Raw genomic sequence first — 104,973 nt, 5'->3', positions numbered from 1 at the left:
TCGGTTTTTTCAAAGCGTCGCGCTGAACTAAAAAGCCTGTTCCCGGCAGGATTCTTCCTCATTGAGGATGAGCCGCTTGGTTAAGCAGGCCTGCGCGGAAGCAGGTCAAGCCCCGGCAGGCTGGTCGCGACGTGTGCCTGTCGGTGGATGGGAAAATCTGGATTGACCAGGAGCCGGCCCGATTGCCACCGGCCTGGCACTACCAGCAGGCCAGTAACCTGAGTCAGTCGCTACCGATGGTGGTGGTCGCAGCAGGTCCGGAAGTACTGGCCGGGCTGACGGTCAGGAAAATGACCATCGGCGCGATGCTGGGAGGCTGATTTGATACTGCCGGGCAGCTGTTCGGGGGGCAGCTTTACCGCGGTGGGCAGGCGGCGGTGGCGGCCTTGACCGGTGCTGTGGCCTATCCGTTCCGTGGGGTGTCGCTGTGGCGTGATGCCGTGATAGGGGCGGGGGTGGGTGGGGTGAATACGGTAGCGGTGAATGGGATGTATGGGGAGGGGAAGGATGTGGTGAAAGGGGCGATGGTTGGGGCGATGTTTTATGGTGGTGGATATGTACTGGGAGCTGTTAGTTTTTCGGTAATTAAGTCGAAGCTTCCTGCCCGTATTGGTGGTGAACCTCTTAATCCATACGTTCCAGCTCTGTTTCAGAATTTTGGAAAGCCAAATCCGTGCCCCGAATTTATTTCTGGCGTAATTAGGGATTCATTTGGTGGAATTCCATCTGTGCTGCCTATGCCTTTCGCGGATGAAGGGAATAGTCCATGAAGAAAAAAATGAGCAAAGGTGAAAATTATACTCGCGGAAAAATATGGGATATTTTTACCTATGCGGGAATTTTACGAACTCTTGCAGGAATTATTGTTTTTTGGGCTTTTGGATGGAATATTGATGAATTATTCATGCGTGCGTATTGTTTTTTTAACAAGGAACTAGTTGTAGATCCTGCGGATATTGCATGGCATAAATTTGTCATATCAATGATGTGTGGAATGGCCGGGTCAATAATTTTTGCGCAATTAATAATTGTTTATATCAAGAGAAAAAATCCTGCTGTTACTACCGATACCTTATGGGACGAATGGGAACTGCACCAGCAATGGAAACAGCGCCAGCAAGCAGAAGCGAAGCGATGGAAGAAAAGAATAAAAATCGAGCTTCACGAGCCGGAAGAAGAACCCGCCCCGCCTGCAGTGCCGGCCGAACCGGTGGACGTCCCGATCAGCAGCGAGCATGAAATCCGGTTGCCGGGCATGGATGAGGGGGTAATGCGTGAAACCGGGGCCTTGCCCATGCGCCTGGAGGTGCCTGCCGGGCAGGATGCGACAGCAAGCCCGAAACTGGTCGGTCATTACCATTCCGGGACTAACCGGATCGTGCTGGTACGAAAACATCAAGGCCGAGCTTCAAGCAAGGGATGGCATCGGGGTGGGCAGTGCCGTGGCGCAGGAAAGAGTCCGGTTGCCGCAGGACGAAAAAAAGGCCCGCGAGGGGTGCGGGCCAAAAGAAATACGACAGACCGGAGTCGGTCGTATTGCCGGAAGAAGGGTAAAGAACTCAGCTGGCCAGGGCGGCGATGCCGGCCATGGCGATCTGGGCATCCTGATTGGACTTGACGCCGGAAACGCCGACAGCGCCGATGGTCTGTCCACCGACAATGACCGGGACGCCGCCTTCGAGCGTGCCCTGCAGCACCGGTGCGGACAGGAACGAGGTCCGGCCGCCATTGATCATTTCTTCGTACACTCTGGATTCGCGCCGGCCGAGTGCGGCGGTGCGGGCTTTTTCGGTGGCGATATAGGCGCTGACCGGTGCGCAGTCATCGAGGCGCAGCAGGCCCAGCGGGTGACCGCCGTCGTCGACGATGGCGATGGTGACGGCCCAGTTGTTGGCTTCCGCTTCCCTGCGTGCGGCGGCGAGGATGAGGTCGATTTCGGTGCTGGTCAGTACGGCTTTGCTTTGCATGGGGTTTCTCCTGTTGCCACCGCGCGGGGCGACGGTGGGCGGGTGGGTCAGACGAGGGCTTCCTCGACCAGTTCGATCCAGTGGCGGACCGGTGTGCGGCCAGCGCTGTCGAGATGGGTCTGGCAGCCGATGTTTGCGGTCACGATGACTTCGGGGCCACCGCTTTCCAGTGCGTCGAGCTTGTCGTCGCGCAGGCGCCGCGACAGTTCCGGCTGGGTAAACGAGTAGGTGCCGGCCGAGCCGCAGCACAGGTGTCCGTTCGGAACGGCCGTCAGTTCAAAGCCGAGCCGGGTCAGCACGCTTTCGACCGCGCCGCCGAGTTTTTGCGCGTGCTGCAGCGTACAGGGGCAGTGGAATGCCAGCCGCTTGTCGGCACGGATATCCAGTTTTTCCAGCGCTTCGTCGCGCAGCACTTCGACCACATCACGGGCCAGTTCGCTGACCCGCGCTGCCCTGGCGGCATAGGCCGGGTCGGCGGCCAGCAGATGGCCGTATTCCTTGACGAAGGCGCCACAGCCGCTGGCGGTCTGCACGATGGCTTCCGCACCCTGCTCGATGGCCGGCCACCAGGCGTCGATATTGCGCCGCGCCCGGTCAAGCCCGGCCTGCTGGGCATTCATGTGGTAGTCGACTGCGCCGCAGCAGCCGGCCTGCGGTGCCGGGATGACGCTGATGCCGAGCCGGTCGAGTACCCGTGCGGTGGCGGCATTGCTGTTCGGCGACAGATTGGGCTGCACGCAGCCTTCCAGCATCAATACCTGACGCGCATGGCGCGTTGCTGGCCGGGGCTTGGCCGGGCGAACGCGAGCCGGGACTTTCAGCTTCAGCGAGGGCGGCAGCAACGGGTGTAGTGCCTGCGCGGTTTTCAGCGCGGCACCGAACAGTGCCGGCCGGGTCAGCAGGGCGCGCAGGGCGCCACGCTGGAGCCGCTCGCCCAGTGGCCGGTACAGCCGGCGTTCGACTTCGGCACGGCCGATATCCAGCAGCGAGTGATAGGTCACGCCGGACGGACAGGTGGTTTCGCAATTGCGGCAGCTCAGGCAGCGGTCGAGATGGAGGCGGGTTTTTGCGGTGACTTCGCCGCCCTCCAGCATCTGCTTGATCAGGTAGATACGGCCGCGCGGGCCATCCAGCTCGTCGCCGAGGATCTGGTAGGTCGGACAGGTCGCATTGCAGAAACCGCAATGCACGCAGGTGCGCAGGATGTCTTCCGCCTCGGCGCCACGCGGCAGGGCGAGGGCGGCAGCGTTCAACTGGGTTTGCATCAGCTTCGTCCCGATTACAGCCCGGCGTACAGCCGGCCAGGGTTGAAGATCCCGTGCGGGTCCATTTGTGCCTTCAACTGGCGGTGGTAGCGCATCAGTACCGGCGCCAGCGGCTGGAACGGTTGCTCGCAGCCGGCGTGGTAACAGGTGGCGTGGCCGCCGTGCATGGCGGCGAATGCCTGCAGCGTGCCGGCGTCGGCATCACTGAGCAGCCAGCGCTGGGAGCCGCCCCAGTCGGCCAGTACGTCGCCGGGCAAGGGCAGTGGCGGCGTATTCGGCGGCAGCGACAGGCGCCACAGCGGGCGGGCGTCGACAAAGAACGGCAGCCGGCGCTCGCGCAGCTCGGCCCAGTAGCCGCCATCGAGCGTGTCGCCGCCAATGCGGAGGCGGGAGGCTTCGACCATGGCTTCGCCCCCTTCCAGCCGTACCGACAGCGCATGGCCGTCATGGCTGGCGCCGGTGACCGGCAGTGCCTGGCGCCCCCATTCGGCCAGCTTTTGCAGTGCGTCAGCGAATGTGACTTCCAGTCGCAGGCTGTGGCTGCACTGCGGCTTCGGCAGTACTTTCAGCGAGACTTCGGTCAGCAGGCCCAGGCAGCCGAAGCTGCCGGCCAGCAGGCGGGACAGATCGTAGCCGGCGACATTCTTCATCACCTCGCCGCCGAAGCGCAGGTGGGTGCCGCGGCCGGTAATCAGCCGCGTGCCGAGCACGAAATCGCGCACGGCGCCGGACCACGGGCGGCGCGGGCCGGACAGGCCACTGGCGACCATGCCGCCGACGGTGGCGGCGCCATTGCCGGATGGCGGTTCGCAGCCGAGCATCTGTCCGGCATCGTCGAGCGCCGCCTGCAGCACGCTCAGCGGCGTACCGGCGCGGGCGGTGATGACCAGTTCGGTCGGGTCATAGCTGACGATGCCGCTGTGGCTGCGGGTGTCGAGGACCACGCCGTCGACGGCGCGGCCAAGAAAATCCTTGCTGCCGCCGCCGCGCGGGCGAAGCGGCGTGTGGCTGGCGATCGCTGCCTGCACTTGCGCCAGCAGGTCGGCGCTGTTGTCCGCCGATTGAAAACCTTGTTGCATGATCTCTCCTGAATGCGCGCTCAGAACCGGTCCAGCTCGGGGAACGGCAGTTTCCCGTGATGGACGTGCATCGCACCGAATTCGGCGCAGCGATGCAGGGACGGAATGTTCTTGCCGGGGTTCAGCAGGCGGTCAGGGTCGAAGGCCGCCTTGACCGCGTGGAACATCTCCAGCTCGTCGCTGTTGAACTGGGCGCACATCTGGTTGATCTTTTCGCGGCCGACACCGTGCTCGCCGGTGATGCTGCCGCCAACTGCGACGCACAGTTCCAGGATTTCGCCGCCAAGGGCCTCGGCGCGTTCCATTTCGCCGGGCAGGTTGGCATCGAACAGGATCAGCGGGTGCATGTTGCCGTCGCCGGCATGGAACACATTGGCGACGCGCAGCCCGTGTTTTTCCGACAGTGCGGCAATGCCCTTCAGCACTTTCGGCAGCTCGCGGCGCGGAATGGTGCCGTCCATGCAGTAGTAGTCGGGCGAGATGCGGCCGACCGCCGGGAAGGCGTTCTTGCGTCCGGCCCAGAACCGTTGCCGTTCGGCCTCGTCACGCGCCTGGCGAACATCGGTCGCGCCGGCGGCGCGGACGATATGGCTGACCCGTTCGCAGTCGGCGTGCACGTCGGCCTCGGCGCCATCGAGTTCACACAGCAGGATGGCTTCGGCATCGACCGGGTAACCGGCGTGAATAAAGTCTTCGGCGGCCCGGATCGACAGGTTGTCCATCATTTCCAGCCCGCCGGGGATGATGCCGGCGGCAATGATGTCGCCGACCGCGCGGCCTGCCTTGTCGACGTCGTCGAAGCTGGCCAGCAGGACCTTGGCCATCTGCGGTTTCGGCAGCAGTTTGACGGTGATCTCCACCGCCACGCCGAGCATGCCTTCCGAGCCGGTATACAGCGCCAGCAGGTCGAAGCCGGGGCTGTCCAGGGCATCGCTGCCGAGCGTCATGCGCTCGCCCTCGATGGTCAGCATGTCGACCTTCATGACATTGTGCACGGTCAGCCCGTATTTCAGGCAGTGCACGCCACCGGCGTTTTCGGCGACATTGCCGCCGATCGAACAGGCGATCTGCGACGACGGGTCCGGCGCGTAGTACAGGCCGTAAGGGGCCGCGGCCTCGGAAATGGCCAGGTTGCGCACGCCGGGTTCCAGCCGGGCAACACGGGCATCCGGATCGACCGACAGCACGCGCTTGAAGCGTGCCATGACCAGCAGCACGCCCTTTTCCAGCGGCATGGCGCCGCCGGACAGACCGGTGCCGGCCCCGCGGGCGACGACCGGCACCTGCCGCGCATGGCACAGCCGCAGCAGGGTTTGCACCTGGTCGATCGTTTCGGGCAGGATGACCAGCAGCGGCGTGGCGCGATAGGCGGACAGGCCGTCGCACTCGTAGGGCTTGAGGTCTTCCGCATCGGACAGCACCTCGACGTCGGGCAGCACCCGGCGCAGTTCTTCCAGCAACGCGGCCTTGTCGACATCCGGCAGGACGCCGTCGACACGTTCGTCGTAGAAAATGCTCATAGTTCCCCTCTGTTTCTCAAGCGACCCCGGCAAAGGCCCGCTGACGTCGCAATGGCGTGACGGTGGGGCTCCGACTGCGGGGTGATGCAGCGCGGGCTGACTGTTTTTTTGTCCCGCGGCCGCTTCCGCATGACGAAAGCAACGACTTTATCTTGGTGTCTTTCCCGGTGAACGTCCATGCTAAAATCAACTGGTCATACCAGTTTGTGCACTGCAAGACATGACGATTCCTTCTGTTTCCTTTTTGTGATCAGCACCATGCGCAACATCCCCGATCCCCGTTTCCCGTGCTCTGCAGCTGGTCATACCAGTTGGAGCTGCGCATGACCGCCGCCGGTCCAGGCCGCTCCCGGCAACTGGCTGACGTCGTTGCCGAACGCATAGAACGCATGATTCTGGACGGGGTACTGAAGCCCGGCCAGCCACTGCTGTCCGAGCGGCGCATGTGCGAGAAACTCGGCGTGTCGCGTACCGCCCTGCGCGAAGGCCTGAAAGTGCTGCGCGGGCGCGGCATCATCGAGACCGCGCATGGCAAGGGCTCGCAGGTCAGCGCCATGGCGCCGGACGGCAGCGGCAATCCGCTGATGCACTTGTACAGCGCGCATCCGCGCACCCTGTACGATCTGCTGGAGGTCCGGGCGCTGCTGGAAGGCGAGTCGGCGCGGCTGGCCGCCCTGCGCGGCACCGAGGCCGACTTCATCCTGATCAGCCGCCGCTATCAGGCATTGATCGATGCACAGCGGCTCGGGGTGGATGCCGAAGCGCATGCGCGCGTCGACCATGCCTTTCACCTGGCGATCTGCGAGGCATCGCACAATCCGGTACTGGTACAGACGCTGCGTTCGCTGACCGACCTGCTGCTGAGTTCGGTATTCGCCTCGCTGAGCAATCTGTACCACCGCGCCGAGCGCAAGCGACAGCTGGACCGCCAGCATGCGCGGCTGCATCACGCCGTCACCAGCCGCCTGCCGGAGCAGGCGCGCCGCGCCGCCATCGAACACCTGACCAGCATCAGCGACAACCTGCGCGAGATCGAGCAGGAAGAACAGCGGCTGGTGAGGGCGACCATGCGCCTGGAAGGGCTGGATGCGCTCGACCCGCCCGCCGACGATTGAAGCTCAGGCTGCCTGGCGCTGAACCCTGTCGCTGCGTTCCACCCGCATGCCGCGCGCGACCATCTCGTCGACAAACTCCCGGCCCAGCGCTTCGAAACCGGCGACCGGGCTGCTGCAGTCATCAAGCAACAGCAGGCGGGATGCGTCGCCGAGCGCGTCGGCCAGATCGCGTACGGTGCTGGCCACGCAGTGCGACAGCGCCTGCCCGGCGATCAGCACGGTATCGGCCCCGGCCAGGCGGGCGATCCAGGCCGGATCGGGACGGGTGCCCGGATCGGCCGGGTCGGGCACTTCGGCGCACAGCGCCGAGTAATGTTCGGTGCCCGGATTCATGCCCTTGAACACATAGTCGACCGTGCGCAGTGTCTGCCGGCCCCACGCCTGCAGCGCTGTGGCGCAGCCGGCATGCAGCTGGTGGCCCCAGCCACCGATCAGGCAGTGCTCGGGCCAGATCACCAGTGCATGGCGGGCGCGGGTGGCCAGCGCGCGGACGTAGTCGACGCTGTGCGCCTGCTGCTGCGGGTCGCGCGCGCGCCAGAGGCCGGATTCGACATCCCCGACCGTGATGAGCGTGAATGGCGCCGGTGCTTCGCCGTCCGCATTGCACCACCAGACCGGGTGGGCGATATCCACGGGCTGATGCGAATCCAGCGTGACATGGATCCGGTCGAGGCGCGCCCCGAGCCGGTCGACCAGCGTGGCCACGCGCGTCAGGTCGGCATCGGCACCGGTCACCGGCAGGGCCGCACCGGGCAGGTCGCAGAAATCATTTTGGGGATCGATCAGCAGCAGATGCAGGCCAGTGGACACGACAGCGGACTCCGGAAGGGCGGGGCGGGAATGCCGGTCCGCAGCATCCCACTTTTTCGGCCTTCGACCAAGATCTCCCGGTCCTGCTGTCTGGCCTGTCCTGAATGGCGCCCTGCCGGAATATGTAATTTATATATGGAATATACAATCTGAATTTATAGATATTCTGGCGTATGGGGCACGCCATGTCATTGCCGTACCATTCATGGCTGAATGATCCGGAATACAAATGATGAATATGAATGATGCCATGACCGTCAGGCAGAAACTGCTGACAGGCTTTGGACTGGTATTGCTGCTGCAACTGCTGATGGCAGTATTCGCCATGAACAAAATGTCGGCGGTACAGCAGAATCTTGAAAATATTCTTGATGCGCGATATTCAAAAATCGTGCTGGTGAATGGCGTAATCAAAACCTCGCTTGAGAATACCCGCCTGATTCGCGATATTCTGCTCGTCAGTGAAAGCACCGGGCGTGAAACCGTCATCGGGCAGATGGCGGCCAACCGCAAAAAGAATACCGACACCCTGAATACGCTGGGTGCGTCGCTGAATCTGGTCAAGGGCAAGGCGCTGTTCGCCGACATTGTCACCGCACATGATCAGCTGCTGTCGCACTACGATCGTTTCAATGCCCTGGTGCAGGCCGGGCAGATGGCGGACGCCGCCCGTTTCCTGCGCGAGCAGATCGTGCCCGACAACCGGTTGCTGATGGCACGGCTGGACACCATGGCGGCATTCCAGGAATCGCTGATGGCCGGGGCCAGGGCCGAAGCCGACGCCAGCTACGGGCAGGCGCGAATCGTCATGGCCGTGCTCAGTGCGCTGGGCCTGATGCTGGGCGCGGCGGTGGCGCTGCTGCTGTCGGTGCGCATCGGCCGTTCACTGGGGAGGGCGGTCGTGACCGCCAACCGGATTGCCGACGGCGACCTGGCCGCAACAGGCGGGCACGCAGTCCATGCCGGGCGCGATGAAGTCAGCCAGTTGCTGGCAGCGCTGGAAACCATGCGTGCCCGGCTGTCCGCCGCGCTGCATGACATCCGCCACAACGCCGGCGCGGTAGCGGACTCGGCTGCGCAGCTGTCCGGCATGTCCGGCCAGGTGGCAGCCAGCGCGCAGCGTCAGGCCGATTCGACCTCGTCCACGGCAGCGACGCTGGAGCAACTGACCGTCAGCATCAGTCATGTGGCGGACAGCGCCGGCGAGGCATCGCGGCAGGCGTCGCAGGCCGGCCGCCTGGCCGGACAGGGCGGCAGCGATGCGCTGGCCTCGGCCGAGCGCATGCGGACCGTCAGCAGCAGCGTGCAGGACACCGCCGGCGAGATGGACAGCCTGACCGGTGAAGTGCAGGCCATCGGCAATATCGTGACCGTGATTCGCGATGTGGCCGACCAGACCAATCTGCTGGCACTGAACGCCGCGATCGAAGCCGCCCGTGCCGGCGAGGCCGGGCGCGGTTTTGCCGTGGTGGCGGATGAGGTGCGCAAGCTGGCCGAGCGCACCACGCTGTCGGCACAGGAGATCACCCGCATGATTGCCTCGATCCAGCAGAATGCCGGCCGGGTGGTGGACAGCATGGCGCAGAGCCGGCAGCACGTGGCTGCCGTGACCGAGAGCGCCGACAAGAGCGGCGAGGCCATGGTTCAGGTCCGGGACAGCGCCAGCGAGGTGCTGGCGGCGATCAGCAGCATCAACCATGCGCTGGACGAGCAGCGCGGCGCCAGCCAGGGCCTGGCCCGCAGCATGGAACAGGTGGCACAGATGGCCGGTGAAAACAGCGCGACGGTCGAGGAACTGGCCCGGACCTCCGACGGACTGCGGGGATTGTCACAGGGCCTGCAGGGGGTGGTGGCGCGATTCCGGCTGTAAGGGGCGGATTTTTCTTGCGCAAAACATATTATATTTATTAATGTAATGTATTTGCCCCTCCAGGAGACCCCCCATGCTGAAAACCGCCCACGATCTGGTGCAGGAAGCCCGCAAGTCCGTCGACGAGCAGGCGCCGGAGGCTGTCCGTCAGCGGATGGCAGACGCGGATACGCTGGTCATCGACGTTCGCGAGCCGGATGAATATGGTCAGGGTCATCTGCCCGGCGCCATCAGCATCCCGCGCGGCATGCTCGAATTCCGGATTTCCAGCGAGCCGGCGCTGCAGCGCACCGAACGGCCGCTGGTGGTGTACTGCAAGACTGGCGGACGGGCCGCACTGGCCACCGTCAGTCTGCAGAGCATGGGATTCGGGCAGGTCGTGTCGCTGGCTGGCGGCTATGAGGCGTGGCTGGCTGCCGGACTGCCGATCGACAAGCCGGCCGACATCGCCTTCGATTAACGGCGAGTGGCGTTGCGATCGAAAAAGGCACCCGGCGTGCTGCCGTGAAAACGGCGGAATGCCGCGATAAAGGCCGACAGCGAAGCATAGCCGAGCTCGGCGGCCACGGTGGTGACCGGCGTGCCGGCCTCCAGCCGCGGCAGGGCGGCCAGCATGCGCAATGACAGCCGCCATTCGCTGAAAGTCAGCCGGGTTTCATCGCGAAAGCGTCGCGCCAGCGTGCGGCGGGTCGCGCCGACCCGCTGACCCCAGGCCTCCAGCGTGCGGTCGTTGCCCGGGTCGGCCTGCAGCGCCAGCGCAATGCGCAGCAGCCGCGGATCGCCGGGCATCGGCAGGCACAGCGGCGCGGCCGGCAGGCGGGCAATCTGGTCGAGAATCACTGCCACCAGCCGGCCGTCGGCACTGTCGGGCCGGTAGTCGGCCGGCAGCGTCCGCGTTTCGTGCAGCAGCGCCCGCAGCAGCGGCGTGACCACCAGCGCCTTGCAGTCCGGGCCCGGGCCTTCAAGCGCGCCCGGATCCAGATACAGGCTGTGAAAGGCGATGCGGCCATGGGTGGTCACCCCGTGCGCCATGCCGGGCGGAATCCAGATCGCGTGTTGCGGCGGCACCATGTGCCGTCCGAGCGGGGTATGCACGCACAGCACGCCGGCACTGGCATGCATGAACTGCGCCCATGGGTGGCTGTGCATCGCCACCTCGCTGTCGGCCGGAATCTCGAACGCGCGCACATACAGCGGCCGTGGCAGGCCACCCAGCTCCGGCACCCGGTAGTGATTCGGTGTCTGTCCCGTCAGCAGCATAGGCTGTCCCCGCTCCGCAAGTTCATGCATGGCGGCGATGATAGCGTGATGGCCGTCATTCACAAGCCAAGGGATTTCGCCATGAGTACACCCGCCCGTGTTACCCGCATCGGGGTGCCGCAGATCCGCCAGCGCAAGGGCGCCGGCAGCCTGGTGTCGCTGACTGCCTATTCGGCGCCGATGGCGCGGCAGGTCGATCCGCATGCCGACCTGATCCTGGTCGGCGACTCGCTGGGCATGGTGCTGTACGGCATGCCCAGCACCCTGGCGGTCACGCTGGAGATGATGATTGCCCACGGGCAGGCGGTCATGCGCGGCGCGCAGCGTGCCTGCGTGGTGATCGACCTGCCGTTCGCGTCCTACCAGGCCTCGCCGGCCGATGCGTTTCGCGCCGCGTCCCGGCTGCTGATCGAGACCGGCGCCCAGGCGGTCAAGCTCGAGGGCGGGGTGGAAATGGCCGGGACGGTTGCCTTCCTGACCGCACGCGGCATTCCGGTGATGGGCCATGTCGGCCTGATGCCGCAGCAGGTCAACACCATGGGCGGCTTCAGGGCGCAGGGCATGACACCGGAGGCGGCAGCGCAGGTCGAGCGCGATGCGCTGGCGATCGAGGCGGCCGGTGCGTTCGCGCTGGTGATCGAGGGGACGGCCGAGCCGCTGGCGCGCCGGCTGACCGGCCTGCTGGCGATTCCGGCCATCGGCATCGGTGCGTCACCGGCCTGCGATGGTCAGGTGCTGGTTACCGAGGACATGCTTGGCCTGTTCGACGACTACACGCCGAAGTTCGTTCGCCGCTATGCGGAACTGAATCCGCTGATCGACGCCGCCGTGGCCCGCTTCGCCGATGAGGTGCGTCGTGGTCTCTTTCCGGCCAGCGAGCACTGCTTTCATGGCCGCAAGCCGGCTCACGACGCCGACGCCCGTCCGGCATAAGCGGCCGCCACGGCGGAAAGGCCGGACAGTGCATAGGTTTTCAGGTGCTGGCGCAGCGCGTCCGGGTCGCGCCAGATATCGGTCAGCATCCGGCCGAGTACCTGGCGGTCGGCGAGCAGCAGCATGGCCAGCGGCGCAAAGAAGTTCAACTGGCAGCAGGCCAGCGCCGGTTCCTGCTCCGGGATGCCGGTAAAGTCGCTCAGCATCCGTCGCAGCAGGGTGGCTTTCGGCAGCGCTTCCTGCTGCAGGGCGGCCAGCAGGGTCGCCGACGGGCCGAGCATCTCGCGGACATAGATGCGCAGATGCCAGCCGCCGTCGACCGCGCCGAGAATGAAAGCGTCGATCACGCCGCCGAGCTTGTCGGCCGGTGAGGCATCGCTGGCGGCGATCGCCGACAGCGTGTCGCGGCTGATCAGGCGCCGGTGCACTTCCACCAGAACGGCCTGGTACAGGCCTTCCTTGCCGCCGAAATGGTAGTTCACCGCCGCCATATTGGTTTCGGCGCGTGCGCAGATGGCCTTGCTGGTGGCGTGCTCGTAGCCCAGCTCGGCGAAAATGTCGCCGGCGACGTCGAGAATGCGCTGGCGCGTGGCGTCACCGTCGGCACGCGCCTTGCGGCCTGGCGCGCCGGGGACGTTCGGATCGCTTGTTTTCATCCCATAATCTTACCGTAGCGCGACGGCTTGTCATAAATTAGAATTCAAATTAGAATTTAAATTATGAAGACGCCATGGACCGCCATGGCGGCGTATCGGGAGCGGGTCGGGATGAACGGGAAACTGAAGATCGCTGTGGCCGGGCTGGTGCTGGCCGGCATTGCCGGCAGCATCTGGTGGCTGGTGCGGCCGTCGCCGGACAACGGCGTACTGACGCTGTACGGCAATGTGGATGTCCGCCAGGTGTCGCTGGCTTTCAATGCCAGCGAACGGGTGGCGACACTGACCGTGCGCGAAGGCGACCGGGTTCGCCGCGGGCAGTTGCTGGGCACACTCGATACCCGTGGGGCGACACTGGAACTGGCGCAGGCCGAGGCGCGGCAGGCAGCGTCAAAACAGGTGCTGCGCCGGCTGAAGACCGGCAGCCGCCCGGAGGAACTCGCCCAGGCGCGTGCCGCGCTGGCCTCGGCGCAGGCCGAGGATGACGATGCCGGTCAGCAGCTGGCACGGCTGAACAGCGTGCATGCCGCGACCGCCGGCAAGGCCGTCAGCCAGCAGGATCTGGATGCGGCCATTGCCCGCCGGCAGCGGGCCCGGGCGGCGCGGATCACGGCCGACAAGGCGCTGGCGCTGGCCGTCAGCGGACCGCGCGACGAGGACATTGCCGAAGCCGATGCCCAGCTGCGGGCGGCGCAGGCGCAGACGGCGCTGCTGCGCTACCGGCTGGAGCAGGCGCAACTGACTGCGCCGGTCGATGGCGTAGTGCGCAGCCGGCTGCTGGAACCGGGTGACATGGCGTCGCCGCAGCGGCCGGCCTATGCGCTGGCGCTGACCGACCCGAAGTGGGTGCGCGCCTATGTCGGCGAAGTCGATCTCGGTCGCCTGCGTCCCGGCATGCGCGCCATGGTCAGTACCGACAGCCATCCGGACCAGCGCCTGCCGGGCAAGGTCGGCTATATCTCGTCGGTGGCGGAATTCACGCCGAAGACCGTGCAGACCGACGAGCTGCGCACCAGCCTGGTCTACGAAGTCCGCATTCTGGTCGACGACAGCCGCGACCGGCTGCGGCTCGGCATGCCGGCCACGGTTCGTCTGACGCCGGATGCACCATGAGTACGCTGGCGCTGGATGCCCGCGGGCTGGGCAAGCGCTTCGCCGTCAAGCCGTCCGGCCGGATGCTGGATGCGCTTGCCGACGTGACGCTGTCGATCGAGCCGGGCACGCTGACCGCACTGGTCGGCCCGGATGGCGCCGGCAAGACCACCCTGCTGCGGCTGGCGGCCGGTCTGCTGCGCGCGGACAGCGGCAGCCTCCGCGTACTCGGCATCGACGCCGCGCAGGACCCGCAGGCGATCCAGAACCGGATCAGCTATATGCCACAGCGCTTCGGTCTGTATGACGACCTCAGCGTGCAGGAAAACCTCGATCTGTATGCCGATCTGCACGGCGTGCCCCTGGCGGCACGGCGCGAGCGCTATGCGCGGCTGATGACCATGACCGACCTCGGCCGCTTTACCGCCCGCCCGGCCGGCAAGCTGTCCGGCGGGATGAAACAGAAACTCGGGCTGGCCTGCACCCTGGTCCGCTCGCCGGAACTGCTGCTGCTCGACGAGCCGACGGTCGGGGTCGATCCGCTGTCGCGGCGCGAGCTGTGGGACATCGTCCGCCAGTTGGTGGATGACGAGCAGCTCAGCGTACTGGTCAGCACCGCCTATCTGGACGAGGCCGAACGCTGTGCGCGGGTATTCGTGCTGCATGACGGCCGGCTGCTGGCGCAGGGCGATCCGGCCAGCCTGCGCGACCGCGCCAGCGGGCGGGTTTTTGCGGTCACGCCGCCGGCTGGTCAGCCGGCCCGGCTGCTGCAGGCGCAACTGCTCGATCACGCCGTGGCCGTGGCCGATGCCGTACCGCAGGGCGGGCGGGTCCGTTTTGTCCGCGATGGCGATGGAGCGGACCCGGCGCTGTCGGCGCTGCTGGACGGGCTGGCGGTCGACGCGCTGCCTCCGCGGCTGGAGGACGGTTTCATGCTGCTGCTGCGCGAGCGCCGCGTCATGCCGGCCCCGACGACACCGCTCGCCGTGTCTGCCCCCGCGCCAGTCAGTGACGACGCGACGGTCATTGAAGTTCGGGATCTGGTGCGTCGCTTCGGCGATTTCACTGCCGTGGCCAGCACCAGCTTCTCGGTTCGCCGCGGCGAAATTTTCGGTCTGCTTGGCCCGAATGGCGCCGGCAAGACCACGACCTTCCGCATGCTGTGCGGACTGCTGCCGGCCAGCAGTGGCAGCCTGCGGGTGGCCGGGGTTGACCTGCGCCGCGCACGGGCGGCTGCCCGGCGGCGCATTGGCTATGTGGCGCAGAAGTTCGCGCTGTACGCCAATCTGTCGGTGCGGGAAAACCTGGAATTCTTTGGTCATGCCTACGGGCTGCATGGCACGACCCTGCACGAACGCATCGCCACGGTGGCGGCGCAATTCGACCTGGCCGAGGTGATGGACAGTGCCAGTGGCCAGTTGCCGGGCGGGTTCCGCCAGCGGCTGGCGATGGCGACCGGGCTGCTGCACGAACCGGACATCCTGTTTCTGGATGAACCGACCAGTGGTGCCGATCCGGGCGCGCGGCGCGCCTTCTGGCGGCGGATCACCGCACTGGCCGCTGCCGGCACCACCATTATCGTCACCACCCACTTCATGGAAGAGGCCGAGTACTGCGATCGCATCGTGATCCAGGACGCCGGCAAGCTGCTGGCGATCGGCACGCCGGGCGAGGTGCGCGGCCAGGCCGGCATCGCCGGCGACCCCGGCGCCGGCATGGAGGCGGCCTTTATCGGCATCGTCGAAACAGCACGGGAACGGGGGGCGCGATGATCGGCGACGGACGCTTTGCCGCCCGGCTGCGGGCACTGATCCGCAAGGAATTCCGCCAGTTGCTGCGCGACAGGAGCAATCTGGCCATCGGCATCCTGCTGCCGATGCTGCTGATCCTGATCTTCGGCTACGGACTGTCGCTGGACGTGCGCAACGCGCCGCTGGCCGTGGTGCTGGAAGATCCGTCGCCGGCCGCCACCGAGGCGGTGGCCGGGCTGCGGCTGTCGCCATTCCTGTCGGCGGTGATGCTGACCTCGATGCAGGATGCCGAACGGCTGATGCGGGCGCGCAAGGTCGATGCCATCGTCCGCGTGCCGGTGGATTTTTCCCGCCGGCTGGCCGATGGCAATGCGCGCATCCAGATTCTGCTGCATGGCGCCGACGCCAATCGCGCCAGCAGCATCCAGCGCTATATCACCAGCGCGCTCGGCCAGTGGGCGCTGACGCGGGCCGACCGCGCCGGCCCGGCCGGCAGTGGCAACCGGGTGGGCGGGGTGACCATGGAGACGCGGCTGTGGTTCAACGCCGCCAATACCAGCACCTGGTATCTGGTACCGGGTCTGATCGTGCTGATCATGACCCTGGTCGGCGCCTTCCTGACCGCACTGGTCATGGCGCGCGAATGGGAGCGCGGCACGCTGGAGGCGCTGTTTGTGTCGCCGGTGCGGCCGATCGAAATCCTGCTGGCCAAGGTGGTGCCGTATTTCACCATCGGCCTGGTCGGGCTGGTGCTGTGCCTGCTGGCCGCACGCTTCCTGTTTGCGGTGCCGATGTACGGTTCGCTGCTGGTGCTGCTGTTCGCGTCGATGCTTTACCTGCTGGTCGCCGTTGCCGTCGGCCTGCTGATTTCGGCGGTGACGCGCAACCAGTTTCTGGCCAGCCAGGTGGCGCTGGTCGCCAGCTTCCTGCCGTCGATGATGCTGTCCGGCTTTCTGTTCGACCTGCGCAATGTACCGCCGGTCATCCGCATCATCGGCCAGGCGCTGCCGGCCACCTATTTCATGGAACTGATCCGTGCACTGTTCCTGGCCGGGGATGTCTGGCCGCTGATCTTCAGGAACTGCGCCATCCTCGCCGTCTACGCCGTGGTCCTGCTGGCCCTGGCGCGTGCGGTCACCCACAAGCGACTGGACTGAATCATGCTGGAACGCCTGCGTTGCATCCTGGCGCTGTGTCGCAAGGAACTGCTGACCATTCTCAAGGACCCCGCCAACCGGGTGATCCTGTTCGTCCCGGCACTGTTGCAGAGCGTGCTGTTCGGCTATGCCGCCACCTACGATCTGACCCATGTGCCGTATGCGCTGCTCGATCAGAGCCGCAGCGCGGCATCGGCCGAACTGGTTGCCCATCTCGATGGCACCGGCGTGTTTCACCGCATCGAAACCCTGCGTACCCGGGCCGACATCAGCCGCGTGATCGACAGTGGGCAGGCGTTGCTGGTGATCAGCATCGGCCCGCGCTTTGCCACGCAGCTGGAAGCCGGCGAAGCGGCGCCGCTGCAACTGGTGCTTGATGCGCGCAACTCGAACACCGCCGGTTCGGCGTCCGGCTTCGTCAGTGCCGTGGTCGAACGCTTCAACGCCGACTGGCGGGAACAGCACGGTGCTGCGCCGCTGCCGCTGCAGATCGAGACCCGAGCCTGGTACAACCCGAATCTGGAAACGCGCTGGAACCTGATTCCCGGGCTGATCGCCGCGCTGAGCATGCTGCAGACGCTGATGCTGACCGCACTGTCGGTGGCGCGCGAGCGCGAGCAGGGCACCTTCGACCAGCTGCTGGTCACGCCGCTGACGCCGCTGGACATCATGATCGGCAAGTCGCTGCCGCCGATCCTGGTCGGGCTGACCCAGTCGACGATCGTACTGTTCGTTGCGCTGTTCTGGTTCCGCATCCCGATGGCCGGCTCGCTGCTGACGCTGTACACCGGGCTGCTGTGCTTTACCGTTGCCAGCGTCGGAATCGGTCTGTCGATTTCGGCGGTGTCGCTGAACATGCAGCAGGCGATGCTGTACACCTTTGTGCTGGTCATGCCGCTGATGCTGCTGTCCGGCCTGACCACGCCAATCAGCAATATGCCGGACGCGCTGCAACTGGCCACGCTGGCCAATCCGCTGCGCTTTGCCATCAACCTGGTGCAGCGCGTCTATCTGGAGGGCGTCGGTCTGCGCGAGGTGGCGCTCGACCTGCTGCCCCTGCTGGTGATTGCGGCACTGACGCTGCCGCTGGCGGCATGGCTGTTCCGCCACCGGCTGTCATGACGAGAAAGACCCTGATGATGCGTACCCCGAACCCGATCGAACTGGCGCTGATCCTTGCCCTGGCCGGCTGCGCCGCTGGCCCCGATTATCACCGGCCGCAGATTCCGGCACCGGACGACTGGCGTGCATGGCGCAGTGGCGCCGATGCGCTGGCGGTGCCGGTGGTCGAAAGCGGGCTGGAGACGGACTGGTGGAAGCCGTTCGGCGACCCGCTGCTTGACCGGCTGGTCGAGCGCGCCCGTGCCGCCAGCCCGGACGTGCGCACCGCGGCGTTGCGCTTCGCCCAGAGCCGCGCTCAGCGCAGCACCGTGGCGGCACAGCGCGGGGTCCAGGTTGATGCCGTCGGCAGTCTCGATCGTCAGCGGCAGAGTGAGCATGCCGTCAGCACCCGGCTGATCGACGTGCTGTCGCCGGCGCGCCACGACGAACTGGTCGGCGTGCTCAGCGAACCGGTAACGGTGTACCAGGCCGGTTTCGATGCGTCGTGGGAGGCCGATCTGTGGGGACGGGTCGCCCGCCAGCTGGAGGCGGCCGATGCCCGCATCGCCGGATCGCGTGCCGAACTGCAGCAGGTCACACTCAGCGTGACGGCCGAAGTGGTGCGCAACTATGTCGAACTGCGAGCGGCCCAGCAGCAGCTGCGGCTGGGCCGGGCGCGGGTGGCCGCCGCCGGTGAGGCGCTGCAACTGGCACAGGCACGGGTGGCCGGCGGGCTGGACGACAGCGGGGTGGCCGAGCGCCGCCGGGCACAACTGGCGGACGCCGAAGCCGCATTGCCGCCATGGCTGGCGCGCGAGGCGCAGGCGATCAATCAGCTGACCCTGCTGCTCGGGGAACGCCCCGGCGCGCTGCGGACCGAACTGGCCGACAACGGCCGCGGCCCCGGCGACTGGCCGCGCCCGGACCTCGCGCTCGGCGTGCCCTCGGCGCTGCTGCAGCGCCGCCCGGACATCGGTGCGGCCGAGGCACGGTTGCAGGCGGCCGTGGCCGAGGTCGGCGTGGCGGTGGCCGACCTGTATCCGCGGTTGACCATTGGTGCGCGCTTTGGTCTGGACTCCTATCAGGCCGGGCAGTTTGGCGACTGGGGCAGCCGCGAGTGGTCGATCGGGCCCAGCCTGACCCTGCCGCTGTTCGACCAGGGCCGCCGGCGCAGCACGATTACCCTGCGCAAGCTCGAACAGCAGGAAGCCGCTGTTGCCTACCAGCAGAGCGTGCTCGGTGCCTGGCACGATGTCGACCGTGCCCTGGCGCGCTATGCGGCGGAACAGCAGCGCCGCGTACAGCTGGCCCGGACCGAGGCCGCCCGCCGCGACGAACTGACGCTGGCGCAGGCGCGGCAGACTGGCGGCATGACCGACTTCCTGACCGTGCTCGACGCACGCTGTGCGCAACTGCAGGCGCAGGGCGCCCGGGCGGACAGCGAGGCGCAACTGCTGCTGGATCTGGTGGCGGTTTACAAGAGTGTCGGGGTGTAGCAGGGCAATTTTCTTGTAGTGGTTGACGTTTTGTCATTAATGGACATAATGTCACTCATGCCAAATCTCCAAGAAAACCAGCTCCTGCTGCGCGAGGCGCGGAAAATCGTCGACGCGCTCGGGCAGACCTTCGCCCCGCTGGTCGAGGTCGTGCTGCACGACCTGACCCGGCCCGAACACGCGGTGGTGGCGATCGCCAACAACCTGTCCGGCCGCGAAGTCGGCGACGCGGCGACCGAGCTCGGTCTGGCGCGCATCACCAATCCCGACTTCCCGGAAGTCATCCAGAACTACGCCAACCGCTTTCCCGATGGCCGTCCGGCCAAGAGCACATCGATCGGCCTGAAGAACAGCGACGGTGAGTTCGTCGCCGCGATCTGCCTGAACATGGACGTGTCGATGCTGGGCGCCATGACCGCCGGGCTCGGCCAGCTGATCCGCACCGACACGCCGGCACCGGCGGTAAACGAATCGCTGGCGCCGCGCCGGGTCGAAGAAGTCCGCACCGTGCTCGAACGCTATGCCGCCGCCCGCAATACCACGCCGATGGGCCTGAATCTCGACCAGCGCCGCGATGCGATGCGCGAACTGGCTGCCAGCGGACTGCTGGACCTGCGCCGCGCGCTGTCCGAAGTGGCGCAGACCCTCGGCGTCGCCCGCTCAACCGTCTATACCTATCTCCCCCAGGAAGACCGACCATGACTGCACTGCCCATTTCCTTTGCCGATGTTGTCGCTGCCCATGAACGCATCCATGGCGTCGCCCACCAGACCCCGGTGCTGACTTCGGCGACAGCCGATGCGCTGACCGGCGCCACGCTGTTCTTCAAGTGCGAGAATTTCCAGCGCATGGGAGCGTTCAAGTTCCGCGGCGCCTACAACGCCATCTCGCAGTTCACCCCGGAACAGAAGGCCAGCGGCGTGATCACGTTCTCGTCCGGCAACCATGCGCAGGCGATTGCCCTGTCGGCGCGGCTGCTTGGCGTCAGGGCAGTGATCGTGATGCCGGAAGATGCGCCGGCAATCAAGGTCGAAGCCACGCGCGGCTATGGCGGCGAGGTGATCTTCTACAACCGTTATACCGAGGACCGCGAGGCCATCGGCAAGCGGCTGGCAGCCGAACGCGGCCTGACGCTGATTCCGCCGTACGACCATCCGCACGTGATGGCCGGGCAGGGCACGGCCGCCAGGGAACTGATCGAACAGGCCGGCGAACTGGATCTGCTGCTGGTCTGCCTCGGCGGCGGCGGGCTGCTGTCCGGCTGCGCGGTGGCGGCCAGGGCGATGAACCCGGCCTGCAAGGTGATCGGGGTCGAGCCCGAGGCCGGCAATGACGGCCAGCGCAGCTTCCGCAGCGGCGAAATCGTCCATATCGACACGCCAAAGACCATCGCCGACGGTGCCCAGACCCAGCATCTTGGCAACTACACCTTCCCGGTCATTCGCGGGCTGGTCGACGACATTGTCACCGTCAGCGATGCGGAACTGGTCGATACCATGGCCTTCCTGGCCGGCCGGATGAAAGTGGTCGCCGAGCCGACCGGCTGCCTGGCCGCCGCCGCCGCGCTGCATGGCAAGGTCGATGTCGCCGGCAAGCGGGTCGGCATTATCGTGTCCGGCGGCAATGTTGACCTGCAGCGCTTTGCCGCGCTGATCCAGGGCCTGGCATGAGTGCGCCGCGCTTCGTCGATCCGGCGGCCATGGCGGCGCCCGGCGGGCATTACTCGCATGCGGTCTGCGCCGGCGGGCTGGTCTATGTGTCCGGCCAGTTGCCGATCACCGCTGATGGCCACAAGCTGACCGGCGCGCCCTTCGAGGCGCAGGCGCGCCAGGTGCTGGCCAATGTCGGGCAGGCGCTGCTTGCCTGCGGCAGCAGCCCGTCACGGCTGCTGCAGGTGCGCGTCTACCTGACCGACATCGACAACTGGCCACTGTTCAACCGCCTGTACGCGGCCTGGCTTGGTGAGCTGCGCCCGGCCCGCGCCGTTGTGCCGGTGCCGGTACTGCACCACGGACTGGCGGTCGAGATGGAGGCGGTCGCCCGGGCCTGAGCTTGCCGGCCCGCCGGCGGCAGGCGGATGATGGCCGCCCCGATTTGTGCGAAAGATGTCATGCCGATCCCCGCAAACCAGCGCGAACTGCTGGACGCGATACGAACCCGCTATGCGCAGCTCGATGCCGAGCTGCGCACGGTGCCGCCGGCGCAGGCCTTTGAGGCGACACTGGAAGGCCATGTGCAGGGCACGCTGATCAGCGTGGCCGACCTGGTGGCCTATCTGCTGGGCTGGAACCTGCTGGTGCTGAAGTGGTGTGCCGGCCGGGACGCCGGGCGGGAGGTGGATTTCCCCGATACCGGGTTCAAGTGGAATGAACTCGGCCGGCTGGCACAGCGGTTCTATCGTGACCACGCCGCGCTGGATTTTCCGGCGCGGCGGGACGCGCTGGCCCACGCCCATGCCGATATCGTCGAGCGGGTCATGCGCGAAACCGACGCCTCGCTGTATGGCGAAGCGTGGTACGGCAAGTATCCGCTCGGACGGATGATCCAGCTCAATACCTCGTCACCGTATGCCAATGCCCGGGCACGGCTGCGCAAGTGGAAGAAGGCCCGAGGTGTCTAGCCGGACCCGGAAGCGACGCACCGGGCTGGATGGATCGTCGCATTTGCCAACCTGCTTGCCATTTGGGGGCGAGCCGACAGCGACCGCTGTCACCCTGCAATCCCGCACGGCCGACGCACGGTGGCCCCGTCCGCATCGAACGCATTCGTCCGCATCGCCGCCTTCGTCTCCGGTCCGGTTGTAGCGGATGGTGCGAACGGTGAGACAACGGTTGTCATGGACGATGACGGTAGGCGTGCCGGTGCAGCGCTGGGCAGTCGCGGGGTCGGCCTGCGTGATCATGGGGTCTCCTCCTGTTCCAGCCTGCTTTTTGACGCTATAAACCAGCCGGTTTCTTGCGGAATGTCACTATGGCCGGTCCGCATGCCCCCGACGCAGCAAGGCGGTGCTCAGTGCCCGCACCAGCCGGACCGTCGATACCGGTCCGCCAAATGGCCACAGACCGTCAGGCAGAACCAGCAGCCGTTCGTGCCGAACGGCGGGTGCCTGCTTCCATACCGGCGTCTGCGGGGGGGCGCCGCCGAGCAGGGCAAGGGTGACGTCCAGAACCAGCAGTTCCTCAACTGTTTTGACCGTGATTCCCTGCCGCGCGCGCTCGTGCAGCCACGGGCCGCCAAGGCCCAGTGCCTTCTGCACGCCACCCGGCACACTGTTGCCGGCGAAGGCCCACATCTGCGGCACACCGGCGATGTGCTGCAGGATGGCCAGTGGCTTGCCGGCCCAGCCCGCCGCAGCCAGTCGGTTCCGCTCTCTGGCGAGACAGTCGTCCAGTACTGTCAGCGCAAGCCCTGCGCGCGTTTCCAGACCCAGTGTCAGGGCAAGTTGACGATGGTCCTCGAATACGGCGGCGAGTCCTTCACGTTCACTGCTGGACAACATCAGGGTCGGAGCAATGCGCTCCAGCAGGGCTTTCAGCGATGCATGCCGGAAGTCGACTGCCACGATCAGGTCCGGGCGTAGCATGGCGATGGCTTCCAGCGATGGCTGTTGCCGATTGCCAACATTGATGGCAGTGGCGAGCCGTGCCTTTTCCACACCGACCCAGCGGCTGTAGCCGCCGGTATCGGCAACCCCTACCGGCGTGACGCCCAGCGCCAGGACCATTTCCGTAGCGTGATACTCGAGAGTGATCACCCGGGGCTGTCGATGCTGCAGGGGAGTGCGAGCCTGTGAAGGCAGCGCGGCCAGGGCCGTGGCGAACAGCAACCGGCGGCGGCTAATCCTGTCGCTGCCAGTGTTCAAGGAGGGCATGCAGTTCAGTCCGATCGAGATGCTCAAGGTGCGGGCAGCTGGCGCAATACACCATGCCGGGAATTTCGTGCCGCAGGCAGCACAGGCGGCGCAAGCGGGTCGGAGTTGTCCGGACCTCGGGCAGCAGTGGGGCGATATGGCGGACGGGATATCGCATCGGGTTGCGAAGCGTGTTTCCTGATCCGTCCGGCAGGAGCCAGTGCCCGGCTTCCAGCAGAAAGAGCCGGTCTGCTTCACTGGATGACGGCAGTCTGGAGAAAATTGCATCGAGCAGATTGCCGAGGTTGTTCCACAGCACGCGGGGTGCGAGCCGGCCGTGGCTGGCCAGTGCCGCGATCAGCGGGGCAAGGTGGTCAAACAGGAGTTCGCTCCAGCGGTCCGTGTCATCCTGCAGCGGTGCGCCGACATATGCATAACGGAAGGCGCAGGCCTCTCCATCCGGACCCATCCGCAGCGACAGTGCGCTGATCTCCTGCGGCAAGCGCCAGCCATGCTGCAGCAATGCCAGTTGCGGGATCAGCAGGCAGGCGAGGTACCGCTTCAGCCACTGGGAGACCAGCGCACGGCGCGGGGCGGTGGCATGCCTGGAGGCATAGCGCGCCATTGCTGCTGCAATGTTTTCCGGGTCTCGCAGCATACCAACCGCCATTTCACTGGCACCATCCGGTTCCAGTACTACGCAACGAGCGTAAGGGGCCAGCGGGCCGGTCAGCCAGCGACGAGGATCGGGCGGGCTCATGTTGCCTTCCGTGCATACATCAACTGGCAAAGAAAGACCGGTGCGCCGATCAAGGTGGTGATCAGACCGAACGGCAGATCCTGCGGTGCCAGCAGGGTGCGTCCGAGCAGGTCGGCCAGTCCGCACAGAATGGCCCCCAGCGACATGGCCAGCACCAGCCGCGGCCGATGCCGGCCAGCCCCCAGCCGGCGCGCCATGTGCGGCGCGACCAGTCCGACAAAACCCGCCGGGCCGGCGCAGGCGACGACCAGTCCGGCCAGCACGCAGGCGATGCCGAGCAGTCGCAGGCGGACCGATGAGACCGCCAGGCCAAGGCTGGTTGCGGTTTCGTCTCCGAGCTCCAGCAGGTCGAGTGCTCTCGCCTGGCGGTAGGCCAGCGGCAGCAGCGTCACGCAACCAGCGAGCAGCAGGCCGGCTTCGGCCCAGCCTCGACCATAGCTGCTGCCCACCAGCCAGGTCACGGCCTGGGCCGGTTGCAACTTCGACTGGGCAACAATCAGGGTGCCGAATGCGCTGCACAGGGTGGCCAGTGCCATGCCGCCGAGCGCCAGCTGCATCGGCGCCCATTGTTGTTTGCGGGTGACCCACAACAGGATGCTGAGCAGGCTGCCGACCCCGATCAGGGAAAAGGGCAGGCGGACATGCCATGCCGGATCCGGAAACCAGACCAGCGACAGCAATATCGCCAGTGCCGCACCCTGGCTCAGCCCGAGCAGTTCGGGACCGGCCAGCGGGTTGCGTACCACGCCCTGCAGCAGCACGCCGCTGGCTGCCAGCAGTGTCCCGGCCAGCATGGCTACGCCAACGCGCGGTCCGCGCAGATCGAACAACAGCCCGGCAAGGCTGGATGGGTTTCGCCAGCCGTCGAGCAACTGGTCCGGCGTCAGTTGCAGACCCAGCAGGGCAACCGGCGGCAGGATGGCCAGCGTAAGGAAGGATGCATGCGGAAACGGAGGGCGACTGTCCGGGAATCGTGTCGGCACGGGCAGTCCGGCGGACGCCTGCTTGCCGATCAGCCACAGCAGTAATGGCGTCCCGGCCACTGCCGTGGCGACGCCCAGCGGCAGCAGGCTGCGGCTGGTATCGCCGAGCCAGTCAGCGAGCGGATCTGCAAATGCAAGCAGTAGTGCCCCGGTCAGTCCGGCACCCGGCAGCAGCCGGGCCGGCTGGCTGATCCCGGCCAGGCGCAGCAGATTGGGCGCGAGCAGCCCGACCAGCCCCAGTGGTCCCGCCAGGGTCATGGCCACGGCTGAAAGTAGCGAGGCAATCAGCAACAGCCGGCGGCGGAGGCGATCGACGTTCAGCCCCACGCTGGCGGCACTGTCATCCCCGAGCGCCAGTAGTTGCAACTGGTTGCGGTTGCGCCAGGCCATGGCGGTGGCCAGCATGAACCAGGGCAGACCACCGGTCACACCCGTCCAGCCGGACTGAAACAGCGAGCCCGCACTCCACAGTGCAACCCCCGCCACGTGCTGATCGAACAGTACCAGTATCAGGCTGACCATGGCCGACAGCAGCAGTGACACCACGCTGCCGGCCAGTACGAGCGTCAGCGGATGGGCACGCCAGCCGCCAGCGATGACGAAGCAGAACAGCACGGCGAGCAGCGCACCGGCAAAAACCGTCGGTACGGTTGCCAGCGCCAGACTTGCGGGCAGCAGCACGGTGGCGATCAACCCCAGCTGGGCGCCTGCTGTGACGCCCAGCACGCCGGGGGATGCCAGGAAATTGCGAGAGAGTGCCTGAAGCAGACAACCCGCCATGCCCAGCGCTGCGCCCGCCATCAGCGTTGCCGCGACACGGGGGAGACGCAACTGACTGAAGGCGATCCACAGGGTGTCTCCGTCGACATGGCCGTTCAGCCAGGTCTGCAGCGTGATGCGGCCAGATGGCAGCGGTCCGGTCAGACTCAAGCCGATTGCGACCAGAAGGCCGCCCAGCAGCCATGTGAACGGATGGCTGCAACGAGTGCTCAGGGGACGCATGGTGGCTGTTCCGCCGGTGTGCTCATGCGCGGCAGGCAGACGGGCTGGCCGTCGATCAGGCCGGCGCACATGTCCACACCAAATACGGATGACAGCACTGCCGGTACGGCGAGGGTGGCCGGTGGACCCTCGGCATGCACGCGGCCATCGCGCATGAGCACCATGTGCTCGGAGAAGGCCGCAGCCTGATTCAGATCATGCAGCACCCAGAGTACGGTCAGACCGTGCTCGCGACTGAGCGCACGCATCCGCTGCAGGATTTCCATCTGGTGATGAACATCGAGAAAGGTCGTGGGCTCGTCGAGCAACAGCGTATGGCTTCCCTGTGCGAGCGCCATGGCGATCCGGGCGAGCTGGCGCTGCCCTCCCGACAGCCGTGACAGCGGCTGGTCACGCAGTGCAGTCAGGCCGCTGGCACTGATGGCCCACGAGATCCAGCGCTGGTTGCCGTCGCTGATCCTTTCCGTCAGCCCGGTATGGACGAACCGGCCGCAGGCAACCAGTTCGGCAACGGTCATGCTGGTGGGCAGCAGAGGAGATTGCCCCAGTATTGCCAGATGCCGTGCTCGTTCCTGTGCCGTCATCGCAGAAAGGAGCCGGTCGCCGAGCCAGACGCTGCCGGCCTGCGGCCTGATCAGGCCGGCCAGCGCCCTGAGCAACGTGCTCTTGCCACAACCGTTTGGGCCGCACAGCGCGCTGACCCGAGCATCGGGGAAAGCCAGGTCAATCTCCGACAGCACCTGCTTGCCAGCCAATGCCACGCTGAGTCGGGAGGCCCGGAGGGAACCGGGGATGGTGTTCATGTGTGGTCCTGCCCACGCTGGCTCCACGAGCCGGGAGCGGCCTCGCTGGCCCACTCGATGGGAAAGGGGGGGGCTGCCGTTGCATACCGCTCTTCACCGAGAATGGCATTGGCGATGATTGCACCGCGCCAGGCTGCCAGGCTCAGTTGTGGATCCGCGATGCCGTGGCTGTGAAGCCCGCCGTTCTGCACGAAAATATGGTGGTCAGCCGGCCCGTCCCAGGGCACCGAGAAATCATGACGCAGCGGCAAATGCCCTTGCTGATCGATATTCAGCCGGCCCCGCAATGGTTCGATGCAGGCGGGCAGCCGGGTCAGATAACCTGTGGCCAGAACCACTACATCAGCGTCGACGTGATGGATCCGGTCATCAAAGCCATTATGGGCAGCCAGTATCCAGCCGCCAGCGGGGAGGCATTCCATTGCCCTTACGTCCCGGTGTGGAAGGATGCGCAGCCTTTGTTCCCGGCCCTCCTGCAAGCTGCTCAGATAGAGTGTCTGGTAAATCTGCCTGAGCGTTTCGTGTGAAATGCCATTACCAGTCAATGTTTGCTGCCTGATCAGCGCGGGCTTGCATGCCATTGGCAACGAATGGAACGCGTTGACATAGCTGGGGGTGAAGAATTCGTTACTGAACGGTGCCTCGTCGAGTGCCTCCAGCGTGTGCCGCCGTGACAGCCAGCAGATCGATTGTGTCCGGCCACGTCGACCAGACATCAGGTCAAGCACGACCTCGGCACCACTTTGTCCTCCGCCGACAACCGCAATGCGCAGGCCTGTCGCGTCGGGAACCCGCGCCAGATAGTGATGGGAATGCAGGCAGCGCGGGTGTTCATGCCGACGGGCCCAGTCGGGAATGTTGGGCGTAAGTCCGGTGGCGACAACCAAATGTCGGGCATGTTCGCACTTCCCGTCGAATTGCAAGCGGAAACCGTTTTCGCTCCACCTGATTTCTTGCACTTCGTGCTTGAAATGCAGGTTAGGCAGTTTTTCTGCCACCCACTGCAGGTAATCGGCAAACTCATATCGTCGGACATGGGTAAAGCCGGCATGAATGAAGCGATGAAAGCGGTGTTTGGCTACCAGATAGGCAATAAAAGAATATGCGCTAGTAGGGTCTGCAGACAAAACCAGATCTTTGAGAAAAGAGGTCTGCATCGCTGCATCGTCGACCATCATGCCCGGATGCCAGTCAAATTGTTCGCGCCGGTCAAAGAAGGCGCTGCGGATTCTTCCGTGTGGGGCCAGCAAGGCGGCAACACTGAGGTTGAAAGGGCCCGCACCGATACCCGCGACATCAAAGTGAATGGACATGACGATTCCTGAATTCGAGAATGAAATAGAGGGAGAGTGGCTATTTCCCGGATGGCGCTCCGAATATCAGGGGGTTATCCAGCAAGGGGCCCGGTGAATGAACGGGGCGCTGGGCCATATCGCCATAGCCATGGGAAAAGCGGGCCCGATTCAGCGACAGGAGAGGCATTTTGTGACTGAATAATCCCAATCTGGTAAAACGTGGTGCAAGTGTCGGATGGCTGTCCTGATAGATCTGCAAACGTTTGGCAAGTAGTCGATAGAAGGCGTATTCACTGAATACGCCTTCAATTTCCAGTTGTGGCGCCATGAAACGGAACACACTGGCGAACAGTCCGGTCCACAGGTGATGTATCAGGAAGTGGGGAGGCAAGGCTGGCAACGCATCCCATGCCTGCACTGGCAAGCCGGGATGGCTGGTCCAGTCCTCATCAGTGCGAAACAGATCTCCTTGATAATCCTTGAGCAGGATGCCGACCGGAAGTTCATCCCGGAAACGCAGCATGAGGTTCTGACCGTGAGCGATGAAGCCCAGACCGTAGCGTGCCTGCAAGTGATACAGCGGAACGACTGCCCGGTCGAACAGGAACGTCAGCCAGCGTGTTGCACCGGTACCCGACATATGGATCAGTTCAGCGGCAAGTGAGTGGCCGCTGTCATCCTTCTGCTGAAGGACCGAGGCCATCACGATGCGTTCGCCAGTACCCAGGTGCGAATGCGCGCTTTCGCGCCAGACTGCGCCGAGCATCTCGTCGAACTGATAGGGAGTGCCCGGAAGTGTGTGGTAGACAGGGTGGGGGATGAAGGCAGTAGCTGCTTCTTTCAGTGCTGTTGCGTTGCAATCTGCCAACAGGGGATCGCTGGTCAGCAGCTGTTGCAGCCAGATTGACTGCATGGGGGAGTGGGACAGATGTCGAGCTGACAGGCCTCGATATGCCGAGGTCGTGAGCAGGCTAAGCGACAGCTTCAGGTCTGGTCGGGCCGGGCGATCGATATTGCTGAGCGTGCGCAATGACGGCTGGGGAACATAGCAGTCTCCTGCCTCGCCTAGTGGAAACATGGCACCTGCGGCAATTGGCCCTGCAAACTGCCGGGTAATCATGGCCTCCCATTGCCAGGGATGGACGGGCATCGTCCAGTATTCAGAAGAGGGGAGCAGCCCAGACAACCGGTTATGCTCGGCCTCATTGCAACTGGCCTCCAGCAGACGACTGGCAGTCCAGCCTGGTGCATATACGGGTTCAGCCAGTGAGTGATGAACGGCGAGCCAGTGCAGGCGAAAAGCAGGGGCATGTTCGGGCGCATAGCGCTGATTGTCGATAAAGCTCCAGCCAATACGGCCTTTTGACGGGATTGCTTTCGGGTGCCCATCAAGCAGGCTGTGCAAGTGGTGAGATGGCAAAGCCAGCCAGTCGCGAGCGCACAGTCCGCGCCGGGCCGCCAGCATCTGGGTATCTGCGGCCAGTGTGTTGAGTGTTTCGCTCAGGTAATTGGCCAGTGTCGCCGGGTTTTTCACCCGTCCTTCCAGCACGCGGTGCAGTACAGTCATTGCATCTGTTGCCGGGCTGCCATCTGCAATATGGATGACACTGCCGGGATGGATCACGGGGTGCTGCCAGCGATTCAAGCGACCTTGCCAGCAGTAACCCCCTGTCGGAACAGACACTGAAAAACGACTGCCGTTTTCCGATTGGCTAGCGGTGATTAGCCCCTCATAACACAGTTCGGCCAAGGCCTTTTCAATCAGATTGACATTGGCCTGCCGCCAGAGATCCGGATCGTGCAGGCCGAGCAGGCCCAGCTCATTGCCCCGGCTGGCCCTCATTCCTCACCCCACGGACCATGCTGTTCGAAGAATACTTCCCGCTCAAGCATCAGCAGCGCCGCGCGCTTATGAGGAAAGTCAAACTCCTTTAGCTTGGCAAATCCCTGATTCTGCAGATGAGAGATAAACCGGACATTATCGATATGTGGCTCTCCCACCAGCCTTTGCGTGCGAGAGTCGTCCAGAAACACGTAATGACTGACCGCTCGCATCCAGGCGATGGTTTTTCCTTTGCTGGCATGACGGCTATTGCCAACTAATAGATGGCAACCACGGTCAAAATCCTGCGCTGCATAGAAGGGGGCCAGTCGGTCCTCTTTTGCCCAGTAGACCTCAAAATAGGCAAAAGGCTCTCCATCGAACTCGCCCATCAGTGGAAGAACACCCACGTCGTCGATCTGTGCCTGCAGATAAGCTGCATGTGCTTCACGCTTTCCTGCCAGTGTCCAGAAGCGATGTACCCGATCCATATTCATCCAGGCATGGAATAGCGGTAGATCCCGGCGGATATTGGCAACCCGGAGCGTGAACGTGCATCCCTGTCGGGGCAGATAGCGTTGGTAGACCACACCTTGTGGCTGTGGTGCGCGACGTGGATGGCGCCTGCCATGGCTCATGACGTATTCAGTGGCAACTCCGGACACCCCTGGGGTGGGGAGCCACAACTGTGGCTGTTGCCAGAATACCGCCCGGCTGCAGCCAAGCCGCCAGCCATTTGCCGTGGCAATGCGCCTCCCCATTATTCCCATCCTCACCAGCGTCACGGCGAACTCGTCCGTGCAGCCGGTATCGAGCATGACATCGCGCAACGATGGCTGATGGCAAAACAGTTCGGCCAATAGCGGCATCAAGGCCAGCGGGGGCGTTTCGGGATGCAGCGGGCCAGTCAGCAGAATACTGTTGGCTGCGGGTCGGCTTAACTGCAGGGTGGCCATTGTCACACTGCCGACCTGCAGCGTAACAAGGCTGTCCTGAATCGTGCTTGCTGCCAGTCTCTGGTCTGGCAGACACAGCGAGAAGGCGCTCATTGATGACTCTCCGGGTTCGCTGCGGCAGCAATTGGATTGCGCAGCGGCACGTACGAACGGAACGAGTCCTCCGGATTTGCCGTTTCGTCCAGACCACGGAGGCTGAGCATGAAGTTGCCTTTGCTCATCAGCATGGGAGAGTCGAGCAGGTAGTCGATGAAGTGCGGAAATCTGGGAGAGGTGCGTCGCAGCGCCAGCAGAGAGTGTCGCAGACGTTCAGCAAGCCGCATTTCGTCTACCAGGCCATCGACCCCCAGCGTGGCAATCAAACTCAGTACATTGTTGACGATCAGGTAATAGCCCAGCAGATGATTGGCCATGGTTTCATTGAAAGCCAGTGTGCTGGCGCTCCTGATCCCGGGAATCTGTCCGGTGAGTTCAGCGATGGTTTCCGGATGAAATGCGGCGCCCTGCCCATCACGGAGCCAGATGCCGGCAGGCCAGCCTGACTTCAGTGTCAGCACGGTGTTCTGCTGGTGAGCGCTGAATAGAAAACCGTAGTCAGCCTGGGCAATCAACAGCGGTTTGAGTGCAACGGAAAGGAAGCAGTCAAACCATTCCATGGCAAGTAGGGTGAGGGGGCGCTGCTCTTGCGCGGCAAGGTCAACGATCAGGCGGCTGACCATTGATGCCGTACCGTTTGCCCCTTCCTGGTACAAGGTGGCCATGACGTAGGACGTGCAGTCGGGCGGAAATGGGTTGTCACGGAAAATGACAAAACTTTCTGCCAGGGGATGACCGTCCAGCGTTGTCAGCGCCAGTGCACCATGCTCATGCAGGATGCCGAGCGTCGGGCAGCGATGGCGCAATGCCTTCCCCTGCTTGCTCGAGAAGATATCGCGGACCAGCTGGCCGCGCATGACCTCATCCATCCGCAGCACGCGTCTGGAATTGGTAATGCGTACTGACAGTGAAAATTTCAGCATGGCCGGTGCATGTGGCGAATACAGGGTTCGCAAGGAAGATGTCGGAAACCAGTCTGTACCGGCTTCTCCCAGATCAATCAGGGCGTCGCGGCTGCGCCAGTGATGATAGGCAGGGGCCCGGCGCAGCACGCCAGCCTGCCAGGGATGGACCGGCAGCCATTGCCAGCCCTCGCTGTGCGGGTAGCGGGTCATCATGGTGGATAGTCCCGGATCGCTGGTGATCAGTGCATCGGGAAGGAAGGATGAGCCGGGCCTTGCTTGCCACAGCGCCCCGGCCTGCACGGCAAACCAGACCAGAGGAGTGTGCCCACCGAAATCCGGGCTGTAGCGAATGTGGTCTTCACGGGTGAATTCGTCCCGGCTCTTGGGGGTTGGGTGAACTGCATGGCCATAAACCAGCCCTTGCTCTGCGGCGAGGAAACCTGCATCAGGCCAGCTTGGGGCCTGGTGGTCCGCGTCTGCATCAAGCAGTGTGGCTGCGCTGTCCAGCACACGGAGAAGGAAGCGCCGGCGTGTGCTGTCATCAATGTCCGGTGCCAGCGCTGGTTCACCTGCGAGCAGGGAGACCGTCTGGGCAAAATCAATAGCGAAAGCGGGACCGCCAGCCGGAACAAAGTGAACAGTGCCGTCAAAACGGTGCCGGCCCGACAGGGAGAAATATTGCAATGGCACCTGCAGCACTCCCTCTGGACGGGTCAGCGGCAGGCAGAGCGTTCCGTCCTGACCGGACAGGTTGCTGTTCTCGGCCGGCAGGCGTTTTGCAGGAGACCATTCACGCCACAGTGCGTTCATGAATGCAGACAGTGAGGCGCGCTCGCTGAGGACTGGGCGGGTGTTCATGGTGGGGTTCCAGGAATAGGTACGGTGCGTACCATCAAGCTAAATGACAATGATTCCTGTTTGCAAATCCGGGTGATGTTGCAAAGAATGTCCGGCGGTGGCTGTGCCGATCTGACTGGGGGAGAGCATGGAACAGGGGAAGTGCGCACCTGGGCAGAAGGCTGGCGGGGGGCGTGAATGGACGCAACTGATATTGGCTGCTGCTGGCATGGTGATGGGGATTGGGCAGACAGCATTGCTGACCACTTTGCCGTTACTGATGCAGCGAACCGGTCTGGCACTTGAGTTCATCACCATGATTCTGGCTTCTGGCTCGCTGGCATTTCTGGCAGGGGCGCCGTGCTGGGGCCTCCTCTCTCGCCGTTTGGGACCGCGCTGCATCGTTGCAGTGGCCCTGGCAGGGTTCGGGCTCAGTCACATGCTGCTGTTCTGGCAACTCGGGCAGGGTAGTGACTGGGAAGGGCAGGGCAAAACACTGCTGGCTGGTCGGTTCCTTTACGGACTGACGGTGTCAGGGCTGGTGCCGACCTGCCAGGCTTGGCTGCTCGCAGGCGCATGCCAGCGGCAGCAGCGAGCTGTGCTGTCCCGGTTTTCTGCTGCACTGGCGCTGGGCCGGTCGTTGGGACCGGCACTGGTGGCAGGGAGCCTGTGGTTAAGCCCGTCGGGCCCCTTTTTGCTGGTAGCGCTGTCAGCCTGGCCGGTTCTGCTGATGCTGCCGCTGGCGGTACCCTGCCATGCAGAATCGGGATGCGCCGGCTGGCCTGACTGGCACCTGCAGGCGCTGCTTGGCTGGCCGGTACTGACTCTGGTTATCGTGACCGCATTTGGCCTGATGCAGTACGCGCTGGGCCCCTGGCTGATGCTCTGCATGAAACTCGATGCGGCGACGGCATCCTCACAGCTGGGCTGGATGCTGAGCGCTGGCACGCTGGTGGTGGCTGCACTGCAGATCGGGGTGGTTCCTTACTGCAAACCGGGGCGCAGCCTGCTGCGGGCCGGAAGTGTGGGGCTGGTTCTGGCAGGCATGCTGCTGGCGCAGGCAACGACAACACTGACTGCAATGGGAGGGGTTGTGGCTCTGGGCGTGGCTGCTGCGCTGCTTGGACCTGACTGCACGGCACGTGCCCTGCAGGCTGCAGGCAAATCGGGTCAGGCTTGGATGGCTGGCATGGTGGCTACGGTGCACACCACCGGACTTGCCCTGGGGGCTGTGCTGGCAGGCTGGACGCTTGGTCTGTCCCCTTCGGCACCGTTCTGGCTGGCTGCCTTCCTTGGGCTTGGTGTGGTTCTGGCGTCATTAATGGCACGGGTACCGGGGGAGGCGCTTCGCTGATGCCAGGACGCCGTCTGCTTGCCGCATGCCGTGCCCATGCCGTTTGCCGCCGGGCAGGGGAAAGCTGTGAAATTCCAATCCGTACAGGGATACAGCCATGCCCATTTATTCCCACTATGTTCGTTTATGCCCTGTCTCTGCCGCATTGCTGCTGGCACTGGGCAGTCCTTGCGTCCAGGCTGGCGGTTCGGCCCTGGACACGGTTGTGGTGACCGGCGCCCGGGTGCCGACCCGGATCAGCGAGCTGCCCCGCAGCACCTGGGTGGTGGATGCTGACGAGATTGCCCTGCAGGCGCGTGCCGGCGTGCCGCTCAAGGTGCTGCTGGGCCAGTTGGTTCCGAGCCTCGATGTTGGCCCGCAAGGGCGCAGCAACTATGGCCAGAACCTGCGGGGACGCTCGATGCAGGTGATGATCGACGGGGTGTCGCTGAACAGTTCTCGCGCGGTCAGCAGGCAGTTCGATTCGATCGATCCGTACCAGATCGACCGCATCGAAGTGCTGTCGGGCGCGACCGCCCTCTACGGTGGCGGGGCGTCCGGTGGTGTCGTCAATATCGTGACCCGGCGGGGCTCCGAGGGGCTGCACTTCAATACCGAACTCGGGTTGCGCTCCGGTTTTGAAACCGGCAGCGATCATGACTGGCGCGCCGGGCAGTCGGTCTCCGCCGGCAATGACCGGGTGACCGGTCGACTTGGGGTGGCCTATCGTCACAATGGCGCGGCTTATGACGCGGCAGGCCGTCAGGTCACGCCCGATATCACCCAGACTGATCTGCAGTACAACCGCCAGCTCGACATCCTCGGCAACCTGGACTTCAGGCTGCCCGCCGGGCAGCGGCTGAAGCTGACGACGCAGTACTACGATTCAGGTTTTCACGGCGACAAGGCGCTCTATCTCGGACCGAATCTCGCGGGCGCATTGCGCGGGCGGACGGAATGGCTGGCGGTCCGGGATGGCTTCCAGTCGGACGTGGTGCCGCGCTCGACGCGCGCGATGGCGATGTTCGACTATGTGCTGCCACAGGTGCCAGGGGGACAGGATTTGTATCTGCAGGGGTCGTGGCGCAGTGAAAAACTGGATTTCTATCCGTTTCCTGGTGTTATCACCGGCATGACGGTGAGGCCGCCACGCGTGCCGTACTACAGTACATCGCGTCAGCGCACCGGCACCCGGGCGCTGAAGGTGGCACTGGTCAAGTCGCTTGGCGCGGCCAGGTTCACTTACGGGATCGATCTTGACCGCGAGAAGTTCCGGGCGCGGCAGGTGCTGTTCGATGCACGGCGGGGAATGGCGTCGGGGGGGCTCGTGTTCCGGCGCATGGCTGAAGTCGGGCGCTACCCCGGGTTCCGGGTGGAAGGCCGCTCGCTGTTTATCCAGTCCGACTGGCAACCGGCTGAAAGCTGGGGTCTGAGCGCAGGGCTGCGGCATCAACGCATGGCGATCAGCGTGGATGACTTTGTCGATACCCGCCAGCAGGTACTGATGGCCAATCGCATCGGCACGTCGTCTGATGCGATTCCCGGGGGGAGGAACCACTATGCGGTCACCTTGCCGAATGCCGGCGTGGTGTACCGCTTCAATGCCGCCAATCAGTACTACGTGAATTATGCGGAGGGTTTCGAGCTGCCCGACCCGGCCAAATACTATGGGCAGGGCGACTATGCGCTATCCGGCGGACATCGCGGGCACTGGGCACTGAAGAGGGGCGTCAGTGTGACGGGTTCGCCGCTTGCGGGCATCAAGACCCGGCAGCTGGAAGCGGGCTGGCGAGGGCGCGTCGGCAAGCTGTCGGGCCAGATCGCCGCCTTCCATGCCTGGTCCGACCGGAGCATCGAATTCCAGAAATCGACGCTGGCCATCCGTGTGCTGGATCAGGGCACCCGGAATCATGGCCTGGAAGGGCGTCTCGATTATCTGCTGAATGCCCACTGGACCGTGGGCGGGACGGCCCTCGGTATTCAGTCCCGGGAACAGCAGGGTGGCCGCTGGCAAAAACAGTCCGTGACCACTGCCAGCCCGTCCAAGACCACGCTGCACGTGCACTGGCAGGACGGGCCACTGCAACTGCGCCTGCAGGGCGTGCGGAGTTTCCCGTTGCGCGATGCCGGGAGGCAGACGCTGGAGGGGTTCACGCTGGCCGATCTGCTTGGCAGCTACAAGCTGCCACGAGGCACGCTGAACTTCGGCGTGCAGAACCTGTTCGATCGCCAGTATCCGACGCTGTGGAGTCAGCGTGCCCGGCTCTTTTATGACCGGATGGTGGCCCCGGAGGTCGTCGACTTTCAGGGGCGTGGACGGACGTTCAGCCTGGCGTATGGCATTGACTACTGAGTGAGAAGAGGCCGCAGGCCCGCTCCGGTGGCGGGCCGTCCGTGCTCGTCACCCGGCAATCCCGCACAGCCGACGCACGGTGGCCCGGGCCATGATCGGGACAATCAGGCGGTGGAAGGGCCTGACCAGTGCGAAGTAGCAGACGCCGACGGCATTGTGGGTTTTCACCCAGCTGGACATGGCCAGTTGCGGGCCGGCCGGTCCGTGCAGCAGTTGCAGCGAGGTGCGGAAATCCAGATGACTGTCGTTTTCCCCCAGCACCACTTCCTGCTTGTCGAGTGCCAGGATGCGGAAAATGCCGATGCGCTGGCCGACCCGGAACGGCGTCGGGACAGGGCCGGGCGCGGCGCGGGCGGTTTTCAGTCCGAGCGGGGTGACCAGCCGGTTGCGCAGCGCCATCAGGGCGAGCAGCCAGGCGGGAGAACTGCCGAAAAAGGCAAGCAGCGCCTGCTCGATATTGACCGTGGCCGGCAGGGCTTCGATGCAGCAGTCCTGATAGGCGCCGGCCGGCAGGTCGTGGTGCAGCAGGGAGGTGAGCGGAATGTGGTCCAGCATGGCAGGTTCCGGGCAGTGAAGACCCGCCCATTCTGCTGCCGGCCGGCAGGCCGGTCTTGTAGCGAAACGACAGCGGCTCAATAGCCCGATGGACCAAACAGCTGGCCCATCCGGGTGGAGGCGATCCGGTACGGCCAGAACGCCGGATCGTCGCGGGCAAGGCCGGCCGCCAGCTGGCCGGGGGTATGGCCGGTAAAGCGCTGCAGGTCGTGGTGCAGGTGGGACTGGTCGAAATAGCCGGCTTCGGCCGCCAGTCCGGCCCAGGAGTCGATGCGGCGTTGTCCGCAGATGCAGGCGGCAATCAGCCGGCTGCAGCGCAGTTGCTGGCGGAAGCTGCGCAGCGACTGGCCATAGCTGGCAAGAAAACGGCGTTCGAACTGGCGCTGGCTGATGCCGAAGCGGTCGGCCAGTTCGCCGGGGGCCGTGGCGAGCAGATCAATCGGCAGGTGCAGGTCCGCATCGAGTCCGGCCCGGCGCCGGCGCAGGCTGAACAGCAGGCGAAAGAACGCGGCGACCTGCTGTGACGGGTCGCAGGTCGCGGCCAGCGCGGTTTCGCAGCGTGCCAGCTCGCCGAGATCCTCACCCCGCAGCAGGGTGTCCAGCGGGCTCCGGCAGTCGACGATGGTCGCCGCCGGCATGTCGATCAGTCGCCGCAACTGCCCCGGCTTCACCGACAGGGTCAGGATGCGGGTGCCGGGCGCGGCCCATGCCTGGCGGGGGCCCTGGGTGCCGCCGCACAGATTGAGCCGGGCCATCTGCTGCTGCCTGTTCGCATGCAGAAAGCGGATGCCACCGTCCAGCACCAGCAGGAAGATCGGCTGCAGGCCGGCCGGCAGCAGGTACGGTCCGCCGGGAAGGTTCTTGATCAGCCCGTGGCAGACGCAGTCCGCCAGCGCGGGGGGCGGCTGGAACAGCCACTCGGACTGCGGGTGAAGGGCGTCTCCGGGGGAGATCATGGTGTCCATGGTGCAGGTCGGGGCGTTGGTTTCCACTGTCATAGTGTAAACAAGCCTGCCGCCTTGCGTGGCGTTCGCTCAGTCGAGCGGACGGGTCACTGACACCGCACCGCGGATCATGCCTTCCAGATAACCGGTGGCCTTGTCATGCGGGTAGTCGCGTGCCAGCGCCTGGCTGACATCGGCCGGGATCTGCTCGCGGCTGCCGTGACAGCTCAGGCACAGTGTCTGGACCGGAATCGCCTTCAGGTAGCGCTGTACCTTGCCGGTCGGCATGCCGACGATGGCGGTTTGCTGCAGCGTGGCCGGCGCCACGCCGGCCCTGGCCCGGGTGTCAAAGTCGAGCAGTTGCCGTTGTTCCCATTCGTCCGCCATGCCCAGCATCGGGTTGCGCGGCTTGAGGCTGACCCGGGTGACTTTCCAGCCGGTTTCGCGCGAGATCTCGCCGGCCAGCTTCGGTGCCAGATCGCGGCACACACTGATGGCCGACACCGGGCCGCGCGTGCTCATTTCCTGTTTCAGCGCCGTGCCAAGACGGGTCAGCAGCAGGTTGGCGGCATCTTGCGGGGTGGCGACGGCCGGGGCATCGGTTGCCCAGGCCGGCAGGCAGATCAGCGCACAGCAGGCCAGCAGGGAGAAACGGTTCATGGCAGTTCTTTCATTATACAAATTAATATAATGACAAGCGTATCGAATATGACGAATGCTGGCAAGCGCCATGACTGGCAGGCAGTCAGCCGACGGCGCGGCGTCCCACCAGCATTCGCCCTTTCATCTGGCTGATCGCCAGTGCGGACAGGACCAGCGCCATGGAGATCCAGCCCGTGGTGCCGGGGTGCTGGCCGGCGATCAGCATGGAACCGGCAATGCCGAAGACCGGGATCAGCAGTGACAGTGGTGCGACGCGTGATACCGGATATTCGCGCAGCAGCAGATTCCAGCCCCAGTAGCAGAAATGCGTGGCCGCGTAGACCTGGAACAGCAGCGAAAACACCGCGGCCCGGTCCAGCTGCGCGGCCAGCCGGACATAGGGTGCCGCACCGTGCGTCAGCCAGCCCAGCAGAAACAGCGGAAGCGGGGCGAACAGGCTGGCCCAGACCACAAAGGCGAACACCTCGCGAACCCGGGACAGCTTGATGATCACATTGCCGATGCTCCAGGCCAGGGCGCTGACCAGCACCAGCGCCAGGCCGAGCCGGGTGTCACCGGCCGGGCTGGAAACGAGAATGCCGAGCAGTCCGGCCACTGCCAGCAGCAGGCCGGCGACCTGCGGCAGACTCAGGCTTTCGCGAAACAGCAAGACCCCCCAGCCCAGCGTGAAGAACGCGCTGAACTGGATCAGCAGCGCGGCGCTGCCCGGCGGAACGCCAAGTTCGATACCCAGATTGATCAGTGCCCACATGGCCACGCCGAAGATCAGCCCGTAGCCAGCCAGCCAGTGCAGGCCGACCTGCGGCCGCCGGATGAAAAATACCCACGGCAGGGCCGAGAGGGTGAAGCGGATGGCGGTCAGCAGCAGCGGGTCGATGGCAGCCAGGCCAAGTTTGGTAATCGGGAAATTGAATCCCCAGACTGCGGTGACCAGAACGGCCAGGAACAGGTGTCTTGTCTGCATGGCAGGGTTTTCCGTAAGCATGGTGCCGGGCGGGAGTCGCATCGGCATGGCTGGCACTATGCCGTTCCCGGATTTGGCCCGCTTGCAATGAAGGGTCAATAATGAGTAGATTCGGGCCATGGAAAATCCTGCCGCCGATCCGTACCCGCTGTCGCCGCGCCATGTCGTGGTGACGGCGCGCGACTATCCGGATGGCGAGCTGTTCCCGGCGCATGCCCATCGGCGCGGTCAGTTTGCCTATGCCGATCGCGGGGTCATTTCCGTGCATACCGGGGCGGGCAACTGGGTGGTGCCACCGCAGCGGGCGATCTGGGTCCCTTCCGGCCTGACGCACTCGATGCGGATGCAGGGGCCGGTCACCCTGCTCAATACCTATGTCCGTGCCAGTGCGGCCCGCCGGCTGGGGTTGCCGGTCCACTGCCAGGTGTTCGACGTGTCGCCGCTGTTGCGGCAACTGCTGCACAAGGCCGTCAGTATTCCCGCACGCTATGCGGACGACAGCCGCGATGGCCACCTGATGGGCTTGCTGCTGTACGAGATCGCGGACATGCCGGCCCTGTCGCTGAATGCGCCGCTGCCGGCCGAACCCCGGCTGGCGCGGGTGTGCCGTGACCTGCTGGCGCAGCCCTCGCTGGATGTCGGCATCGACGACATGGCGGCGCGGGCAGGGATGAGCCGGCGCACCTTCACCCGGCTGTTTCGCCACTACACCGGCATCAGCTATCTGGAGTGGCGCCAGCAGGCCTGCCTGCTGGCGGCCGTCGTCCGCCTCGGTCACGGCGAGCCGGTAACCCGGGTCGCCATGGAGCTGGGCTACAGCAGCCCGAGCGCTTTCAGTACGGTATTCCGCCGCGTGCTGGGCGCGTCGCCCAGTCGCTATTTTTCCGGCGGATTGTGACGTGTCCGGCCGAGGCCGGATTCTGTTGCCAACATTTCGACTGTTGTCGTAATATCAACGAATGGAAAAACAAACTGCTGTCACTCTCTTCGAATCCCTGTCCTCCGGGGTGCGTCTGGACGTGTACCGTCTGCTGGTCCGCATGGGGACGGAAGGCATGGTCGCCGGGCAGATCGCCTGCGAGCTCGATATCCCGCCCAGCAGCCTGTCGTTCCACCTGAAGGGCATGGTGTGGGCCGGTCTGCTGAGTGTCGAGCAGGAAGGCCGCTTCCAGCGCTACCGGGCCAATATTCCGCTCATGCTGGACCTGATCGCTTACCTGACCGCCGAGTGCTGTGCCGGTCAGCCCGGTGCCTGCGCCGGCATGCGCGCTGCCGTGCCGCAAATCGAACCGCTGCTGCCACCGCTTCCTCCTGCCTGCAAAGCGAAGTGAATCATGAATATCCTGTTTCTGTGCACCGGCAATTCATGCCGGTCGATTCTGGCCGAGGCCACGTTCAATGCCCTGGCGCCGGCCGGCCTTCGGGCGATGAGTGCCGGCAGCCGGCCCGTCGGCCATGTTCATCCGCGTTCACTGGCGCTGCTGCAGCGCAAGGGACTCATGCAGGAAGGGCTGTACAGCAAGTCGCAGGATGCCCTGCCGCTGGCGCCCGATGTCGTCATCACCGTCTGTGCCGGCGCCGCTGGCGAAGCCTGTCCCGTCTATCCGGGCCCGGTCGTGCGGGCGCACTGGGGGGTCGAGGACCCGGCCGGGGCGACCGGCAGTGATGACGAGATCGATGCGGCGTTCGAGTCGGCCTATCGCCTGCTGCGGGTCCGGATTGAAGCGCTGCTGGCTCTGCCGCTGGACGAAATGGTGCATGACCGTGCGGCGTTCGGCGCCGCGCTGGCACGCATCGGCGAACAGGGTCGCTGAGTTTTTCCTGATATTTCCATATTTGTTGGAGCATCAACATGAAAATTGCCATCTATGACCCGGCCATGTGCTGCAGCACCGGCGTATGCGGGATCGAAACCGATCAAACCCTGGTGCAGGTTTCAGCCGACCTGGACTGGCTCGGCAAGCAGCCTGGCGTTGAGGTTCAGCGCTTCAATCTGGCCCTGCAGCCAATGGCGTTTGCTGACAACGCCACGGTGAAGGGATTCCTTGAGCGGTCGGGCCAGGAAGCGCTGCCGCTGGTCCTGCTGGATGGCGAAGTGGTGCTGGCCGGCCGTTATCCGCGTCGGGCCGAACTGGCGCGCTGGGCCGGGGTCAGCCTGCTGCCGGTCAGTGACAGCGGCTGTTGCGGGTCCTGCTGCTGAACAGGATGCCAACCTTGATCCGGGAGCCATATTTCATGCATTTTCTCGACAACCCGCCACTGTTCCTGTTCTTTACCGGCAAAGGGGGCGTCGGCAAGACCTCGCTGGCGTGCGCCGCAGCGATCCGGCTGGCCGATGCCGGGCGCCGCGTGCTGCTGGTCAGCACCGATCCGGCCTCCAATGTCGGGCAGGTGTTCGGTCAGGCGATCGGCAGTCATGTCACGGCCATTCGCAGCGTGGGCGGCCTGTCGGCACTCGATGTCGACCCGCAAGCGGCGGCGGCTGCCTATCGCGCCCGCATCGTCGACCCGGTACGGGGTGTCCTGCCCGAGGCGGTTGTCGCCGGCATTGAAGAGCAGCTTTCCGGTGCCTGCACCACGGAAATCGCCGCATTCGACGAGTTCACCTCGCTGCTGACGGACACGCGCCTGCAATCCGGCTATGACCATATCGTGTTTGATACCGCGCCGACCGGGCACACCCTCCGCCTGCTGCAACTGCCTGGCGCCTGGAGCGGCTTCCTGGAACACAACCCGGACGGGGCATCCTGTCTCGGGCCGCTGGCCGGGCTGGAAAAACAGCGGGCCCGGTACCGGGACGCCGTAGCGGCGCTGGCCGACCGGCAGCGGACCCGGCTGGTGCTGGTGACGCGCGCCCAGGCCGCGGCGCTGAAGGAAGTGGCACGCACCCACGACGAACTGGATGCACTGGGCCTGAGCCGCCAGTTCCTGGTCATCAATGGCATCCTCGACCCTGACGAAGCGGTAGCGGACCCGCTGGCCATGGCCATTGTCCGTCGCGAGCAGGCCGCGCTGCAGGCGATGCCTGCGGCGCTGCAGTCCCTGCCGGTGGACCGGCTGGCGCTGAAGGCGTTCAATCTGGTCGGGCTGGATGCATTGCGCCAGCTGCTGGCGCCTTCGTTGCTGCCGGCCGGGAGCGAGCCGCCAGCGCTGGACGCGCTGCGGGCGCCGCCGCTGTCATCACTGATCGATGCGCTGGCCGGCGCCGGTCATGGCCTGATCATGCTGATGGGCAAGGGTGGGGTCGGCAAGACCACGATGGCTGCCGCCATTGCCGTGGCACTGGCAAGGCGGGGACGGGATGTGCACCTGTCCACTTCGGACCCTGCCGCCCATCTGACCGACACGCTGGCGGGCGAGCTGGCGCACCTGACGGTCAGCCGGATCGATCCGCAGGCGGAGACCGCACGCTATCGCCGGCATGTGCTGGAGACCCGGGGCCGGCTGCTGGATGACGCGGGCCGGGCCCTGCTGGAAGAGGACCTGCGTTCGCCATGCACGGAAGAGATCGCCGTGTTCCAGGCGTTCTCCCGCATTATCCGCGAGGCCGGCAAGCGCTTTGTGGTCATGGATACGGCCCCCACCGGACATACGCTGTTGCTGCTCGATGCCACTGGAGCCTATCACCGTGACATGGTGCGGCAGATGGGGGACAGCAAGCTGCACTTCACGACACCGATGATGCAGCTGCAGGATCCCGCGCAAACCCGGGTCATCATCACCACGCTGGCGGAAACCACGCCGGTGCTCGAAGCCGCCAGCCTGCAGGCGGACCTGCGCCGCGCGGGCATCGAGCCGTGGGCCTGGATCATCAACAACAGCCTGGCTTGCGCCTCGCCCCGTTCGCCGCTGCTGCGGCAGCGTGCGCACAATGAACGGGTCTGTATCGACGCGGTGGCCTCCCGGCATGCATCACGCTATGCCGTCGTGCCGCTGCAGGCCGACGAGCCGGTCGGCCTGCAGCGGCTGGCCGCGCTGGGTGACTGACCGGGACGCGGCGGCAGGCTTCGCGCCGCCGCCGTGCCTGCTTCACGAAAGGAAATCGCAGTCATGTCCGTTCAATGCGAAACGATCGCCCGGCACGAGGCGGGAACGCCGATGAGCGTGTTCGAGCGCTATCTGACGCTGTGGGTCGGGTTGTGCATCGTGGCCGGAGTGGCGGTCGGGCAGTGGCTGCCCGATGTGTTCCAGGCCATCGGCCGGATGGAGGTCGCCAGGGTCAACCTGCCGGTTGGCCTGCTGATCTGGGTGATGATCATCCCGATGCTGGTCAAGGTCGACTTCTCCGCACTGCACGAGGTGCGGCAGCATGTCCGCGGCATTGGTGTCACCCTGTTCGTGAACTGGCTGGTCAAGCCGTTCACGATGGCATTTCTGGGCTGGCTGTTCATCCGCCAGCTGTTCGCGCCGATGCTGCCCGCCGACCAGATCGACAGCTATGTCGCCGGTCTGATCCTGCTTGCCGCCGCACCATGCACGGCCATGGTCTTTGTCTGGAGCCGGCTGACCGGTGGCGACCCGCTGTTCACGCTGTCGCAGGTCGCGCTCAACGACGGCATCATGATCGTGGCGTTTGCGCCGCTGGTGGCTTTCCTGCTCGGTATCTCGGCGATCACGGTGCCGTGGGCCACGCTGCTCACGTCCGTCGTACTGTATATCGTGGTGCCGGTCATCCTGGCCCAGCTGTGGCGCCGGTCGCTGCTGGCCCGCGGACAGGCGGCTTTCGACCGGGCAATGGCAATGATCGGCCCGTGGTCGATGGCCGCACTGCTGCTGACGCTGGTGTTGCTGTTCGCGTTTCAGGGCGAGGCCATTCTCCGCCAGCCGCTGGTCATCGCCTTGCTGGCAGTACCGATCCTGATCCAGGTGTTCTTCAATTCGGCGCTGGCCTACTGGCTGAACCGGATGGTGGGTGAGCGGCACACGATCGCCTGCCCGTCGGCACTGATCGGTGCGTCGAACTTCTTCGAGCTGGCCGTGGCGGCCGCCATCAGCCTGTTCGGTTTTCACTCCGGTGCTGCGCTGGCGACTGTGGTCGGCGTGCTGATCGAAGTACCGGTGATGCTGGTGGTGGTTCGCATCGTCAATGCATCCCGGCCCTGGTACGAGCGCGGGCGCCGCTAGGGCAGGGGCTCTCGCGCCGGGGCTCAGGCCGCATTCGCCTGGTCCGGCTTCTGCAGGGCCAGAAAAGGCCTGCCCTGCAGTTCTTCGCCGCGGGCATCCAGTCCGAGGCGGCGGAGGGCTGCAAGCAGCGTTTCCTGCTGCGCGTGGTGATCGGCCGGGAGGGGAAACAGCATGTGGCCGCCCGCCTTCAGCGCGTCGTGGCAGGCCGCCAGCAGCGGGAGCAGCGCCTCTTCGCCAGTGCCCTCGCCATGATCGGCAGACGGCTGGGCGAGGCCGAGAAAAGCCCGCACCGTCTGCCATGCCCGGCCTGGCGCTTCCGCCCTGAAACCGGGGGGATCGAACAGGCACAGGTCCACCTGGTTGCGGATGGCAAGGGCACCGACCGCCACGGCCTGATAGCCGAGATTCTTGCTGATGACCAGCTGGTAAGGTTCGAGCTGGAAGAAAAATTCCTCCGCATCGGCCCTGATCGCCGCGTACCGGTCTGTCAGGTCGCCGGTGTCGGCCGGGAAGGCGCAATGGTCAATATGGCTGACGCAGTGCAGCAGGGCGAGAACCGACGCCGGGTGGTGATCGAACTGGCCGGACTGCTGGATCTGCACGATCGCCTGACGGGCCTCGTGGTCCGGGATTGCGGCCGGATACACGGCCAGCGCTTTGAAATAGCGGTAATTGGCCCTGATGGCTTCAATGAAAATGCGCGCCAGCGGATCGGAATCCACGGCGATGATTTCAAGGCCGTGGATGGCGGCGCAAAGGGGCAGACCGGTCGAGCCGCAGAACGGGTCCAGTATCCGGCCATTGCCGGCGCCATATTGCCTGAATACCGCTTTCAGCCAGTCGTTGTCGTGTCCGGCAGCGGGGCACCATGCGATCTGCCGATAGCATTGCATCAGTCCGGCTTTTGCGTCTTGGGTCATGTGGCGCACCTGGAAAGGAACTGCGTTACGCACACCGGACGACTGTTGATGCCACTGTGAGCCCGGTCCTTGAAGCCTGGCGCAGCCATCCCACGGTCATGGAATCATAGTGAGTGATATCCGGCCATGCCAACTGCGCCGGATTGCCGCTTCGTCCGCCCCGCCCCGGCTGTGCCGGTGGCCTGGGCAGCCAGGATACGCTTTTCATTATACTTGTTTGTATAATCAAAACACATTTCTGACATGACAAGTTATTTCGCCATTCAGGGCGTTATCGGGTGCAAAAATCGTCAATCTACTGAAAAAATGCGTAAAAACTAGAAGTTGATTAGTCCGTTTTTTAATGACTAATAGTTAATCTTTTAAGATTAACCATGAAATACGGCTGTGTTGCCTGATGTATAACCACTAGGTCATTTCAATGCGCCCGTCATCGTGACAGGCCACATCAGGAGCGAAGCAATGCCGAACAGTCCGGATCGATACACGCAGCGGTCTCTGCAACTGGGCCTGGACCCGCATGCCCATACGGGCCATGCCCCCATCCTGGTTCCGGTTCGCGGCATCGAGCGCATGCGCGAGCTGGCCGCCATTCCCCGGCAGCCCGAGCTGGCGGAAAGCCCGCTGACGGCGGAAAAGATGCTCGCCGTCGAACCGGGCATGGCCCGCCAGGCGGTGGTGAACCATATCTTCGGCCGCAAGGCGCTGAGTGCCGACGCGCTTGCTGCCGCCGAGCAGCGCTTCCCCTTCATGCCCCTCCATGTGTACCAGTCCACGGACCGGGAGGTGACGGCAACCAACCCGCTGAGAATCACTAAGAATTCCTCCCTGACCAACTTCCGCACCGTCACCATCAAGGAGGGCGGTTTCATCGATATCTCGGTGGACTGCCATTTTGTCTGCGACACCCTGATCAAGATTCCCGGTGGTGACTCGCCGGCGACGCATGACCTGACCGTGCACGGTGTCGACGGCGACAACGGGGCGACACCGCCGACCCAGCCGCAGGCCAGCAACGGTCAGGACAGCAGCGGGGCTGCCTGCGACTGCTGCGGAGGATCGGTGGCGCACAATGCGGCGGTTGGCGGCGACGGGAAACCCGGCCTGAACGGTGCCAGCGGTTTCGACGGTACGGCGGGCAGAAACGGCCCGACGGTCTATGTCAGCATCGGCAAGCTGGTCGGTACGCTGACGGTCAGCGCACGCGGCGGCAATGGCGGCAGCGGGGGGCATGGTGCGGCCGGGCAGCAGGGGGGCAACGGGGGCAAGGGCGGTGATGGCACGACGTGCGGCGCATTCCAGCCGGATGGTGCCAATGGCGGTCCCGGCGGCAAGGGCGGTGACGGTGGTGCCTCGGGCAGCGGCAAGAATGCCGGGAACGGCGGCTTCCTCAGCATCAAGTATGTGCCGGATTCCAGCAGCAGCATGCTGATTGTCACCAATGGCGTCGGTGTGGGCGGGAACAAGGGCACACCGGGAGCCGGCGGTGCGGGCGGCAACGGCGGCGCAGGCGGCAGCCACGGCGGGGCGCAAGGCGCGCCGGGCGGCATCGGTTCGGTGGGATCCGATATCGGCATCAATGGCACCGATGGTCTGAAAGGACAGGTGCTTGTCAACGATGAGCCGGTGAACTGACACCGTGATTCGCCTGCCGGAAGCCGCTGATACCTGCTCCCGGCAGACTGCTGTTGAAGACGGGGATCGACACTCGCGGGCGGGGTTCATGCACCCGCTGTCCCGTTGTCACCCCCGTTCCCCGCAAGATTTGCCGAAAGCCCGCTCCATGCGCCTGATTCCGTCGTCACTGCTGTCGAGATTTGCCCGTGCCGGGCGCCGGACTGTCGGGACGCTGCTCCTGCTGCTGGTCGGGCTGCCGGCACAGGCTGGCCCCGACGCCGGCCAGACCGGGGCGCTGCGAGCCAATACCGAGGTCAGTGCGCTCGGTGCCAGTACCTATGAGCTGCCGATCCAGGTGCCGCCGGGTATCGTCGGCGTGGAACCGCTGCTGTCGCTGCAGTACAACAGCCAGCAGGGGGAGGGCATAGCCGGGCTGGGCATGAGCCTGACCGGGCTGTCCATCATTACCCGCTGTCCGGCCACGACGCCGCTGGACGGCTATGTCGGGAGCGTGAATTTCAACGACCGGGACCGGTTCTGTCTGGACGGCGCCCGGCTGATTGCCGTCAAGGGCCGCTATGGTCAGGACGGCTCCGAATACCGGACGGAAAGCGAGTCGTGGACGCGCGTGGTCGCCAGGGGCGTTTGCGGCAGCGGTCCCTGCTCGTTCCAGGCCTGGAACAAGGCCGGCTGGGCGCTGGCGTTCGGGACCACCGCCGACTCCCGCCCCGGTGTGCCCGGTGCCAGCGAGATCGTCAGCTGGCAGATCGCCCGCTCTGCCGATCTGAACGGCAATGCCGTCACCGTCCACTACAGTACGGCCAGCGATGGCCTGCAGAACCTGCCGGCGCAGATCCGCTACACCGAAAACCCGGCGCAGGGCATGACCGGCGGCAGCCGGGCAGTCAGCTTCGACTACGAGCCCCGCCCCGATCGCATGCCGCGCTATATCGGCGGGCAACGCTTCCTGATGGACAAGCGCCTGACGCGCATTCGTACCTCGGCCGACGGCGCCGCCGTGCTGGATTACCGGCTCGGCTATGCGGTCAGTGCGACGACCCGTCGCAGCCTGCTCGACAGCGTGACCGTGTGTCCGGGCGGCGGGAGCGGCGACTGCCTCGCGCCGACGCGCTTCACCTGGCAAGCCGCCACGCCGGACGTGCGTTCGCCGAACGGCAGCGCCGGCGGGCTGCTGGCCAGCGACTGGTGCAGCGGGGAATCGGCCGTGGTGGACGACGCCGACTTCAATGGCGACGGCCGGCCCGATCTGCTGTGTACCCGCGAAGGCGAGGCCTGGGTGCTGGTGTCGACCGGTACCCAGGCCCGCCCGGCCAACAACCGCGCCAGGGGACAGCTGAACCTGACGAAGGACTGGTGTGCCGGCAAAGACCGGACACTGGGCTGGACCGACTTCAATGGCGATCGCAAGACCGATGTGGTGTGCGCCAGCGGCGACTCGACATTCAAGGTCATGGCATCGACCGGCAGCGACGTGATCAGCGTCAATGGCCGTTCCGGCGGCCTGCTGAGCACGCCGCCGCAATGGTGCGAGGCGAGCCGCCAGTGCCGCCCGCGCTTTGTCAATTTCGACGGCGACGGGCGGGGCGATCTGGCCTGCGACTGCGAGGATGGCGACCATCGGGTACTGGTTTCGACCGGCAGCGATGTCCGCTCGCCGAACAACTCGCCGCTCGGCCAGGTGGCCAGCCAGTTCTGTTCGGCCAAAGGCGCGACGACGTCGTGGGGCGACTTCAATGGCGATGGCCAGAGCGATCTGTTCTGCCACGACCATGGCCGGCAGTCGGTGCTGGTGTCCACCGGCACGCAACTGGTGTCGCCGAATCAGGATGCGCGCGGCGTGCTGCGCAACAACTGGTGCGCCGGGTCCGACGACCAGATCGGCAGCGCGGATTTCAACGGTGATGGCCTGGCCGATCTGAGCTGCCGTCAGGCCAATGGCTCGATACAGGTGCTGCTGTCGACCGGAAAGGGACTGGCCAGCCCGAACGACGATGCCAATGGCCTGGTCCGGGCCGGCTGGTGCACCGGCAGTGACAGCCGGCTCAGCTGGGGCGATTTCAACGGTGACGGTCTGGCCGATGCGTTCTGCCACGAAAAGAACGGCCGCCAGTCGCTGATGGTGTCCACCGGCACGCAACTGGTGCCCGGCAACAACAGCGCCGATGGCCTGATTCGCGCCAACTGGTGCCAGGGCGGCACGGTCCGCGCCGGCAACAGCGATTTCAACGGTGATGCGCTGGCCGATCTGATCTGTGCCGACAGCAAGGGTGGGCAGTCGGTGCTGGTCCACAGCGCCGGCGCACCGGACCTGCTGTCCACGGTCACCAACGGACTGGGTGGCGGGGCCCGTTTCAGTTATCGGCCGATGACCGATGATGCGGTCTACCGCGATGGTGACAAGGTGGCCTATCCGACGCTGGATATCCGCACGCCGCTGTACCTGGTGGACCGTTACACCCCGTTCGACGGCCGCGGGAACGACTATCCGAACGCCTTGCAATACAAGGGCGCGCGGACCCAGGTTGAGCTGCGTCGCTGGCTGGGCTTCCAGGAAGTACGCCGTACCCGGCTGTTTGACGGCCGCTATTCGCTGACCCGCTATCTCCAGCAATACCCGCTGACGGGGTTCATGGAAGAGGTCGGGGAATATGCGGCGGACGGTGCCCTGCTGTCGCGCGGCAATTTCGTGCCGCAGGTGCTCAACCCGTATCCCGGGGTCTATGCAACGCTTCGCGCCAGCGAGCGTTCATCCACCTTTACCGCGGGCAAGGCCGACTACGTATCCGAAAAGCGCTACCGCTATGACGAATACGGCAATCCGCTTCTGACCCAGGATCTCGGGGATGTCGCCTCGCCGGCCGACGATCTGTTCGACTGCTGGCACTATCGCAACGACCCGGTGCAATGGCGGCTGGGCTATATCGACAGCCATCGTTCCACCCGGAGCGAAGCCGCGTGCAACGCCTTCCTGCAGGACCCGCAGCGCCGCTGGGACGAGTCGGTCGATCTGCGCTGGGAGCGGACCGGCTACGACGCGGCGATGAATCCGCTGACGCTTGGCGCCTGGGATGACCAGAACAAGACCTGGCTGACCCAGACCAAGGGCTTCGACGGCTTCGGCAATATGGTGTCCATGACCGACTGGGCCGGCCAGACCACCAGGCTTGAGGTCGATCCGGGCAAGACCTATGTGGTCAGCGTCACCTCTCCGGCGCTGGACAACGGCGTGCGGCTCAAGACCCGCAGTGCCTACCAGAACGGGTTTGGCAACCGGACTCTCGAGGTGGATGCCAACGGCAATGAGCAGCGCAGCGAATTCGACGGCCTGGGGCGCAGGGTGCGCGAGTTCGGCCCGCGCCCCGGCGCGGACAGCGGCGCCGCCACGACGCTGCTGAAAACCTATCGCTACGGGCAGGATGCCGCCGGGTACTTTGTCGAAACGCGCGAGCGCAGCGACTGGGCGCAGGAGGACACCGCCCGCTGGCCATACTCCCGACTGTACGTGGACGGGTTGTCCCGACCGCTGCGCACGGTGCGCAGCGGCCCGGCAGGCGGCGCGGACGTTCTGACCGAGCAGGTTTACGACGCGGCCGGCCGCCTCGGCCGCAGCAGCTTCCCGCGCTTCGTGCAGGAGCCGGCAGCGTGGGTGAGCTACCTGTACGACAACCGCGACCGGCCGACCCGGATGACCCAGCCGGACGGCACGGTGCAGACCGTCGACTACCTGCAGGGAGAACTGAAGGTCCGTACCACGCTGGCGGCCGGTACGGCCGACGAGCGCAGCACGCTGCGCGAGAGTTCGGTGCGCGATGCGCTTCTGCGCACCACGGCCAGCAATGGTGCCGTGGTCAGCTACCAGTACGATCCGCTGGTGCAGACCCGTGAAACACTGGGCCCGCGCGGGGACCTGATCCGTTTCCGCTACGACTCGCTGGGCCGCATTGTCTGGTCGCAGAGCGCGGATACCGGCGAAAAGTACTTCCGCTACGATGCAAAGGGCCTGCTGGCGCGTGTCGAGGCGCCGGACCAGACCGTCATTCGCTATGAATACGATGCACTGGGCCGCGTGCGCCGGCAGTCGACCAGCCGGGACGGCGAGCCCGGGCAGCGTTACGACTATGGCTATGACGATGCAGCCGCCAACGGTCTGGGGGTACTGACCCGGGTCACCGGTGCCGACGCGACCCAGTCGATGGGATATGACCGCTATGGCCGGGTACGCACGGAAACGCTGGCCATCGATGGCCGGGTCTATACCCAGACCTCGGAGTACGCGCCCGACGGTGCCCGTACCCGACTGATCTATCCGGACAACGCAATCCTGGACACCGCCTACGATGCGGTGGGCAACCCGACGACGCTGACCTTCCGCGACCGCGCCGACGCCACACCGCGCACTGTCGCCGACTACCGGTCCTATACCGCGCAGAACCAGGTCAGCGATGTGATCTACGGCAACGGGGTCCGCACCCGTTTCGACTACTACTCGTACCAGGAGGCCATGGGCCGCCCGCGCGGCCTGACGGCGTCCGCCGGCAGCGGCGCCCGTTACGACGCCAGTTATGACTGGAGCCGCATGGGCCAGCTGGTCGGCACCACCGTCCAGCGCGGTGCCCGCAAGCCGGAACAGTACCGCTTCCGCTACGACGGCATGGGCTGGCTCGCCCAGGCCAACGGTCCCTACGGGCTGCAGGATTTCGACTACGACCCGGCCGGCAACATCCTGCACAAGGACGGGGTGACCTACGACTATGTCGAGGGCAGCAACCGGCTGCAGGGGGCCAATAACGGCCTGCAGGTCGCCCATGATGGCGCCGGCAATGTCACCCGGCTGCACTGGCCCGGCGAGGACTGGCGCTATCACTACAGCGGCGATGGCAATCTGCGTGCGGCCGACCTGAACGGTCAGGTGCAGACCGCGTACCTGTACGACTTTGCCGGCAACCGGCTCAAGCGCAGCGACGCGTCCGGCGCGGTATCGCTGTACGTGTCCGGCGACTTCGATGTCGCCATCCATAATGGCCAGACCCGCTACACCCGCTATATCGCCGGCCCGCAGGGACGCATCGCCGCCTTTACCCGCAGCGACGACGGTGACAGCCGGCCGGTCCGGCCGGCAGCCGGCCAGCCCCTGTCCGGCGACGGCCTGCCGCAGCCCGGTGAGCGGTATTTCCACACCGATACCCTCGGCAGTTCGGCCGTCGTGACCGACGAGCAGGCGCAGGAGAGCGCCACGCTGGCCTACCAGCCGTTCGGCGCCATCGACACGGCGCGCAGTGAAGGGAAGGATGATTTCCGGCCCAAGTTCAGCGGCATGGAACTGGACCAGCCGGTCGGGCTGAACTATTTCGGCGCCCGTTACCAGCACCCGACCCTGGGCCGCTTCCTGCAGCCGGACCCGCTGAGCCAGTTCTCCAATCCGTACAGCTATGTGGGCAACGATCCGCTGTCGCTGGTCGATCCGGATGGCGAGGAAATCGTCTCCGCCCTGGTCTTTGCCTCGGTGGTCGCCATCAGCGCCACCGCCGGCGCCTACTCGGGTGCGGCGGCGGTCAATCACGAGATGAATCCGGCGTACTGGGACTGGCGCAAGGGCAAGACCTATGCCGGCCTGTTCGCCGGTGGCGCCATCGGTGCTGCCGGCGGGGCCATCGGCGGCGTGGCGGCCGAGGCCGGCGTGGCGGTGGGTATCGTCGGTGAAATCGCGGTGGGGGCGGTGGAAGGCGCGGCCTTCTCCGCCATGGGCGGCGGCAGCCCGCTGGAGATCGCCGAGTCCACGCTGACCGGTGGCCTGTTCAGTGGCATCAGCGCCGGTGCCGGTGCGGCGATTGGCAGCCTGGCGCGCAGCGGCAGCCGCATGATTGCGCGCGGTGAAGCCGGCGTGCTGGACAGCGTGGCCGGCGAGGCCGGCAGCAGTCTGGGCCGGGTCACGCGCCAGGGTGACGATGTCGCTGGCCGGGTGGGCTCGCTGGAAAGCCGCAGCCTGCGCAGCGCGACCAGCAGCAGCGAGAACCCCCGCCTGCTCAGTGCCTCGGATGGGCAGGACATGCTGGGCGCGCTGGAGTCGGGCTGCTTCAGCTTCCCGGCCGGCACCCGGATCTCGACGCCGGACGGCCTGCGCAATATCGAGACCCTGCGCGTGGGCGAACGGGTGCTGGCGCTGGAAGCCGGCGACAAGGTCGTCAGCCGGCCGGTACTGGCCACGCACCAGCGCGATGCCAGCGACATGCTGGACCTGCTGATTCGCGGCGGCGCGACGCTGGCCACCACCCGCGAGCACCCGTACTGGACCCGCGATCGCGGCTGGGTCAAGGCCCATCAGCTCCAGCCGGAAGATCACCTGCTCCAGCCGGATGGCAGCGAGCTTGAAGTCGAGGCGGTCCGGGCCAGCCCGCTTTCCGCCCGGGTCTACAATTTCGAAGTGGCCTCGGCCCACAACTACTTTGCCGGGGACGGCGAAGCCCAGGCGCTGGTGCACAACAGCAAGAGCTGCTCGGCGCGCAGCCGGGCCGTGGGCAGCACGCCGGGCAAGGGGAGCCGCACCGGCAGGGAAGTCATCGCGCGCATGGAACGCCAGGGCCTGGTCCGCATGAAAAACGGTGTCCGCGAAGTGGCGGTGGCCGTCACGCTCGGTGGCCCCCGGGTCTGGAAGAAGATGGACCGGCAGATCCACATGGGTCATATCACCGATGCCGTCGCCTGGTGGAACCGGGTCGGCTACAAGACCGGTGCCAAGTCGAAGACCGTGCGTACCTTCATGCTCGATTCGAGCAACTACGAGCTGGAATGGGGGCCGCTGAACAGTTCCAATGGCGCCAGGCTCGGCATCCAGTACCGAAAGCCGAGGGGGCATGTCGGCAAATGGCCTTAGGGCGATGATAGACTCGACAGAACGCAATTTTTTGATCAGGACAGGGGCCGGACCGCATGGGCAAACCGAATGAAGAGCTCGACGACGCGCTGTATGCAAAAGTGCTTGCGCTCAGCGAAGAAGGCAATCGTCTGATCGAGGAGGACGACAATCTGCCGGCCGCCCTCGACGCCTATGGCGAGGCGCTGGCGCTGCTGCCGCCGCCGATCGAGCGCTGGGATGCCACCCTGTGGCTGCTGATTGCCCTCGGTGACAGCCATTTCCTGCTTGGGCAGTATGACCAGGCCTACGACTTTCTGGCCCGGGCGATGCGCTGTCCCGATGCGCTGGGCACGCCGTTCATCCATCTCCGGCTCGGGGAGATCCAGTTCGAACGCGGCAATCTGGACAAGGCCGCCGACGAACTGGCGCGGGCCTATATGGGAGACGGGCCGGAAATTTTCGACACCGAGGACCCGAAGTACCTGACCTTCCTGCGCACGCGGATGCGCGGGATCTGACGCCTGGTCCTGCGCCGGGAACCCGGGGCAGGTTCCCGGCAGGCAGTGTTTTATGACAATGACGTTGCGTATCACGCGCCCGGGCACTAAGGTAAACGAGGAGCCTGCACTGGCGTTCGGCCCGGGCCTGACAAGGTGATCGTTCCAGGGGAGAGACCGGATGCAGATCTACGAAATGGCACAGTACGAGTTTCGGGGAATCGTGTGGGTTCTGGTTTCCCTGCTGCTGGTGTTGGCCGTCCTGCTGGTGTGTGTCGTCCAGGCCCCGGCATTTGAAGCGTCGGGCGACGGGCTGCGCATTCGCGGCACCCTGTTCGGGCGCACGATTCCCGCCGCGGCGCTTCGCCTGAGCGAAGCCCGCGTTGTCGACCTGCGCACCACCCCGGCCCTGCAGCCGGCATGGCGTCTGTTCGGCGTCGGGCTGCCCGGCTACCGGGCCGGCTGGTTCCGGCTGGGAAACAAGGAAAAAGCACTGGTGTTTCTCGGCCGGAGTCATCAGGCGCTGTACATTCCGACCACCGCCGGGTACGCCCTGCTGATCGCGCCGAATGACCCCGATGGCTGTCTGGGCACCCTGAGGAGCGGGGCGGCATGACCCCGCCCTGGGTTGACCGCCTGTTTGGCCAGCAGTCCACGCTGTTTTATCAGGTGACGCTGGCCGGGCAGGTGTTCATCCAGCAATGGACTTGCCATGACGACGAGGACGGCGGTCTGCACCGGCTGACATTCCGGGCCGTGATTGACCAGCGGGTGGCGGGATGGGGAAGCGGCAGGATCTGCTCGGATGGCGAATTGCTGTGCACGGCTGCGCTCGATCCGGTTCGTTACTGCCTGCGCAACCAGGGCAATCTTGTCCAGCAGCTGGATTTCGGGGCCGAACAGGTGGCAATCCTGCTGCCGGACGGATCGACCCAGCAGGTGGACCGGGCCGGGGCCCGCTTCCTGGTCGACAGTACCTTCCCGGCGACAATGGCGCTGATCTATGCGTCGCTGGCCGGCGAAAACGCCGCTGCGGCTGACCTGAATCTGAAACTGAAAGTGTTTCTTGTGCCGTCGCTGGTGACGGTTCCCTACGAAACCTGGCCCTCCGGCGATGCGGAAACCGCTGCCGGTTGCTGGCATTGCACGTCACACCGCAGCGAGGTGCTGCTGGATGCCGCGGGCGTGATGCAGGTCGCGCGCGTTCCGGATGCCGGGGTCGAGGCCACGCTGTGCCGCGATGCCCCGCCGATGCCGGACTGGCAGGATTTCCCCCGGTCGGACCGGCCGCCCCCGGTCTACCGGATGCCCTCCGGTGCCGGCTTTCGGCTGGAGGACGTGGAAATCGACGGGCCGGTGACGCCGATTGGCGGCAGCCTGTCCATTCCGGCCGGACCCGGTCCGTTCCCTGCCGTGCTGTTTATCGGCGGCTCCGGCACCCATGACCGGCATGGCATCGCCGGCGATATCGACATCGGCAGCCATGAAATCATGGACGATCTGGCCGAACATGGCTTTCTCGGCCTGCGGTTCGACACCCGCGGCGCCGGCAGCACCCGGCTCGGGGCCGATGCGCTGGACCGGGGCCTGGCCTCCGACATTGCCGATGCCCGGGCCTGCCTGGCCTGGCTGGTCGCCCGTCCGGAAGCGGCCGGTCAGCCGCTGTTCCTGATCGGGCACAGCCAGGGGGCGACAATCGCTCTGGCACTGGCAGGCGAACCCGCTGCCGGACCGGGAGTGCAGGGCGTGGTACTGATGGCAGCAATGGGGCGTGATCTGGACCAGATACTGGCCGACCAGATTCTGGTCCAGGGCCGCAAACTCGGCCTGAGCCCGCAACAGATCGAAGCCCAGCAGGCGGATGCGCACACGCTGGCGCAACTGGTCCGCTCCGGCCAGGCCTGGGACGGGGAGCAGGTGCCGCATCATCTGCTGGCCGCCTTCCGGACCCCGACCTGGTACAAGGCCTTCCTCGACTATCCGGCCACCGGGCTGATTCGCCGGGTGAATTGTCCGATACTGCTGTGCCAGGGCGGTGCCGATTTCCAGATCTCCCCGACGCGCGATGCCGGGCCGCTGCTGGCGGCCGCACGCGATGCCGGGCGCGATTGCCGCTATCTGTTCTTTCCCGATCTGGATCACCTGTTCAAGCGCAGTGCCGGGCAATCCAGCCTTGAGGAGTATCAGCAGCCAAGGCCGGTGGACCCGGTGTTCCTGGCACGGCTGCGCGCGTGGCTGGCCAGCCGTGCCGGGCTCAAAGCTTGAAGTCACCGACTTCGATGACCCGGGTCGGGACCCGCACGACGACACCGTTGACCGTGCTTTCGACCGTTTCCGGTACGACCTGGCCAGCCTGCAGCACCTCGAGCGGGAGTTTGCGTCGCACATAAACGGCAATCGCCGCCTCGTGAGTCGACTCGTCGGCCAGCACGACCCCGATGCCGACCACGTTCGGCAATGCGATCAGGCTGGCCTCAACCCCGGGCAGGATCTGTCGTGCTTCATTCTCGCTGGCCATGTCGCCTCCCGTTCACTGGCTGGCCGATGGGGTTCCGGTTTTGCCCTGGGTGACGACTTCCAGCCCAAGGATATCCAGAACATTCTGGATCTTGCAGAAGAAGCCGACGACGTCCGAGCCGCCAACATGCAGTCCAACTACATTATTGTTCATGTCGAGCACGCCGGAGCCGCTGTCGCCGGGGGCCGAGTAGAAAGTGACCAGCACCTGGTCGCGCAAGGTGACCTGTTTCGGGCCGGTCGGCGTCGGATAGCTCGGATTGAGCACCAGGTCCACGTCGGTGATGCGGGCCACGCTCAGGCTGGTGGTCCGGCCGACCTTCTGCACGTACATGCCGCGACTCAGCTGGTTGTTTACGCCGGTCGGGATGCCGAGCAGCGCAATGGCCGCGCTGGCCGCGCCGGGGTCCAGCTGGGCAATGGCCGCATCGACCAGATTCTGGGTGCTGTTCGGGGTGAAATCCATCGGTACCCAGTCTGACAGAATGCCGATCCGGTCCGTTTCCGCCGAGCCATTGTCCGCCGTGCCGGGCTGGATGATGATGTCGCCCTTGCTGGCCTGACCGGCGGCGGCAATCGCGTGCCAGTTGCTCAGCAGATACTGCGGCGACGGTTGCCCCTGCTTGTTCACCACCATGCCGAAGGTGCCGGTATTCGGCCCGTCGTTGGCACGGCTGACCGAATATCCGGGCAGGGCAGGGCGGATGCGCTGGGTATTCCCTTGCAACTGCACTTTGCCGATTTCCACCACGTCGGTGTACACCGTCATGCCGCCCACGGACACGGTTTTCGGTACCGGCTTGTCCAGTTTTGCGCTGGGCAGTTTCTTGTCGACATAGATTTTCAGCACGATGTCGGTACCGACGATGCCGCAGGTTTCCTTCTCGCCCAGCCCCAGCGCCTGAACGCCATGGCCGATCGCCCAGTCCGGCATGGCGCCGGGACTGGCGGGCGCTGCGGCCTGCAGGCGGCGGCCGGGCGACGGGGCCCGCGCGGCCCGTGCGGCCTGCAGGCTGGTCGAGTGGTCATAGTGCCCGGTAATCATGTGCAGCACATTGCGGACATTCTGTTCGGTCGTCATGGAGACTCTCTTTCAGGCTGGATGAGGGTGGCGGGGAGAGACGGTCTGGGGTGTCAGTGCTTGCCGGAGTGCTGCCGCATGCCGGTCGAGATCAGGCAGCGAGGCACCCGCAACTCTGGCACGGGCCTGATCCAGTGGCGCCGGCCAGCAGGGCGCGGGCAGGTCGCAGCGGCAGGACAGGCGGGGGATGTCGAGCCGTTCCAGCGCCGCCAGTTCGGCGTCGAGCAGGGGCCAGCACGCAGGGCGTGCCGGGGCCGCCAGCGCCGCCTGGCGCAGGCGCTCGAAAAGCACGCCGCGGGCAGGGCCTTCGCGCAGCCATTCCGGTTGCAGGCCGGCATGCAGCAGCAGCCCGTAGGTATTGGTCGCGCGCGCGACAAAGCGCCCGCTGCAACCGGCGAAGCCATCAAGCAGGGTCAGGAAGTCATGGCGGTGCTGCACGACCAGCCGGGACATCGCCGTGAACCCGTCGACGATCGCCCCGGCATGCGCCGCCGCCTGCCGGGGCTGGCCGTGCAGCACCGGCAGGTTGGGACGCGGTACGACATGAAAGGTCTCGTGCGCCATGGTCATGGCGTCGGAATTGATGGCCTGGCAGCTGGCGACCTGAAACGGCGTGGCCCCGTCCCCGGCCTGTCCCCAGGCCGACAGATCGAGCGCCTTGCCGGTAGCCAGGAAACCGCTCTCCAGCAGTGCCCGGGCAAAGTCATCCTCCGGGCTTGCGCCGTAACCGGCACCCGGACCCAACTGGTGAATCACGCCGGGAAAGGGGCGGGGATGCAGCAGGGTCTCGGCATCGACGATCACGGGATACTCCCCGCTGGCGATCAGGTTTTCGTGGTGGACGTCGGTTCCCTGCAGCAGCCACCACAGGCAGAACAGTCCGCCTGAGCGGGCATGGAAACGCCCGACGGCCGCCTCGTCGTCGCAGGGCGTCGCCTCGACGAACTCCATCCAGCCATAGCCCTCCCCGGGCAGCAACGCCACAGTGCGAAATGGCCACGGAAAGCCGGTGCGACCGGCCCAGTCGAGCAGTTGCGCCAGCCCGTTCTCCATCTCCAGTGACCTGGGCTTGTAGACCAGGCGCCGGCCGTTCGACAGGTGCAGAACGCTCACGCTCTGCCCCCCGTCATGGGGGTCGGAGCAGCCGGCCGTGATCCCGTCCAGCTGACAGTCGGTGGCGGGGAAGCCGAATGTGGCGACGATCCGGTGCCAGTCCCTTTCCAGCCGCTGCAGGAGCCGGCCGTGGGCCTGCACCCATCCCAGGGCCACAGTCGCCAGCAGGCGCGCCAGTGCGGGATAGTCTGCCAGCAGCAGGCGCAGACCACCGGCCTGCAGCGAAGCGACAAAGGCTTCGTAGTTCTGGCGACCCCGGGGGGGCAGCCAGGGCAATGAGCCGGCCAGCGCGCGCTGCAAGGAAAACGCGGAACCGAGCACCGGAGTGGCAACGACGGAGAGCAGCGCGAACAGATGGCGTTCCAGCGCCGCCCGCGCCGCCGGGGAGCAGATGCCGAGTGCCGTACCCGCTTCGCGCTCCAGCCCGGCGCGTGCAGCGACGACAAAAGGCAGCAGCGCTTCCTCGAACGGAATCGGCCCGATGGGGTCGAGACTGCCGGGCAGGGCGGCGGCGTCCGGTGCGGACAGCGCCGCCGCCAGCATGTCTTCCCACGGCGGGGCATCGGCTGGATCGGGGCCTTCATAGCCCCAGTCCAGCCGCCTGGACAGCGTGTCGGTACCCAGCAGCGCCGGCCAGCGGCGATACAGCGTATCGCTCATCCGCGCACTGGTTTCCGCCGGTGCGGCGTGCAACAGTTCGTGCAGCAAGGGCGCCTGCGCACCGGCCATGGTCACGTCCCGGCCCCGGGGAGCGGGTCGCGTCGCAGCATGCGCAGTCCGGGGTTCTGCGCGGCCGTTTGCAGGCGGATCGTCGTCAGGTAGTAGTAGTCGGCGCGCAGCGTCTCGCGCTGGAACGCCTGCACGTCTGCCGCGATGTCGGTGTCCGCAGGCAGCCCGGCTGCGTGCCTCAGGAAGTCCGAGATCGGGCCGACCTGGGCCGAGGCCGGCAGGACATGGTCGATGAACGCCTCGATGCGCATGCCGTGCCCGGTGACCATACTCTCCAGCTCACCCAGGAAGTGCGGGCCGTGCGCATCGCCGCAGAGATCCGCCACGAGGTAGGCAGAACCGCCGGGATTGAGCACTTCCGGCAGGCGGCCGACGATGTCGCGCATGTAGCCGAGTCCGTCGACGCCGGTGCCCTGCGAATAGAGCGTGCCGCTGTAGCCGGGAGGGAAGGCCACGAAAGGCGGGTTGCAGGTGAGCAGGTCGAAGCGTTCACGGCCATCCAGCGTGTCGTTCAGGTTCTCGCGCCGGATCTCCATCGTGCCGGCGTCGCGCCGGTTCAGGCGGCGGTTTATCTCGACCAGCGCCAGCGGCACATCGCCGATATCGGTCGCCAGGACATGATCGGTAAACAGCGACAGATACAGCGCGGCAATGCCGCTGCCGGTGCACAGGTCGACGGCGCGATGCGTGCGGGCAATACCGGAAGCATTGATGTAATACAGCATCCAGTAGCTGTCGGGACCGATATACACCTCGTGGACTTCGCCGCCGAAATGAATGCGGCGGTCGATCAGCAGATCCACGCCGAAGGCCGAAATCAGCTGCCGGTCCGCGCCGGACACTTCCCGCCCATCCGGACTGGCCCGCAGCAGGCCGGCCGTCACCAGCGCATCGGCCAGCGCCCGGTCCTTGTCCGGCAGCGCTGCATGCTCGGCCGGACGCCCGGTCATCAGGCACTGCAACAGGGCGAATTCCGCCCTGCCGCCCAGCCGGCTATCGAAGAAGTGGTGGACACTGGCGGCAGTGTTGCGCGTGATCAGCGCCGGCGTCACGGCGTAATGGTTGACCGCGACAATGTATTTGTAGATCTGCTGGAAGCCGACCCGGTCAAGGTAGTCGCGGAGCCGGTCAATGGTGGTGGCGAGTGGCGGGGTCATTGGGCTTCCACTGCTGATTGGCCGGTAATGCGGCCCCTGGCATCGACCAGGATCCCGAGGTTCAGCATCGCGCCGAGGGTGCTCAGGGTGTTTGTCTCCGGCACGCCATAGCAGAACAGCGAGGACACGGCGATTTCACCGGCCGTACGCTTGCCTGATGTCACGTGCTCGCCCAGCGCGCCGAGGTACTCGACCAGGTCAGGGGTGGGGCGGGAGAACTCGATGCAGCTCAGGTCGGAAAGCACGCGGAAACCGTTGGCTACCGGCTCCAGGCGGAAGCTCGGATTGAGCTGGATCGGGTCGTCCGGCGTGAGCTCCTGCGGCATGTGGGTCTCGATCATGGCTTCGATCTTGCGTTCCAGGTCGGCGGCGTCGGTGAACGTGCATTCCTCGAACACGATGTAACCGAGCGGCCATTGCTCGGAAGCACGGCAGGGACTGATCAGCTTGACCGAGCGCCGGACCATATTGAGCAGGAAGCCGGTGACGCAGGCGATGGTGCCCGGCTGCTGCATGGTCAGCGCGGGCTTGTCGCTGTCTTCCGTCCCGTCCTCCGACACGGCGATCGGAATCAGTTTTTTCTTTTCCCGCTCCACGACATTGGCAGTCTTCCTGGCCTTTACCCGGAATGAGCCGGCGTCGGCCTTCGGCACGGTAGCGTCACGCATCTGGGCGACAATCTCGACCTGGGTCAGCTCATCTGCCGTGTATGCATCGTGAATCCGGCGCAGCAGCGATTCGGTCAGGACCGAGAAGCGGTTGACCTTGCAGCCGCGCGATTCGGACAGCCTGAGCAGCTTGAGCACCCGTTCCGGGTCCTTGTGGCCCTGGGCGGTGGTGGTCTGCGGGAACATGCCGGTGATGTCGGCAAAATCGCTGGCGAAGTGCTCGTAGTCCGGATTGTCCAGCGGGTCGGTGGCCCAGTAGCAGAACCCCCATTTGCTGGCATCGCCGATCTTGTCGTGCAATACGCTCAGCACGCCGCGCCACAGCGTGGCGTTTTCCTCGGTGTAGTCCCAGGTCTCAACAAACCTGGTCGCCCCGACGCCGCAGAACCAGCAACCGACCGAGCAGCCATCGCTGAGCTCGATGGCCAGTGGCGAGTGAATGATGCTGTTGTCGTAAAGACCGTTTTCCATCGCATTGCGGGCGATCTGGCGGGTACGCCAGGTTTTCAGGCGGGGCTCGTCCGGGGCGCACTCCCTTTTGACCTCGTCGCGCCACTGCGTCTTGGTGTGGTAATAAGCCCGGTACTCGGCAACGATCGGGTGTTGCGGGCGATCCTTGTTGGCGGCGTCGAGGTGATAGCGGTCGTCCCACAGCGGACGAATCAGTTCGGGGCTGAAGCCCAGTTTGTAGTCGCGGCCGGCGCGTTCCGGATCGGTCGCCACCAGTTCACGGAACACCGCAGACGAAGACCACCATTCCAGAACGCGCTTGGCCTGCCCGATCGTGATGGGCGGCCAGTCCGGCGTGGCGTCGGCGGCAGGGTGTTGCGGTTCGGCGTAGCTTGTCCCTTGTGGCGTGGGCATGTCGTTCCTTTCCGGATCGTGCGGGCGGTAATCGGGGCGGAGAGGGGCGCAGCCGGCATCCTGGCCGCACCCCTCCGGGCACTACAGGGTGCTGTCGTCAGGCAACGGCGTTGGTGTTGGCCACGGCGTTGGCCGTGACCGTGCCATTGGCGGCACCAACGACGTTCGCCGCGCCCAGGTAGGTGACCACGGCTGCCGCAGCCGCACCGACCACTGCAACCAGCACGACGGCGATGGTTTGCGGTGCCACGGCTTCAAGGTTGTCGCCTACCACCTCGGCGAGCGAGATCTCGCTCGGATTGCGCGGCAGCACAAGGTGGAACAGGTTGGCGTTCTCCTCGTGCACCTGGACCTGCAGCGAGTCGGGCAGGGAGAGGGACGGGTCAATGCTCTTGAGCGCATCCTGCAGCGCCGCCTTCGGGTCCTTGAGCAGCTGGGCCTTGTACTCGGGATCCTTCCAGGCCTTGGTGATGATGTGGGTTTCCAGATCGCGCCGGGTTTGCGGAACCTGGGTGCTGGCCGGTGTAGTCGTAGTCATACGGTGCTTTCCTTCGTCGGTGAATCGAACGGTTACGTGGAAGAGACAAACAACTCCCTCAAGGAAACATCCCATGGGGTTTCGGGCTTCGGCGGTGTCCGGTGTGTGGGGGTAAGGCTGAACATGCCGCCGGCAAACTCGGAGAACGACTTGTAGGGCACCGGGTTCTCGCTGGTGACCAGGCAAAGGAACTTGCCGTTGAATTCGGCAATGATTTTCAGATCGACCAGCCGTTGCAGCGCGGAGCCGATTTCCCTTTCCGGGACCGTGCTGCCGGCATGGCGCAGGGCCTGCACCAGACCCTGCAGATGCTGCGCACTGTCGAGGGCATGACAGACCTGTCCTTCCAGCTCGCTGAGTTCGTGCAGCGACCCGACGGCACAGGGCCGGGTATCGCGGACCGTCTGCCGGTAGCCGCTGGCGACCCAGGCCAGCACCGGGGCGTCATCACTCCGCCGGGGCAGCGTGGTTGCCCTGGTAGTCGGCGCGTAGAAGCGGGTGGCCCACTCGCTCAGCATTGCCGCCAGCCGGGTCGGCGTCGGGGCGGAGTGGCCGTCATTGCGGAAGAAGTAGGCCTGCTGTTCGAGCTGCTTTTCCGGCACGGGATAGACCTGGCCATAGCCCCAGCAGGGCTTGAGATCCAGGGCGAAGTCGGCCTGTTCATTGAAGTAGGGGCTGAAACGGTCGAAGCGGATGCGGGTCATGGAGCCGCCCGATGGCGGCTGCAGGTGCGCAATCAGCGGCAGCCAGTCGGCAATGTGCTCATACCACTCGGGATCTTCGCCCGGCGCGCCGTGCAGGTGGTTCCACATCACCCACACGCCGTAGTCGTAGGCCCACTTCAGCAACTGCACATTGATAACGGTCGAGCAGCCCTTGCGCAGCAGCTTCAGCAGGCCGTCGTCCATCGCCTCGATACCCGGCTGAATCCAGCGCACCCCGGCCTGCGACAGCAAGCTGACCTGGGTGCGGGTGAGGTTGGCCTTGGTTTCGTAGAACCACAGCATGTCGCCGGCTTCGGCCAGAAAGGGCAGAACCTGGGAGAAGTATTTGTTGTCGAGAATATTGTCGACCGCCATGAACCGCTTGAGCCGGTAGCGCGCTGCCAGCTGGCTGACTTCTTGCTGGACTCGCGCTTGCGACTTGGCGCGAAACGCCATGCCCGAACCGTTCAGGCCGCAGAACGTGCAGTGGTGCTTGGCGCCCCACCAGCAACCGCGGGAGGTTTCGATCAGCAGGCCGGGAATCACGTAGCCGTGCAGCGGCGAGGCTTGCAGCTGCTCGAAATAGTCGTCGAAGTTCGGAATCGGCAATTCGTCGAGATCGGTAATCGAAGCCCGACCGACCGCCGGTGCTGCCGCGGCGCCCGCAACGACAAGGACGCGGCGCGAGGCCGGGCCGAGCACGCCCTCGGGCAGGTGATGGACCGGAATGCCCGCGCCCCGGGCCAGAATGCGTCTGCAGAGTTCGGGCAGCAATTTGTCGGCTTCTCCGGACACGACAAAGTCGACCCATGGATACTGCCTGTGGGTGGCCGCGCCCATTTCCCCTTCGCAGTTTGCGCCGCCCAGCATGGTCACCGTACCCGGGGACTGCGCCCGGATGCGCTGAAGCAGCCCCAGGGACGCGCACTGCTGCTGGAACATGGACGTGCAGCCGACAATGCGCGGCTGCAGGGCCAGGACACGCTGCGCCAGCTCGTCGAGATAGCGGGCGGCCTCGAGGCGCAGGCCCTGCAGCAGCTCCCGCAGGCCGGTCTCGGTGTAGCCACAGCTGACCAGGCCCTTGATAAAGGCGTCGATGTCGCCCTGCTGTCCGAATACCGCTTCGGAGAATGTCCATTCGCCGAGCTGGAGCGTGATTTCGGAGTTGTTGACGACTTCATAGGCCTGCCGGCCGACGCGGGCGGCAAATTCGAGATTGGCGTAGATCACCCGGCTGGACAGACCCTCGCGCTCAAGCACCGCAGTCAGCGTGCCGAGGGCCAGCGACGGACGTTCCACGGCGGCATACGGCATGCACACGAACACCATGTCGATGCCGCCGGAACAGGACTCGCCGGCGTGCAGGGCCGGGGAGTCATCAGGCGCTTCCGGCAATCCGTTGCTTTCCCACATCCCGCACTCTCCTGAACTGGTCGCCGCGCTCCGGGAGGATCCGGCGTGGGGCACCTGCTGGCGGCTCCCGGCCTGATCTGCCGCACCTATGGCATTAAATTGCATCTGTCATATGCATAGATCATTTGTAGTGATAAAACCCTACTGACGCAAGGTGTTTATTGTCTGACAGTTTTTTCGGAGTTAATGGCCCGGCGGAGGCGGGGTTTCCCCGCGGCGGCGGGGGCGGAAGAGGCCGGATTCAGTCAGGCAGACTGCCGTATTCACGACAGTTTCTGCCAGTCGGGCGTGTACTTCGGCATGGGAAAGGGGGCTCAGGGCCAGTGCAGCGACCAGCTGAGCCCGTGTTCAAGTCATCAGGATCAGGCCCGGGCAGGCGATGGGCGAAGCCGGCCGGCCATGCGCAGACCATCCCGTACATTCAGTCCCATCAACGCCAGGTTGATCGGCCCTGCGATCAACTCGATGGCCTGTACCAGATAGAAAGTGGAGTCGAAGCTGCCAGCGGCTGCCCAGCGATCGAGCATGACGGCACAGGGCACCAGGACGAGCAGCCCATTGGCGGCGATAAAGGGCATGCGTTTCTTCTTGGCATCAACCAGCCCGCCACGCCGCGACTTGCCCATGAACATGCCACTGCCTCCGGCCATGGCGATGGCCGGTACCAGAATCCACAGCCCCGGCGTGACGATAAGCGATTTCAATTGCGCCACGGCCACATGCGAGCCAAACAGCTCGGTGAGGGCGGTGGAAGTCCAGAAAAGCACGATGCAGAGCGGCGCAACAAAGCCACCGATGCGATGAATGATCTTGGGCATGATGAAGGGGTCTTTCAGGTGTCGGGTCTGGCCGGGTTCCGGGGCGGGAGTCGCATTTCATTGCGATGCATGGTGTCAATCTGAAACCATGGAGCTTTATTGTGCGTAATTGACATTATGGTGTCAACATGGCAACGTTCACCCGCATGGACAAAGACACACTCACCCCGTCAGGCAAAGCCCTGACCGATCTCGCCCTTGAACTGTTTCGTCTGAACAATCGGCTGCTGGTCGCAGGAGACCGCCTGGTCGCCGGCATTGGCCTGACGAGCGCCCGCTGGAAAGTACTCGGCACGATCAGCGCGAGTGAGCGTCCGCAACCTGTCGCCTGGCTTGCGCGCGACATGGGCGCAAACCGCCAGAACGTCCAGCGGATCGTCAATGACCTTGCGCATGAGGGCCTGGTAGCACTTCAGCCGAACCCCCATCACCGGAGAGCGCCACTGGTGGTGCTGACTGACGCCGGCGCGCGCACTTTTGAGCAAGCGATGCGCCTTCAGACGCCATGGGCCAACGACCTTGCGGATGGCCTGTCGGTTGCCGACATGGAAACGACCCTTCGGGTGATGGCAGCGCTTGCCAGGAAGCTGGAGAGTGATGGGGAGTCAGCGCAAGCGTCGACCTTCCTGCCTGTCTGACCGCCCCGGGGAAGGGCCGAATAAGGAAAAAGCCGAATCAAATCAATGATTCGGCTTTCGCTATCGGGTCTGGTGACGGTCAGAACGGAATATCGTCGTCCAGATCGTCGAAGTTCTGCGCCGGCTTCGGCTCCGGGCGGCGCGGGGCTGCCGGCGGGGTGTCGTCGCGGAAATTGTCCTGCGGGGCGGCGTTGCCGCCGGCGCTGGCCCGGCTGCCGCCACCGTAGTTGCCGCCGCCACTGCTGGCGCCACCACTGCCGCTGCCGTAGTTGCTGCCGCCGCCTTCGCCACCGTCACGGCCGCCCAGCATCTGCATCTGGTCGGCGACGATCTCGAATGCGGTGCGTTCGACGCCGTCCTTGCCGTTGTATTTGCGCGACTGGATGCGGCCTTCGATATAGACCGGGCGGCCCTTCTTCAGGTATTCGCCGGCAATTTCAGCCAAACGGCGATACATGACGATGTTGTGCCATTCGGTGCGCTCCTGGCGCATGCCGTTCTTGTCTTTCCACTGGTCGGTGGTGGCGATGCTGAAATTGGCTACCGCTTCGCCATTCGGCATATAGCGGACTTCCGGATCACGGCCGAGGTTGCCGACCAGGATCACTTTGTTGACGGACGCCATCTAGTAAGTCTCCTCGATGAGTTTGTTGACGCTGGCACGGTCCCAGTCGTTCTGCATCACTTTAAGGTAGGCCACGCGCTCGCTGGCGATCACTACCGCCTCCTTGACGCCCTTCTGGCTGGACAGGCGGGAGGACAGCGCGGCGGCGTCGCCCTGCCAGTCTTCACCGATATGGAACATCTCGGTCCTGACTGCCATGGGGGCTGCCATGCTGATGGCGAGTGTAAGCCAAACGCCAATCAGGATGCTGGTGAAGCCGAACACGGCGCCGCTGCCGGCATAGCTGTACAGCCAGCCGCCGATCGCCGCGCCGAGGAACAGGCCGATGGATTGCGCGGTATTGTACACGCCGATGGCAGTGCCTTTGGCATCGGTCGGCGCGATCTTGGAAATCAGTGACGGCAGGCAGGCTTCAAGGATGTTGAAGGCGATGAAGTACAGGCCGAGCAGGACCACGATTTCCCAGAACGAGTCCAGCGCGAATGCCATGCCGAGCTGGGCGATGAACATCAGCGCGACTGCGCCGACGAACACCGGTTTCAGCTGCTGGCGCTTCTCGCCGTAAATGATGGCCGGCACCATCAGCAGGAAGCCGATCAGCGTCACCGGCAGGTAGACCTCCCAGTGATGCGTCTTGTCGAGACCGGCGGTCTGGATCAGCGCGAACGGCATGACCACGAACATGGCCATCTGCGAGGCGTGCAGCGCCAGGATGCCGAAGTTCAGCCGCAGCAGCTGCGGGTCGCGCAGCACCACCGGCAGGCGGGCGGTATTGGCCTCGGTATCGGAGTGGAAACGCGACACCGACGGGTCCGGGATGATGAACTTGACGCCGATCATCGCCAGCAGCGTCAGCACGCCGGTCAGGGCGAAGATGCCGTTGACGCCGATCCACTTGGTCAGCAGCGGAGCGAGCACCAGGCTGGCGGCAAAGGTGGTGCCGATGGTCATGCCGATCATGGCCATGGCCTTGGTGCGGTTTTCCTCGCGGGTCAGGTCGGCCAGCAGCGCGGTGACGGCGGCGGAAATGGCGCCGGCGCCCTGGATGGTGCGGCCGATCATCAGCCACCAGATGTCGGTGGCGCCGGCGGCGACGAAGCTGCCGGCGGCAAACAGCAGCAGGCCGGCATAGATGACCTTCTTGCGGCCGATGCGGTCGGACAGCATGCCGAACGGCAGTTGCAGCAGGGCCTGGGTCAGACCGTAACTGCCCAGCGCGATGCCGATCAGTGCGTGGTTGTCACCGCCCGGCAGGGCGGTCGCGTACAGTGCGAACACGGGCAGCACCAGAAACATGCCCAGCATTCGCAGGCCGTAAAGACCGGCGAGCCCCACGCTCGCACGCAGTTCCAATGAATTCATATTGATGTTCAGACGAGTTGCACAGGCGTCGGCCAGCGACGTATCGGAAGGGGATCGGACACCGTTGCCTGAGACCGATTGAGCGGCTTGCATGGCTGCGGCAGTGATTTCCGGTATATTAACAGGTTGCTTTGCCAGCTTGAGAGCTTCATGGATAGCATTCGCATTCGCGGCGCCCGTACGCACAATCTGAAGAACGTCAATCTCGACCTGCCCCGCCACAAGCTGATCGTGATTACCGGCCTGTCCGGTTCCGGCAAATCTTCGCTCGCCTTCGACACGCTGTACGCGGAGGGTCAGCGGCGCTATGTCGAGTCGCTTTCCGCCTACGCACGGCAGTTCCTGCAACTGATGGAGAAACCGGACGTCGATCTGATCGAGGGCCTGAGCCCGGCGATTTCGATCGAGCAGAAGGCCACCAGTCACAACCCGCGCTCCACCGTCGGCACCGTCACCGAGATCCACGACTACCTGCGCCTGCTGTTCGCCCGCGTCGGCACGCCGTACTGTCCCGATCACGACCGGCCGCTGGAGTCGCAAACCGTCAGCCAGATGGTCGACCACGCGCTGGCGCTGCCGGCCGAGACCCGGCTGATGATCCTGGCGCCGCTGGTGGTCGAGCGCAAGGGCGAGCAGCTCGACCTGTTCGACGAACTGCGCGCGCAGGGCTTTGTCCGGGTGCGGGTCGATGGCGAGGTCTGCGAGATCGACGCCGTGCCCAAACTGGACAAGAACAAGAAGCATACCGTCGAGGTCGTGGTCGACCGGCTGAAGGTCCGCGAGGACATGAAGCAGCGTCTGGCCGAGTCGTTTGAAACCGCGCTGCGCCATGCCGAAGGCCGGGCGATCGCGATGGAGATGGACAGCGGCAAGGAGTACTGGTTCTCGTCCAAGTTCGCCTGTCCGGTTTGCAGCTACAGCCTGCCGGAGCTGGAACCGCGCCTGTTCAGCTTCAACAATCCGATGGGGGCGTGCCCGCATTGCGACGGGCTGGGCCACATCACCTTCTTCGATCCGCGCCGTGTGGCCGCGCACCCGACACTGTCGCTGGCGGCCGGCGCGATCAAGGGCTGGGACAAGCGCAACCAGTTCTACTACCAGATGCTGCAGTCGCTGGCCATGCACTATGGCTTCGAGATCGACCTGCCGTTCGAGATGCTGCCGGAGAAGGTGCGCCACGTGGTGCTGCACGGTTCCGGCCGTGAAGCGATCCCGTTCATCTACGTGAACGAGCGCGGGGCCAAGGTCACGCGCGAGCATCCGTTCGAGGGCATCATCCCGAACCTCGAACGCCGCTACCGCGAGACCGATTCGCAGGCGGTGCGCGAGGAACTGGCCAAGTACCAGGCCAACCAGCCGTGCCCGCACTGCCATGGCACCCGCCTGCGCAAGGAGGCGCGCAATGTCCGCGTGGCCGATCGCACGCTGCATGAGCTGAACCAGTTGCCGCTGAAAGTCACGCTGTCGTGGTTCGACTCGCTGGCCTTTACCGGCCAGAAACAGGCGGTGGCGGAAAAAATCGTCAAGGAAATCCGCGATCGTCTCGGCTTCCTGAACAATGTCGGCCTCGACTACCTGTCGCTGGACCGCTCGGCCGACACCCTGTCCGGCGGCGAGGCGCAGCGTATCCGGCTGGCCAGCCAGATCGGTTCCGGGCTGACCGGGGTGATGTATGTGCTCGACGAGCCGTCCATCGGCCTGCACCAGCGCGACAACGACCGGCTGCTGGCCACGCTGATGCGCTTGCGCGACCTTGGCAACAGCGTGATCGTGGTCGAGCACGACGAAGATGCCATTCGTGCTGCCGACTATCTGGTCGACATGGGGCCGGGTGCCGGCGAGCATGGCGGCCACGTGCTGATGGCCGGCCTGCCGTCCGAAGTCGCGGCCTGCCCCGACTCGGTGACCGGCCAGTTCCTGTCCGGCCGCCGCACCATCGAGATGCCGGACGCGCGCCGTCCGCCCGATCCGGAGCGGCTGCTGCGCGTGCTCGGCGCGACCGGCAACAACCTGAAGCATGTCGACCTGGAAGTGCCGGTCGGCCTGCTGACCTGCGTGACCGGCGTGTCCGGCTCGGGCAAGTCGACGCTGATCAACGATACGCTGTACGCGGCCGCGGCGCGCGAGCTGAACGGTGCCAGTTCCGAACCGGCTGCGCATGACGACATCACCGGCATGGAGTTCTTCGACAAGGTCATCAATGTCGACCAGAGCCCGATCGGCCGTACGCCGCGTTCCAACCCGGCGACCTATACCGGCATGTTCACGCCGATCCGCGAGCTGTATGCCGGCGTACCGACCTCGCGCGAGCGCGGTTACGGCCCGGGCCGCTTCAGTTTCAACGTCAAGGGCGGCCGGTGCGAGGCCTGCCAGGGCGACGGGGTGCTGAAAGTCGAGATGCATTTCCTGCCGGATGTGTACGTGCCGTGCGATGTCTGCCACGGCAAGCGCTACAACCGCGAAACGCTGGAAGTGCACTACAAGGGCAAGAGCATCCACGAGGTGCTGGACATGACCGTCGAGCAGGCGCTTGCGTTCTTTGCCGCCGTGCCGTCAGTGGCGCGCAAGCTGTCGACGCTGATGGATGTCGGCCTCGGCTATATCCGGCTGGGGCAGAGCGCGACCACGCTGTCCGGTGGCGAGGCGCAGCGGGTGAAGCTGGCGCTGGAACTGAGCAAGCGCGACACCGGCCGGACCCTGTATATTCTCGACGAGCCGACGACCGGGCTGCATTTCCATGACATTGATCTACTGTTGAAAGTGCTGCGTCGCCTGCGCGAGAACGGCAACACGGTGGTGGTGATCGAACATAACCTGGACGTGATCAAGACTGCCGACTGGGTGGTCGACCTCGGTCCTGAAGGCGGCGATGGCGGTGGGCGCATCCTGGTTGCCGGCACACCGGAAACGGTGGCCGAACATCCGGACAGCTTTACCGGTCATTACCTGAAAAAAGTCCTGACTCCACAACGATAACGACAATGCCCAAGCTTTCCGTCATTGACCACATCCACGTCTGGGTGAAAGACCGGGCGGCTTCGGCCGTCTGGTACCAGCGTACCCTCGGCCTGTCGCCGGACCCGCGCTTTGCCGCCTGGGCACAGGCGCCAAGCGGGCCGCTGACGCTGTTCAACTCCGGCAATACCGTGCATCTGGCCCTGTTCGAGAAGGTGGATGCCGCCCCGTCGCACTCGGTGATTGCGTTTTCGGTCGGTGGGGCGGATTTCCTGGCCTGGATCGACAAGCTGGCCGGGGAGCGGGTGCTGGCGACCGACGGGCGCTATCTGGCGCGTGACTGCATCGTCGATCACAAGCTGGCCTGGTCGTTCTATTTTGTCGACCCGGACGGCAACCCGTTCGAGATCACCAGCTATGATTACTCGTGGCTGGCTGCCAAGCTTCGCTAGTGTCCATGCGGTCTTTTGTCTGACAAACAAGTGTTTCATTGCGATAATCGGGCCGCCCCCTTCGGGTGGCCCGATTTTTTTGGCATGTGGCTTGACACTCGCAAAATTAAAACGTAAGTTTCAAACAACCGTTTGGATTGATAATGAATGAATCCCTAGTGGATACCGAATCGCTGGGCAGGGAAGAGCAGGACAGTGTGGAAGTCAACAGGCCCGATACCGCGACACGCATCCTCGATGTGGCTGAAAAGCTGTTTATCGAGCATGGATTCGATGCGACCTCGCTGCGTCTGATCACGCAGCAGGCGGAGGTCAATCTGGCCGCCGTCAACTATCACTTTGGTTCCAAGGATGCGCTGCTGCAACAGGCCGTCATTCGCCGCCTGGCACCGTGGAACCGCCAGTGCATCGAAGAGCTGGACCGGCTCGAGGCACAGGGCAAGCCACTGACGGTCGAAGCGCTGGTATACGGCTTCATCCGTCCGTCGCTGGCGATGTCCAGGGACCCGACCCGGGGCGGCGCGCTGTTTGTGCGTCTGCTGTCGCGCACCTTCATCGAGAACCACAAGATGTTGCGCGAGGCGATTCCGGCCGACCACAGCGAGTTCGTCAAACGTTACAGCCGGGCGTTTTCCAAGGTGCTGCCGGAACTCGGCATCGAGGAGCTGGCCTGGCGGCTGCATTTCAGTTTCAGTCTGATGTTCAATGCCTTTGCCGGCAATGACGTGCTGAAAGTGTTTATCAAGAAGCAACAGATCGTGTCGGCACGCGACCCGGACATTGTCGCCCGTCACCTGCTGCCGTACGTGATTGCGGGGCTGACGGCGCCGATGCCGGAGTAGGAAAAACCGGGTGTTGTAAAAGTGATACGCCCACTGGCCTCCATGATGATGGATTACGCAAGGCTGTCAGACAATCCGGTTCGCTTGTGAACGTGTGAACGGGATGTCTGGCAGCAAATGCTCATGCATAAAGGATGAAACGAACGTTTGGAATAATTGCTCGAAAAACCGCTGTCATTACTGAACGACAGTGATAGTATCGACGACAGGACGATATCAAACGATTGTTTGATAGTACGCCTGAATATAAAACCAAGATTCGTTAGATCCGCTCTAGATGAGGAACGATGCATGAAGATCAAAAATCTTAGCCTGCTGGTGGCAATGATGGGCGGGGCACCGGCGATCGCGCTGGCCTCGGGTTACCACTTTGGCTCGCAAAGCGTGTCGGCACAGGGCACGGCGTTCGCCAGCGGCGCGGAAGCCGCTGACGCGTCCACCATTTTCTACAACCCGGCCGGCATGTCGCGGCTGCAGGGCACCCAGTTCTCCGGCGGCCTGACCTTCGTGCTGCCGAATTCGGACTACAGTGACAAGGGCTCGACCAACTACCTGAAGCGCCCGACCGGCGGCGGTGATGGCGGTTCGTTCGCGCCGGACATCGTGGTGGCGCCGTCGATGTACCTGACGCACCAGATCAATGACCAGATCACGGCCGGCATTGGCATGTTCGTGCCGTATGGCGCCTCGCTCGACTACGGCGGCGACTGGGTCGGCCGCTACGGTCTGACCAAGATCGACCTGATGACCATCAACATCAACCCGTCGATCTCGTTCAAGCTCAACGACCACCACAGCTTCGGCTTCGGCGTGTCGGCGCAGTACATGAACGCGGAACTCGACAAGGCCTCCGATGCGGTGACCGGTCTGCGCATGGGCGCGGCAGCCGGTGCGTTTGGCCCGGCTTCGTCGGCGATCACCAACCTGATCAATGCCGGGGCGATCTCCGGCGCCGGTACCATCAAGATCAAGGGCAACGACTGGGGCTACGGCTTCAACCTCGGCTACATGTACACGCTGGACGAGAACACCCGCTTCGGCATTGCCTACCGCTCGGCCATCAGCCAGAAGCTGCGCGGCTCGGCAAACTGGGACTTCAGCGGCGTGAACATGACGAGTGCCGTCCCGGGGGCGCTTCAGGGTGCAATCAACAGCAGGCTGAACAGCAAGCATCCGGACAGCGACGCCACGGTGGACGTGAAGACGCCGGAAGCGGTGTCGATCAACGGCTTCCATCAGATCAACGACAAGTGGGCGGTCATGAGCGATGTGACCTGGACCCGCCACTCGCAGATGAAGAGCATCGACGTCAACTTCAACACCGCTGGCGAGGGTGACTTCGTCGTGCGTCAGAACTGGCGCAATACCTACAAGGTGTCGGTCGGCGCGAACTATCGTTACAACGACGCACTGCTGTTCCGCAGCGGTATCGCCTATGACCAGTCGCCGGTCAGCAATGACAACCTGCGTCACTCGGCCCTGCCGGACAGCAACCGCTGGCTGTTCTCGCTCGGCGGCAACTATCAGGTCACCAAGCTCGACTCGCTGGACTTTGCGTACACCTACGTGAACTTCGCCAACGCCAACGTGAACTACACCGACAGTTGCACGCCGGTTTCGACCAGCTGCACCGGCAACGGCGAAACCACCAAGGGTCAGTACAAGACCAGCATCCACATGGTGGGTATCCAGTACAACCGCGCCTTCTGATCCCGTATCAGGTTCAGGCGTGGCAGGACCGGGCCGGAGGGGCCGGCCCGGTCCGATTTTCCGCGACGAAAGCGCATGACGGCTTTCGTCACTGTTTGAGAGCAACACTGCAACCGAGGAAACCATGTCTCAATCCAAGTTCATCGTACGCAAGGTGGCCGTGCTCGGCGCCGGAGTGATGGGGGCGCAGATCGCCGCACATCTGGTCAACGCCAAGGTCCCGACCCTGCTTTTCGATCTGCCGGCGAAAGAAGGCGACAAGAGCGCCATCGCCCGCAAGGCCATCGACGGGCTGAAAAAGCTCAAGCCCGCGCCGCTGGCCGGCAAGGACCGCGCCGACTACATCACGCCGGCCAACTACGATGAACACCTGGCTCTGCTGAAGGATTGCGATCTGGTTATCGAGGCGATCGCCGAACGCATCGACTGGAAGTCCGACCTGTACCACAAGGTGGCGCCGCACCTTGGCGAACACACGATTTTCGCCACCAATACCTCCGGCCTGTCGATCAACAAGCTGGCCGATGCCTGCCCGGCTGACGTGCGCTCGCGCTTCTGCGGCGTGCACTTCTTCAATCCGCCGCGCTACATGCACCTGGTCGAGATCATTGCCGCATCGCAGTCCGATGCGCACATTCTCGACAACCTCGAACGTTTCCTGGTCACCACGCTCGGCAAGGGCGTCGTGCGCGCCAAGGACACGCCGAACTTTGTCGCCAACCGCGTCGGCGTGTTCTCGATGCTGGCGACCATTCACAACGCCGAAAAATACGGCATCCGTTTCGATGTCGTCGACGACCTGACCGGCCCGCGCCTCGGCCGCCCGAAGTCGGCGACCTTCCGTACCGCCGACGTGGTCGGCCTGGATACCTTCGCCCATGTGGTCAAGACCATGCAGGACACCCTGCCGGAAGACCCGTGGCACTCGCTGTTCAAGACCCCGGCCTGGCTGGCCGCGCTGATCGAAAAGGGCGCGCTGGGCCAGAAGACCCGCCAGGGCATCTACAAGAAGGACGGCAAGCAGATGTTCGTGCTCGACCCGGCAAAGGGCGAGTATGTCGAAGCCGGCCAGAAGGGCGACGACGCGGTCAAGGCCATCCTGAAGGAAGCCGACCCGGCCGTCCGTTTCAAGAAACTGCGCGAAAGCCAGAATCCGCAGGCGCAGTTCCTGTGGGCATGCTTCCGTGACGTGTTCCACTACATCGGCTATCACCTGGCCGATATCGCCGACAACGCCCGCGATCTGGACCTGGCCATTCGCTGGGGCTTCGGCTGGTCGGTCGGCCCGTTCGAGACCTGGCAATCCGCCGGCTGGCAGCAAGTGGCCAAGTGGATCGACGAAGACCGTGCCGCCGGCAACGCCCTGAGCAGCGCCGGTCTGCCGGCCTGGGCACTCGACGGCAACCGTGCCGGCGTGCACTTCCCGGAAGGCTCATACAGCGCGACCAAGAACACCCTGGTACCGCGTTCGTCGCTGGACGTGTACGCGCGTCAGCTGGCGCCGGCCCGCGTGCTCGGCGAAAACGCGCCGAAGCTCGGCGAGACCGTATTCGAGAACGACGGCGTGCGCGCCTTCACCAGCGGCGACGGCGTGCTGGTGGTGTCGTTCCTGAGCAAGGCCCATGCCATTGGCCCGGCCGTGCTCGAAGGTCTGAACAAGGCCATCGATCTGGCGGAAGACCAGTACCAGGCACTGGTGATCTGGCACGAGGACGCCCCGTTCTCGGTCGGCGCCGACCTGCAGTCGATGATGCCGGCCTTCATGATGGGCGACTGGGACGCGATCGACGCGACCGTCAACCAGTTCCAGGCCACGTCGATGCGCCTGCGCTACAGCCAGATCCCGGTGGTCGCGGCAACCCAGGGCTACGCATTCGGCGGCGGCTGCGAGTTCGTCATGCACGCCGACAAGGTGGTTGCAGGGCTGGAAACCTATATCGGTCTGGTCGAAGTGGGCGTCGGCCTGCTGCCGGGCGGCGGCGGTTGCAAGGAATTTGCGCTGCGCGCCGCGCAGCAGGCAAAGGGCGACGTGCTGGCCGCGCTGAAGGATTACTTCATGGCCATCGCTACCGCCAGGGTCGGCACCAGCGCGCTGGAAGGCCAGGAAATCGGCTACCTCCGCAAGACCGATACCGTGGTGTTCAACGCCTATGAACTGCTGCATGTCGCCAAGTCCGAGGCACTGGCGCTGGCCGAAGCCGGCTACCGTCCGCCGCTGAAGGTCAAGGCCTTCCCGGTTGCCGGTCGCAGTGGCGCCGCCTCGATCAAGGGCCAGCTGGTGAACATGCTGGAAGGGCGCTTCATCAGCCAGCACGACTTCACCATCGCCGGCCTGATTGCCGACGTGATGACCGGCGGCGATGTCGATGCCGGCACCCTGGTCGACGAACAGTGGATCCTCGACCTGGAGCGCAAGGCTTTCCTGTCGCTGCTGAAGAACCCGCTGACCCAGGCCCGCATCGCCAACATGCTGACCACCGGCAAGCCGCTGCGCAACTGAGCCCGGCAAGCCGCTTTGCGGCCGGCAGGCGATGCGCCGCCGGCCCGAACAGAATTCGGAGAGTGTTGAAATGAGCAAACAGATTCAAGAAGCCTATATCGTCGCGACGACCCGCACGCCGGTTGGCAAGGCGCCGCGCGGCATGATGCGCAATGTGCGTCCGGACGACATGCTGGCCCACGTGCTGAAGAGCGCGCTGGCCCAGGTGCCGGAACTGGACCCGAACCTGATCAATGACGTCGTGGTCGGCTGCGCGTTCCCGGAAGCCGAACAGGGTCTGAACATGGCGCGCATCGGCGTGCTGCTGGCCGGCCTGCCGGAAACCGTCGGCGGCCTGACCATCAACCGCTACTGCTCGTCGGGCATCAACGCGGTGCAGATCGCCGCCGACCGCATCCGTACCGGTGAGGCCGACGTGGTCATCGCCGCCGGCAGCGAATCGATGTCGATGGTGCCGATGATGGGCAACAAGGTGTCGCTGAACCCGGAAATCTTCGCCCGTGACGAGAACTATGCGATTGCCTACGGCATGGGTCTGACGGCGGAGAAGGTGGCCCAGCAGTGGAAGGTGTCGCGTGAAGACCAGGATGCGTTTGCACTGGAATCGCATCGCCGCGCCATCGCCGCGATCCAGGGCGGCAAGTTCAAGGCGGAAATCAGCCCGCTGGACGTGACCTACCGCGTGCCGAATCTGAAGACCGGCGAAGTCGAATACGTGAAGAAGACGCTGGATACCGATGAAGGCCCGCGTCCGGACACCACGCTGGAAGGCCTCGGCAAGCTGAAGACCGTGTTCGATGCCAGGGGCTCGGTTACGGCCGGCAACAGCTCGCAGATGTCTGATGGCGCTGGCGCCGTGATTCTGGTCAGCGAAAAGGTGCTCAAGCAGTTCAACCTGACGCCGCTGGGCCGCTATGTGTCCTTCGCCGTCAAGGGCGTGCCGCCGTCGATCATGGGCATCGGCCCGAAGGTGGCCATTCCGGCCGCGCTGGAAAACGCCGGCCTGAAGCAGGACGACCTGAAGTGGATCGAGCTGAACGAAGCCTTTGCTGCGCAGGCGCTGGCAGTGATTCGCGATCTGGAACTGGATACCAGCAAGATCAACCCGAATGGCGGCGCCATCGCCCTCGGTCACCCGCTGGGTGCAACCGGCGCCATCCGCACCGCGACACTGGTGCACGGGATGCGTGAAAGCGGCCAGAAGGGCTACGGCATGGTCACGATGTGCATCGGCACCGGCATGGGTGCGGCAGGCATTATCGAAATCCTGTAAGCGCAGACTGAAAAAAAACACCGGCAACTTTCGTTGCCGGTGTTTTTGTTTTTTTGGCGGTTTACAGGATATTGGTTTCGCGCGTCGGCAGGCCGGCGTCCAGATGGGCGCGGCACAGCTCCAGGAAATGGGCGATGCCGGCGGTGCGGAACTTGTTGCGGTGCAGGGCGATATGGAAGTGGCGGTGCAGGTTCAGCTGCGGGGTCGACAGCGGGACCAGACTGCCGCGCCGGAAGGCCTCGCGCAGCGCCAGCCCGGACACGCAGCCGATGCCGAGACCGGACTCGACCGCCCGCTTGATCGCCTCGGTGTGTTCCAGCTCCAGACGCACATTCGGCCGCAGGCCGTGCTTGCTGAAGGCGCGGTCGAATGCCGCGCGGGTGCCGGAGCCCTGTTCACGCACGATCCAGGTCGATGACGCCAGCGTGTCCAGTGCCGGCGTGCCTTCCAGCAGCGGGTGGTTGGGCGGGGCGAAGCAGACCAGATCGTCGGTGCCCCATGGCAGGGCATCGAGATCCGGGTGGTTGAAATCGCCTTCGACCAGGCCGAGATCCAGCGCAAGATGGGCGACCTGCTCGACGATGTCGCGGGTATTGGCGACCTCCAGCCGCACGCGGGCCGACTCGTGCGCGCGCAGATAGTCGCTGACGATGATCGGTGCCAGATAGTTGCCGATGGTCAGGGTGGCGCCAATGGCCAGATTGCCGGCAATGTCGTTGTGACGCAGCAGCGCATCGAGTTCGTGGGCGCGGTCGAGCAGCTCGGTCGCGCGCGGCAGCAGGGCATGCCCAAGGTCATTGAGCCGCAGCCGCTTGCCGGCACGATCGAACAACTGCATGTCGTAGTGGCGCTCCAGCTCGGCCAGCGCACCACTTGCCGCCGATTGCGACAATGCCAGCTCGTCCGCCGCTCGCGACACATTTTCATAACGGGCGATCGCGGCGAAGACTTCCATCTGTTTGAGGGTAAAGCGCATTTTTCTGGGTCGGCAATCTGGCGTAAGGGGGTTCAGACCAGCGGCTCGGGACTGACGATCACGCCGTCCTCATCCGCGTACAGCCATTCGCCGGGGCGGAAGGCGACACCACCGAAGACGACCGGCAGTTCGCGCTCGCCGATGTCTTTCTTGACCGATTTCAGCGGATGGGTGTCGAGGGCGCGGATGCCGAGCGGCAGCTTGCCGAGTGCGACCGAATCGCGGATGCAGCCATAGACGATGATGCCGTTCCAGCCATTGCGGACGGCAAGGTCGCCCAGCTGATCGCCGACCAGCGCACAGCGCAGGGAACCGCCGCCATCGACCACCAGCACCCGACCACGTCCCGGCTCGCCGAGTATCTCGCGCACCTTCGAGTTGTCCTCGAACAGTTTCAGCGTGGCGATCGGGCCGGCAAAGCGCGGCAGGCCGCCATAGGCGCGAAACCCCGGTGACAGAATCTGTACCCGGTTGCCAAATTCGTCGCAAAGGTCGGTGGTGAGGAAGTCCATGTGTTCTCCTTGTCTGCGTAAAAAGCCGGAAGGGCGGGCGGTATCGGGACCGCGCCTGTGATTATGTGCTGCTGCCAGCGACTATACAGGAGCGGAAGTTGGGTATGATCGACACCGGTCAAACTCTGGTAAGGGCGGAAATGGCAGTCGGTTGTCTGGGTACGGTGCGGCGGTTTTTCTACGGATTGCTGACGGCAGTGCTGTTGCTGCTTGCTTACGGCGGATATACCGCCTGGCAGATTTATGATTATGGGCGACAAAGCAGTACCCGTCCGGCCGATGCCGCGCTGGTGCTGGGCGCCGCAGCCTGGGGCGAGCGACCCTCGCCGGTGTTCCGCGAGCGGATCAACCATGCGGTCAAGCTGTACCGGGACGGGCGGGTCAGGGCACTGATCTTTACCGGCGGCACGCCAGTGGACGGCTACCCGACCGAGGCGGCCGTGGGCCGGCGCTATGCGATCCAGCATGGCGTGCCGGCCGAAGCCATTCTGACCGAAAACGATTCCCGCACTACCTATGGCAACCTGGTCAACGCCGCTGCGCTGGCCGAACATGCCGGGCTGACCTCGTTCCTGATCGTCAGCGACCCGCTGCACATGCACCGGGCAATGATGATGGCCAGGGACCTTGGCCTGGAGGCCTATCCGTCCCCGACCCCGTCATCGCGCTACCAGGGGCTGGAGATGCAGGCCCGCTTCCTGTGGAAAGAGACCTACAACGCGCTGGTGTACCGGGCATTCCGCTCGCTGTCCTGAGCCTGCTCATTTCAGGCTGAAATCCACCCCGTTCTTGTCGCCCTGTTGGCCGGCCAGCAGGAACAGGCGCGACGGGTCGACCTTTGCCTGCTCTTCCAGGTAGCGTTTGACTTCCTGCGCACGACGGCTGGCCACCTGCTGTACATCGCGTTCGCTGACTTTGGTATTGGCGATGATCAGCTGTTCCATTTCCGCCGGCGGCAGCGACTTGGCAAAGCCGATCAGGTTGCGCGGCTTCTTGAAGCTGCCATCGTCGTAGACCGCCTTCAGCAGCTTGTTGCGCTGGGCCGTACCCGGCTCGGCATCGTCATCCGCTGCGTCGTCATTCCGCCAGCGGCGCTTGATCTCCTGTTCGAGATGGGCACGGCGGGCGCCGTCGACATCGGCGACGCCACGGATTTCCAGGTTCAGGTCCGGCTTGTCGGCCAGCATGCCGGCCAGCGTGTCGAGCTGCTTGCGGTTGTCCGCCGTCAGCCCGGTCCCGACCATGTCCAGATGCGACAACTGGGCGACATCGCCGCCAAAGGCATGAGCCAGCAGATCGAACGGTGCGGTGACCGCTTTCTCCAGCAGATTCACGATCACCCGGAAAATCACGCCGCCAATACTGAAATCAGGATCGTCCAGCGTGCCGCTGACCGGCAGGTTCACATCGATCTCGCCCTTGCGGTTTTTCAGCAGCTTGACCGCCAGCAATACCGGCAGCGAGGTCGCGTCCGGGCTGTCCACCTTGTCACCGAAGGTCAGCTGATCGAGGAACAGGCGGTTGTCGGCCTTGAGCTGGTTGTCGGCGATACGGTAGTGCAGGTCCAGCGACAGCTTGCCCTTCTCGATCGGGTAGCCGGCATATTTGCGCGAATACGGCGTCAGCGCCGGCAGATCCATGCTCTTGACGCTGGCGCTCAGGTCCAGCAGCAGCGGCTTGGCGAACGGATTGACCTTGCCGGACAGCGTCAGCGGCGCATCGCGGTTGACCCGGCCCTTGATGTCGATGGCGCCGGCGGCATTGTCGCGGGTGGCGATGCGGCCGATGCTGCCGCTCAGCTGGGTCAGATCGGCGCGCATGTTCGGCTGGATCAGGTTGTCGGTCCAGTTGATCCAGCCGCGGTTCAGCACGATGCGGTTGACGCTGATGTCCATCGGCGGACCGCTGGGGACCGGCGGGACCGGACGCTGGCCTTCGACCGTGGTGGTCGAGGTGCCGGACAGGGTGGTGCGGGTATCGGCTTTCTCCGGTGCCTTGACCAGGGCGATGCCGGCCGGTTGCGTCGGGCCGGCAAAGTCGCCCTGGATCTCGCGGAAGTTCAGCCGGCCGTCCTGGCTGAGCACGGCGCGAACGAAGAAGTCGTTCGCATTGATCGTGCCGACATGCAGGCGCTGCACTTTCGGCCCGTAGGCAAAATCGATGCCGTCCAGCGCCAGCGTGCGCCAGCGCGCCAGTTCCAGCCCGCGATTGATTTCATCCAGTGCCAGAACATTGTTCAGCGCCAGCGTGCCACGGTAGCCGGCCTCCATGCCGGCCGGCGCATTGGCAAAGCGCAACTGGCCGCGTGCATTCAGATCGACGCGCTTGACGTTGACCCGGATGTCACGGGTCGGCAGCACGGTCAGCGGCGACAGGTCGATCGAGCGCGCATTGACATTCAGCGTGCCGCTCTGGCGTGCCACGTCGACGCTGCCCTTCAGTGCCAGCTTGCCGCGCTGGTTGACGACGGCATCGGCCTCGATAGGCAACTGCGCCAGCCGGCCGCTGTCGACATTGCGGGTGCGCACATTCAGCCGGGTCAGGTTGACGACCACATTGCGGCGCTGCTGGGTGCTTTTCAGCAGCAGCGACCCGTCTTCGACCGACACCTGACTGGTCAGCACCCGCCATGATTGCGAACTGCGTACCGCCGGCGCGGGTTTCTGCGCGACAAACCAGCGCTCGACATTGTCGCCACGGCGATCGCGCAGCAGATGAACAACCGGCGACTTGAGTATGGCCTGGCCGATTTCAACCCGCTTGCTGCTGCTGTCCAGCGCAATATCGCTGACCGCGAGCTGCTTGAACTCGATCGCCGGGTCACGCGCGCTTTCGCTCAGCTTCAGGTCGGCAAGGCCGACATTGCCATTGCGCAGCGAGTAACGCGGCGCGCCGTTTTCCAGCGCAAAGGTGAAGGCGCCGTCGGCATTGGCGTGCAGGCTGTCCAGCCGCAGCCGGGAATAGGGCTTCAGCACCAGGGCGACATAGTCGCGCAATGCACCGGCATCAAGGTTTTCCAGAGTGAAGGTCCCGTCGCTGCTCATCTGCTGCAGCGTCAGGCGGCCATCGATCGCCAGCTTCTCGTTACGGTCGGTGCTGACATGCAGCCGGACCGGTGCCGGTGTGGTCGAAGCACTGTTCAGCCGGGCCAGGTCGAATGACAGGTCATTGACCCGGGTGCGGTAGCCGCCGGCCGGCATGTCATCGCGATACAGCACCTCGCCGCGGCGGATGCGCGCATTGTCCAGCGACCAGCGCCACGGTGTGACCTTGCTGTCCGCTGCCGGTACAACCGGGGCCGGACCTGCCGGCGCCAGCGCCCGCAGCCAGTTAAACTGGCCATCCCGGGCGCGGGTGACCGCCAGCTTCGGCGCCGTGACCGAGACCTCCTTGATGGCGATGTCGTGCGCGAACGGCTTCAGATGACTGATATGGATCGATGCCCGCTCCAGTTCGCCGAGCGCAGCGCCCTGGCGGTCGCTGAGCGCCAGATCGCGCAGGCCGACCACGCCGCTCAGCGTCAGTTGCGGTGCGTTGTTTGCATCCTTGAAATCGACCTTGAGGTCGGTATCCAGCTTCAGCGAATTGACATGCACCGGCAACGCGACCGGCAGATACGGCAGCAGTGGCATCAGATCGACGCCGTCGAGCTTGACCGTCAGGCTGCTGTCGTGTGACGACTTGAACACCTTGCTGTCGCCAAGCAGCGAGACCGGCTTGCCGTTCAGACGGGCGGAGAAATCCGGCTTGGTGTCGACATCGAGGTCGGCAGGGAAATTGGACAGATACGGCAGCGACAGCGTCAGCCGGTCGACCGTCTGCGTCTTGGTCAGCGGCCGGTCTTCGAACACGATGCGACCGGAAGTGACGCGAAGATTGGCCAGTGCGAACAGGGTGGGGGAGTCGCTGGGTTTGCTGTACTTCTCTACCAGATCGCTGATGTTGTAGCGGTTGTCCGCGACCCGGATCAGATGAACGTCCGGCCCGGCCAGATCCAGCGCCTGAATGCGAACACCGCCTCCGAGCGAAGCAACGCCGAGATTGACCAGCAGATGATCGAACTTGGCGAACGGCGTACTGCCGTCTGCTTCACTGATGCGCACATTGTCGGCCTGAACCGTCAGCGTATACAGGTTCAGCGTCAGTTCACCGATATTGACCTTGCGCCCGAGCAGGGCTTCGCCGAGCTTTTCCTCGACCAGATCCTTGACGAACAGCGGACCGGACACATAAGTCACGGCCCCGAGGGCAGCCAGGACGGCAACGGTGATGGCGGCGGGCTTGACCGCGCGAGAGAGAGCAATCATGAGGGCAGGGCGTTTTCGGTCATTATTTGTTGTAGGCCGCGATTGGGCAGCATTGTGGACATTCTACCCGTCCGCCAGCGCCAGAGCTTGCCCGCAACGCACTCCGCAGGCATAATCCGCCCCGCGCCGACTTAGCTCAGTTGGTAGAGCAACTGCCTTGTAATCAGTAGGTCACCAGTTCGATTCCGGTAGTCGGCACCAGAAAAATCAAGGGGTTACAGCAAAAAAATGCTGTAACCCCTTTTGCTTTTCTGGCTCGTGTAAGCACTATGTAAGCAGGAACGGTCAATGGTGTGGGCGTTGGCCCAAGGCTTGTGCGGCTGATGCTAGATGAAGTGGACCGGTCTGGAAGCCTTCTCTGTGTTGGCACAAATAGCTGGATAAGGGATCCTTCTCACAAAGCTTTGCTTCCGTTCCACGAGAGGGCTGTGGCTGATTGCGTACCGGTTATGTTAGCGCCATGTGAACTGAGTTCTTGGACACTGTGGTGCGACGGGAGGGGGCCATCTTGTGGCCACTGTTCGGCCAAAGCAGTCTGTCACATCACCTGTCCTGAGTGTCTGCTTGGGGTAACTTACCGACTATTTCTTTGTAGCAATCACCAAAAGTTAGCTTCCTGCCGCGGATAACGGGCCCCAACCCAAAGCCGTATCACTGCCGATTCAGTTCGAAGCTCCCGAAGCGGGCATTCGTGGCCAAAGTATCCAGCCAATTTCGGGGAGCTATCGATAGGCCATACTTGCAGTAAATTGGCATTTGGCTGCTCGTATAGCATCTGGTGGCTCCGAGCCATGACTACGCAAGCATTCAATTAGGTTGCGGCTGACAGGAAAGACCGGCAACACTGGGGAATATTTTTCGACACTTAATATTAACTGCTGCTAACCTATGCGTAATGCGTAACAAAGCGTGCAGACCAGCCCTAGGCTGGACTGCGGCGACACTCAGGGAGCGTCATGGAGTTTGCGAAATGCCGGGCAGCCGCCCATAGCAAGGTGACTTGGAGCAGCGTACATGACCGCCCTAGTCAAACATAGTGCGCCTGGCCCCTATCTGGGCTTCTCGTTGCAGCCGGTTCGGCTCTGCTACCACCTCCTCAGCAGTCCATCAGATTCGAGCGTTTCCTTAGAATTTCTGGATGATGTCGCTATCCACTACGCTAATGGAAGCGTTCTATTGGAGCAATGTAAGAGCGCTCTGTCTCACAATGCTCTCTCTGATTGGTCCGAGGACCTTTGGAAGACCATTGCGAACTGGCTTGCCGCGGTCGAATCGAAAAAAATTGACGGGGGCAAAGCAACGTTTCGCCTGTATGTGACGCCCCCGAAGTCCGGTAAGGTGAGCTCGACCATTCATGACGCAGCATCAGAGGCCGCCGTAGAGCTACTAATCCAACAGCTCAAGGACAGGCTCAGTAAAAAGTCCACGCCACCGAAATGCATGCCGCACATACAGCGTTTTCTTGATGCGCCTGTAGCTCTTCGCAACGAAGTAATTTGCAAGGCCTCAATTATTAGTAATGACGCAGACCCTCTACAGCCTCTGCGGGCTTTGCTTGAACCCACCGTTCCAGACGGTTCAATAGATATCATCTGCGAAGCAGCTATCGGAATGGCGCAGGCGCGAGCCGATCGCCTCATCCGCGAAGGTAAGCCAGCTTTAATTTGTGTTGCAGAGTTTCGGAAGAGTTTTCATGCATTTGTTCAGCAGAACAACATGCCCGGCTATCTGGCTTCGCTAACTTCGGCCCCCACAGCAAATGATGCCAAAGCAGTAGTTACAAGCCGGCCTATATTCGTACGGCAGCTACAGTTGATCGAAGCTTCGGAGGGGCAACAACTTCGGGCGGCAAGTGATCTCATGCGCACGTCCGGCGATAAGGTTAAGTGGGCCGAAGCAGGACTCATCTTCGACGATACCTTCAAGGATTGGGAGGGTGCGCTTCTGCGTCGGTACGATGCGTTTGTAGGTGAAGCCCAGGACTTCCATTCAGATAAACCAAAAGTCGTGCAAGGGCGATTTGTATACCGCCAATGTTCGGTTTTGTCGGTGCCTATAGATAGTCGCGCAGTGCCGGACTACTTCACTCACGGTGCGTTTAATGATCTGGCAGATAGGCGAGCACTCGGTTGGCATCCCGAGCACGAAGCACTACTGAACAAGGAGGACGAGGCATGAGCGAGGTCGCTCGACCACTCCATATTAGTGAGGCGGCGCTTGTTCAAAACGAAGCTTTGGGTGCCTACGCACTGTGGAAGTTTTGTCTTGGATATCAAGACCGTGAAGGCCTCCCAGCGGTACTTCCTCTTGTGTTCATTGTCCTCCCGCTGATCTTACACAGCCCAACCTTGGCGATGGTGTTGAGTACCCATAAATCATCGGGGCTACACCTGTTCGCCGGCAAGCTTGGGGATAAGCGCGAAGACCTCCTGGCGATTCATGGCAGGGCATTGGCGCTAAGACGATTGACCCTAGATTCGCTCATATGTGCAGAGCAATCCGGTCTCATTCGGATCGAACCAACGATGGCCACTATCTGGTCAATTAGTCAGGACGAGGACTTAGGCATGCCAGCGTTGCCAGAGCGGATTCGACGACTCGGCCCCGCTTGCGAGAGAATCGGTTACTGGTTTGCAGGCCTCACCGATCAGCAGGTAGTTCACACGCTCAGAGTGGAGTTCTGATGTACTTTCAACTACGACAAGTCATCTTGTGGCCCCGACGCGGCGGAGATCCACGAGTGGTGAAATTTGAGCCTGGTGCGGTCAACGTCATCAGCGGGGCATCGAAGACCGGAAAATCGTCGGTTATTCCGATTATTGACTATTGCTTGGGATCAGAAAAGTGCGCTATCCCAGTGGGAGTGATTCGCGAGAGTTGTTCCTGGTTCGGCGTACTGGTCGACACTCTTGAAGGGCAGAAGCTGATTGCCCGCCGAGAGCCCGGAGATCTTAAGGCATCCGGCGACATACTGCTCTTGGAAGGCCAGGAAATCGAACCGCCTCCCATCATCCAACAAAAAAATCAAACGGTTGAATATGTTAAGGCGGTTCTGAATCGACTCTCAGGTCTGTCGAACTTGCAATTTGAGCCAGGCAGTGAGGACAGATTCAAATCCCGACCAAGCTTTCGTGACCTAATGGCCTTCTTGTTTCAGCCCCAGAACATCATTGCGAATCCCGACGTGATGTTCTTCAAAGCTGATACCACAGACCATCGTGAAAAGTTAAAGACCATTTTCCCGTATGTGCTAGGTGCCATCAGCCCGGAGCTTTTGCAAGCGCGTCACGAGTTGGACCGAATTTCACGGCAGCTTCGCCGAAAGGAAGGCGAGCTGAAAGCAAGACAGGCTTCTGGAGCATCTTGGCAACGGGAAGGCTTCGCTTGGGCACGTCTAGCGATTGAGTACGGGCTACTACCGGCGCATACGGTCGTGCCGAATGATTGGCCGTCAACTGTGGACCTGCTTCGAGCTGCAATGCAGAGCGACACCCGCTCCGCCACTCCGACGCTGGCGTCCATGGATGTCATCATGGCGAGACTTACTGAGTTGCGGGGTGCCGAGTCCAAGCTTGTGATGGAACTCAACCAATCTCGTAACCGACTACACGAACTGCGCCGCCTGGATGAGAGCAGCGACTCATTCCGAGATGGCCTTTACGTTCAACGTGACCGGTTGGGATTGTCGAGATGGATTCGAGAGCTGGTCACTGAGCGTCCCGCGGCGGTGCTTGAGCCCAGCGATGCCGGACGAGCGCGGATTGACCAACTCTGTCAGGCGCTAGAGGGTATTGAACTTCGCCTGCGGTCTCATCCGGCGATTACTGAGTCTCTAGGAAGAGAAACGCTTCGTCAGCGCGAAGCCGTTGAAACCATACTTGCCGATCTTTCGGCGGTACGCCAAGAAATACGGACATTGGAAGGGCAGTCGGAGGAAGCGCGCAAAGTAACTACTCGCGGTGAAGAGATTTCACATTTTCGTGGACGCTTGCAAGAAGCCCTCCGACTGTATGAAGTGGCTGATACTTCTTCCACGCTAAACGAAGAAATTTTAGCGTTACGAACACAAGTAGAGGGTCTGAATAAGCTGATATCTGAACACGAAATAGGACGGAAAACGGAAAACGCGCTTGATACGATTCAATCCATATCTTCACGCCTTGTTCCAGAACTTGACGGAGAATGGCCTGACGCACCTATTCGCCTTAATATTCAAGATCTCACGGTAAAAGTTATTCGTGGCACGCGCGATGATTTTCTTTGGGAAATTGGCAGTGGGGCAAATTGGCTTGCGTATCACGTAGCACTCACACTTGCCCTGCAAGGCTACTTTCTTAGTAAACCGAATCATCCGGTACCGGGGTTGCTAATCTATGATCAACCAAGCCAAGTCTACTTTCCTACCCGAAGAGCAGGAAAGGCATTGGAAGAGGACCTTGATCCGGAGTGGAACAATGAGGATGTAGCTGCGGTGCGAAAGGTATTCGCACTTTTCGACCACATCATTACACGGACTACAGGCCGGTTACAGATCATCGTGCTAGACCACGCGGATGAAGATGTCTGGGGCAAGCTGGCCAATGTCCATCACGTGGAAGAGTGGCGTGGAAAAGGCCTCGTCCCGGCTGAGTGGGGCTAGGCTCTTGCATCATCACTGCATCGTAAGCGCCCGGGCAACCCATCTTGAGGCCATGTTCAGTCCTGCTTAGTGTCCACCTCTTTTTGGTGGACACCATGCCGAAGACCGAACTCCCCACGTTGCGCCAGCGACGCTCTTATCCCAAACCCCTCAAGGCGCAGATCGTTGCCGAGTGTGCCCAGCCCGGCGCCTCGATTGCCGCGGTAGCGCTGTCACACGGTGCCAACGCCAATCTGCTGCACAAGTGGATTCGCCTCGACCGCGCTCGCTCTCAGGCAAGCGCGCCGGCATTCGTGCCAGTCGGAGTGCCGCCAGCCATGATGCCCACGAGCCGCTTGATCGAGATCCGCCTGCAGCGGGGAGAGGTGCGACGTCCCCCCAGATTTGAGTAGCACGCTGGTCTAGAGTCCAATCCTAGTGGTGAGGGAGATTGGGCATGAAAAAACGGTATACAGAAGAGCAGATCATTGGGTTCCTGCGTGAAGCGGAGGCAGGTCTGCCGGTGAAGGAGTTGTGCCGGCTGCATGGCTTCTCGGAAGCAAGCTTCTACCTGTGGCGCAGCAAATTTGGCGGAATGAATGTATCCGACGCCAAGCGTCTGAAGGAGTTGGAGGCTGAAAACACGCGCCTCAAGCGCATGCTGGCGAATGCCTTGCTGGAAAATGAGGTCACCAAAGAAGCACTGCAAAAAAAGTGGTGACCGCACCGGCACGACGTGAACTGGTGCGGCATATGGTCTTGCAAGGATTGAGCGAGCGGCATGCCCTACGTGTTGCCAGCATGAGTGCCAGCGCCTATCGCTATCAGCCTCGACCTGACGGCAATGTGGCGCTGCGCGAGCAGATCATCCTGTTGGCACAACGCTATCGCCGTTACGGTGCGGGCATGATCTACCTGAAGCTCCGGCAGTCGGGCTGGTGGGTCAATCACAAGCGTGTGGATCGGCTCTATGCTCAGGCAGGTTTGCAGGTTTGCAGGTGAAGCGCCGAAAGCGCAAAAAGGTGCCGATATCGGATCGCCAGCCGTTGATCCGGCCGAACGCTGCCAACCAGGTCTGGTCGATGGACTTCGTGTTCGACCGCACCGCTGAGGGACGCGCAATCAAATGTCTGACCATCGTTGATGACGCCACCCATGAATCGATCGCTGTTGTGGCGGAGCGCACCATCAGTGGCTATCCCCTGACGCGCATGCTGGATCGGTTGGGCCTGGAACGAGGATTGCCCAAGATCATCCGGACCGACAATGGCAAGGAATTCTGTGGCCGAGCCATGCTCACCTGGGCGCATCAGCGCGGAGTACTGCTGCGGCAAATCGAGCCTGGCAAGCCAAACCAGAATGCCTACATCGAGTCGTTCAACGGACGGTTTCGGGACGAGTGTCTGAACGAGCACTGGTTCACCACTTTGGCTCACGCCCGTGTCGTCATCGAGGTGTGGAGACGGGTGTACAACGACGAGAGACCAAAGAGGTGTTTGGGTGGGCTGACACCGTCAGCCTATGCGAAGCAGTTAGCCGGAAAACCGGCAACATTAACCACCGGGCTCTAAAGCTGAGTGCTACTGAATCCGGGGTGACGTCGCCGGGTCAGGAATCGCACCCGGCGTTTCGGCTCCCGCTGCAGCACCAGAGCCGGAGCACGCTCAATCCATTGCCAGTGCGCCATGGCCCGCCTCAGGATCGACCTGATCAGGGCAAGGTGTCGGTGAATTTTATTGATTAATCCAAAAGCATAATATATGTTATTAAATAACTCATTTTGCATTTTTTGGCGGAATGAACGAGCGAAATAATCAGGAAACCAAACGGGGAGGGGAAAACTCTATGTGTGGTATGAATATGAAGATAGTATTTTTCTGTTCAATTCTATCTTTTCTGGGAGTGGAAAGAATAGCGGCAAAAGATTTTTTTAATCCGCCATCTATCAATAATTTAAGCATAAATGCTGCTCCAAAAAACCTTCCAGCCAATACAAAGCTTACGTGCTTAGTTGATGATAAATCTATCGCTCTATCGGAATCTTGTCCTGTCCTGGTTGCAAATGGGTATACCTACTGGCCATTGAGTTATATCGATAATCGAATGGCGATTGGGCTTGCAGCATTCAATACAGCAGGACAATTTGTAGAAATATGGGAACTGAGTGGTGCGAGATATGCATACCAGATGGAGTTTGTAGCGAAAAAGACCAGCATAAAAATAAGGGGGCAGGCTAATAAAACAGTCGATTTCTCTATGCAAAGGCTACTGGGGAAATCGCATGTTTCAATTCTATTGAAACCTAATGTAAATAATGCATGTGATCAAATGTGGAAGCGTAACGAAGAGGTTTTTGGGCTGACTGGAGGCGAATGTTCTGCAAAGAAGGAAGTGGAGCCTGGAATGGCATTCATTGCAGCCAAAGATCTATGTCAACGTTATGGCATTGTGTGGTTTGACTTTAACCTCACCGGGAAAAATTTTCAGGATAGTACCATGCTTGTCGACTGCATTCCATCTAGTTCGACCCAGAGTCCTGGATTTCGAGCATTAATGGATGACATGATGCAAGACTACAGTAAATGGTCTCAACTTCGGGCTAGTAACTCCATTCAGGATGTGATCCGTACTGCAAGTATGCACGGCATTGATATACGAGAAGAAAATCTCGTTCCAGAAAACAGTGACCTATGGATGGAGCATTTATTCTCTAGTGAGCACCGTCGAGGGGGCTCTAACGGTAAATGCGGTGGGCTCGGGCAACGTGGGTGTATTTGCAAGAAATTTGAAACGGTATATTGGCCTTTTGGTTTTTGCTGCATTCCTAGAGCAAAGAAATGTGCGGAGGGAGAGTTTAGAAGCAATTCTTGCAATTTTGGCTACGAATTAGATTCGTCTGGGTACTGTACTTCACCCGTGGTTACGGTAGATGCTGCGATACAGGCAGGGTGTCGCACCGAACAGGAAATAGTATCGATTCTGGAGCGTGTGTCCCGGGAAAAAAATGTCAGCCTAAATGTGCAAGATAGTATTGCAGACTATAAATCTGAGCTTGGTGGCGACTGGATGACAAAAATTGATGTCACCGACCCAGATACAGTAGTTTATCGTGGTACCGATATCCCCGCGGAAATCGAGGCCTTTAAGGCAGGGCAGGTACTTTCAAAAGCGCAGAGACGCATAGAAAAAATTAAAAGCAAAGGGAAGCCTTTGGATACTTTTTGGGAAATGCATGGGCCAGAGGTGTTGCTAAATGAAAGAAGTGACATGGCATTGGCCATGCAGATAATTGGTGTTAGGTCAACAGATACTCCAATAAATCAGTATGTTCCAGTTGCCCTAGATTATAAAATAGCAAAGGGATACGCTGGGGCCGATCATACTGTATATTCTTTCCAGGTAAAGCCAAACTCTCCTGTTCTGGGGCTGCGTTCATGCAAACTCAAAAGCCACCTGAATGAAGACCAAATGCTGATTCATGGAGGGGCCGCGATACATAAATTGAGGCGGAAAGTAGGAGATAAAGACTGGGAGAACTGGGATTCAGCTAGGAAGAAATGGTATCAACCTTTTAATCCTATTGACCTTCACTAGTACCAAGACATCAAAAACTACAAGGCTTTATTTGGCTTCATAATTATGCCGTTTGCTCATCGTTGACCTCCTCCCGAAAAACCGTAGCGGTGAAAAGTAGAGATTTCTGGCAAATTTGAGCCCATCCGGGCAGGAGATTTGTCATGAAAAAATCGAAGTTCACGGAAGAGCAGATTGCCTTCGCGCTGCGTCAGGCGGAGTCGGGCACCACGGTCGCGGAGGTCTGCCGCAAGATGGGCATCTCCGAGGCTACCTTCTGCAACTGGAAGAAGAAATATGGCGGCCTCGGCGTCAGCGAGCTGCGCCGCTAGAAGCAGCAGGAAGAAGAGAATGCCCGGCTCAAGCGCATGCTGGCCGACCTGAGCCTGGACAAGCAGATGCTGCAGGAAGTCATCCAGAAAAAGCGGTGAAGCCGGCTCGCAAACGCGAGCTGGCCAACTTCCTGATCGACGCGTACCGCGTCAGCATTCGCCGCGCCACCGCTGTCGTTAAACTGCGGCAAGCGACTTGTTTTTATCGCCCTCACCCTCGTGACGATCGCGCCGAGCGGCAGCGAATCCGCGAGATTGCCGCTACGCGCATTCACTATGGCGCGCGCCGCATCCCAGCTGTTCCTCACCTCTCCGTTAGACAGACATGGAAATCACCCCGTTTTTCTGCAAGTGGCAGTACATGCATTGGCTAATGTTCTAACGGCAATGGCTGAATGTATGAGTGCTGGTTTGGAAAAATATCTGGTTGGATGCTAGTGGGCTATGCTGTAATCCTTGGCTCATTGCTTAAAAATATTGACTCGGTCTCAAAATTTCTCAAATCGAACACGGCGAAGCCGGCTAGCCATATTATTTTATGCTGCTATCTTTTTGAATCTTCTGCCGCGTTATTCCACTGCCGTCGTTTCCGCAAGCACGGAGGTTGGAAAGAGGGTGAAAAAACAACCGGCTCCTAAAAATATGGACATAAAGGTACTTTTTTCAGAATTGAAACACGCCATGCTCTGGCCGGCACGATTGATGAAGCACTGCTCTAATTGGCAGCTTTTCGCGGGCTACTTCGTAGTCAGAGGTCGATTGCTTTTCACGTTTTCCCAAAATTGAAGCTTTGTTGTTTTTTCCCAAGTCTTTGTTTTTGTTGTTTAAATGTGGATGATCGCTTGTGACCTGCGGGGGGTAGTCTCTCCTTATGACCTGGAAAAACCGGCAGACAACCCATGGCCTGCAACAGCAGAAACAACCAGATGACGTCATCCTCACTTAACCTCCGTCACAAGCGGGCGGAGTAAACATTGACGTGGCATCGGCATGGCACCGAACATTCGGCCGTTCACTTTCACCCCAGCGCGAGGCGGTTTCCAGATGAAGGAACGGATTGACGAGAAAATTACCTTCCGCAAGCTGGAGGTGCTGCTGGCCTTCATGCAGACCGGCAATCTGGCCAGAATCGCGGAGCAGATGGAGACGACGGCTGTCAGCATCCATCGTGCGCTGCACTCGCTGGAAGAAGGGCTCGGGTGTCCGCTGTTTCGCAACGAAGGGCGCAATCTGGTGCCCACGCAGGCGGCCAGGGTGCTGGCGCAGGTGGCCGGCGAGGTCATCGAGCATATGGAGCGCGGGATGGAGATGACGCGGCAGGAAGCCGGACTGTCCTCCTCGCTGCTGCGTATCGGTTCCCTGTATTCGCTGACGTCCCAGGTGATGCCGCAGGTGCTGATGGATCTCAAATTACGCCGCCCGGCGCTGCAGGTGGAGCTGGTGCTCGGCTCCAACGATAGCCTGAGGGCCAAATTGCTGGCCGGCCAGATCGACGCTGCCATCATGGGCTTCGAGGAAGGTGACGGGAAATTCGAGTGCGTGCCGCTGTTCGATGATGAAGTGTTTTTCGCCGTGCCGGGCCATTCGGCGTTCGCCGATGCCGAAACCATTGATCTGCAGGCTTTTTCCGACGTCGATTATGTTTCGCTGTCCGATGGCTTTGTCACTTACCGGCGGTTTCAGGACGCGTTCAATGTGGCCGGTTTTTCCCCGAAGGTGGTGGCGCGTGTCGGTGATATCTACTCGCTGATGAACCTGGTGGCGGGAGGGGTCGGCTATACCCTGTTGCCAGGGCGGGTGCGCGGGGTGTTTGGTGACCGGGTGAAACTGGTGCCGCTCGCACCGCGCTACCGCATGCGGCAAGAGATCGGTCTGGTCTACCTGCATGCGCGCGAGCGCGATGCCAATCTGCTGTCGCTGGCCGCCGCATGCCGGATGACGGCCAATCAGCTTTATCCGCAAGCCCATGCCGAGTGACAGGCGAGGTCGGGCCATCTGAGTCCATTACGCCAAGCTTAACGAAATCACGTTGAGCTTAATTGAAGCTCCAAATATGCGGGATTAATGTGCGTCCACATCAATCCCGCATGGAGCAGACATGGACACTACCCAGGCGTCTAGCCAGGCACCGGTATGGAATGGGCGGCGTAATGAGAAAAAACGCCGGCTCGAAGCCCTCGGCAAACTGGCAAATGGTCGGGTCATTCCGACCAACCGGATCGTTGAAGCGCTGGAAATCCTGATTGCGCCGGGGGACCGCGTGGTCCTGGAAGGCAACAATCAGAAGCAGGCCGATTTCCTGTCGCGTGCACTGGCCAGGGTCAACCCGGGCAAGCTGCATGATCTGCACATGATCATGCCGAGCGTCGGACGCCCGGAGCACCTCGACCTGTTCGAGCGCGGTATCGCCCGCAAGCTCGACTTCTCGTTCTCCGGCCCGCAAAGCCTGCGCATCAGCCAGCTGCTTGAGGACGATCTGCTCGAAATCGGTGCCATTCACACCTACATCGAACTGTATGCGCGCCTGTTCGTCGACCTGATCCCGAACGTGGCCCTGGTCGCCGCCTACAAGGCCGACCGTCACGGCAATCTGTATACCGGGCCCAGCACCGAAGACACGCCGCCCATTGTCGAAGCCGCCGCGTTCAAGGACGGTATCGTCATTGCCCAGGTCAATGAGCTGGTCGAGGACGAGAGCGAACTGCCGCGCGTCGACATCCCGGGTTCGTGGGTGGATTTTGTCGTGGTTGCCGACCAGCCGTTCTTTATCGAACCGCTGTTCACCCGTGATCCGCGGCTGATCAAGCCCGTGCACGTGCTGATGGCCATGATGGCGATCCGCGGCATTTACGAGCGTCACCAGGTGCAGTCACTGAACCATGGCCTGGGCTTCAATACCGCCGCCATCGAACTGCTGCTGCCGACCTACGGTGAAAAGCTCGGTCTGAAGGGCAAGATCTGCAAGCACTGGACCCTGAACCCGCACCCGACGCTGATCCCGGCGATCGAATCGGGCTGGGTCGAGAGCGTGCACTGCTTCGGCGGCGAACTCGGCATGGAAGAGTATATCCGCGCGCGTCCCGACGTGTTCTTCACCGGCGCGGACGGTTCGCTGCGCTCCAACCGCGCCTATTGCCAGATGGCCGGCCAGTACGCGGTGGACATGTTTATCGGCTCCACACTGCAGATGGATGCCGACGGGCATTCCTCGACCGTGACCCGTGGCCGGATCGCCGGTTTCGGGGGCGCGCCGAACATGGGGCATGACCCGCGTGGCCGCCGCCATGCGACCCCGGCCTGGCTCGACCTGCTGCAGACCGACAACCCGCTGGAACGCGGCAAGAAGCTGGTCGTGCAGATGGTGGAAACCTACCAGCCCGGCGACAAGCCTACCTTTGTCGAAAGCCTCGATGCCATCGATGTGGCCAAGGCGGCCAGCATGCCGCTGGCACCGGTCATGGTCTACGGCGACGACGTGACCCACGTGCTGACCGAAGAAGGCATTGCCTATCTGTACAAGGCCCGCTCGCTGGAAGAACGACGCGAAATGATCGCGGCAGTGGCCGGTGTCACGCCAATCGGCATGCGCCATGACCCGAAAAAGACCTCCGAGATGCGCCGTCAGGGCCTGATTGCCCTGCCGGAGGACCTTGGCGTCGACCGGGCCGAAGCCACGCGCTCGCAACTGGCGGCCAAGAGCATCGCCGAGCTGGTCGAATGGTCCGACGGACTTTACAACCCGCCGGCCCGTTTCCGGAGCTGGTAATGAACGGATTCGTCCTGAATCGCTCGGTGCCGCTGGCGCTGCGCATCGCTGACCTGGCCGTCCGTGCCCTGGTCGACGAGGCGGAACTGACGCCGAAGCCGGGCCTGGTGGACCAGCGCGGCAGCGGCGCTCACCGTGATCTGACGCTGGATCTGATGCGGCGCTCGGCCCATGCCCTGTATGACGGCTTTGCCCGGATGGGCGAGGCAGCGGCCCATGCCGAAGCCGATCTGGCGCTGCGCGAAGCGGTGGGCCGGATCGGTCGCGAGGCCGAGGCCGACATGATGCGCGTCACCGGCGGGGTGAACACCCACCGGGGTGCCATCTGGGCACTGGGGCTGCTGAGCGCGGCTGCCGCCATGCAGCCGGCGGATCTGATGGCGGCGAATGTCGCCCGGCGGGCGGCCTCGCTGGCTTGCCTGGCGGACCGCTTCAGTCAGCCGCAGGCCAGCAACGGCGAACGCATGCGCACGCGGTATGGCGTGCCGGGCGCGCGCGGCGAGGCGCAGCAGGCCTTTCCGCATGTGATCGACATCGGTCTGCCGGCATTGCGCGCCAGTCGCGCCGCCGGCCAGCCGGAAGACGTCGCCCGCCTCGATGCGCTGATTGCGATTCTTGCCCGCCTGCATGACACCTGCGTGCTGTCGCGCGGTGGCGAGGCGGCGCTGCGGGACGCTCAGTCGCTGGCGCGCGACATCCTGCGCGCTGGCGGCACAGGCAGCCTGCAAGGACAACATCTGTTGTACCGCCTTGAACTGAACATGCTGGCTCACAACGCATCGCCCGGCGGGGCGGCGGACCTTCTGGCCGCCACGCTGTTTCTCGATGCGCTGGAGCGGCAAGTCACTATGTAAACGAGGGAGTCCTGAATGGAAACCATCAGATTTGAATACCCGGCCCAACAGCCGGTGGCCGGTCGCGTGCAGGTCGGCGTGGTCGGGAGTGGCGATCTTGAGGTCCTGATCGAGCCGGGTCACGCCGGCCGGACCACGATTGTCGTCAACACCTCGGTGGATGGTGCCGCCAGCCGCTGGCAGGCCCTGTTCGACCGGATGTTCGCCGAGCGGTCCGGGGAGGCCGCCATGCAGGTCGAAATCAATGACTTCGGCGCCACGCCGGGCGTCGTGCGCATGCGCCTGGAGCAGGGCATGGAAATCGTCGCCCGTGCGGCCGGAAAGTGAGGATCACGATGGACATGAGCAAAAACCGGCTGTCGGACAGCTTTATTGAACTGAGCGCCCGCGAACGGGCGCGGGCGCTGCTGGATACGGGCAGCATGCGCGAGTTGCTGGACCCGTTCGATCGTGTGACCTCGCCGTGGCTGGCCTCGCAGGGCATCGTGACCCAGGCCGATGACGGCCTGGTGGTGGCGCGCGGGACCATCAATGGCCAGAGCGCCGTCGTGCTCGGCATCGAAGGCAGCTTCCAGGGCGGCAGCATGGGCGAAGTCTCCGGCGCGAAGATGGCCGGCGCACTCGAACTGGCTGCGGAAGACAATCGCAACGGTATCCCGACCCTGGCCGTGCTGCTGCTGGAAACCGGCGGCGTGCGGCTGCAGGAAGCCAATCTGGGGCTGGCGGCGATTGCCGAAATCCATGCTGCCATTGCCGATCTGCGTCGCTATCAGCCGGTGATCGGCGTGATTGCCGGTACCGTCGGCTGCTTTGGTGGCATGTCGGTGGCTGCCGCGCTGTGCAGCTATGTGGTGGTGACGCGCGAGGCGCGCTATGGGCTGAACGGTCCGCAGGTGATCGAGCAGGAAGCGGGCATTGCCGAATACGACTCGCGGGACAAGCCGTTCATCTGGAGCCTGTCCGGCGGCGAGCAGCGCCATGCCACCGGTCTGGCCGACCGTTACGTGGCGGACGATGTGGCACGCATGGTCGATACCGTGCGTGAACTGGCGGCAGCCGGTGTGCCGGCCCTGCCGCGTGACCAGCGTATCGACGAATTCCTGGCCCTGCTGGACCGTATCGATGTCGATACGCAGCCGGATAGCGCCCGGGTACGTGAAATCTTTGGCAAAGGAGTCAAGGCATGAGCGAACAGCATACGAACACCGCCGCGTCGCAACGCGGGCGGGTCTGGTTTGAGGCGCTCGTCGCCGGCGGTTCGCCGGTCGCCGGGCTGCCGGACTCGGTACAGGCCGCCGATATCGAACTGGCTGGCCGCGCCGCTCGCGTCATTGCCGTGCTGCCGGATCCGGCAAACCGTTTCCCGCGCGCCAGAAACGGCGAAGTGGGGCTGCTGGAAGGCTGGAACGTCGCCCGGGCCGTCAGCGAGGCGGTCAAGGCCGATGCCGACCGTGAGGACAAGCGGACGCTGATCGCGGTCGTCGACGTGCGCAGCCAGGCCTATGGTCGCCGCGAAGAGGCGTTCGGCATTCACCTGGCGCTGGCTGCTGCCGGCGCTGCGTATGCGAATGCCCGCCAGCAAGGCCACCCGGTAGTGGCGCTGATCGTGGGCAAGGCCATGTCGGGCGGTTTCCTCGCCCATGGCTATCAGGCCAACCGCCTGATCGCCCTCAACGACCCGAAGGTGCTGGTGCATGCCATGTACCAGGCCGCCGCGGCGCGCATCACGCTGCGTACGGTCGAGGAACTGGAAAAGCTGGCTGCCACGGTGGCGCCGATGGCCTACGACATCGGCAACTACGCGAAGCTCGGCCTGCTGTGGAAGCTGCTGGACGTGGAGCAGGCCGATGCACCGACTGCCGACGACCTGTCGCAGGTCCGCCAGACGCTGACCGCTGCCGTTGCCGACATCCTGAGCTCGCCGCGCGACCTGTCCTGCCGTCTTGGCGCCGAGACCCGGGCCGCTTCGGCCCGGGTGCGTCAGCTGTTGCGTGCGCAATGGGCCTGATGCCTCTTTAAACTTCCCTCCGCTTCCCGTACTGCCTGCAACGGCACGGCGCTTCACGCCGTGCTGCGGGGACCCGCATGCGTGCGGGAAGCCAATAACCCCTCTATCTGGAGACAGCCATGGGCTATTTCATTCTCAAGGCGCTTGCACCGATTTTCGTCATCCTTGCGCTCGGCTACTGGGCCGGCAAGGCCAAGCTGGTCGACAACGCCAATGTGGCGATCCTGAACATTTTCCTGATGGACTTCGCCCTGCCTGGCGGTCTGTTCCTGGCCACGGTGCAAACGCCGTGGGCCGGCATCGTCAAGCAGGTGCCGCTGGTTGCGGTACTGACGCTGTCGATGTGGGTGGTGTACGCCATTGTGTATTTCGTGTCTGCAAAAGTGTGCCGCAAGCCGCTTGGCGATACGGCGGTGCTGTCGCTGACCGTGGCCTTGCCGAACTATGCGGCCCTGGGCCTGCCCATTCTCAACGGTGTGCTGGGGGAAAGCGCGACGACGTCGCTGAATGTGGCCATCGCCATTGCCTGCGGCTCCGTGCTGATGACGCCGATCTGCCTGATGATGCTGGAAGCGGCCAAGGCCCAGGCCAGTGGCGCGCCGCGTCTGCCGATGACCAGCGCCCTGCCGCGCCTGATGTGGGCCTCGATGAAAAAGCCGCTGGTGTTCGGTCCGATCCTTGGCGTGATCGGTTCGGCACTGCTGGGTGCGGCTGACCTGAAGGCACCGGAGCTGCTGCTGGTGGCATTCAAGCCGCTTGGCGCCGCTTCGCTGGCCGCCGCGCTGTTCCTGACTGGGGTGATCCTGTCGGCCCGCAAGCTCAAGATCAATGGCGTGGTGATTTTCAGCGCGGTGCTGAAGAACCTTGTGCAGCCGTTCATCGCCTGGGGGATCGCTCTCGCGTTCGGCCTGGATCCGGTCATCGTCGTGGCGGGTGTGCTGCTGGTCGCCCTGTCTGCCGGCTTCTTTGGTGTGGTGTTCGGCAACCGCTATGGCATCCAGTCGCCCGATGGAGAAGGGGCACTGCTGGTCAGTACCGCCGCATTCATTGTGACGATTCCGCTGTTCATCGTGCTGACGGCACCGCTGCTGCAGCCGTAATGCCTGAACAGGGCCGGGGGCTTTTTATCGGACAGGAGGTACAGATGCCCGAAGCGTATCTGGTACATGAACTGGTGTGGCTGCAGGCCGATATCGCCACGCGCCTGCCCGGGTGGTTTGCCGGCCTCCCGGCCTGGGCACAGGGCAGGGTGCGTGCGGCGCATCCGCTGGTGGTGCGCCGTGCCGAGGTGGCACCGGGATGGGTGGCCGTCGGTTTGCGCGGGCACTCGCGTGCCGAACGCCACGGCACTGCCGTCCCGCAGGCTGCCATCGTTCGCCGCGTGCGGCCCACGGCACTGCGAATGCATGCATCGCGGGCCGGGCGCGGCACCCTGCCGGCGTTGCAGGCGTGGGATGCGCTGCGCGATCGCCTGTCGCTGTCCTTCGACTGGGGGCCGGCCGGCAGTGTGGCCTACGAACTGGCCACGGGCGCGGATACCGTCAGCGTCGGCAGCGATCTCGACATGGTGCTGTACGCGCCTGAACCCCTGACCCGCGAAGCCGCGCGGCAACTGCTGGCGGCATTCGAGCTGCCGGCCTGCCATTGCGATGTGCAGCTCATCCTGCCGGATGATCGTGGGCTGGCACTGCGCGAATGGGCGCGGGGTGACGCGCACGTACTGGTGAAAACGCGGCGTGGACCGCAATTGACCGATCAACCCTGGACGATGGAGACCCCGTCATGACAACCCTGCTGACTTTCCCGGGCCAGGGCGCCCAGCGCCCCGGCATGCTGCATGCCCTGCCTGCCCACCCCGAGGTGACCCGGACACTGGAAGAGGCCTGTGACGGTCTGGGACAGGGGCTGTCCGAACTGGATTCCGCCGATGCGCTGCGTTCGACACAGGCAGTGCAATTGTCACTGTTGATCGCCGGCGTGGCCTCGGCGCGCCTGCTGGCCGACGCGGGCTGCGAGCCCGACATGGTGCTGGGCCTGTCCATCGGCGCCTATCCGGCTGCCGTCGCAGCCGGCGGCCTGACCTTTGCCGATGCGCTGCAACTGGTGCGCCTGCGCGGCGCACTGATGCAGCAGGCGTATCCGTCCGGCTACGGAATGAGTGCCGTGATCGGTCTGTCGCTGGCCCAGGTGGAACGGCTGGTGGCCGGGCAGTTCCGTGAGGAGGAACCGGTCTACGTGGCCAATATCAATTCGGCCGAGCAGATTGTCGTGGCCGGGCATGAGAACGGGCTCGCCCGTCTTGCCGAAGCGGCCGTGCGCGACTTTCATGCGCGCAAGGTGCATCGTATTGCCATCAGCGTGCCCTCGCACTGCATGTTGTTGTCCGGGGCGGCCAGTCAGATGCGGGCGGCGTTCGATCGTGTCACCGTCTCGCCGCCGCGCTGCACGTATGTCAGCGCCAGCAGTGCGCGGGCGCTCTTCCAGGCCGACGCGATCCGGGACGACCTGGCATTCAACATGGCGCGTCAGGTGCACTGGCACGATGCCGCCACCCATGCCCGCGAACGCGGTGCCAGTCTGGCGATCGAAGCCCTGCCGGGCGCCACGCTGACCTCGCTGTGCCGGCCGGTATTTGCCGATGGTGGCGAGGCCGTCTCGCTGTGCCAGGCGCCGCTGGCCACTGTGCTGGCCCTGCATTCGCGGCTGTAGTTGTGCAGGCCGAACGATGAGCTTCGCCTCGATAACGGGTCTGCCGGAGAGGCGTTCGATGGCCGTTCATCCGGCCAGGGATGGACTGCCAGGCCGAGCGATCAGAAGTGACAGCACATCCATGCAGGCATCGAGATGCGCCGCGACTGATCCTTCCGGCAGGGGGGGCATCATGCCAAGCGCCATCTGGCGCAGCGGTTCGGCCACTGCCATTGCCAGAATGGCTTTGGCCAGCACGGCCGGTTCCGGGGCATGCAAAAGCCCCTTGCGGGACTGTTTTTCGAGCCAACCGGAAAGCAGCATCTGCCCACGTTCAATCCCATTGCGCTGGTAACTGTCCAGGAGTTCCTGCTTGCCGGGAAACTCAGTCGTCAGCAGGCGGAAGACGCGAACAGCGGTTTCGGACAGTACCTGCATGCAGACGTTTTCCAGAATCGCCCGGAGTGCTTGCGCAGCGTCACCCGTGTCCTGCGGATCCATCTGCATGGACGGCGCATAGCCATCCGTCCACTGGCGAACCGCCAGACCGATCAGTTCCTGTCGATTCTCGGCATGGCGATAGGCGGTTTTCTTGGCCACGCCAGCGCGCCTGGCTATCGCCTCCATCGTGGCGGCTTCATAACCGCTTTCCAGCAACACGTCCATGGCACTTTGCAGCAGCGCCCGTCTTACGTCTTCTTCTGGTCGTGGCGGCCGTCCGCGCAGTCCTTTTTCCGGTTGGGGCATGGGGGGTTCCTCGGCATTGGGCAATGACGACCATGATATAGGAAACGATGTTCGTTTCCTATATCATGGTCGCTCCGCCAATCGCGAAAGGAAGCCGATGATGTCCCAACTCGCCAAACCGTGGCTTGACCACAGTCCTCTCCTTGATCCCGCCCCCATGACACTGGAGATGGGGGTGCAACGTCTTGAAAATCGCAGTCTGCTGGTGGCTGTGCGTACCGATCTCCATGGCTGCAAGGGAAGGATGCTCGACTGGTGGTTCACGTTTTTCGAAACTACCCAGCACATCAAGTGGTGGCATCCGGTAGATCACGTCGAACATTCGGGATGGGACGCAAACTGGGAGAAGGGCAAGCGCTACCATGGCGCCAGCATCTCCGCTGTCGAATCCCTGGGAGAAATTCCTCCGGTGACCGCCAGGCTCAAATTCCATGATCCTCGCGATGTGTTTGCACCCTCAATGGTGGATGACGCCTTCGCCAGCCACCGGGTATCGGCCATTGTTGCGGCCCGGATCGGTTTTGGCGACGGGGTGAAGCTGGATGAGAATGGCGATCCCGTGAGCGGACAAATGCTGCACGTCGCCAGGGACACCCCTTTTGGCTGCGTGCTTCGCAGCCGCTTCGTCCTGGGACTGGATGACGAACATGCCCCGAGTGAAGCCATGGGGCTGGCGCTGATGCGGCATTGCTACACGGAGTTCACCTTTCTCTCCCGCTTTTTGCCATCGCTTTATTTTGGTGAAAAGGCCAATGGTGAAGAGGTCCCGCTTCCATGGTGAAGTTCGGTTTTCACACTGGACAGATCTCCCGGGCGGCAGGGCGCCGTATCGCACCTGGCTGACTGCCCCGCGCCCATGGACCGGTAAAGGGCAATGATGCCGCGCACCTCTTCCAGCTGACTGAGGACCTGTTCATCTCGCGCCTGATTGACCGTGCGCTGTGCGACAAGTACCGGCAGATAGGCACTCAATCCCCGCCCGTAGAGCCGGGTCGAATGCTCCAGGGCTTGCTGGCTGGCGGCAACGGCCTTGCTCAGGGAGACCTGGCGCTGGCGTTCACTCGTCCATGTCACCAAGGCATCCTCCACATCGCGAAGCGCAAGACGCACGTCTTTTTCGTAGACCAGCCTTGCCGCGTCGGCATTAGCTTGTGCAGCCGTCACACCCGCGCGTGCGCGCCCCCCGTCGTAGAGCGATTGGCTGCCCTGCATCCCGGCCGACCAGGCCAGGCTGGCGCCCGAAAAAAGACTGTGAATGATGCTGGCCGTGGTACCGATGCCCAAAGGGATACGAAACCTGGGAAAGCGTTCGGCTTCGGCAACGCCGATCTGGGCGCTGGCTGCGGCCAGGCGTCGTTCGTCTGCCCGCAGATCCGGGCGTTGGCGAATCACTTCAGAAGGCAATGAAAGCGGCACAGGAGTACGCATGGTCAACATTGGCGAAAGCTTGGCCAGGGCTGCGTGCCCGTCTTCGGGGAAACCACCGGCCAAGACACCAATGGCATGACTGAAACGGGCAATGTCCGCTTCCATCAACGGTGGCTGCGCTTCGGCTGTTTCACGTTCGGCACGTGCCTGCATGACATCGGCCAGGGTGCCCAGCCCCATCCGGTGCGCCTGTCCGGCCAATCGCTCGGCGTCAACGAGCGTACGAATGTTGTCGCGCACGATACCCAGGCGTTGTTGCGTCGCACGCAGCCCGGCGTAACTGGACACCAGTTCGGCTGCCAGGCTTACCTGCAGCGCACGATGATCTGCGGCCAGCGCCTCGATACCCGCGTCGGCGGCTTCGAGCGCTCTGCGCGTGCCGCCAAACAGATCCGGCTCCCAACTGGCATCGAAACCAAGATGCCAAGCCCGCGACTCCCCTCCGGATTGCGAAGTGAGCGCCTTGCTGCTGCGCCGGGCCTCGCCTGAACCACCGGCTGAAACCGTGGGTCCGGACGAGGAGGCGATCTGCTCTCGTTCAGCACGCGCCTGCCGCAGGCGCGCCAGTGCGATATCGAGATCCTGATTCCGCGCCAGGACCTGATCGACCAGGCTGTCGAGCATGGGGTCCTGAAATGATTGCCACCACGAGCGCAGTCCGTCGTGATCACTGTTTTTCATGGCCGCTCCGGCCTCGACCCAGTTCGCCGGCACCTGCACCACGGGTCGGTGATAGTCAGGACCTGCCGTCGTGCAGCCGGCCAGGCCAGCCAGGAGTGAAAACAGCATGAGCACACGGCAACGGCGCTGCCGGGCGTGATTCGGTGATGCGTGCATGACCATCCCTTACATCCAGTGGTGCAGTAGCGATATGAGCCGGCCCTGGGGCGGAGAGTCGCCCCCCGATGTCGCCACTTCAATGCTGCCGGTCATGCCCGCCGCCAGCACGACGTTATGCGGGAGTTGCTCGATTTCTACGC

Annotated in this window: 88 protein-coding genes, 1 tRNA gene and 2 pseudogenes (1 of these 91 cut by a window edge); 55 read left to right on the top strand and 36 right to left on the bottom strand. The window is 63.6% G+C overall.

What is annotated here, in order from left to right; translation table 11 throughout:
• Positions 1 to 182 precede the first annotated feature (182 nt).
• From DFO50_RS19170 to DFO50_RS18870, 3 genes are read left to right on the top strand one after another with little or no spacing between them, the layout of a single operon-like run.
• Positions 183 to 320 (top strand): hypothetical protein, encoded by a 138-nt coding sequence (locus DFO50_RS19170; RefSeq protein ID WP_158537436.1) that lies wholly within the window; start codon positions 183 to 185, stop codon positions 318 to 320.
• A 57-nt stretch (positions 321 to 377) separates the two neighbouring features.
• Positions 378 to 770: a hypothetical protein gene (locus DFO50_RS18875; RefSeq protein ID WP_146745050.1), complete on the top strand. Its 393-nt coding sequence runs from the start codon at positions 378 to 380 to the stop codon at positions 768 to 770.
• Entirely contained in the window at positions 767 to 1,618 is an 852-nt protein-coding gene (locus DFO50_RS18870) for a hypothetical protein (RefSeq protein WP_146745049.1), read from the top strand. The genes DFO50_RS18875 and DFO50_RS18870 overlap by 4 nt, the downstream gene beginning before the upstream one ends.
• Here DFO50_RS18870 and DFO50_RS10540 read toward each other — a convergent pair.
• Genes DFO50_RS10540 through glcD form a run of 4 tightly spaced genes read right to left on the bottom strand, consistent with a single transcriptional unit; the run spans position 1,560 to position 5,831 of the window.
• Positions 1,560 to 1,967, bottom strand: a complete 408-nt coding sequence (locus DFO50_RS10540) for a heme-binding protein (protein ID WP_028499802.1) — start codon at positions 1,965 to 1,967, stop codon at positions 1,560 to 1,562. The genes DFO50_RS18870 and DFO50_RS10540 overlap by 59 nt on opposite strands.
• Before the next feature lie 47 nt (positions 1,968 to 2,014).
• On the bottom strand, positions 2,015 to 3,232 hold the full coding sequence (gene glcF / locus DFO50_RS10535; RefSeq protein WP_112692477.1) for a glycolate oxidase subunit GlcF: 1,218 nt from the start codon (positions 3,230 to 3,232) through the stop codon (positions 2,015 to 2,017).
• A 14-nt stretch (positions 3,233 to 3,246) separates the two neighbouring features.
• Positions 3,247 to 4,311, bottom strand: coding sequence for a glycolate oxidase subunit GlcE (gene glcE / locus DFO50_RS10530; RefSeq protein WP_112692476.1), 1,065 nt, complete (start codon positions 4,309 to 4,311; stop codon positions 3,247 to 3,249).
• Positions 4,312 to 4,331: 20 nt separating this feature from the next.
• Entirely contained in the window at positions 4,332 to 5,831 is a 1,500-nt protein-coding gene (gene glcD / locus DFO50_RS10525; RefSeq protein ID WP_028499799.1) for a glycolate oxidase subunit GlcD, read from the bottom strand.
• 323 nt (positions 5,832 to 6,154) lie between these two features.
• Between glcD and glcC the strand changes: the two genes are divergently transcribed.
• The gene (gene glcC / locus DFO50_RS10520) at positions 6,155 to 6,946 is read left to right on the top strand and encodes a transcriptional regulator GlcC (protein ID WP_028499798.1); all 792 of its coding nucleotides are present in this window, start codon (positions 6,155 to 6,157) and stop codon (positions 6,944 to 6,946) included.
• A 3-nt stretch (positions 6,947 to 6,949) separates the two neighbouring features.
• Here the strand turns inward: glcC and DFO50_RS10515 are convergent, their stop codons facing one another.
• Positions 6,950 to 7,756, bottom strand: a complete 807-nt coding sequence (locus DFO50_RS10515; RefSeq protein ID WP_112692475.1) for a hypothetical protein — start codon at positions 7,754 to 7,756, stop codon at positions 6,950 to 6,952.
• A 229-nt stretch (positions 7,757 to 7,985) separates the two neighbouring features.
• Between DFO50_RS10515 and DFO50_RS10510 the strand changes: the two genes are divergently transcribed.
• Both DFO50_RS10510 and DFO50_RS10505 read left to right on the top strand, forming a co-directional pair.
• Positions 7,986 to 9,626: a methyl-accepting chemotaxis protein gene (locus DFO50_RS10510; protein WP_112692474.1), complete on the top strand. Its 1,641-nt coding sequence runs from the start codon at positions 7,986 to 7,988 to the stop codon at positions 9,624 to 9,626.
• 73 nt (positions 9,627 to 9,699) lie between these two features.
• On the top strand, positions 9,700 to 10,086 hold the full coding sequence (locus DFO50_RS10505) for a rhodanese-like domain-containing protein (RefSeq protein ID WP_199489802.1): 387 nt from the start codon (positions 9,700 to 9,702) through the stop codon (positions 10,084 to 10,086).
• On the opposite strand, the gene DFO50_RS10500 is transcribed toward DFO50_RS10505, so the two are convergent.
• Positions 10,083 to 10,886 (bottom strand): helix-turn-helix domain-containing protein, encoded by an 804-nt coding sequence (locus tag DFO50_RS10500; RefSeq protein WP_107890212.1) that lies wholly within the window; start codon positions 10,884 to 10,886, stop codon positions 10,083 to 10,085. The genes DFO50_RS10505 and DFO50_RS10500 overlap by 4 nt on opposite strands.
• Positions 10,887 to 10,967: 81 nt before the next feature.
• Between DFO50_RS10500 and panB the strand changes: the two genes are divergently transcribed.
• Positions 10,968 to 11,819 carry a 3-methyl-2-oxobutanoate hydroxymethyltransferase gene (panB, locus tag DFO50_RS10495; protein ID WP_107890397.1) on the top strand — a complete coding sequence of 284 codons (852 nt, stop codon included), beginning with the start codon at positions 10,968 to 10,970 and terminating at the stop codon, positions 11,817 to 11,819.
• Here panB and DFO50_RS10490 read toward each other — a convergent pair.
• Positions 11,792 to 12,475: a TetR/AcrR family transcriptional regulator gene (locus DFO50_RS10490; RefSeq protein WP_028499793.1), complete on the bottom strand. Its 684-nt coding sequence runs from the start codon at positions 12,473 to 12,475 to the stop codon at positions 11,792 to 11,794. The two genes, panB and DFO50_RS10490, sit on opposite strands and share 28 nt — an antisense overlap.
• Before the next feature lie 63 nt (positions 12,476 to 12,538).
• On the opposite strand from DFO50_RS10490, the gene DFO50_RS10485 reads away from it, so the two are divergent.
• The 9 genes from DFO50_RS10485 to DFO50_RS10445 are packed head-to-tail and all read left to right on the top strand — an operon-like array spanning position 12,539 to position 21,692.
• Positions 12,539 to 13,588 (top strand): HlyD family efflux transporter periplasmic adaptor subunit, encoded by a 1,050-nt coding sequence (locus DFO50_RS10485; protein WP_233495237.1) that lies wholly within the window; start codon positions 12,539 to 12,541, stop codon positions 13,586 to 13,588.
• A complete protein-coding gene (locus tag DFO50_RS10480; RefSeq protein WP_028499791.1) occupies positions 13,585 to 15,339 on the top strand; it encodes an ATP-binding cassette domain-containing protein in 1,755 nt (584 codons plus the stop codon). Before DFO50_RS10485 ends, DFO50_RS10480 begins: the two co-directional genes overlap by 4 nt.
• Complete coding sequence (locus tag DFO50_RS10475) at positions 15,336 to 16,475, top strand: ABC transporter permease (RefSeq protein ID WP_028499790.1); 1,140 nt, start codon at positions 15,336 to 15,338, stop codon at positions 16,473 to 16,475. Before DFO50_RS10480 ends, DFO50_RS10475 begins: the two co-directional genes overlap by 4 nt.
• A 3-nt stretch (positions 16,476 to 16,478) precedes the next feature.
• Positions 16,479 to 17,597: an ABC transporter permease gene (locus DFO50_RS10470; RefSeq protein ID WP_107890210.1), complete on the top strand. Its 1,119-nt coding sequence runs from the start codon at positions 16,479 to 16,481 to the stop codon at positions 17,595 to 17,597.
• Between the two features lie 14 nt (positions 17,598 to 17,611).
• Entirely contained in the window at positions 17,612 to 19,072 is a 1,461-nt protein-coding gene (locus DFO50_RS10465; RefSeq protein ID WP_233495236.1) for an efflux transporter outer membrane subunit, read from the top strand.
• A 57-nt stretch (positions 19,073 to 19,129) separates the two neighbouring features.
• Positions 19,130 to 19,774: a transcriptional regulator gene (locus tag DFO50_RS10460; RefSeq protein ID WP_028499787.1), complete on the top strand. Its 645-nt coding sequence runs from the start codon at positions 19,130 to 19,132 to the stop codon at positions 19,772 to 19,774.
• The gene (locus DFO50_RS10455; RefSeq protein WP_112692471.1) at positions 19,771 to 20,742 is read left to right on the top strand and encodes a threo-3-hydroxy-L-aspartate ammonia-lyase; all 972 of its coding nucleotides are present in this window, start codon (positions 19,771 to 19,773) and stop codon (positions 20,740 to 20,742) included. The genes DFO50_RS10460 and DFO50_RS10455 overlap by 4 nt, the downstream gene beginning before the upstream one ends.
• Positions 20,739 to 21,122 (top strand): RidA family protein, encoded by a 384-nt coding sequence (locus tag DFO50_RS10450; RefSeq protein WP_112692470.1) that lies wholly within the window; start codon positions 20,739 to 20,741, stop codon positions 21,120 to 21,122. The genes DFO50_RS10455 and DFO50_RS10450 overlap by 4 nt, the downstream gene beginning before the upstream one ends.
• 60 nt (positions 21,123 to 21,182) lie before the next feature.
• Complete coding sequence (locus DFO50_RS10445) at positions 21,183 to 21,692, top strand: ClbS/DfsB family four-helix bundle protein (RefSeq protein ID WP_112692483.1); 510 nt, start codon at positions 21,183 to 21,185, stop codon at positions 21,690 to 21,692.
• 348 nt (positions 21,693 to 22,040) lie between these two features.
• Here the strand turns inward: DFO50_RS10445 and DFO50_RS10440 are convergent, their stop codons facing one another.
• Genes DFO50_RS10440 through DFO50_RS10405 form a run of 8 tightly spaced genes read right to left on the bottom strand, consistent with a single transcriptional unit; the run spans position 22,041 to position 32,402 of the window.
• A complete protein-coding gene (locus tag DFO50_RS10440; RefSeq protein WP_084300181.1) occupies positions 22,041 to 22,943 on the bottom strand; it encodes an iron-siderophore ABC transporter substrate-binding protein in 903 nt (300 codons plus the stop codon).
• Entirely contained in the window at positions 22,909 to 23,682 is a 774-nt protein-coding gene (gene fhuF / locus DFO50_RS10435; RefSeq protein ID WP_084300179.1) for a siderophore-iron reductase FhuF, read from the bottom strand. The genes DFO50_RS10440 and fhuF overlap by 35 nt, the downstream gene beginning before the upstream one ends.
• Entirely contained in the window at positions 23,679 to 25,667 is a 1,989-nt protein-coding gene (locus DFO50_RS10430; protein WP_051528955.1) for an iron ABC transporter permease, read from the bottom strand. The genes fhuF and DFO50_RS10430 overlap by 4 nt, the downstream gene beginning before the upstream one ends.
• Complete coding sequence (locus DFO50_RS10425; protein ID WP_051528954.1) at positions 25,655 to 26,470, bottom strand: ABC transporter ATP-binding protein; 816 nt, start codon at positions 26,468 to 26,470, stop codon at positions 25,655 to 25,657. The genes DFO50_RS10430 and DFO50_RS10425 overlap by 13 nt, the downstream gene beginning before the upstream one ends.
• Positions 26,467 to 27,783 carry a lysine N(6)-hydroxylase/L-ornithine N(5)-oxygenase family protein gene (locus DFO50_RS10420; RefSeq protein ID WP_107890205.1) on the bottom strand — a complete coding sequence of 439 codons (1,317 nt, stop codon included), beginning with the start codon at positions 27,781 to 27,783 and terminating at the stop codon, positions 26,467 to 26,469. Before DFO50_RS10420 ends, DFO50_RS10425 begins: the two co-directional genes overlap by 4 nt.
• A gap of 40 nt (positions 27,784 to 27,823) precedes the next feature.
• Complete coding sequence (locus DFO50_RS10415) at positions 27,824 to 29,608, bottom strand: IucA/IucC family siderophore biosynthesis protein (RefSeq protein ID WP_112692469.1); 1,785 nt, start codon at positions 29,606 to 29,608, stop codon at positions 27,824 to 27,826.
• Positions 29,605 to 30,636 carry a GNAT family N-acetyltransferase gene (locus DFO50_RS10410; RefSeq protein ID WP_199489801.1) on the bottom strand — a complete coding sequence of 344 codons (1,032 nt, stop codon included), beginning with the start codon at positions 30,634 to 30,636 and terminating at the stop codon, positions 29,605 to 29,607. The genes DFO50_RS10415 and DFO50_RS10410 overlap by 4 nt, the downstream gene beginning before the upstream one ends.
• Positions 30,633 to 32,402, bottom strand: coding sequence for an IucA/IucC family siderophore biosynthesis protein (locus DFO50_RS10405; protein WP_112692468.1), 1,770 nt, complete (start codon positions 32,400 to 32,402; stop codon positions 30,633 to 30,635). Before DFO50_RS10405 ends, DFO50_RS10410 begins: the two co-directional genes overlap by 4 nt.
• A 127-nt stretch (positions 32,403 to 32,529) precedes the next feature.
• On the opposite strand from DFO50_RS10405, the gene DFO50_RS10400 reads away from it, so the two are divergent.
• On the top strand, positions 32,530 to 33,735 hold the full coding sequence (locus DFO50_RS10400; RefSeq protein ID WP_028499779.1) for an MFS transporter: 1,206 nt from the start codon (positions 32,530 to 32,532) through the stop codon (positions 33,733 to 33,735).
• A 97-nt stretch (positions 33,736 to 33,832) separates the two neighbouring features.
• On the top strand, positions 33,833 to 36,067 hold the full coding sequence (locus DFO50_RS19805) for a TonB-dependent receptor (RefSeq protein WP_028499778.1): 2,235 nt from the start codon (positions 33,833 to 33,835) through the stop codon (positions 36,065 to 36,067).
• A 48-nt stretch (positions 36,068 to 36,115) separates the two neighbouring features.
• Here DFO50_RS19805 and DFO50_RS10390 read toward each other — a convergent pair whose 3' ends face one another.
• The 4 genes from DFO50_RS10390 to DFO50_RS10375 form a co-directional block, all read right to left on the bottom strand.
• Positions 36,116 to 36,622 (bottom strand): DUF2867 domain-containing protein, encoded by a 507-nt coding sequence (locus DFO50_RS10390; protein ID WP_112692467.1) that lies wholly within the window; start codon positions 36,620 to 36,622, stop codon positions 36,116 to 36,118.
• Between the two features lie 77 nt (positions 36,623 to 36,699).
• Complete coding sequence (locus DFO50_RS10385; RefSeq protein WP_112692466.1) at positions 36,700 to 37,620, bottom strand: AraC family transcriptional regulator; 921 nt, start codon at positions 37,618 to 37,620, stop codon at positions 36,700 to 36,702.
• Positions 37,621 to 37,656: 36 nt separating this feature from the next.
• Positions 37,657 to 38,226: a DUF3365 domain-containing protein gene (locus DFO50_RS10380; protein WP_158537435.1), complete on the bottom strand. Its 570-nt coding sequence runs from the start codon at positions 38,224 to 38,226 to the stop codon at positions 37,657 to 37,659.
• Between the two features lie 85 nt (positions 38,227 to 38,311).
• Positions 38,312 to 39,193, bottom strand: coding sequence for an EamA family transporter (locus DFO50_RS10375; RefSeq protein WP_028499775.1), 882 nt, complete (start codon positions 39,191 to 39,193; stop codon positions 38,312 to 38,314).
• A 118-nt stretch (positions 39,194 to 39,311) separates the two neighbouring features.
• Between DFO50_RS10375 and DFO50_RS10370 the strand changes: the two genes are divergently transcribed.
• The 6 genes from DFO50_RS10370 (at position 39,312) to arsB (ending at position 44,317) form a co-directional block, all read left to right on the top strand.
• Positions 39,312 to 40,091 carry a helix-turn-helix domain-containing protein gene (locus DFO50_RS10370; protein ID WP_107890199.1) on the top strand — a complete coding sequence of 260 codons (780 nt, stop codon included), beginning with the start codon at positions 39,312 to 39,314 and terminating at the stop codon, positions 40,089 to 40,091.
• A 61-nt stretch (positions 40,092 to 40,152) separates the two neighbouring features.
• Positions 40,153 to 40,524: a helix-turn-helix transcriptional regulator gene (locus tag DFO50_RS10365; RefSeq protein ID WP_107890198.1), complete on the top strand. Its 372-nt coding sequence runs from the start codon at positions 40,153 to 40,155 to the stop codon at positions 40,522 to 40,524.
• Positions 40,525 to 40,527: 3 nt separating this feature from the next.
• Positions 40,528 to 41,007 carry an arsenate reductase ArsC gene (locus tag DFO50_RS10360; RefSeq protein WP_112692465.1) on the top strand — a complete coding sequence of 160 codons (480 nt, stop codon included), beginning with the start codon at positions 40,528 to 40,530 and terminating at the stop codon, positions 41,005 to 41,007.
• A gap of 38 nt (positions 41,008 to 41,045) precedes the next feature.
• Positions 41,046 to 41,393 carry an arsenite efflux transporter metallochaperone ArsD gene (gene arsD, locus DFO50_RS10355; protein ID WP_112692464.1) on the top strand — a complete coding sequence of 116 codons (348 nt, stop codon included), beginning with the start codon at positions 41,046 to 41,048 and terminating at the stop codon, positions 41,391 to 41,393.
• A gap of 35 nt (positions 41,394 to 41,428) precedes the next feature.
• Positions 41,429 to 43,180, top strand: coding sequence for an arsenical pump-driving ATPase (gene arsA / locus DFO50_RS10350; protein ID WP_107890196.1), 1,752 nt, complete (start codon positions 41,429 to 41,431; stop codon positions 43,178 to 43,180).
• 63 nt (positions 43,181 to 43,243) lie between these two features.
• Positions 43,244 to 44,317: an ACR3 family arsenite efflux transporter gene (gene arsB, locus DFO50_RS10345; protein WP_028499769.1), complete on the top strand. Its 1,074-nt coding sequence runs from the start codon at positions 43,244 to 43,246 to the stop codon at positions 44,315 to 44,317.
• Positions 44,318 to 44,340: 23 nt separating this feature from the next.
• Here the strand turns inward: arsB and DFO50_RS10340 are convergent, their stop codons facing one another.
• Positions 44,341 to 45,237 (bottom strand): hypothetical protein, encoded by an 897-nt coding sequence (locus DFO50_RS10340; RefSeq protein WP_112692463.1) that lies wholly within the window; start codon positions 45,235 to 45,237, stop codon positions 44,341 to 44,343.
• Positions 45,238 to 45,699: 462 nt separating this feature from the next.
• On the opposite strand from DFO50_RS10340, the gene DFO50_RS19800 reads away from it, so the two are divergent.
• The 5 genes from DFO50_RS19800 to DFO50_RS10315 all read left to right on the top strand — a co-directional run bounded on the left by DFO50_RS19800 (position 45,700) and on the right by DFO50_RS10315 (position 56,490).
• On the top strand, positions 45,700 to 46,872 hold the full coding sequence (locus DFO50_RS19800; RefSeq protein ID WP_051528949.1) for a hypothetical protein: 1,173 nt from the start codon (positions 45,700 to 45,702) through the stop codon (positions 46,870 to 46,872).
• 148 nt (positions 46,873 to 47,020) lie between these two features.
• Entirely contained in the window at positions 47,021 to 53,746 is a 6,726-nt protein-coding gene (locus tag DFO50_RS10330) for an FG-GAP-like repeat-containing protein (protein WP_158537434.1), read from the top strand.
• Positions 53,747 to 53,802: 56 nt separating this feature from the next.
• Positions 53,803 to 54,246 carry a tol-pal system YbgF family protein gene (locus tag DFO50_RS10325; RefSeq protein ID WP_112692461.1) on the top strand — a complete coding sequence of 148 codons (444 nt, stop codon included), beginning with the start codon at positions 53,803 to 53,805 and terminating at the stop codon, positions 54,244 to 54,246.
• 160 nt (positions 54,247 to 54,406) lie between these two features.
• On the top strand, positions 54,407 to 54,841 hold the full coding sequence (locus DFO50_RS10320; RefSeq protein WP_107890190.1) for a PH domain-containing protein: 435 nt from the start codon (positions 54,407 to 54,409) through the stop codon (positions 54,839 to 54,841).
• A complete protein-coding gene (locus DFO50_RS10315; RefSeq protein WP_112692460.1) occupies positions 54,838 to 56,490 on the top strand; it encodes a S9 family peptidase in 1,653 nt (550 codons plus the stop codon). Before DFO50_RS10320 ends, DFO50_RS10315 begins: the two co-directional genes overlap by 4 nt.
• Here DFO50_RS10315 and DFO50_RS10310 read toward each other — a convergent pair.
• From DFO50_RS10310 to DFO50_RS10275, 8 genes are all read right to left on the bottom strand, one after another.
• A complete protein-coding gene (locus tag DFO50_RS10310) occupies positions 56,480 to 56,743 on the bottom strand; it encodes a hypothetical protein (protein WP_112692459.1) in 264 nt (87 codons plus the stop codon). The genes DFO50_RS10315 and DFO50_RS10310 overlap by 11 nt on opposite strands.
• Positions 56,744 to 56,755: 12 nt before the next feature.
• Positions 56,756 to 57,823: a hypothetical protein gene (locus tag DFO50_RS10305; protein ID WP_112692458.1), complete on the bottom strand. Its 1,068-nt coding sequence runs from the start codon at positions 57,821 to 57,823 to the stop codon at positions 56,756 to 56,758.
• Between the two features lie 12 nt (positions 57,824 to 57,835).
• A complete protein-coding gene (locus DFO50_RS10300) occupies positions 57,836 to 59,665 on the bottom strand; it encodes a type 2 lanthipeptide synthetase LanM (protein ID WP_112692457.1) in 1,830 nt (609 codons plus the stop codon).
• Between the two features lie 2 nt (positions 59,666 to 59,667).
• On the bottom strand, positions 59,668 to 60,822 hold the full coding sequence (locus tag DFO50_RS10295) for a methyltransferase (protein ID WP_028499762.1): 1,155 nt from the start codon (positions 60,820 to 60,822) through the stop codon (positions 59,668 to 59,670).
• Positions 60,819 to 62,354, bottom strand: a complete 1,536-nt coding sequence (locus tag DFO50_RS10290; RefSeq protein WP_112692456.1) for a radical SAM family RiPP maturation amino acid epimerase — start codon at positions 62,352 to 62,354, stop codon at positions 60,819 to 60,821. The genes DFO50_RS10295 and DFO50_RS10290 overlap by 4 nt, the downstream gene beginning before the upstream one ends.
• Before the next feature lie 97 nt (positions 62,355 to 62,451).
• Entirely contained in the window at positions 62,452 to 62,892 is a 441-nt protein-coding gene (locus tag DFO50_RS10285; protein WP_051528945.1) for an NHLP leader peptide family RiPP precursor, read from the bottom strand.
• 32 nt (positions 62,893 to 62,924) lie between these two features.
• Complete coding sequence (locus DFO50_RS10280) at positions 62,925 to 65,009, bottom strand: RiPP maturation radical SAM C-methyltransferase (RefSeq protein WP_158537433.1); 2,085 nt, start codon at positions 65,007 to 65,009, stop codon at positions 62,925 to 62,927.
• 362 nt (positions 65,010 to 65,371) lie between these two features.
• Entirely contained in the window at positions 65,372 to 65,827 is a 456-nt protein-coding gene (locus DFO50_RS10275; RefSeq protein WP_107890181.1) for a hypothetical protein, read from the bottom strand.
• A 128-nt stretch (positions 65,828 to 65,955) separates the two neighbouring features.
• Here DFO50_RS10275 and DFO50_RS10270 point away from each other — a divergent pair, with 128 nt between their 5' ends.
• The gene (locus tag DFO50_RS10270) at positions 65,956 to 66,465 is read left to right on the top strand and encodes a MarR family winged helix-turn-helix transcriptional regulator (RefSeq protein ID WP_199489800.1); all 510 of its coding nucleotides are present in this window, start codon (positions 65,956 to 65,958) and stop codon (positions 66,463 to 66,465) included.
• A gap of 79 nt (positions 66,466 to 66,544) precedes the next feature.
• On the opposite strand, the gene DFO50_RS10265 is transcribed toward DFO50_RS10270, so the two are convergent.
• Both DFO50_RS10265 and DFO50_RS10260 read right to left on the bottom strand, forming a co-directional pair.
• Positions 66,545 to 67,090: a single-stranded DNA-binding protein gene (locus DFO50_RS10265; protein ID WP_107890180.1), complete on the bottom strand. Its 546-nt coding sequence runs from the start codon at positions 67,088 to 67,090 to the stop codon at positions 66,545 to 66,547.
• Positions 67,091 to 68,452: an MFS transporter gene (locus DFO50_RS10260; protein ID WP_028499758.1), complete on the bottom strand. Its 1,362-nt coding sequence runs from the start codon at positions 68,450 to 68,452 to the stop codon at positions 67,091 to 67,093.
• A 150-nt stretch (positions 68,453 to 68,602) separates the two neighbouring features.
• On the opposite strand from DFO50_RS10260, the gene uvrA reads away from it, so the two are divergent.
• The 6 genes from uvrA to DFO50_RS10230 all read left to right on the top strand — a co-directional run bounded on the left by uvrA (position 68,603) and on the right by DFO50_RS10230 (position 78,184).
• On the top strand, positions 68,603 to 71,428 hold the full coding sequence (gene uvrA / locus DFO50_RS10255) for an excinuclease ABC subunit UvrA (protein WP_028499757.1): 2,826 nt from the start codon (positions 68,603 to 68,605) through the stop codon (positions 71,426 to 71,428).
• Between the two features lie 5 nt (positions 71,429 to 71,433).
• A complete protein-coding gene (locus DFO50_RS10250; protein WP_028499756.1) occupies positions 71,434 to 71,859 on the top strand; it encodes a VOC family protein in 426 nt (141 codons plus the stop codon).
• A gap of 143 nt (positions 71,860 to 72,002) precedes the next feature.
• Entirely contained in the window at positions 72,003 to 72,701 is a 699-nt protein-coding gene (locus tag DFO50_RS10245) for a TetR/AcrR family transcriptional regulator (RefSeq protein ID WP_084300165.1), read from the top strand.
• A 291-nt stretch (positions 72,702 to 72,992) separates the two neighbouring features.
• Positions 72,993 to 74,411, top strand: a complete 1,419-nt coding sequence (locus tag DFO50_RS10240) for an OmpP1/FadL family transporter (protein ID WP_028499754.1) — start codon at positions 72,993 to 72,995, stop codon at positions 74,409 to 74,411.
• A gap of 124 nt (positions 74,412 to 74,535) precedes the next feature.
• Entirely contained in the window at positions 74,536 to 76,911 is a 2,376-nt protein-coding gene (locus tag DFO50_RS10235) for a 3-hydroxyacyl-CoA dehydrogenase/enoyl-CoA hydratase family protein (protein WP_028499753.1), read from the top strand.
• 70 nt (positions 76,912 to 76,981) lie between these two features.
• Complete coding sequence (locus DFO50_RS10230; RefSeq protein WP_028499752.1) at positions 76,982 to 78,184, top strand: acetyl-CoA C-acyltransferase; 1,203 nt, start codon at positions 76,982 to 76,984, stop codon at positions 78,182 to 78,184.
• Between the two features lie 61 nt (positions 78,185 to 78,245).
• Here the strand turns inward: DFO50_RS10230 and DFO50_RS10225 are convergent, their stop codons facing one another.
• The gene (locus DFO50_RS10225; protein WP_028499751.1) at positions 78,246 to 79,160 is read right to left on the bottom strand and encodes a LysR substrate-binding domain-containing protein; all 915 of its coding nucleotides are present in this window, start codon (positions 79,158 to 79,160) and stop codon (positions 78,246 to 78,248) included.
• 32 nt (positions 79,161 to 79,192) lie between these two features.
• Complete coding sequence (gene rraA / locus DFO50_RS10220; RefSeq protein ID WP_028499750.1) at positions 79,193 to 79,672, bottom strand: ribonuclease E activity regulator RraA; 480 nt, start codon at positions 79,670 to 79,672, stop codon at positions 79,193 to 79,195.
• 140 nt (positions 79,673 to 79,812) lie between these two features.
• On the opposite strand from rraA, the gene DFO50_RS10215 reads away from it, so the two are divergent.
• Positions 79,813 to 80,427: a YdcF family protein gene (locus DFO50_RS10215; RefSeq protein WP_051528958.1), complete on the top strand. Its 615-nt coding sequence runs from the start codon at positions 79,813 to 79,815 to the stop codon at positions 80,425 to 80,427.
• A 6-nt stretch (positions 80,428 to 80,433) separates the two neighbouring features.
• Here the strand turns inward: DFO50_RS10215 and DFO50_RS10210 are convergent, their stop codons facing one another.
• Positions 80,434 to 83,979, bottom strand: a complete 3,546-nt coding sequence (locus tag DFO50_RS10210) for a DUF748 domain-containing protein (RefSeq protein WP_112692455.1) — start codon at positions 83,977 to 83,979, stop codon at positions 80,434 to 80,436.
• Between the two features lie 125 nt (positions 83,980 to 84,104).
• Here DFO50_RS10210 and DFO50_RS10205 point away from each other — a divergent pair.
• The 17 genes and pseudogenes from DFO50_RS10205 to mdcH all read left to right on the top strand — a co-directional run bounded on the left by DFO50_RS10205 (position 84,105) and on the right by mdcH (position 101,839).
• A tRNA-Thr gene (locus DFO50_RS10205) sits at positions 84,105 to 84,180 on the top strand.
• 813 nt (positions 84,181 to 84,993) lie between these two features.
• The gene (locus DFO50_RS10200) at positions 84,994 to 86,157 is read left to right on the top strand and encodes an ABC-three component system protein (protein WP_146745047.1); all 1,164 of its coding nucleotides are present in this window, start codon (positions 84,994 to 84,996) and stop codon (positions 86,155 to 86,157) included.
• Positions 86,154 to 86,663 (top strand): three component ABC system middle component, encoded by a 510-nt coding sequence (locus DFO50_RS10195; protein ID WP_112692453.1) that lies wholly within the window; start codon positions 86,154 to 86,156, stop codon positions 86,661 to 86,663. Before DFO50_RS10200 ends, DFO50_RS10195 begins: the two co-directional genes overlap by 4 nt.
• 56 nt (positions 86,664 to 86,719) lie before the next feature.
• Entirely contained in the window at positions 86,720 to 88,618 is a 1,899-nt protein-coding gene (locus DFO50_RS10190) for a DUF3732 domain-containing protein (RefSeq protein WP_199489799.1), read from the top strand.
• A gap of 95 nt (positions 88,619 to 88,713) precedes the next feature.
• Positions 88,714 to 89,010: a transposase gene (locus DFO50_RS19985; RefSeq protein WP_112692481.1), complete on the top strand. Its 297-nt coding sequence runs from the start codon at positions 88,714 to 88,716 to the stop codon at positions 89,008 to 89,010.
• Positions 89,011 to 89,054: 44 nt separating this feature from the next.
• Positions 89,055 to 90,168 (top strand): annotated as a pseudogene (locus DFO50_RS10180) (IS3 family transposase).
• A 226-nt stretch (positions 90,169 to 90,394) separates the two neighbouring features.
• The gene (locus tag DFO50_RS18850; protein WP_146745046.1) at positions 90,395 to 92,191 is read left to right on the top strand and encodes a hypothetical protein; all 1,797 of its coding nucleotides are present in this window, start codon (positions 90,395 to 90,397) and stop codon (positions 92,189 to 92,191) included.
• A 143-nt stretch (positions 92,192 to 92,334) separates the two neighbouring features.
• Positions 92,335 to 92,795 (top strand): annotated as a pseudogene (locus DFO50_RS19525) (transposase); the annotation flags it as partial.
• Between the two features lie 751 nt (positions 92,796 to 93,546).
• The gene (locus DFO50_RS10165; protein WP_112692450.1) at positions 93,547 to 94,479 is read left to right on the top strand and encodes a LysR family transcriptional regulator; all 933 of its coding nucleotides are present in this window, start codon (positions 93,547 to 93,549) and stop codon (positions 94,477 to 94,479) included.
• A 121-nt stretch (positions 94,480 to 94,600) separates the two neighbouring features.
• Positions 94,601 to 96,268 carry a malonate decarboxylase subunit alpha gene (gene mdcA, locus DFO50_RS10160; protein WP_028498958.1) on the top strand — a complete coding sequence of 556 codons (1,668 nt, stop codon included), beginning with the start codon at positions 94,601 to 94,603 and terminating at the stop codon, positions 96,266 to 96,268.
• Positions 96,268 to 97,122, top strand: a complete 855-nt coding sequence (locus DFO50_RS10155) for a triphosphoribosyl-dephospho-CoA synthase (RefSeq protein WP_199489797.1) — start codon at positions 96,268 to 96,270, stop codon at positions 97,120 to 97,122. The genes mdcA and DFO50_RS10155 overlap by 1 nt, the downstream gene beginning before the upstream one ends.
• Positions 97,123 to 97,137: 15 nt before the next feature.
• Positions 97,138 to 97,449 (top strand): malonate decarboxylase subunit delta, encoded by a 312-nt coding sequence (locus DFO50_RS10150; RefSeq protein WP_028498960.1) that lies wholly within the window; start codon positions 97,138 to 97,140, stop codon positions 97,447 to 97,449.
• A gap of 14 nt (positions 97,450 to 97,463) precedes the next feature.
• Positions 97,464 to 98,309 carry a biotin-independent malonate decarboxylase subunit beta gene (locus DFO50_RS10145; protein ID WP_233495235.1) on the top strand — a complete coding sequence of 282 codons (846 nt, stop codon included), beginning with the start codon at positions 97,464 to 97,466 and terminating at the stop codon, positions 98,307 to 98,309.
• Positions 98,306 to 99,130 (top strand): biotin-independent malonate decarboxylase subunit gamma, encoded by an 825-nt coding sequence (mdcE, locus tag DFO50_RS10140; protein WP_107890074.1) that lies wholly within the window; start codon positions 98,306 to 98,308, stop codon positions 99,128 to 99,130. Before DFO50_RS10145 ends, mdcE begins: the two co-directional genes overlap by 4 nt.
• Before the next feature lie 119 nt (positions 99,131 to 99,249).
• A complete protein-coding gene (locus tag DFO50_RS10135; protein WP_028498963.1) occupies positions 99,250 to 100,230 on the top strand; it encodes an AEC family transporter in 981 nt (326 codons plus the stop codon).
• Positions 100,231 to 100,274: 44 nt separating this feature from the next.
• Positions 100,275 to 100,916 (top strand): malonate decarboxylase holo-ACP synthase, encoded by a 642-nt coding sequence (locus DFO50_RS10130; protein WP_112692448.1) that lies wholly within the window; start codon positions 100,275 to 100,277, stop codon positions 100,914 to 100,916.
• Positions 100,913 to 101,839, top strand: coding sequence for a malonate decarboxylase subunit epsilon (gene mdcH / locus DFO50_RS10125; protein WP_112692447.1), 927 nt, complete (start codon positions 100,913 to 100,915; stop codon positions 101,837 to 101,839). Before DFO50_RS10130 ends, mdcH begins: the two co-directional genes overlap by 4 nt.
• 66 nt (positions 101,840 to 101,905) lie before the next feature.
• On the opposite strand, the gene DFO50_RS10120 is transcribed toward mdcH, so the two are convergent.
• On the bottom strand, positions 101,906 to 102,565 hold the full coding sequence (locus tag DFO50_RS10120; protein WP_112692446.1) for a TetR/AcrR family transcriptional regulator: 660 nt from the start codon (positions 102,563 to 102,565) through the stop codon (positions 101,906 to 101,908).
• Between the two features lie 97 nt (positions 102,566 to 102,662).
• On the opposite strand from DFO50_RS10120, the gene DFO50_RS10115 reads away from it, so the two are divergent.
• A complete protein-coding gene (locus DFO50_RS10115) occupies positions 102,663 to 103,346 on the top strand; it encodes a DAPG hydrolase family protein (RefSeq protein ID WP_112692445.1) in 684 nt (227 codons plus the stop codon).
• On the opposite strand, the gene DFO50_RS10110 is transcribed toward DFO50_RS10115, so the two are convergent.
• Positions 103,298 to 104,782, bottom strand: a complete 1,485-nt coding sequence (locus DFO50_RS10110; protein ID WP_199489796.1) for an efflux transporter outer membrane subunit — start codon at positions 104,780 to 104,782, stop codon at positions 103,298 to 103,300. The two genes, DFO50_RS10115 and DFO50_RS10110, sit on opposite strands and share 49 nt — an antisense overlap.
• 57 nt (positions 104,783 to 104,839) lie before the next feature.
• Positions 104,840 to 104,973, bottom strand: partial view of an HlyD family secretion protein gene (locus tag DFO50_RS10105; RefSeq protein WP_107890070.1) — the 3' portion only. 796 nt of this gene lie beyond the right edge of the window; 134 of the gene's 930 nt are visible here — the last part of the coding sequence; its start codon lies off the right edge, out of view; it ends in the stop codon at positions 104,840 to 104,842.

This window comes from Microvirgula sp. AG722 (assembly GCF_003269145.1).
In the GTDB taxonomy this organism is placed as follows: Bacteria; Pseudomonadota; Gammaproteobacteria; order Burkholderiales; family Aquaspirillaceae; genus Microvirgula; species Microvirgula aerodenitrificans.
Note: the sequence above shows the minus strand (reverse complement) of the source record. Positions and strands in the feature narration are given on the sequence as shown.

Coding starts and splice junctions, on each gene's coding strand:
- DFO50_RS18870 (WP_146745049.1), top strand. CDS start 767: ATGAAGAAAAAAATGAGCAAAGGTGAAAATTATACTCGCGGAAAAATA.
- DFO50_RS10540 (WP_028499802.1), bottom strand. CDS start 1,967: ATGCAAAGCAAAGCCGTACTGACCAGCACCGAAATCGACCTCATCCTC.
- glcF (WP_112692477.1), bottom strand. CDS start 3,232: ATGCAAACCCAGTTGAACGCTGCCGCCCTCGCCCTGCCGCGTGGCGCC.
- glcE (WP_112692476.1), bottom strand. CDS start 4,311: ATGCAACAAGGTTTTCAATCGGCGGACAACAGCGCCGACCTGCTGGCG.
- glcD (WP_028499799.1), bottom strand. CDS start 5,831: ATGAGCATTTTCTACGACGAACGTGTCGACGGCGTCCTGCCGGATGTC.
- glcC (WP_028499798.1), top strand. CDS start 6,155: ATGACCGCCGCCGGTCCAGGCCGCTCCCGGCAACTGGCTGACGTCGTT.
- DFO50_RS10510 (WP_112692474.1), top strand. CDS start 7,986: ATGATGAATATGAATGATGCCATGACCGTCAGGCAGAAACTGCTGACA.
- DFO50_RS10505 (WP_199489802.1), top strand. CDS start 9,700: ATGCTGAAAACCGCCCACGATCTGGTGCAGGAAGCCCGCAAGTCCGTC.
- DFO50_RS10500 (WP_107890212.1), bottom strand. CDS start 10,886: ATGCTGCTGACGGGACAGACACCGAATCACTACCGGGTGCCGGAGCTG.
- panB (WP_107890397.1), top strand. CDS start 10,968: ATGAGTACACCCGCCCGTGTTACCCGCATCGGGGTGCCGCAGATCCGC.
- DFO50_RS10490 (WP_028499793.1), bottom strand. CDS start 12,475: ATGAAAACAAGCGATCCGAACGTCCCCGGCGCGCCAGGCCGCAAGGCG.
- DFO50_RS10485 (WP_233495237.1), top strand. CDS start 12,539: ATGAAGACGCCATGGACCGCCATGGCGGCGTATCGGGAGCGGGTCGGG.
- DFO50_RS10480 (WP_028499791.1), top strand. CDS start 13,585: ATGAGTACGCTGGCGCTGGATGCCCGCGGGCTGGGCAAGCGCTTCGCC.
- DFO50_RS10475 (WP_028499790.1), top strand. CDS start 15,336: ATGATCGGCGACGGACGCTTTGCCGCCCGGCTGCGGGCACTGATCCGC.
- DFO50_RS10470 (WP_107890210.1), top strand. CDS start 16,479: ATGCTGGAACGCCTGCGTTGCATCCTGGCGCTGTGTCGCAAGGAACTG.
- DFO50_RS10465 (WP_233495236.1), top strand. CDS start 17,612: ATGATGCGTACCCCGAACCCGATCGAACTGGCGCTGATCCTTGCCCTG.
- DFO50_RS10460 (WP_028499787.1), top strand. CDS start 19,130: ATGCCAAATCTCCAAGAAAACCAGCTCCTGCTGCGCGAGGCGCGGAAA.
- DFO50_RS10455 (WP_112692471.1), top strand. CDS start 19,771: ATGACTGCACTGCCCATTTCCTTTGCCGATGTTGTCGCTGCCCATGAA.
- DFO50_RS10450 (WP_112692470.1), top strand. CDS start 20,739: ATGAGTGCGCCGCGCTTCGTCGATCCGGCGGCCATGGCGGCGCCCGGC.
- DFO50_RS10445 (WP_112692483.1), top strand. CDS start 21,183: ATGCCGATCCCCGCAAACCAGCGCGAACTGCTGGACGCGATACGAACC.
- DFO50_RS10440 (WP_084300181.1), bottom strand. CDS start 22,943: ATGCCCTCCTTGAACACTGGCAGCGACAGGATTAGCCGCCGCCGGTTG.
- fhuF (WP_084300179.1), bottom strand. CDS start 23,682: ATGAGCCCGCCCGATCCTCGTCGCTGGCTGACCGGCCCGCTGGCCCCT.
- DFO50_RS10430 (WP_051528955.1), bottom strand. CDS start 25,667: ATGCGTCCCCTGAGCACTCGTTGCAGCCATCCGTTCACATGGCTGCTG.
- DFO50_RS10425 (WP_051528954.1), bottom strand. CDS start 26,470: ATGAACACCATCCCCGGTTCCCTCCGGGCCTCCCGACTCAGCGTGGCA.
- DFO50_RS10420 (WP_107890205.1), bottom strand. CDS start 27,783: ATGTCCATTCACTTTGATGTCGCGGGTATCGGTGCGGGCCCTTTCAAC.
- DFO50_RS10415 (WP_112692469.1), bottom strand. CDS start 29,608: ATGAGGGCCAGCCGGGGCAATGAGCTGGGCCTGCTCGGCCTGCACGAT.
- DFO50_RS10410 (WP_199489801.1), bottom strand. CDS start 30,636: ATGAGCGCCTTCTCGCTGTGTCTGCCAGACCAGAGACTGGCAGCAAGC.
- DFO50_RS10405 (WP_112692468.1), bottom strand. CDS start 32,402: ATGAACACCCGCCCAGTCCTCAGCGAGCGCGCCTCACTGTCTGCATTC.
- DFO50_RS10400 (WP_028499779.1), top strand. CDS start 32,530: ATGGAACAGGGGAAGTGCGCACCTGGGCAGAAGGCTGGCGGGGGGCGT.
- DFO50_RS19805 (WP_028499778.1), top strand. CDS start 33,833: ATGCCCATTTATTCCCACTATGTTCGTTTATGCCCTGTCTCTGCCGCA.
- DFO50_RS10390 (WP_112692467.1), bottom strand. CDS start 36,622: ATGCTGGACCACATTCCGCTCACCTCCCTGCTGCACCACGACCTGCCG.
- DFO50_RS10385 (WP_112692466.1), bottom strand. CDS start 37,620: ATGACAGTGGAAACCAACGCCCCGACCTGCACCATGGACACCATGATC.
- DFO50_RS10380 (WP_158537435.1), bottom strand. CDS start 38,226: ATGAACCGTTTCTCCCTGCTGGCCTGCTGTGCGCTGATCTGCCTGCCG.
- DFO50_RS10375 (WP_028499775.1), bottom strand. CDS start 39,193: ATGCAGACAAGACACCTGTTCCTGGCCGTTCTGGTCACCGCAGTCTGG.
- DFO50_RS10370 (WP_107890199.1), top strand. CDS start 39,312: ATGGAAAATCCTGCCGCCGATCCGTACCCGCTGTCGCCGCGCCATGTC.
- DFO50_RS10365 (WP_107890198.1), top strand. CDS start 40,153: ATGGAAAAACAAACTGCTGTCACTCTCTTCGAATCCCTGTCCTCCGGG.
- DFO50_RS10360 (WP_112692465.1), top strand. CDS start 40,528: ATGAATATCCTGTTTCTGTGCACCGGCAATTCATGCCGGTCGATTCTG.
- arsD (WP_112692464.1), top strand. CDS start 41,046: ATGAAAATTGCCATCTATGACCCGGCCATGTGCTGCAGCACCGGCGTA.
- arsA (WP_107890196.1), top strand. CDS start 41,429: ATGCATTTTCTCGACAACCCGCCACTGTTCCTGTTCTTTACCGGCAAA.
- arsB (WP_028499769.1), top strand. CDS start 43,244: ATGTCCGTTCAATGCGAAACGATCGCCCGGCACGAGGCGGGAACGCCG.
- DFO50_RS10340 (WP_112692463.1), bottom strand. CDS start 45,237: ATGACCCAAGACGCAAAAGCCGGACTGATGCAATGCTATCGGCAGATC.
- DFO50_RS19800 (WP_051528949.1), top strand. CDS start 45,700: ATGCCGAACAGTCCGGATCGATACACGCAGCGGTCTCTGCAACTGGGC.
- DFO50_RS10330 (WP_158537434.1), top strand. CDS start 47,021: ATGCGCCTGATTCCGTCGTCACTGCTGTCGAGATTTGCCCGTGCCGGG.
- DFO50_RS10325 (WP_112692461.1), top strand. CDS start 53,803: ATGGGCAAACCGAATGAAGAGCTCGACGACGCGCTGTATGCAAAAGTG.
- DFO50_RS10320 (WP_107890190.1), top strand. CDS start 54,407: ATGCAGATCTACGAAATGGCACAGTACGAGTTTCGGGGAATCGTGTGG.
- DFO50_RS10315 (WP_112692460.1), top strand. CDS start 54,838: ATGACCCCGCCCTGGGTTGACCGCCTGTTTGGCCAGCAGTCCACGCTG.
- DFO50_RS10310 (WP_112692459.1), bottom strand. CDS start 56,743: ATGGCCAGCGAGAATGAAGCACGACAGATCCTGCCCGGGGTTGAGGCC.
- DFO50_RS10305 (WP_112692458.1), bottom strand. CDS start 57,823: ATGACGACCGAACAGAATGTCCGCAATGTGCTGCACATGATTACCGGG.
- DFO50_RS10300 (WP_112692457.1), bottom strand. CDS start 59,665: ATGGCCGGTGCGCAGGCGCCCTTGCTGCACGAACTGTTGCACGCCGCA.
- DFO50_RS10295 (WP_028499762.1), bottom strand. CDS start 60,822: ATGACCCCGCCACTCGCCACCACCATTGACCGGCTCCGCGACTACCTT.
- DFO50_RS10290 (WP_112692456.1), bottom strand. CDS start 62,354: ATGCCCACGCCACAAGGGACAAGCTACGCCGAACCGCAACACCCTGCC.
- DFO50_RS10285 (WP_051528945.1), bottom strand. CDS start 62,892: ATGACTACGACTACACCGGCCAGCACCCAGGTTCCGCAAACCCGGCGC.
- DFO50_RS10280 (WP_158537433.1), bottom strand. CDS start 65,009: ATGTGGGAAAGCAACGGATTGCCGGAAGCGCCTGATGACTCCCCGGCC.
- DFO50_RS10275 (WP_107890181.1), bottom strand. CDS start 65,827: ATGCCCAAGATCATTCATCGCATCGGTGGCTTTGTTGCGCCGCTCTGC.
- DFO50_RS10270 (WP_199489800.1), top strand. CDS start 65,956: ATGGCAACGTTCACCCGCATGGACAAAGACACACTCACCCCGTCAGGC.
- DFO50_RS10265 (WP_107890180.1), bottom strand. CDS start 67,090: ATGGCGTCCGTCAACAAAGTGATCCTGGTCGGCAACCTCGGCCGTGAT.
- DFO50_RS10260 (WP_028499758.1), bottom strand. CDS start 68,452: ATGAATTCATTGGAACTGCGTGCGAGCGTGGGGCTCGCCGGTCTTTAC.
- uvrA (WP_028499757.1), top strand. CDS start 68,603: ATGGATAGCATTCGCATTCGCGGCGCCCGTACGCACAATCTGAAGAAC.
- DFO50_RS10250 (WP_028499756.1), top strand. CDS start 71,434: ATGCCCAAGCTTTCCGTCATTGACCACATCCACGTCTGGGTGAAAGAC.
- DFO50_RS10245 (WP_084300165.1), top strand. CDS start 72,003: ATGAATGAATCCCTAGTGGATACCGAATCGCTGGGCAGGGAAGAGCAG.
- DFO50_RS10240 (WP_028499754.1), top strand. CDS start 72,993: ATGAAGATCAAAAATCTTAGCCTGCTGGTGGCAATGATGGGCGGGGCA.
- DFO50_RS10235 (WP_028499753.1), top strand. CDS start 74,536: ATGTCTCAATCCAAGTTCATCGTACGCAAGGTGGCCGTGCTCGGCGCC.
- DFO50_RS10230 (WP_028499752.1), top strand. CDS start 76,982: ATGAGCAAACAGATTCAAGAAGCCTATATCGTCGCGACGACCCGCACG.
- DFO50_RS10225 (WP_028499751.1), bottom strand. CDS start 79,160: ATGCGCTTTACCCTCAAACAGATGGAAGTCTTCGCCGCGATCGCCCGT.
- rraA (WP_028499750.1), bottom strand. CDS start 79,672: ATGGACTTCCTCACCACCGACCTTTGCGACGAATTTGGCAACCGGGTA.
- DFO50_RS10215 (WP_051528958.1), top strand. CDS start 79,813: ATGGCAGTCGGTTGTCTGGGTACGGTGCGGCGGTTTTTCTACGGATTG.
- DFO50_RS10210 (WP_112692455.1), bottom strand. CDS start 83,979: ATGATTGCTCTCTCTCGCGCGGTCAAGCCCGCCGCCATCACCGTTGCC.
- DFO50_RS10200 (WP_146745047.1), top strand. CDS start 84,994: ATGACCGCCCTAGTCAAACATAGTGCGCCTGGCCCCTATCTGGGCTTC.
- DFO50_RS10195 (WP_112692453.1), top strand. CDS start 86,154: ATGAGCGAGGTCGCTCGACCACTCCATATTAGTGAGGCGGCGCTTGTT.
- DFO50_RS19985 (WP_112692481.1), top strand. CDS start 88,714: ATGCCGAAGACCGAACTCCCCACGTTGCGCCAGCGACGCTCTTATCCC.
- DFO50_RS18850 (WP_146745046.1), top strand. CDS start 90,395: ATGAACGAGCGAAATAATCAGGAAACCAAACGGGGAGGGGAAAACTCT.
- DFO50_RS10165 (WP_112692450.1), top strand. CDS start 93,547: ATGAAGGAACGGATTGACGAGAAAATTACCTTCCGCAAGCTGGAGGTG.
- mdcA (WP_028498958.1), top strand. CDS start 94,601: ATGGACACTACCCAGGCGTCTAGCCAGGCACCGGTATGGAATGGGCGG.
- DFO50_RS10155 (WP_199489797.1), top strand. CDS start 96,268: ATGAACGGATTCGTCCTGAATCGCTCGGTGCCGCTGGCGCTGCGCATC.
- DFO50_RS10150 (WP_028498960.1), top strand. CDS start 97,138: ATGGAAACCATCAGATTTGAATACCCGGCCCAACAGCCGGTGGCCGGT.
- DFO50_RS10145 (WP_233495235.1), top strand. CDS start 97,464: ATGAGCAAAAACCGGCTGTCGGACAGCTTTATTGAACTGAGCGCCCGC.
- mdcE (WP_107890074.1), top strand. CDS start 98,306: ATGAGCGAACAGCATACGAACACCGCCGCGTCGCAACGCGGGCGGGTC.
- DFO50_RS10135 (WP_028498963.1), top strand. CDS start 99,250: ATGGGCTATTTCATTCTCAAGGCGCTTGCACCGATTTTCGTCATCCTT.
- DFO50_RS10130 (WP_112692448.1), top strand. CDS start 100,275: ATGCCCGAAGCGTATCTGGTACATGAACTGGTGTGGCTGCAGGCCGAT.
- mdcH (WP_112692447.1), top strand. CDS start 100,913: ATGACAACCCTGCTGACTTTCCCGGGCCAGGGCGCCCAGCGCCCCGGC.
- DFO50_RS10120 (WP_112692446.1), bottom strand. CDS start 102,565: ATGCCCCAACCGGAAAAAGGACTGCGCGGACGGCCGCCACGACCAGAA.
- DFO50_RS10115 (WP_112692445.1), top strand. CDS start 102,663: ATGATGTCCCAACTCGCCAAACCGTGGCTTGACCACAGTCCTCTCCTT.
- DFO50_RS10110 (WP_199489796.1), bottom strand. CDS start 104,782: ATGCTGTTTTCACTCCTGGCTGGCCTGGCCGGCTGCACGACGGCAGGT.